The organism is Sulfitobacter sp. M22, assembly GCF_021736025.1.
In the GTDB taxonomy this organism is placed as follows: domain Bacteria; phylum Pseudomonadota; class Alphaproteobacteria; order Rhodobacterales; family Rhodobacteraceae; genus Sulfitobacter; species Sulfitobacter litoralis.
Window position 1 is genome coordinate 448,311 of record NZ_WMEC01000001.1, and the last position, 113,299, is coordinate 561,609.

Sequence of the window (113,299 nt, forward strand, 5' to 3'; positions counted from 1 at the left end):
GTGCGAACGAATACTCTGCACGGGCAGGGGATCAAGGCGGCGGGTCCGCGTGTGGTGATCGATGGATTTGCCGAAGATGGCACACCAGAGGCGATTTATATCAAGGATGCCCCCGGGTTCACTCTTGCTGTGCAGTGGCACCCCGAATGGGATGCGGGCAATGACCCTGTGTCGCGCCCCTTGTTTGAACGCTTCGGTGCGGCAGCGCGGGCATGGGCCGACAGCAAGCAACAGCGGATGTTGAAGTCAGCCTGACAGGTTACCTCGACAGCGTGATGCGCCGTCGCGATGATTTGACGGGATGCGAAAGATAACGTGCCGTCAATATGTCGATCTTTTTCCAAGTGAAATTGCTGGATTGCACAGCAGGTTTCTGAGGCTGCAAACCGGAGCTTTGCCTTATCCGGCAGCTGCGAAAGGCTGCGGCATTTTGGGGCAGTGTATTGGGGGCTGTGATCTTTTGCATGGGGCGACCTTAGCCGCCCCAAGGTTAACAAACTATGACCAGTATCGCAGTTACATGTCGCCGCCGGTGACCTGAATGCACTGGCCATTGATGCTTTGTGACCCCGGCCCGGTCAGCCAGGTGGCGGCGGCTGTGACCTCGGACACGTCTATCAGACGTTTATGCGGGTTTGAATTCACCATGATCGCGCGTGCTTTTTCTGCTGAAATGCCAGCACGTTCCGAGATTGACGCGGTGTTGCGCGATACGATCGGGGTGTCCACGTAGCCAGGGCAGATCGCGTTGAACGTATAGGGTTGCCCCAGATAGTCCGCGGCCAGTGATTTGATCAGCCCGATCATCCCGTGTTTCGACGCAGAGTAGGCCGCCGCGCCGGGCAGGCCGCGCAATCCGGCCATGGAAGAGATCGCAATGACCCGGCCCCAGTCGGTGCCGCGCATCGTCTTTAACGATTCGCGGATCGTAAGAAAGGCACCATCCAAATTGGTGGACATCATGTTGCGCCAGAATTCCATGTCTGTCTTATGCACGGCCTTGCCCTCGGCAATACCGGCGTTGGGAATGCAAATCTGGATCGGACCGTGGGCTTTGACAGCGGCGGCGATCTTGGCGACCACGTCTTCCTCGCTGCGTACGTCCATCGCCATACCGGTCATGTTATCGCCTGCGACCTCGTCCAGCACCTCTTGGCGACGGCCGGTGATCGTTACATGCGCGCCCCGTGCCGCCAAATCCCGTGCGATATCCAGACCGATGCCGGTGCCGCCGCCTGTGATCAGTGCGTGTTTTCCCTGTAGGTCCATTCTGCTCTCCCTTATGAAATGGAACGTGATGACGGGCATGCTGTCGGCAGCGAGGGACAGGTGCAAGGGCGCGCGCGTTTTCACGCAACGTCGCAAACCCATAAATGCGGCTGTTAGCGCTATTGATGGTGCAAATCGCTGTTCTAATTATGTCCGTCTCTTGTACTATAGGAACCCAAGCGCTATCGCTCTGGGTAATATTATTGCGCCACGCGAGGCGTAGAAGCACCAACGGGGGACTCTGGATTGAAGATCGGGACGCCAAAAGAAACATTTGAAGGGGAAAATCGCGTTGCGATGACCCCGGAATCAGCACTTCAGCTGCAAAAGCTTGGTCACACTTGTCTGATTGAAGCTGGCGCAGGCGAGGCGGCTGGTTTTTCCAACGATAAATACGTCGAAGCCGGGGTAGAGGTGATCGACACAGCGACTGAGCTTTGGGAAACGGCGGATGTCGTGGCCAAGGTCCGTGTCCCCAGTACCGCCGAGATGGCGATGATGCGGTCCGACCAGACGCTGATTTCCTTCTTTAGCCCTGTGGCCGACGAAGCCAAGATGAAAGAGGCGGCTGAAAAAGGCACCACTGTTGTCGCGATGGAGATGATTCCTCGGATCAGCCGCGCGCAGAAAATGGATGCACTGTCGTCGATGGCGAACATCGCGGGCTACCGTGCGGTGATCGAGGCGGGCAACAACTTTGGCCGCTTCTTTACCGGTCAGATCACAGCCGCGGGCAAAGTGCCTCCGGCCAAGGTTCTGGTTGTCGGTGCAGGTGTTGCCGGTCTGGCAGCGATCGGGACATCAACGTCGTTGGGCGCGATCACGCTGGCCTTTGACGTACGCCCCGAAGTCGCCGAGCAGGTCGAATCGATGGGTGCCGAATTTGTGTACCTCGATTTCGAAGAAGAGCAGCAGGACGGCTCTGCCTCTGGTGGCTACGCTTCTGTTTCTTCGCCGGAATTCCGCGAAGCGCAGCTGGCCAAGTTCCGCGAACTGGCCCCCGAAGTTGATATCGTCATCACCACGGCGTTGATCCCTAACCGCGAAGCGCCAGAGCTGTGGACCGAAGATATGGTCGCCGCAATGAAGCCCGGGTCAGTCATCATCGATCTGGCGGCGGAAAAGGGCGGCAACTGCAAGCTGACCAAGATGGACGAGAAAATCGTGACCGAGAATGGTGTAACCATCATCGGCTACACCGATTTCCCCAGCCGGATGGCAACGCAGGCCTCGACGCTTTACGCGACCAACATCCGTCACCTGATGACCGATCTGACGCCGGAAAAAGACGGTGTGATTAACCACAACATGGAAGACGACGTGATCCGTGGGGCGACCATCACCCACGACAAGGAAGTCACCTTCCCGCCGCCACCGCCGAAAGTGGCAGCAATTGCGGCGGCTCCGAAAAAGGACAAGCCAAAGGAACTGACGCCGGAAGAGAAACGCGCAAACGAAGTGGCTGCGTTCAAGACGCAAACCCGCAATCAGGTTGGCCTGCTGGCCATCGGTGGCGTGCTATTGCTGGCGGTTGGTCTGGTCGCGCCGGCCAGCTTTATGCAGCACTTTATCGTATTCGTGCTGTCCGTGTTTATCGGCTTCCAGGTGATCTGGGGCGTCGCACATAGCCTGCACACCCCGCTGATGGCCGTGACCAACGCGATTTCGTCAATCATCATTCTGGGGGCGGTCATGCAGATCGGGTCCGGATCGTTCTTGGTGATTATTCTGGCCGCGCTGTCGGTGTTTATGTGCGGGATCAACATCTTTGGTGGGTTCCTCGTGACACGGCGCATGCTTGCCATGTTCCAAAAATCGTAAAGGGTTCAGGTAAATGGATTTTGGTTTTACAACAGCGGCTTACGTAGTCGCCGCCATCCTCTTCATCCTCAGCCTTGGCGGGCTGTCGGGGCAGGAAAGCGCAAAGCGTGCCGTATGGTACGGGATCGTGGGCATGGCCTTGGCCGTGGTTGCGACATTGATCGGGCCGGGGGCCGGGTTCTGGCTGCTGTCGCTGATCCTGATCGCGGGTGGCGGTGCCATCGGCTATCAACTGGCGACAAAAGTACAGATGACGCAGATGCCCGAATTGGTTGCTGCAATGCACAGCCTTGTGGGTCTGGCGGCGGTTTTCGTCGGCTATAATGCGCATATCGAACTGGGCAACGTGCTGGCGATGGATGACACTGCCCGCAAAGCGACCGAAGGGTTTGCAGCCCTGCTTGCCAAGAAAGACAGCGTCGAGATCGCGATCTTGCGGGTTGAACTGTTCCTTGGTGTGTTCATCGGAGCCATCACCTTTACCGGATCAGTCATCGCCTATGGTAAGTTGGCGGGGCGCGTGGATACGTCGGCGACAAAACTCCCCGGCGGTCACATCCTGAACGCATCTGCAGCGGGTTTGTCGCTGCTGTGTCTGGTCTGGTACTTCAACACAGGTGGTTTCCTGCCGCTGTTCATCATGACACTGGCGGCGCTGTTCATCGGCTACCACCTGATCATGGGCATCGGCGGCGCGGATATGCCCGTGGTTGTTTCGATGCTGAACAGCTACTCTGGCTGGGCGGCGGCAGCGATTGGTTTCAGCCTTGGCAACGATCTTTTGATCGTTGTCGGTGCGCTGGTCGGCTCGTCGGGTGCGATCCTGTCCTACATCATGTGTAAGGCGATGAACCGGTCGTTCGTCAGCGTGATCCTCGGCGGCTTCGGCGGTACCTCTGGTCCGCAGATGGAAGTCGAGGGCGAGCAGGTTGCTATCGACACTGACGGTGTGGCAACGATGTTGAACGAAGCCGACAGCGTCATCATCATCCCCGGTTACGGCATGGCGGTGGCTCAGGCGCAGCAAGCCGTGAGCGAGCTGGTCAAAAAGCTGCGGGCAAAAGGCAAGAACGTGCGTTTCGCCATTCACCCCGTTGCGGGGCGTCTGCCGGGTCACATGAACGTGCTGCTGGCCGAGGCCAAAGTGCCTTATGACATCGTGATGGAAATGGACGAGATCAACGATGATTTCCCGTCGACCGACGTGGCGATCGTGATCGGGTCCAATGACATCGTGAACCCTGCCGCACAGGACGACCCCAACAGCCCCATCGCCGGTATGCCGGTTCTGGAATGCTGGAAGGCAAAGAACGTCATCGTGTCCAAGCGCGGGCAGGGGACAGGCTATTCCGGTATCGAGAACCCGCTGTTCTTCAAGGACAACACGCGGATGCTTTATGGCGACGCCAAGGCGAGCCTCGACAAGCTGCTGCCGTTGATCGACTGATCACGCGACAGGCGACAAACCAATGGGCGGTGCAGCGATGCGCCGCCCTTTTTTGTATTCAGGACGGTCTATGGAACCCAAGCGCCTTGCGAGTGTTGAATTGTCATATAGGAGGATTTTAATATGAAGTTTTCGCGCACCAGCCCGTCAACCGGCCCCGGTTCCCCCGAAGTCACCGGCTTTTACGATGACGATAGCGGCAGTATCCAGTATCTGGTCGCTGATCCCGCCACATCCAAAGCAGCGGTGATTGACGTGGTTCTGGGCTTCAGCCCGCAAAGCGCCGCCACTGATACGCAGAATGTTGATACGATCCTGCGTCATGCCGACGCGGCAGGATACCAGATCGAATGGATTCTCGATACACATCCCCATGCCGATCACCTGATGGCATCCCATGAGCTGAAACGCCGGTTGAACAAACCCAATGCCATTGGGTCCAAAATAACCGAGATTGCCGAGCTCTGGCGCGACTACTACCACATGCCAGACGCCTTCGATCCCGCCTCCGATTTTGACCATCTGTTTGACGACGGTGATACCTTTACCATCGGCGATCTGCCGGTCCGCGTGATGTTGTCTCCGGGGCATACGCTGGGGTCGATTTCTTATGTGGTGGGGTCGGATGCCGCCTTTGTACACGATAGCTTTATGCAGCCCGATGTCGGCACCGCCCGCGCCGATTTTCCCGGTGGCACGGCGGCTGAGCTCTATCAGTCGCTACAAGAAATTCTTGCACTGCCCGATGCGACTCGACTGTTCGTTGGCCATGACTACGGGACCGACTATCGCCCGCAGCCCACGTGGGAATCGACCGTGGCTGAACAGCGCAGACATAATGCGCATATCGGTAGCGGTGTGTCACTCGACCGCTTTGTCGATTTGCGAGAGGCACGGGACAAGACACTGTCCTTACCGGACCGGATGTTACACGTCTTGCAGCTGAACCTGAGGGCAGGGCGCTTGCCGGACGCAGAAGAAGACGGCCACGCTTATCTGAAAATCCCGCTCAACCGTTTCTGAAAAAGCGATGCTACTGCGGGCGGTATCCTGCGGTATACGGATAAGCCCATGAAAGCTATGTCAAATATCCCTAGGCGAACGGTGGTAACCGCGCTAGGTTGCCCCGATCATACCCCTGCAGAAAGCCCTCATCGTGCCTGCTCTCGACGATCACCCCCTGCGCTATACCCTGAATAGCGAGCTTCACGCACGCCCGTTTCCCTCGCTTATAACACCCCATATGGCGGCCTATCTTGCGGTGCGCCCGATAGGGGACGCTGTAACGCGCGACCGGTCGGTTGATCTGCAGCAGTTACGTGCTTTGCTGACCCACTACGGTGCGCCCCTCCCGGCGGAGGACGCGACCCATTATTTCGGGCCGATGGGCAAATATACCCTGAAATGGGAACAGCATACCGAATTTGTGACCTATACCGTGTTTCTTGACCAGATCGGTCAACGCCCTTTTGATCCGGCAGAGTTTGATGTCTTTCCCGAGGATTGGCGCGCTGGCCTGAAGGCAGAACGCATTACGTCGATCCTGCTGCGGCTGGTGCCGCGTCCTGCCGAGGACGCGCAGATCGCGGAGGCGCTGCAAGATTGGTTCGTCCCGGAAAGCTTGGCAGTGGCGTCTGTGCTGGAAGATGCCGCAGTCATCGCCAGTGATTTCCGCATCGATCCGGCGGGCCACATGCGCATGGCGGTCTTCGCTTCGGAAGGCACCGGCAGCCGCCGTCTGGGGCGCATCGTGCAACGGTTGTGCGAGATCGAGACCTATAAATCCATGTCGATGCTCGGTTTTGCAAAGGTGCGTGAGTTTGCCGCCCAGCTTGACCGGCTCGACGCAGAGCTGATTGATCTGATGGCGGGCATGGCAGGGACCTCTGCTATGGCCGAAGACACGTTGCATCGCTTGCTGGATATCTCGGTCGGGCTAGAAGCGCTTTCGGCGGATGCTTCTTATCGGCTTGGCGCAACAGAGGCCTATCAGGCAATTGTTGCGCAGCGGATCGGAGCGCTGCGCGAAACCCGCTTTATGGCGCGACAGGGTTTTGATGAATTCATGATGCGCCGCTACGAGCCTGCGATGCGCACGGTGAAATCGTCCGAAACACGCCTGAACAAAATGTCCGCCCGTGCCAGCCGCGCCGCTGAACTGCTGCGCACACGGGTGGATGTGGAAAGGTCGGCGCAGAACCAGGCGATACTGGCCAGCATGGATAAACGCTCGGACCTGCAGTTGCGTCTACAGCACACGGTCGAAGGGCTCTCGGTCGTCGCCATCAGCTACTATGCGGTGTCACTGGTGGGCTATATGCTCTACCCGTTGGCCGAACGCAGCGGGATCAGCAAGGGCACGCTGACGGCCCTTGCCGTGCCTGTCGTGGTGATCCTCGTTTGGGGTCTTCTGCGCCGTTTGCGCCACAAGATCAAATAGCGTCAGCTGCCTGCAGGGGTTGCGCGCAATAGGGCATGCATGGCCAACACGCCGATGCCGATCATCACGATCGCCAATATGGCAGCCAGCGACAGCGTAGGCACGCCGGATAGTCCGGCACCCAGCGTACAGCCCCCTGCAAGCACACCGCCGACACCCATCAGCGCGGCACCGGCCAGATAGCGGCCGGTCTGGGTGGGGGTCTCGAAACTCTGCCAGCCAAAGCCGCCAAACAGCAGACTGGCCGCACAGGCTCCTAGAAATACGCCGCCCAGCAACCCGACGCCAAAGCCTGCGGGGATTGAACTGCTTGCCACCAGCCAGAACAACGTATCGGCAGAGGGCGACGTGAACGACAGGCTCTCCATCGCGATGGGATCGAATTCATCGAACAGAATAAAGCCGGTACCGATCCACGCCAACGGGACCAACAAGCCAATCAGCGCTGCCATCATCAGATGGGCCGGACGGTTCCCCGACCGCAGCGCCACGGCCAATGCGGCTACGACGATCAAGCCACCCCAAAGGGCCACGCCACCGGGCAGAGCGGCGAGGCTGATATACTCACCAAGCCCAAGTGTGACGCTGCCAAGCGCCACGCGCATCGGGGCCAACACACCTTTCAATGTCGCATGGGCCACGACTGCGAACACCACAACGACCATGGCCGCCCGTAAATTGCCAGACCCCGCCAGAATGGTCAGCCGCGAAATACAGCCCCGTGTCAGCACCATGCCCGCACCAAACAGCAGCCCGCCAAACCCAATCGCCAGATAGGGGAGGTCAGGCACCAGAAAACGATGATCGGCAAAGCTGATCCAGCCCAGCGCCACAGCGGCTTGCGTGCCCAAGACAGCAAAGGCCAGTGCCGTCAGCCAGACCCCTTTAGCCTCGCGCCGGTCTTCGCCGATCAGCGACCGGCGAAAACAGAACTTGGTGATCTGCCCCAGAACGCCAAAGATCACGCCCAAGGCCAGTGCGAACCAGACAGCCGCCTGCTGTGGCGTGGTGTTTTCAAAACCGAATTGCTCAAACATCTTTGCGTTCCCCTGACGACAGCACGCCAGTTCACTGACGCGGAAACCGCCCGAGTTCAAGTCTTTTGCGCCTCAACGACCAAGGGAGGCCGCAGCCTCCCTTCACCCTTTTTATAAATACTCAATCCTGGCCGTAGCCCCAAGCGCTATGACCGGCAGAGGATCACCGTCCGCGCAACCGCGGGTCCAGCGCGTCACGCAGACCGTCGCCAAGGTAGTTCACGCTCAGCACGGTCAGCGAGATCGCGACCCCCGGCAGGATCACCCGCTCGGGGAATTCCTGCATCCGTGACACGGCATCGGACAAGAGCTTGCCCCATGTCGGATAGTCCGATGGGAAGCCGACGCCAAGAAAGCTCAGTGCGCTTTCGGTGATGATCGCGGTCGCCAGTCCCAGCGTGGCCGAGACCATGATCGGAGAGATGACGTTGGGCAGCAGGTGCTTGCGGATGATCTTGCCCGACCGCGTCCCGATGGACCGCGCGGCGAGGATGAATTCACGCTCTTTCAGCGCCAAAATGTCGCCGCGCACGATCCGCGCGGTCTGCATCCACGACGTCAGCCCGATGATGCCGACGATCAGGATGAACATCCCGCCTTCGGGGCCGAACCGCGCATTCAGCGGTTGCCGGAACAGGGTCACCGCCAGCAGCGTCAAAGGCAGGATCGGCAGCGACAACACCAGGTCAGTGAACCGCATCAGCCAGAAATCGAGCCGTTTGAAGTAGCCCGAGATGACGCCGATGGCCGACCCGATCACCAGTGCCAGTCCCATCGCGAGCCAACCCACGGCCATTGACACGCGCCCGCCGGCGATCATCTGCGCCATGATATCACGGCCCAACTGATCTGTCCCAAAGGGGTGCGCCCAACCGGCCTTTGCTTCGCTGTCAAACAGCAGTTGATAGATCGGGCGCCAGTTCTTGTTGCGGATATCAAGCGCTTTGGGGTCCACGTCCCAAAGGAAGGGGCCAAATAGCACGGCGAGCGTGATGAACAGCAAGAAGCCTCCGCCAAAGACAGCACCCTTGTGTTTGCGAAACTGCTGCCAGACGTCGATCCACTGGCTGCGCGGCGGCTTTTGCGGCTCTTTATCGACTAGCGCGCCATAGACTTCGATGTCGGCCTCGATCGGGCTTGCGGGGGTGGCTTGCTCAGTCATAGCGGATCCTTGGGTCAAGCAGGCCGTATAGAACATCGGCAATCAGGTTGAACAGAACGATGAGGATGGCGAAGATAAAGGTCAGCGTCATCACCATCGGCAGGTCGTTGGCAAAAAGCGCGGTCAGCAGCAGCTGCCCGATACCATTCACCTTGAACACATTCTCGGTAATGATAGCGCCGCCAAAGATCGCGGGCATGCCAAGGGCAATCACCGTGACCACAGGGATCATCGAGTTGCGCAGCACATGGACCAGAACGACCGATTTTTCGCGCAGCCCCTTGGCGCGGGCGGTGCGCACATAGTCCTGGTTCAGGTTGTCCAGCATCGCGCCGCGCATATAGCGGCTGATCTGCGCGGTGGTTTGCAGCGCCAGCACCATCACGGGCATGACCATCTGCATGAACTGGATTTTGAAACTCTCCCAGTCGGTCACGACATGGGTCGTGTCATAGATCGACGGCAACCACCCCAGCGAGACCGAGAAAATCACGATCAGCAGCGGGCCGGTGAAGAAGGGGGGGATCGAAAAGCCGATCATGGTGACAAAGGTGCCCGCCTGATCGAACAGCGAATAGTGGCGGTAGGCCGAATAGATGCCAATCGGGATCGCGATCAGGATGCCCACGATATAGCTAAGCCCAACCACCCAAAGCGTCTGCGGCATCCGCTGGATCACGATATCCATGATCGGGCTGCGGGTTTGCCAGCTGATCGCACGCTGTACGGGGCGCACAGCGCCGGTGTCGGGGTCAATGAAGGTCGACAGGCTGGTGTCCGGCAGCCAGCCCAGCAGGAAGCTGTCGCGGGTGGCCCAGTCGATGAAGACCTGCGGTTCAACCCAGAAAAACTGGATCAGCCATTTATAGTATTGCACATAGATCGGCTGCCCGAGGCCAAGCGCCTCGCGCATTTTCTGTTTTACCTCTGGTGGGACTGTCAGCGGCACCTGGGCCATCGGATCGCCGGGGGCCAGTTGCAACAGCAGGAAGATTACCAGGCTGATAAACAAAAGCGTTGGTATCGACAAAAGTAGTCGACGAATGGTGAAGGTCAGCATGCACAGCGCCTTTGCAAGTCGGTCTAGGAGGAGGGAAAGCGTGTCAAAATCGGAGGGAGGCGCGATTTCGCACACATTCATAAAGGCATCAAGTCACGAGGAGCACGCAGGGCGCGTGCTCCTCTGACCTGGGGCGTGATTATTCTTTCACGCGGTACCAGTCGGCGGCATTCCAAAGTTCGGAATCCCAAGTGTTCAGGATCACGCCGCCCAATGTGTCGGACGCAGCGGAAACCCGACCACGGTCGACCAGCGGAACGATGGTCATGGTGTCACGCGTGATGATGTTGTTCAGCTGCTTGGCGATCTCGCCACGCTTGTCCAACTCGCCCGTACGCGACAGTTCGTCCAGCAGCGCGTCATATTCTTCGCTGCAGAAACGGTTGATGTTTTCACCCTGCCATTGGCTGGATGGCTTGGGTTCGTTGCCGCAACGGTAGGCAGACAAGTAGGCCTGCGGGTCGGTGCCGTCAAAGTTGTTCGCGTACATTTCAACGTCGGCATAGAACTTCTGGAAGGTGTCAGGCGAACCTGGGTCACCACCGAAGAAGACCGAAGAATCAAGGTTGCGCAGCTCGACTTCGACACCGATCTGGTTCCACCAGTCTTTGATCAGCGCCTGGAAATCCTGACGCACAGCGTTGGTCGAGGTCTGGTACAGCAGGGCCAGTTTCTCACCGTCTTTGTCACGGATGCCATCGCCATCGCTGTCGGTCCAGCCGGCTTCTTCCAGCAAGGCTTTGGCACCTTCAAGATCCTGCGTCAGACATTCAGTGTTGTCGGATGCGTAAAGCTCGGGGGCGGGTACAAGGTTACAGGTTGCACGGCCGGCTTGGCCGTAGCCCACTTCGACCAGCAAAGGACGGTCGATCGCCATGGAAAGCGCCTTGCGGACCTTGAAGTCCGACAGGATCGGGTGCGGATGCGCAAGCGTCGCACGTTCACCTTCTGGCAGCTCTGGCGACGGATCGGTCATGTTCATTTCGATCCGTTCGACCAAGGTACCGAATGCAGAGATCGCCTGACCTTTACCGCCTTCGGCCATCTTCGCTAGCACGTCGGGGGCCAGCTGCATGTTCCAGGCATAGTCGTATTCGCCAGTTTCCATTACGGCACGGCCCGCCGCATTCGCATCACCACCACCCTTGAGGGTCAGTGTCGCAAACGCAGGTTTGTTCGGATCGCGGTAGTTGGGGTTGGCTTCCATCTGGATCACGTCATTGGGACGGAAGTCCGTGACGCGGAATGGGCCGGTGCCAATGGGGTTAAAGTTGGCTTCGGTACATTCCGGAGCTTTAGCCCCCAGACAATCCTTGAACTGCGCGGCCTGAATAATCGGGGATTGCGCACCCATGAAAGGGCCATAGGGGTTTGGCTTGGCGTCAGAAAAATGGACGGTCACCGTCAGATCATCCACGATATCGATGCTTTCGACACCATCGAATTTTGACGCCTGCGCGCAACCGCCTTCGGGGTGCATACAGTATTCAGCGGTGAACTTCAGGTCTGCCGACGTCACCGGCGTACCATCGGACCAAAGCAGGCCTTCTTGCAGCTTCCACGTTACGGATTTCAGATCTTCGGACACACCGCCGTTCTCAACGGTGGGAATTTCGGCAGCCAGATAGGGCACCAGTGCGCCGGTTTCGTCATAGCGGCCCAGTGGTTCGAGCACGAGGCTCGCGGCCTCGAGGTCTTTTGTGCCGCCCGACAGATAGGGGGTCATGATCGAGGGCGCTTGCCAGTAGATCACTTTTACCTCGCCGTCACGTCCACGCTCGCCCTCATGGGCGGCGCCAAACGCGGCGGGGGCTATCGCTACGGAAGCCGCAGCCCCCAGTAACAGGGTTTTCATGTTCATAGCTTACTCCTTGTTGAACACCGGTGATTTTTTTTGGTGCCTTTTTTATGGTCCGTCTTTCTGGCACTGCCAAAACCGTCACGCTGGATCGACACAGGGGAGGTGGGGCATCGGGGCTGGCAAAACTGCCCGCTACAATGCCCGTTTTTCCGGCCACGCCAATTACGTTGAAGCATCGAAACAGGTTTGAAAAAAAAAGCAAGCCTCCAAAGCTGTGGATGTTAGCGGTCGCGCTGACGGATTTGACACCGATGGATGATTGGCCTTAGCGTCGTCTGATTGATTAAACGAGAAGCGCTGGAAAATACCATGCTAGACGAGGCAAAGCCGACACCAATCGCGCAAATTCAAGAACTTAGGGTGGAATTCCAAACCCAGGACGGACCCGTCTTGGGGGTGGAGAACGTCAGCTTTGACATCAATGCGGGTGAAACTGTCTGCGTCGTGGGCGAATCCGGCTCGGGTAAATCGGTGTCCTCGCTGTCGCTGATGCGTCTGGTCGAGTTCGGGGGCGGAAAAATTGCGGGCGGACGCCTATTATTTGAGCGACAGAACGATCCCGCTGTCGATTTGGCGCGCACAGATCAGGATGTGATGCGCGAAATTCGCGGCAACGAGATCGGTATGATCTTTCAGGAACCGATGACCGCGCTGAACCCGGTCTTTACCGTGGGCCGCCAGCTGACCGAAGGGCTGCGCCTGCACAAAAACATGTCCAAGTCGCAAGCCGAGGCGCGTGCGCTCGAGCTGTTGACCCAAGTACGCATTCCCGAACCCGCTCGCCGGATGAAGCAATACCCGCATGAGCTGTCAGGCGGGATGCGCCAGCGGGTTGTGATCGCCATGGCGCTTGCCTGTTCGCCACGATTGCTGATCGCGGATGAACCCACGACCGCACTTGATGTAACCATTCAGGCCGAAATCCTTGCGCTGATAGACCGGCTGAAACGCGAGACCGGCACCGCGGTGATGTTCATCACCCATGATATGGCGGTTGTGGCCCAGATGGCTGACCGCGTCGTCGTCATGTTCCGCGGCAACAAGGTCGAAGAGGGCTCGGTCGAGGAAATCTTCGAGAACCCGCAGCACCCCTATACCAAAGCGCTGCTGGCCGCTGTGCCGAAGCTGGGCGAGATGCGCGGCAAGGCCTACCCCGAACCGATGAAGCTGCTCGGCACGCAAGACAAGGAAATCGTGCCCATTAAAGGGACCGAGGAAACGCTGCTGACCGTCAATAACCTGACCACGCGCTTTCCGGTGCAGGGCGGCTTTCTGCGCCGCACGGTTGCCAATGTCCACGCGGTCGAAGACCTGTCGTTCACCATCAACAAGGGCCAGACGCTTAGCCTTGTGGGCGAATCCGGCTGCGGTAAATCTACGGCAGGGCGGTCTATTCTGCGGCTGGTCGAACCCCAGTCGGGGGAGGTCAACCTTGACGGCAAAGACATCATGGCACTGGATTCGCGTGGCCTGCACAAGGCGCGGCTGGACATGCAGATGATCTTTCAGGACCCGTTTGCCTCGCTCAATCCGCAAATGCAGCTGTCGGATCAAGTGGCCGAACCAATCCATAACTATGGCACGCTCAAGGGGGCCGAGTTGACCAAACGCATCGAGATGCTGTTTGACCGCGTGGAACTACCGCGCAGCTTTATGCGGCGTTTCCCCCATGAATTGTCGGGCGGGCAACGCCAGCGGGTCGCGATCGCACGTGCTTTGGCCCTGAACCCCAAACTGATTGTGGCGGACGAGGCCGTGTCGGCGTTGGATGTGTCGGTGCAGGCGCAGGTGGTCAATTTGATGCTTGAGCTGCAGCAGGAATTGGGACTGTCCTTCCTTTTCATCAGCCACGACATGGCGGTGGTCGAACGGGTCAGCCACTATGTCGGCGTCATGTATCTGGGCCGGATCGTGGAAATGGGCCCCCGGGCGCAGGTGTTCGAAAATCCGCAGCACCCTTATACCCAAGCCTTGATGAAGGCCGTTCCCATCGCTGATCCGCGCCGCCGTAAAAAGGAAAGCGAACTGAACTTTAAACCGATCCCGTCGCCGATCCATCCGACAAGCTATGTCGCGGAACCCTCTGTTTACAAAACCGTATCCGCGGGCCATCAGGTGCTGATCACCGATAGCGGATACTAAAGGACCTCAATTGATGACTGCGCGCATGACCCCGTTTGAGCTGATGCAAAAACTTGTCAGCTTTCCCACCGTCTCACGAGACACAAATATCCCGCTGATCGACTGGGTGGCGGAATATCTCGAAAGCCACGGCATCGCGTCACACCGCTATATTCACCCCGATCAGCCCAAGCACGCGCTTTTTGCGCATGCCGGCCCGTGGGAAGAAGGCGCGGTGGTCCTCTCTGGTCATACAGATGTGGTGCCTGTCGACGGCCAACCCTGGGACAGTGATCCATTTACCGTGGTCGAACGGGACGGGCGGTATTATGGCCGTGGCTGCTGCGATATGAAGGGGTTCGACGCCTTGGCAATCTGGGCCTTGGTAGAGGCACATCATGCTGGCGTGCAACGCCCACTGCAAATCGCGCTGAGCTTTGACGAGGAAATTGGCTGCACCGGTGCGCCTCCAATGATCGAAGCAATGCAGCCGGTGCTGCCCAAGGGCGCGTTAGTGATCGTGGGCGAACCCTCCACGATGCAGGCGGTGACAGGGCACAAGGGCGGCACGGGCTTCAACACCCATGTCGTTGGCTTCGAGGTACATTCGTCGCTGCTGCACACCGGCGTCAACGCGATCATGGCAGGGGCCAAGCTGATCGAATGGGCCAATGAGGTGAACACCGAAAATATGGCGCGCAAACCCAGCGACCTTGCCGCAATGTTCAACCCGCCTTTCACCACCGCACATGTGGGCGTGATCTCTGGCGGGACGGCCCATAATATCACCGCCAAGGATTGTCACTTTGCCATGGATTTCCGCGTCGTGCCGGGCGAGGACAAAGACGCCTGGGGCACCGCCTATCTTGAAAAAGTGCGCGAAGTCGAACAGCAGATGCAAGAGGTCGTCCCCGAAACCTATATCGAGATCACGCCCCGTTTTGACGTGCCAGCACTCCAGCCCGAGAAAGACGGGCTGGCCGAAACGTTCGTGCGCCAGATCACCGGCGACAACGCCAGCCACAAAGTCAGCTACGGCACCGAGGCAGGGCAGTTTCAGGAAGCAGGCTACAGCGCTGTGGTCTGCGGACCCGGCGACATTGCGCAGGCGCACCAGCCCAACGAATACATCGAAGTCACCCAATTCGAGGCTGGCCATCAATTCATGCGCGACCTGCTTGAACGGTTGAAATGACCCAGCGCAGCGGCCCCCTTCTTCCAAATGGTACCAAATCCCGGGGGAGGGGCCGCCCTGCGGCGCCGGGGGCTGGCCCCCGACCCAGGCTTGCTTCGCCCGCGACGCCCACGCAGTATAAAGCCTGACCATGCAGCCTTTCCCGATTAATGCCACCACCCCCATCACCTATCCCGGCCCGCCCCCTGCGGCCTCGGATATCATTGTGATTGGCGGCGGGATCATCGGGGTCTGCACCGCTCTCTTTCTTGCGCGTGACGGGCATTCGGTGACCTTGCTGGAAAAAGGCCGCATCGCTGCCGAACAATCCAGCCGCAACTGGGGCTGGATCCGGCAACAGGGGCGGGATCCCGACGAGATGCCGATCATGGCCGAGGCGCAGGCGATCTGGCGTGATCTGGCAGGGCAAACAGACGTCGATATCGGTCTGCGGCAAGGCGGCATTGCTTATCTGGCGCAGAAACCGGCGAAGCTGGCCGGCTACGAAGACTGGCTGCCCCATGCACGGGCCAATGGCGCGGATAGCAAGATGTTGACGGCGACCGAGGTTTCGCAGCTCTTTCCCACCCTCGCCACACCGCAGATCGGCGGATTAATAACGCCGTCGGACATGCGCGCGGAACCTTGGGTCGCCGTGCCCGCACTGGCCGGTATCGCCGCCCGAGAGGGCGTGCAGATCATCGAAAATTGTGCTGTACGTGCACTCGACATCGCTGCGGGGCGTATTGCAGGGGTGATCAGCGAACAGGGCCGTATCAAATCCTCGCAGGTGGTTCTGGCGGGCGGTGCCTGGTCGGCGCTGTTTCTACGCAACCACGGTATTTCGATGCCGCAGCTGTCGGTGCGCGAAAATGTGGCAGCGACAGAGCCCTTGCCCGACGTCTATGCCGGTGCGGTATCAGACGGGCGGGTCGCATTCCGTCGCCGCGAGGATGGCGGCTATACGCTTGCCCCACCCGGCGCGCCCGAGCTGTTCGTCGGGCCGGATGCGTTCCGCGCGTTGCCTCACTTTATGACGCAATTGCTTGCCGATCCCTTTGGCCAACGGCTCCATCCGTTTGCACCCAAAGGCTTCCCCGATGCATGGGGAACCAAACGGCGCTGGCAGCCGGACGCCCCATCCCCGTTCGAGGCGATGCGCATCCTGGATCCCGCCCCCAATATGGGCAAGATCCGCCGCCTGCTGCGTGATTTTTCGGCAATGTTTCCGGAATTTGGTCCAATAAAGCTGAAATCCGCATGGGCAGGTATGATCGACACCATGCCCGATATTGTCCCTGTCGTAGATACTGTGGCAGCCCTACCGGGGCTGACGATTGGCACCGGCATGTCAGGCCACGGCTTCGGCATTGGGCCGGGTATGGGCCGCGTTTTGGCTCGTCTGGCAACCGGAGAGGGTGTCGGCCATGATCTTAGCCGGTTCCGCCTTGCGCGGTTCACCGATGGCAGCCCGATGATTTTGGGCCCGAACGTCTAGTCACACATAAAGGAACGCGCGCCGATGCCGATCAAGAACCGCTTTGCCGAAACCCACGCCGAGATCACCGCATGGCGGCGTTACCTGCACACCATTCCCGAACTGTTGTTCGATCTGCCGCAGACTGCAGCCTTTGTCGAAGGAAAGCTGCGCAGTTTTGGCATCACCGATATCACGACAGGCGTGGCACAAACCGGTATCGTCGCGGTAATCGAGGGAAGGACCAATACCTCGGGGCGCAGCATCGGGTTGCGGGCGGATATGGACGCGCTGCCGATCACAGAGGCAACTGGGCTTGAATATGCGTCAAAAACGCCGGGCAAGATGCACGCCTGCGGCCACGACGGACATACCGCAATGCTGCTTGGTGCGGCGCAATACCTGGCGGAAACACGCAATTTCGATGGGCGCGCGGTGCTGATCTTTCAACCTGCCGAAGAGGGCGGCGGGGGCGGCAATGTCATGGTCGAGGAAAGCCTGATGGAGCGGTGGTCGATCGACGAAGTCTACGGCATGCACAATATGCCGGATCATCCCATCGGTACATTCGCGATCCGCAGCGGGGCGTTGCTGGCGGCGGCGGACGAATTCGATATTACCATCACCGGGCAGGGTGGTCATGCCGCTGCACCCCATGAAGCGATTGATACCAACCTTGCTGCGGCCCATGTCGTCGTGGCACTGCAATCCATTGCCGCGCGCAATGTCGACCCGATCAAGAACGCGGTGGTGTCGGTCTGCACCATGCGATCCGACACCGACAGCTATAATGTCCTGCCGCAGACGGTGCGGTTGCGCGGTACCGTTCGCACCCTTGATGCAGGCATCCGCGATCTGGTGCAGGACCGCTTGCAGTCAGTCGTGTCCCACACCTGCGCGGCCTATCAGTGTACCGCCGACATCACCTACGCGCGCGGCTACCCCATCACCGTGAACGCAGAGACCAACACCAGCTATGCCGCTGACGTGGCCGAAAACATCGCGCCCGGTGTGGACCGTGACACGCCCCCGATCATGGCGGGGGAGGATTTCTCGTATATGCTGAACCAGCGCCCCGGTGCTTATATCATGCTCGGCAATGGCGACGGGCCGACCGTTCACCACCCTATGTATAATTTCAACGATGACGCGATCCCCGCAGGTTGTAGCTGGTACGCGGAAATGATTGAAACAAGATTGCCAGCCTAGCCGCCGGCTTGCCTTTATCCCCCAGACCCTCAAGGACTTCGAAAATGCCCGTTAAGAACCGATTTGCCGAATTGCACACCGACATCACCGCATGGCGACGTGACCTGCATGAACACCCCGAAATCTTGTTTGAGACGCATCGCACCTCTGCCACCGTCGCTGAAAAGCTGCGGTCCTTTGGCTGTGACGAAGTCGTCGAAGGCATCGGGCGTACCGGCGTTGTCGGCGTGATCAAGGGCAACTCCACCGCGTCGGGCAAGGTCATCGGGCTGCGCGCAGATATGGACGCGCTGCCGATCCACGAGCAAACCGGGTTGGACTATGCCTCCAAGACGCCCAACGCGATGCACGCCTGCGGCCACGACGGCCACACGGCGATGCTTTTGGGCGCGGCGCAGTATCTGGCCGAAACGCGGAACTTTGACGGGACGGTCGTGGTGATCTTTCAGCCCGCCGAAGAAGGGGGCGGCGGCGGGCGCGAGATGTGCGAAGATGGCATGATGGACCGCTGGGGCATCCAAGAGGTCTATGGCATGCACAACTGGCCCGGTATTCCCGCAGGTCAGTTCGGCATTCGCCCTGGCCCGTTCTTTGCGGCCACCGATCTGCTCGAGATCGAGGTCGAAGGTCTGGGCGGCCACGCTGCCAAGCCGCATGAAACCATTGATACAGGTGTTGTGACCGCGCATATCATCACCGCGCTGCAAACCATCGTCAGCCGAAATGCGGACCCTGTGGGCAATATCGTGGTGTCCATCACCTCGATTGAATCCTCCTCCAAGGCGTTCAACGTCATCCCGCAGCGGGTGAACCTGCTGGGCACCGTGCGTACTTTGTCAAACGACCTGCGCGATCTTGCAGAAAAACGCGTGACAGAGATTTGCGAAGGCATCGCCACCACCTTTGGCGCGACGGCACGGGTCAAATACGTGCGCAACTATCCGGTGATGGTGAACCACGACGCGCAAACCGAATTCGCGGCGGATGTTGCACGCGGTATCTCAGGGCAATGTGACGAAGCACCCTTGGTCATGGGCGGCGAGGATTTCGCCTTTATGCTCGAAGAGCGCCCGGGTGCTTATATTCTGGTCGGCAATGGCGACACCGCGATGGTGCACCACCCGATGTATAACTTTAACGACGATATCATCCCTGCTGGCTGCAGCTGGTGGGCAGGTATCGCCGAACAGCGTATGCCAATCGGCTAAAGCTCATGCGCATGGGGCGTGGGGAAACCCGCGCCCTATGCCGCCAGCAGTTTACGGTAAATCTTGACCAATGCCGCGGCTTCGCGCGCAATCGAAAAATCCGACACGACATAGCTGCGCCCGGCCTCTGCCCACGCGGCCAGACGCGTCCGGTCAGACAGGGCATCGCGTGTCGCGGCCTCAAGCGCGGGGATATTGTCTGGGTCCACCAGCAGGCCGGTTGTGCCTTGCACCACAAGCTTTTCAAACGCGCCCACACGGGTGGCGACGACGGGCACACCGCAGGCCATCGCTTCGATCGGGGTCAGTCCGAACCCTTCCCAGCGTTGCGGCGCGACATACAGATCCAGCACACGGTAAAAATCGGCCATATCGCCTACGGGTACTTCTGGCAGAAAGAGCACCCGGTCCGACAGGCCCTCGGCGCGGGCGCGGTCTTTCAGGCCTTTCTCGAAGGCTTCGTATTTCTCGGTCGCGCGTCCCATCACAAGGGCCACGACATCGGGATTGTCCCGCAGGATCGGCAGCATCGCCTCGACAAAGGCATCAGTGCCCTTTTGCGCGCGGATACGGCCATAGCAACCCACCAGCGTCGCATTCACTGGCAGCTTAAGCTCGGCGCGTAAGGCGGCGCGGTCGGGTGAGGGGGCAAAACCTTCGGTGTCGATGCCATGCATGATCACATGGCCGGGGTTTTCCAGATAGGCGTTGGTCCGGTCCGAGGTCGCAACCACGGTATCCATCCGCCGGATCAGCCAGCGCGTCAGGCCGGTCTGCTCGCGTTGGCTGGCCGAGGTGAACATCAGCTTAAGCCGTTTGCCCAGCAGATAGCGCAGCGCCAGCCCGCCCAGCATCTCTACGTTGCGCCGCGCGTGCCAGACCCGCCAGCCCGACGGCGATGGCCCCAGCCGCGACATGGTGATCAGCGACAATAAAGGCACCTGTGGCACGTCCTCGGGGACGACAGGACCGGTCGCCACGATCGATATGTCACGCGATTGCACCGGCACCAGCCGCATCACAGTGGCGGTGACGCCGCTCAGCCGGCGCTTGAAGTTCGGGGCGATCACATCGGTGCGGGCAAGCGGGTGGGTCATGGGGTATCCAACTTGAGAGTGGTGATCAGACCGCTGGCGATCGCATCCAGCTGGTCGTCCTGCGCGGCGATGAAACGGGATGCGGCGGCGGTCATCGTCGCGCGCTCTTGGGGATTGGTCAAGAGCGACAGGACGCGGGCGGTCAGGTCTTCGCCATCCGCCACAATCCGCGCGGCCCCTTCGGTTTCAAGCTGCGCATAGGTCTCTGCAAAAGCCGCGACATGGTTGCCTGACAGCACAGCCGCGCCCGATTGCGCCACCTCGAACGGGTTGTGCCCGCCAATGGGCAAAAGAGAGCCACCCAGAAAGACCACGTCAGACAGGCTGTACCACAGACCCAATTCACCCAGCGTATCCGCCAGATAGACTTGCCCGCCCGGCGCGTCGCCGCGGCTGCGCCGTTGGACGGTCAAGCCAGCATCATGGGCCAGCGCCTCGATCGCGTCGCCGCGTTCAGGATGACGGGGGGCAAGGATCAGACATAGATCGGGCAGGTCGCGCAACAGCTTGCGGTGTGTCGCAAGGACGGTGCGTTCTTCGCCTTCGTGGGTCGAGGAGGCAACCCATACGGGCCGCCCGTCAAGCGCCGCGGTCACCCGCGCAAGCGCCTTGTCGTCGACCGGCAGAGGGCCCGCCATAGATTTTAGATTCACCCCGCGCGAGACGCGATCGGCAGGGGCGTGCATGCGTATCATATTGCGTGCCATCGCGTCATTCTGGGTCAGGATCAGCGTAAAGACATCAAACAGATAGCGGGCTGTGCGGGGCCATTTCTCCCAGAAATCCACGGTCTTATCAGACATCCGCGCATTAACCAAAGCCATCGGCGCACCTGTCGCATGGGTCCGGCGCAGCATCTGGGGCCAAATCTCGCTTTCGACAAAAATCGCGGCATCGGGCCGCCAGTGCGACAAAAAGCGCTTAAGGGGGCCGGGCGCGTCAAGCGGGGCGAACTGGTGCACGCTGCGCGGCGGCAGACGCTGCGCCACCAGCTTGGCCGAGGTCGCGGTGCCCGATGTGATCAGGAATTGCGCGTCGGGCAGCATGATGCCCATGCGGGTGATCAACGCCAGCACCGACAGGCTTTCCCCGACCGAGGCAGCGTGGACCCAGACCAGTTTTCCATCCGTCTGGCGCGGCAGCGTTGCAATACCGCGTTTCTCGCCCGCGCGGGCGGCGGGCACATCTTGCCCGTGCAATTTTCGCGCCTCTGCGCTGGCGGCAAAGGGGATCAGGCAGCGGCTGGCAAGAACCCAGGCGCGGTACAGAAAGGGCGCGGACACGGTCGGGTCAGCCGCCTGTGTGGCTCATGTGGCGGGGCATCTGCCCATCCAGCTTTTGCCGTGAGTAATCAAAGTCATGGCCCTTGGGCTTTAGGTTGATCGCCGCGCGGATGGCGTCTTTTAGGGGGGCGTCATCCTCGGGGTGGTTGCGCAAGGGCGCACGCAGGTCGGCCACGTCTTCCTGACCCAGACACATATAGATCTCGCCCGTGCAGGTGATCCGCACGCGGTTACAGCTTTCGCAGAAATTATGGGACAACGGCGTGATAAACCCGATCTTCTGACCGGTCTCTTCAAGCCGCACATAACGGGCAGGCCCGCCAGTGTTCTCTGCCAAATCGGTAACGGTGTAGTGATCCTCGTAGGCGCGGCGCACGTCTTTGAGGGACCAGTACTGGCCCAAACGGTCCTCGTTCCCGAGATCGCCCATGGGCATCACCTCGATCCACGTCAGATCAATGCCGCGGTCGGCACACCACGCGGTCATGCTGGGCAGCTCGGCCTCGTTAAAGCCCTTCAGCGCCACGGCGTTGATTTTGACCCGCAGCCCCGCATTTTGCGCAGCATCAATACCGCGCAGGACCTGGGGCAGGCGGCCCCAGCGTGTGATATCGGCAAACTTTTGATCGTCCAGCGTGTCCAGCGACACATTCACGCGGCGCACACCGGCGGCATAAAGGTCGGCGGCGTAACGCTCGAGCTGGCTGCCATTGGTCGTCAACGTCAGCTCTTTGAGCGTGCCGGCGTCCAGATGGCGGGTCATGCTGTTAAAGAAGGTCATGATCCCCTTGCGCACCAAAGGCTCGCCCCCTGTGATGCGCAGTTTTTGCACCCCGAGATCGACAAAGTTGGTGCACAGCCGATCCAGCTCTTCCAGAGACAGAAGTTCCTTTTTGGGCAGGAAGGTCATATTCTCGGACATGCAATAAACACAGCGAAAGTCACAGCGATCTGTAACAGAGACGCGCAGATAGGTGATAGCGCGGGCGAACGGGTCAATCAAAGGTGCATTCATATGTCATAGGTAAACATCGGCCCATCGCGGGGCAAGTAGCATTTAGGAGATTGAAGCGGGTTCGTTGGATGGTTAGATTTATCGCATGAAACATTATTTTATTTTAGGTATCGCTGTCGTGGGTCTGGCCGGATGTGCCAGCGTGACGGATCGTATGGGTTTGGGGAACAATGGCGGCGACGAAACTACGCCCGCCGTTGCAGCAGAACCTGATGTGGAAACGGGCCAAACGGCGACCCCGTCGCCGGCTACCACTGCGCCACGCCCGCCTGCAGCTGCGCGGACGGCGGATGCCCTGGATACCACGACGGCTGAACAACGCGCCGAGGCGTCCAAACCCGCAGCTTCGGGGGCCAAGTCGCTTGGCACGACCGTGGCCTCGCTTGGCAGTGCGACGGAACCGGGGCTGTGGCTGAAAACGCCGCTGGTAAAATCAGAGATGCAGGGCCGCGTGACCAACCCTGCGACGGGTAAATCCTCTACCGTAGAACTAATCCCGCTGGACGGGCCTGCATCGGGCGGAAGCCGTATGTCGCTGTCTGCATTGCGGTTGATCGGGGCGTCGCTGACGGATCTGACCAAGGTCGAAGTGTCAACGAACGGGTAACTCGCCGTCCCATAACATCAAATGCAAAACGGGCGTCCGAGGAAAACCTTGGACGCCCGTTCTCGTTCAGGATCAGCCTTGCAATTTCAGTCTTCCGACGTTGCGTCGGTGTCATCGGCTGCTGCTTCAAGCGGGAAGTCAGGCAGATACCGTGCTGCCTCTTTGATCGCATAAGGCTTGAGATGTGTGCGGTTGGCTTCGATAAACTCTGCCGCCCGCGCTGGATCATGACGGCTGAGGTCGCGTACCCACCAGGCGATGGCCTTTTGCAAGATGCCGTTCTTGACCGGCAGATAGCCCGCCGCCCAGCCAAGGATACGCTCGCGCGCGTCCAGCTCTTCGGGTTTTGGGTTATTCTGCTTGGTCCATGGCAATGTGGCGACCAAGGCTGCGCGCTTTGACCAAAGCTCTCCGGATTGGGTCCAGCTTTCGACCACATCCAGACGCTGAGGATCGGCAAGCAAACGCTTTTGCGCGGCCATACAGGCGTGATCGGCGATGGCCCAGCTGTCAAAATCGGGCACCCAGCTTTGGATCAACTGCCACGCCGCTTCGTCATCGGGGCGCAAGCGGGCTTGGGTCAGCAGTTTCGCCGCCGCGAGCCGGGCTTCGAAAATGTCAGTCTGCCACAGCGCGTCCGCCAGCGAAATCCGGTCAGCCAACGACAGCTCGGCCCGCCAGGTTTTGGTCAGATCGTTGATCTGCGGGTTGGTCACGCCCAGATAGGGGCGATCCACCTTGTGCGCGCTGTGCAGTTTGTCCACCGCAGTGGGGTTAGCCAATGCGTTCAGCTGCGCCATATAGGGGGCTAGGTTCATTCTACGGTCACCGATTTGGCTAGGTTGCGTGGTTGGTCGACATCTGTCCCCTTGGCGATGGCAGTATGATAGGCCAGCAGTTGGGCAGGGATGGCATAAAGGATCGGGGCGAGTGCAGCTGCAACCGGCGGCATTTCGATCTGCCCCCATGTGCCTTCGGATTCTGCGTCCAGTCCTGCGCGGTCCGAGATCAGGATGACCTTGCCCTTGCGCGCCATAACTTCTTGCATGTTGCTGACGGTTTTATCGAACAACGCGTCGTTTGGGGCCATGACCACCACAGGAACGTTTTCGTCAATCAGCGCGATGGGGCCGTGCTTTAGCTCTCCGGATGCATAAGCTTCGGCGTGTATATAACTGATTTCTTTCAGTTTCAACGCACCCTCAAGGGCAAGGGGGAACATCGCGCCGCGCCCCAAAAACAGCACGTCGCGTGCCGAAGACAGCTTGTAGGCCTCGTCACGCAGTGCCCCGTTTTGCTCGAGCGCTGTGTTGATCAGCGACGGCATGGACCGCAGGCCTGAGACGTAGTCTGCCAGCTCTTCCTTGGTGATTGCACCGCGGTCAACGGCGGCTTTCAGCACCATAAGGAACAGGACGGTCAACTGGCAGGTGAACGCTTTGGTGGATGCAACGCCGACCTCTACGCCCGCATGGATCGGCAGCGCCAGATTGCTTTCACGTGCAATCGAGGACTCAGTGACATTCACAACCGAGGCGATCAAATCAGCCTTGCCCGCGCAATAGCGCAGGGCTGCGAGTGTATCGGCGGTTTCGCCGGACTGGCTGACAAACAGGGCCATCGTGCGGTCAGAAATCGGCGGTTCGCGGTACCGGAATTCCGAGGCCACATCGACTTCAACGGGCAGGCGTGCAATCTGCTCGAACCAGTATTTCGCCGTAAGACAAGCGTAAAAGGCTGTCCCGCAGGCGACCATGGTGATCCGGTCGAGCTTGGTGAAATCAAGGCCCGGATCGGGCAGCATGATCTCTCCGTCCGTGGTCAGGTAGCGCGATAGCGCCTCGCCGATGACGGCGGGCTGTTCGGCGATCTCTTTCGCCATAAAGTGTTTGTGGCCGGCTTTGTCGATGCGGGTGGTGTCGAGGCTGATTTTCTTAACCACACGATCGACAGGCGCGTCATTGGCGTCGAAAATTTTGACCGACGTACGGGTCAGGACGGCGCGGTCGCCTTCTTCAAGGTAGGTCACGCGGTCTGTCATCGGCGACAGGGCAATCGCGTCGCTGCCCAGATACATCTCGTTGTCGCCATAGCCCACGGCAAGCGGGGCCCCTTTGCGTGCGCCGATCATCAGATCGTTTTCGCCGTCAAACAGGAACGCCAGCGCAAAGGCCCCGTGCAGACGTGCGATGGTCTTGGTTGCGGCGTCCACCGGGCCCAATCCTTCGGCCATATATTTCTGGGTGAGCAGCGCAACGGTTTCCGTGTCCGTTTCGGTCACGAACTTTACGCCGTCCTCGGCGAGCTCAGCCCGCAGTTCGCGGAAGTTTTCGATGATACCGTTGTGAACAACGGCCACGGGTCCCGCCTGATGCGGGTGGGCGTTGGTGACGGAGGGGGCACCGTGGGTGGCCCAACGGGTGTGGCCAATGCCTGACTTGCCAGCCAGCGGCTCATGGACCAACAGGTCTGACAGGTTTACCAGCTTTCCGACTGCCCGGCGGCGGTCCAGCTTGCCTGCGTCAACTGTGGCGATACCGGCGCTGTCATAGCCGCGGTATTCCAGGCGTTTCAGGGCTTCGACGAGGGTAGGCGCAACTTCGTGTTGGCCAAGGATACCGACAATACCACACATAATTAGCTGCCTCTCTGCTGTTTGGCCTTCTTAGCCTTTAACATTTCGAACAATTTCCGGGCCATGCCGGGTTTTTCTACCTGCGGTGCGCGCGCAAGCGCCAGCGCGTCTGCTTCTACATCCGACGTGATCACCGATCCTGATCCTGTCATCGCGCCGTCGCCGATATGCACGGGAGCCACCAACATGGTGTTTGACCCGATAAAGGCATTGGCCCCGATATGGGTATGGTGCTTCATCACGCCGTCGTAGTTGCAGGTGATTGTCCCCGCGCCGATATTGGCTTTGGCACCGATGGTTGCGTCGCCGATATAGCTCAGGTGGTTCACCTTGGCCCCTTCGGCGATCTGCGCGTTCTTCACCTCGACGAAATTGCCGATGCGCACATCCTCGGACAGCTCCGCACCGGGGCGCAGACGGGCGTAGGGGCCGATGATGCCACCACGGGCGACATGGCACCCTTCAAGGTGGCTGAACGCGCGGATGGTGGCACCGGATTCGATGGTCACGCCGGGGCCGAAAACCACGTTGGGTTCGATCACCGTGTCGCGGCCGATATAGGTATCGCGTGCGAAATAGACTGTATCGGGGGCCATCAGCGTGATGCCGTCTTCCAGCATCGCCGCACGGGCCCGCGATTGGAACGCGGCATCGGCAGCGGCCAGATCAGCGCGGGAATTCACGCCCATTGTTTCGGCCTCGTCACAGGTGACAGCAGTGGCTTTCAGCCCGCGATCCCGTGCAATGCCGATGATGTCGGTGAGGTAGTATTCTTCCGACGCATTGTCATTGCCAACGGCGTCAATCAGGTCAAACAATAGATCAGATTTGCAAGCAACAACGCCGCTATTACAAAGCGTTATCGCGCGCTCTTCATCTGTGGCGTCTTTGTATTCGACGATGCGATCCAGGCTGTCGCCTTGCATCACCAGCCGGCCATAGCGCGCGGGATCGGCAGCGTCGAAGCCCAACACAACGACATCGTTCAACTTCAGCGCGTCACACATTTTTTCGAGGGTTTCAGTCTGCACAAAAGGCGTATCGCCGTACAGCACGATGGCCGTCCCGTCGAACCCTGCAAGGGCCTCGCGTGCCTGTCCAACGGCATGGGCCGTGCCAAGCTGCTCTTCTTGGACCACAACCTGCGCTTCGTCGTCAAATGCTTGGGCTGCGGCACGCACCTGATCGGCACCGTGACCCGCAACAACGACCGTACGGGCAGGCGATAATGCCGCGCCAGAGGCCATAGCGTGTTCTAAAAGCGGTGCGTGGGCGACGGCATGCAGAACCTTTGGCAGGTCCGATTGCATACGGGTACCTTTGCCTGCGGCCAAAAGGATCAGTGCGACTTCCATGTAAAATCTCTTTAATCAATTTAATGTCCGCTCTCTTTACCTTGTTGACGATTTTGCGCAAGGCTAGGGGTCATCAAAGAAGATTTCCGCCTGCAACACATTCAGCAAAGGAATGCCGATGAAAACGGTAGTATTCGACCTCGACGGGACCTTGGCAGACACCAGCGGTGACCTGATTGCCGCGGCCAATGCGTGTTTCCGGGATATGGGCGAGGGCGATGTTCTGAATGCCAAGACCGATGCAGGCACGGCGCTAAAAGGCGGGCGCGCGATGCTGCGTTTGGGAATGGAAAGGCTGGGTCGGGCTGAGGACGAAGCAACGATCGACCGCTACTACCCTATGCTGCTAGAGGCCTATGGCCGCGAGATCGACACCCATACGGTGCTTTACCCCGGCGCGATGCAGGCAGTAGCGGCGTTGAAAGCCGCAGGCTACCGCGTGGCAATCTGCACCAACAAACCCGAAGCGCTGGCCCATACACTGCTGACAAGGCTCGGCGTGCGTGATGCCTTTGGCGCGATGGTGGGGGCTGACACGCTGGCGATGCGCAAGCCGGATCCCGAACATCTGTTCGAAACGGCTCGCCGTGCCGGGGGTGATCCGGCGCTATGCTTGCTGGTGGGGGATACCAATACCGACCGCGAGACGGCGCGCGCGGCGGGGGTGCCTTGCATTCTGGTGTCCTTTGGCCCCTCGGGCGACGATATGGCGGCACTGGCCCCCGAAGCCTTGCTGGACCACTATGACGACTTGCCTGATATCGTGACCCGTCTGATCGGTGCAGTCTGACATGGCAACTAACGCGGCAGAGGTGTTCACCGGCAGCTTTACCCAACAAGAAGCGATCCCCGAGGATGCCATCGACGCCGCCGTCGCCGTTATGCGCCACGGACGGCTGCACCGCTATAACACCGTTCAGGGCGAAACCGCCGAGGCCGCGCTGCTGGAGCAGGAATTCGCAGCGATGGTGGGCGCGCAATACTGCCTTGCCGTCGCATCGGGCGGTTATGCCATCGCCACCGCCCTGCGGGCTGTCGGCGTCAAACCGGGAGACCGGGTGCTATCCAACGCTTTTACGCTCGCCCCCGTGCCCGGTGCGATTGCCGCGGTCGGGGCGGAGCCTGTCTTTGTCGATGTGACCAAAGGGCTGGTAATCGATCTGGAGGACCTCGCCGGCAAACTGGATCAGGCGCGGGTTCTACTGTTAAGCCATATGCGCGGGCATATCTGCGATATGGACGCGCTGATGACGCTTTGTGATGCCGCCGGTGTCACAGTGGTAGAGGATTGCGCGCATACCATGGGGGCCAGCTGGAACGGCGTGCCTTCGGGCCGGCATGGGGCTGTGGGATGCTATTCGTGCCAGACGTATAAGCATGTGAACGCAGGCGAGGGCGGGCTGCTGGTCACCGATGATCCCGAAGTGGCAGCGCGGGCGATCATGCTGTCGGGGTCCTATATGCTTTTTGATCGGCATGTTGCCGGCCCCACGCCCGAAACCTTCGAGACGATCAAATACGATACGCCCAATATCTCTGGCCGGATGGATAACCTGCGCGCCGCGATCCTGCGTCCGCAGCTGCGGCGGCTTGATGCTCAGATTGCAAAGTGGCATGCGCGGTATCAGATCGTAGAGGACGGCTTGCGCGATACCCCTGGGCTGACCGTGATCAGCCGCCCCGAGGCAGAACACTTTGTCGGGTCATCCATTCAGTTCCTGCTATCAGGCTGGCAAACACCAGCTATAAAAGCCGTCCTGTCACGCTGCGCCGCCCGCGGCGTGGAGCTTAAGTGGTTCGGCGGCGCAGAACCTGTCGGCTTCACCAGCCGCTATGATTCATGGCGCTACGCCAAATCCCCCGTGCTGCCCGCTAGCGATGCGGTGCTTTCCAGCATCATCGACATGCGCGTACCGCTAACATTCTCGCTGGACGATTGCGCGCTGATCGCACGGATCATTCGCGCAGAGGTCTCGGCGGTATTCCAGCAGGGGTAAGCGGTCGGATCTCACCGCCTCGGGCTTAATCGTCAAGGGGCCGGACATGTGCCGGCCCCTCTCTGTGACATGGTGGTCTGTTCAACACTCGTTGTTCAGAACCGGATCGTCCCATGTTCGCCTGCATCAGGCACCTGCTTGGTCACGTTGGCTTTGGCGATCTCATAGAGGAACGACAGGCTGCCGCCGGTCAACCAGACCTCGGCCTGTTTCAGGTCCATGCGCACGAGCTGCACGTCGTCATCCTTGCGTCCGTCCTTGAACCATGCAGCGGCAAAGGCGTTCCACAGCTCGTCCAGTTTGGCAGGGTCGGTCACAGCCTGAACGGTGCCGTCGATGCGGGCGTAAAGATGTTCGTCCTTGCTGGTCACCAGGTAGTCGGCCGCGGCACCCGTTTGGGCCGATTTCGCCAGATCGGTATCACGTGCAGTGATGAACCAAAGGCAGTTTGCGTCATGGTCGGCATAGTGGCTCATGGGAATGGCGCGGGCTGTATCTGTCGCCAGCATCCCGATGCGGGTGTCATCAATGCGGTCCCAGAATTCTTTCTTCATCGAGGTGCTCATATCGCTGCGTCCTTTCGGCAATGTGTTACAATGCTAACATTAGCGATGCGGCTGTAGTTCCACCGTCGTGCGACATTTGCTTGACCGAATCCGCGAGAAGTGTAGTGTAATGAACAACTGTTCAATAAACTCTGGGGAGGGGTTATGTTCAACACCACCATGAAATTCGATCTGGGCGATGACGTGAACGAGATGCGCGATATGGTGCACCGTTGGGCGCAGGAGCGGGTCAAACCGATGGCCGCCGAGATCGACACCAAGAACGAATTCCCGCCCGCGCTTTGGGAAGAGATGGGCAGCCTTGGTCTGCTGGGCATGACGGTCGAGGAAGAATTCGGCGGCTCGGGCATGGGCTATGTCGCACACACCGTCGCGGTTGAAGAAATCGCACGCGCTTCGGCCTCTGTCTCGCTGTCCTACGGGGCCCATTCGAACCTCTGCGTCAACCAGATCCGTCTTAACGGCAGCCCCGAACAGAAGGCGAAATTCCTGCCGGGCCTATGCTCGGGTCAACACGTGGGCGCGCTCGCGATGTCCGAACCCTCGGCGGGCAGCGACGTGGTGTCGATGAAACTGCGTGCCGAAAAGCGCAACGATCACTACCGCCTGTCGGGCAATAAATACTGGATTACCAACGGCCCCGACGCCGACACGCTGGTGGTCTATGCCAAGACCGACCCCGACGCCGGATCGAAAGGCATCACCGCCTTCCTGATCGAGAAATCCATGAAAGGCTTCACCACCAGCCCGCATTTCGACAAGCTTGGCATGCGCGGGTCCAACACGGCAGAGCTGATCTTTGACGATGTCGAAGTCCCGTTTGAAAACGTTCTGGGCGAAGAGGGGCGCGGCGTGGCGGTGCTGATGTCGGGCCTTGATTACGAACGCGTGGTACTGGCGGGGATTGGTCTGGGGATCATGGCCGCCTGTCTGGACGAGATCATGCCCTATATGGTTGAACGCAAACAGTTCGGGCAGCCCATCGGGAACTTCCAGCTGATGCAGGGCAAGATGGCGGATATGTACACCGCGATGAATTCCGCCCGCGCCTATGTCTACGAGGTCGCCAAGGCCTGTGACCGCGGCGATGTCACCCGTGCCGATGCCGCCGCCTGCTGTTTGTATGCCAGCGAAGAGGCGATGAAACAGGCGCATCAGGCGGTGCAGGCCATGGGTGGGGCGGGCTATCTGTCGGACAACCCCGTGGGCCGTATCTTCCGCGACGCCAAGCTGATGGAGATCGGGGCAGGGACCTCGGAAATCCGTCGTATGCTGGTGGGCCGCGAGATGATGGGAGCGATGGCGTGAAACGCGTCGCGCTCGCCTTGATGCTATGCGCCTCACCGCTTGCCGCGCAGGACCTGCAGTATAGCGATCGCGGGACAGAGCTCTCTCTGGCCGACGCAGAGGGCTATGCGGCAAAGCTGGCCTGCGCGGGCGCGTCGGCGAACCAGTGTATGGAGGATACGCCAGGCGGAAGCAGCACCTACGGCATGGGCGGCTGTCTGGACCGCGAACTGCAATTCTGGGACCAGCGGTTGAATGACAATTACGCCGCTGTGATGGTTCAGGCAAAACGAAGGGATGCGGATGCGGTACCCGCTTCCGAAGACAGAGCCGGTGTGGCCGACGCCCTGCGCGAGATGCAACGCGCCTGGATCGAATTTCGTGACAAAGCCTGCACCTATGAGGCGGCGCTATGGCAAGGCGGCACAGGTCAGGGGCCAGCTGCGATCAGCTGCCTGATGGAGCAGACAGCGCGTCAGGCGCTGTCGCTGGACGTGTGGGAAGACTGATGGCCCGCGCCCTGCCAGGACTGGACCGTTCGGGCGCATGGGATATTCCGGCGCGGCTGAACATGGCGGCGCAATGTCTGGCGCAGGATTCCGCGCAGCTGGCGATCATTGATCTGACGGGTGATGCACGGCACGATGTCAGCTTTGGCGCGCTGTCCGATATGGTTGACGGATTGGCCCGTGCCTTGGCGCAACGGGTGCGGGCGGGCGACCGTGTGGGCGTGCTGCTGGGGCAAAGCCCATGGTGCGCAGCTGCCCATTTGGCGATCTGGAAAATCGGTGCGATTTCAGTGCCTTTGTTCAAGCTCTTCAAACATGATGCGCTTGCGTCGCGGGTGCGCGATGCAGGTGTGACGCTGGTGTTGACCGATGCCGAAGGGCGCGATCTGCTGGGGGATCTGGCAACCTCGTTAATGGCGGATAGCGTCGGCGTGGCGGGCGACCCTGTCGTCTTTGCCGACACCGGCCCTGACGATCCGGCGGTGCTGATTTATACCTCTGGCACAACCGGTCCACCCAAGGGCGCGCTGCATGGGCACCGGCTGCTTACAGGCCACTTGCCTGGCGTCTCGCTGAGCCATGATATTTTGGGGCAAAGCGGCGATTGCCTGTGGACCCCGGCGGATTGGGCATGGATCGGCGGGCTGTTTGATGTGCTGATGCCGGCGCTGGCACTTGGTGTGCCGGTGGTCGCCGCGCGGTTGCTTAAATTCTCACCCGAGGCCTGCGCCCGTATTATCCGGGACGGCGATGTGCGTAACGTGTTCTTTCCACCAACCGCGCTGCGGATGCTCAAAGCCGAAGGAGCCGAGATTGCGGGTCTGCGGTCCGTCGCATCGGGTGGGGAGCCTTTGGGCGCAGAGATGCTGGCGTGGGGCCAACAGGCCTTTGACCTGTCCATCAACGAATTCTACGGCCAGACCGAATGTAACATGGTCGCCACCAGCGCAGGCAGCCAGTTCCCGCCACGCCCCGGTTGCATTGGCAAACGTGTGCCGGGCCATGACGTCGCGGTGTTGGATGATGACGGTGCGCCGACGGCAGACGAAGGCGATGTCGCCATCCGCAAGGGATCAGCCGCGATGATGCTCGGCTATTGGCAGCGCCCCGATGAGACGGCGCAGAAATATCGCGGCGATTGGATGCTGACCGGCGATCGCGGCGTGTTCGACGGGGACTACCTGCGCTTTGTCGGGCGCGAGGATGATGTGATCACCTCTAGCGGCTATCGCATCGGTCCGGCAGAGATCGAGGATTGCCTGCTGACCCATCCAGAAGTCGCAACCTGCGGTGTCGTCGGCAAGCCCGATGCGCTGAGGACCGAGATCGTCAAAGCTTATGTCGTGCGCAAATCCGGTGCGACCGTTGACGCACAGACCCTGCAAGACTGGGTCAAGACCCGCCTTGCCAGCTATTCCTACCCGCGCGAGGTGGCCTTTCTGGATGCCCTGCCAATGACCGTCACAGGCAAGGTCATCCGCCGCGAGCTCAAGGCCCGCGCCGCTGCCGAAGGGGCCGCATGATGCAACACCCGACCGTGACGTCCCCCCATTCCATTCGATCAAGGAGACCGAAATGAAGCTGATTTCGCAAGCTTTGCCCTCGTCCGAAAGTTTCAAGGCGAACGAGGCGGCGCATCTGGCTGCGCTGCAAACAATCCGCGAAGCGGCGGGTGCGGCAGAACTGGGCGGCGGCGAGAAATCCCGTGCCCGCCACGTGAGCCGAGGCAAGATGCTACCCCGTGAACGGGTGGCCAATTTGCTTGATCCCGGATCGCCCTTTCTTGAGGTCGGCGCGTTGGCTGCTCATGGGCTTTACGGTGGTGCGGCCCCCGCGGCAGGGGTGATTGCGGGCGTCGGCAAGGTGCAGGGCATCGAGTGTATGATCGTGTGCAACGACGCCACTGTGAAGGGCGGCACCTATTTCCCGATGAGCGTCAAAAAACACCTGCGCGCCCAAGAGATCGCAGAGGAAAACCATCTGCCCTGCATCTATCTGGTGGATAGTGGCGGCGCGAACCTGCCCAATCAGGACGAGGTCTTTCCCGACCGTGATCACTTTGGCCGGATTTTCTATAATCAGGCGCGGATGAGCGGCAAGGGCATCCCCCAGATCGCGGTGGTCATGGGCTCGTGTACTGCGGGCGGTGCCTATGTGCCCGCGATGTCGGATGTGTCGATCATCGTCAAAGAGCAGGGCACGATTTTTTTGGCGGGACCGCCACTGGTCAAGGCCGCTACGGGCGAGGTGGTTACCGCAGAAGACCTTGGCGGTGGTGATGTGCACACCCGTCTGTCAGGTGTGGCGGATTATCTGGCCGAGGATGACGCCCATGCGCTGGCGCTTGCGCGTCGTGCCGTGGCCGGTCTGAACCGCGCGGCCCCGATGAACGTGCAGTGGCAACCCGCCGAAGACCCCGCCTATGATCCGGCCGAGATGCTCGGCGTGGTCCCCGCCGATCTGCGCACACCCTATGACATCCGCGAAGTGATCATGCGGCTGGTCGATGGTAGTCGCTTTGACGAGTTCAAGGCCCGCTACGGCGAAACGCTGGTCTGCGGTTTTGCCCATGTCAAAGGCTGTCCCGTGGGGATCGTCGCAAATAACGGCGTGCTGTTTTCGGAATCAGCCCAGAAAGGTGCGCATTTTGTAGAGCTCTGTTCGCAGCGCAAAATCCCTCTGGTCTTTTTGCAAAATATCACCGGCTTTATGGTCGGGCGGAAATACGAGAACGAAGGCATCGCGCGGCACGGGGCCAAGATGGTGACAGCCGTGGCCTCGACCAACGTCCCCAAGATCACCATGTTGGTGGGCGGGTCGTTTGGGGCCGGTAACTATGGCATGGCGGGGCGCGCCTATTCCCCGCGCTTCATGTGGACATGGCCCAACTCGCGCATCTCGGTCATGGGGGGCGCGCAGGCGGCGGGCGTTCTGGCCACGGTCAAACGGGACGCCATTGAACGCGCCGGCGACAGTTGGACCGAGGAAGAAGAGACGGCCTTCAAGCAGCCCACGATTGATATGTTCGAAGAACAGTCGCACCCGCTGTATGCGACAGCGCGGCTTTGGGATGACGGCGTGATCGACCCGCGCCACAGCCGCGAGGTGCTGTCGCTGTCGCTGCGGGCAAGTTTGAATGCGCCGATCGAGGATACACGCTTTGGCGTGTTCCGGATGTAAGGGGAAACGCTATGACAAAAACATTGCAACAGATCGTCGATGCCAATCCGGAAGCGGAGACATTCCGGTTTGGTGACAACCCGACCGTTTGCGCCGAGATTATCGCCCTCGTGCGTGCGGGCAAGAAAACAGCCACCTGCGAGGCGGCCTCTGCTTATGGCGCAGGTGGCGATGCCTACCCCGAGGTGGGCCGTCGCGATATCGCGCTGAATTGGGACGGCACACCGGCGGTGATGATTGAAACGGTCGAGGTCGCGACCCGAAGGTTCAACGAGGTAGATGCCGAATTTGTCGCAGCACAGGGCGAGTTCAGGGATCTGGACCACTGGCGCGCGGCGTACGAAGCGTATTTCCACCGGACCGGCGGCTTCAAGCCCGACATGAAGCTGATGTGCGAGCGCTTCACTCTGATCGAGGATTACGCCTGATGTTTGATACAATTTTGATCGCGAACCGGGGCGAGATTGCGTGCCGCGTCATGGAGACAGCGCAGGCCATGGGGGTGCGCTGTGTGGCGGTGTATTCAGACGCGGACCGCGCGGCGAAACATGTGGCAATGGCGGATACTGCCGTGCATATCGGCGGGTCTTCCCCTGCGGATAGCTATCTGCGCGGCGAGGTGATTATTCAGGTCGCGCTGGATACCGGCGCACAGGCGATCCATCCTGGCTATGGGTTTCTGTCCGAAAATCCCGATTTTGTGGATGCGGTCGAAGCGGCGGGGCTGGTCTTTATCGGACCGTCAGCCAAAGCCATTCGTGCGATGGGGCTGAAAGATGCGGCCAAGGCGTTGATGATCAAGGCAGGTGTGCCAGTTGTGCCAGGGTATCACGGGGCGGATCAGGACGATGCTTTGCTGGCGTCAGAGGCAGACAAGATCGGGTATCCTGTTCTGATCAAGGCGGTCGCCGGAGGCGGCGGCAAGGGCATGCGACTGGTCGAAGCGGCAGACGGCTTTCAGGCGGCGCTGGACAGCGCGCGTTCAGAGGCCAAGACGGCCTTTGGCAATGCGGATGTGCTGGTCGAGAAATTCGTCACCAAGCCGCGTCATATCGAGGTGCAGGTTTTTGGCGACGGGTCCAAAGCCGTGCATCTGTTTGAACGCGATTGCTCGCTTCAGCGGCGGCATCAGAAAGTCATCGAAGAAGCTCCGGCCCCCGGCATGACGCCCGAAATGCGCGAGGCGATGGGGCAGGCAGCGGTCACAGCAGCCGAGGCAATCGGCTATGCCGGTGCAGGCACAATCGAATTCATCGTCGACGGCTCTGGCGGGTTGCAGACAGACGGGTTCTTTTTCATGGAGATGAACACCCGTTTGCAGGTGGAACATCCCGTGACCGAGGCCATTACCGGCGTCGATCTGGTCGCGTGGCAGTTGCGGGTTGCTGCGGGCGAAGGGTTGCCGTTGCGGCAGGAAGACCTGTCGATCCGAGGGCACGCGTTCGAGGCGCGGCTCTATGCCGAGGATGTGCCTAAAGGGTTCTTGCCCGCCACGGGCACGTTGACCCATTTGCAGTTTACCCCCGCGTGTCGTGCCGACAGCGGCGTGCGCGCAGGCGATACGATCAGCCCGTTCTATGATCCGATGATCGCCAAGGTAATCGTGCATGGAGACACGCGCGAGATCGCCTTGTCGCGGTTGCGCGCAGCCCTAAACGGGTGCGAGGTCGCGGGGACGGTGACAAACCTTGCGTTTTTGGGCGCGTTGGCGGCGCATGAAGGGTTTGCAGCGGGGGATGTGGATACCGGCCTGATCGGACGCGATATCGAAGCGTTAACCCAAGCTCCCGAGGTTCAGCCGCGCCATGCAGCCCTTGCGGGGATGGCGGCGCTGTCTTTGCTGGACCCGATCGAGGCGGCAGGATTCACCCTGTGGCAGCCCTTGCGCCGTGAAGTCGGCTTGACCTGGGGCGGCGAGGATCATCTGCTGCATGTGCAGGTGGTATCGTCCGATCATCAAGTCTGGTCCGTGGGCGGGACCGAAGTTATCGCGCAGCGGATCGGCGGGCGCTGGTCTGTGGGCGGGCAACACGCGGCCGCGGTTTCTGTCGCAGCAGGGCGCGTGACGGTGTTTGACGGTTACGGCTTGGTATTTGACGTCATCGACCCGCTTGCGCGAGCTGCGGGCGGACATGGCGACGGCAACCTGATCGAGGCCCCGATGCCCGGCCTTGTCCGTGTCGTGGATGCTACGGTTGGCCAGAAGGTCACCAAAGGCGACCGCCTTGCCGTGCTCGAAGCGATGAAGATGGAGCACAGCCTGCTTGCCGCGCGTGATGGCACCGTCGCCGAGGTTCTGGCGCAGGCTGGTGATCAGGTCGAGGCGGGTGTAGCACTGGTGCGGCTAGACCCCGAAGAATAGGAGCCCGCACCATGATTACCCTGCACCATGTCGAACAGACCAGATCAATGCGCACACTGTGGTTGCTGCACGAGCTCGAGGTGCCCTTTGAGGTGTCGATCCACGCGTTCGACAAATCTTTGCGCGACCCGGGGTATCTGGCGATTTCGCCGGCGGGGCGTGTGCCCTCGCTCGAGATCGACGGGGAGCGGATGTTCGAGACCGGTGCCATTGCCGAATACCTCTGCGAACGGTTCAGCCCCGACCGTTTGGGGCGGATGCCGGGGGCGCCGGATCGGATGGCGTGGCTGGTGTGGATCCACTTTGCCGAGACCGTATCGCAGCATTGCGCGGCGCTGACCCAGCAGCATGTGGCGCTGCGCGACGATTCCATGCGCAGCCCCATCGTGATGAAGCTGGAAGCCGCGCGTTTGATGAAGTGCTACGACGCGATCGAGGCGCGATTGGGCGGCGGGATCCTGACACAGGATTATCTGTTGATGAGCGGCTTTACCGCGGCGGATGTGAATGTAGGGCAGGCAATCTATATGGCGCAGCATTTCGCCAAGCTCGACAACCAACCCAATGTCGCGGCCTGGTATGCGCGCATCACCGACCGCGAGGCGTTCCAGTTGTCGCTGCCCAAAGACGTGCCGCTTTTTGACCGATCTTTTTATGACCCGTGGCCGGTCGAGTGATGCTACCGTCGCGCAGGTGAGTTTATTTGGCAAAATGAAGGGGAGGCGGCGTTATGGATAAAGGGTTCTGCGAAATTTTCGAGGTCGGTCCGAGGGACGGTTTGCAAAACGAGGCACGCGAGATACCTGTAGCGGAGAAAATTGCGCTGGTGGATCTGCTCAGCCGTGCGGGGTTTTCGCGGATCGAGGTGGCAAGCTTTGTCAGTCCAAAATGGGTGCCGCAGATGGCGGGATCAGCCGAGGTGCTTGGCGGGATCGCGCGGCCCACGGGCGTGCGCTATGCCGCGCTGACGCCGAATATGCGCGGCTATGAGGATGCGGTCGCGGCCAAAGCGGGGGAGATCGCTGTATTCGCCTCGGCCAGCGAGGGGTTCAGCCAGAAGAACATTAACGCCAGCATCGAAGAGGCGTTCGAGCGTTTCGCGCCGATCCTCGAACAAGCGCGCCATGTGGATATGCCGGTGCGGGGCTATGTTTCTTGCGTGGTGAAATGCCCCTATGACGGGGCGGTTGATCCGTCGAAAGTGGCAGAGGTTGCAGACCGCTTGTTCTCGATGGGCTGCTATGAGGTATCCTTGGGCGATACCATTGGGGCAGGCACGCCGGACACGATCGCACGGATGCTGCTGGCAGTGCGGGACGCTGTCCCTGCGAGCCGTCTGGCCGGACATTATCACGACACCAACGGTCGGGCGATGGATAATATTGATGCCTCGCTGTCGATGGGGGTGCGGGTGTTTGATGCCGCGGTCGGTGGGCTGGGGGGATGCCCCTATGCGCCGGGTGCTGCCGGCAACGTCGCCACCGAAAGGGTCAACGCGCATCTGGTAGGGCTGGGCTATGACACAGGGCTGGATCAGGCATTAATTGAAGAGGCCGCCGCGATGGCGCGCGGCATGAGGGCAGGGTGATGTACGAGACATTGAAGCTGGCGACCGATGATCGCGGTGTCGCCACGTTGACCTTGGCGCGAGAGGAAAAGCACAACGCCATGTCCGCGCAGATGATCGCGGAGCTGACACAGGCCGCCGCCGCCTTGGCCGCTGATGACGCTGTGCGTGTTGTGGTGCTCACGGGCGCAGGCAAAAGCTTTTGCGCGGGCGGCGATCTGGGCTGGATGCAGGCGCAGCGCGATATGGACGGGCCGACACGTTCGGCCGAGGCAGGCAAGCTGGCCGCGATGCTGGGCGCGCTGAACACGCTGCCCAAGCCCTTGATCGGGCGGGTGCAGGGGAATGCCTTTGGCGGCGGTGTTGGCATGGCGTCGGTCTGCGATGTGGCGATCGGGGTGGATACTCTCAAGATGGGGTTCACCGAGACGCGGCTGGGGATCATTCCGGCGACAATTGGCCCCTATGTGTTGGCCCGTATGGGCGAGGGGCGCGCGCGACAAGTGTTCATGTCGGCCCGTCTGTTTGACGCGGCAGAGGCGGTCGATCTGGGGCTGCTGGCCCGTGCCGTGCCGGCGGATGCGCTGGACGGCGCGATCGAGGCCGAGGTTGTCCCCTATCTGTCCTGTGCACCGGGGGCTGTGGCTGCCGCCAAGCAACTTGCGCGGGATTTGGGGCCACGGATCGACGCTCAGGTCGTGGAGCATACCATCGCGGCGCTCGCCGACCGCTGGGAGACCGAAGAAGCCGCCGAGGGAATCGGCGCCTTTTTTGACAAACGCAAGGCGTCGTGGATCACGGGGTGACCTTAGGCTAGGGCGCGGTTGGAGACAGATGACCGACCATCCGCCGGATCGATTGTTGAATGCCAGTGACCAGCACCCAAGCACGACAGTGCAGACCTGTGCAAAGGGCGCGATCGGCTTGGAAAAATGGGCCGTTCGCACAGGACGGGGCAGGGGTAAAACCGCTTCTGGCTGGGATGACGCAAATATGGCGGGCTCGGTTGACCCTGACCGGACAGCGGAGTAAACCGACCAAAGCCAATAGTGCCGTTTGGCTGACAGGGCGCGTGGCGCGTCACATACGCAAAAGGAGCTTCCCCTTGGACGACATGATGCGGGAATACCTGCCGATCCTACTTTTTCTAGCCGTGGCGATTGTCCTTGGCATTGTTTTGATCCTGGCCGCCTTCGTGCTGGCCGTGCGCAACCCGGACCCTGAAAAAGTGTCGGCCTATGAATGCGGGTTTAACGCTTTTGACGACGCCCGAATGAAATTCGACGTGCGGTTCTACCTCGTGTCGATCCTGTTTATTATTTTTGACCTCGAAATTGCTTTCCTCTTTCCCTGGGCCGTGGCCTTTCAGGACGTGAGCATGGCCGGTTTCTGGTCGATGATGGTGTTTCTTGCCGTGCTGACCGCCGGCTTTGCGTATGAGTGGAAAAAGGGAGCACTGGAATGGCAGTAGCAGCCGCCGGGGCCAATGTGGCCGGGATGGACCGCGATGTGGCCACCCAGAACCTTAACAAGGAACTGCAGGACAAAGGCTTCCTGCTGACCTCGACCGAAGATATCATCAACTGGGCCCGCACCGGATCGCTGCACTGGATGACCTTTGGCCTGGCCTGCTGCGCCGTCGAGATGATGCACACATCGATGCCGCGCTATGATCTGGAACGCTTTGGGACCGCACCGCGCGCGTCTCCGCGTCAGTCGGACCTGATGATCGTCGCGGGCACGCTGACCAACAAGATGGCACCGGCCCTGCGCAAGGTTTACGACCAGATGCCGGAACCGCGGTATGTGATCTCTATGGGGTCATGCGCGAACGGCGGCGGCTATTACCACTATAGCTATTCTGTGGTGCGCGGCTGCGACCGGATTGTGCCTGTCGATGTCTATGTGCCCGGCTGCCCGCCAACGGCAGAGGCCTTGCTGTACGGCATCATGCAATTGCAGCGCAAAATCCGCCGCACCGGCACAATTGTTCGCTAAGGGGCTGATATGTCAGAACAACTGAACGAACTTGGCGCGTACATCGAAGCGAAACGCCCCGACTGTATCCTGGGCTGGGACATCGCTTTTGACGAGCTGAATATGGACGTCACGCAGGCCAATCTGCCTGGACTGGTGGAGTTTATCAAAGGCGACGCGACCTGTCGTTTCTCCTCGTTGGTGGACATCACGGCGGTGGATTACCCGGGGCGTGCTAAACGCTTTGATGTCGTCTATCACTTCTTGTCGATGTACCAGAACCAGCGCATCCGTCTACGCGTCGCCGCACGCGAAGAGGACATGGTCCCGTCGATCGTCGATATCCACCCGTCGGCCAACTGGTTCGAGCGCGAAGTCTTTGACATGTTCGGCATCATTTTTGCCGGCCACCCCGACCTGCGTCGCCTGCTGACGGATTATGGGTTCCGTGGCTATCCGCTGCGCAAGGATTTCCCGACCACCGGCTATACCGAAGTCCGCTATGACGAGAGCGAAAAGCGCGTGGTGTATGAACCGGTAAGCCTCGTGCAGGAATATCGCCAATTCGACTTTATGTCGCCTTGGGAAGGGGCTGAATATATTCTGCCTGGCGATGAAAAGCCGGAGGCAAAATGATGGGTGGCATTTGGTGGTTCGTACTGTCTGCCCTCACAATCATCCCGATGGTCAAGCTGTTGCCGTTTTTCGGGATCAATAAATACTGGTCCGTTGCCTGTATCGTGCCCTTGGGTACGCTTGCCCTTTTGTGGTGGATGGGCGTCAAACTGACCGAGCTGGAGCGTAAATGATGGACGGCACCAAAGGTTTCGAAGACGCCCTGACCGGCGAGCAAAAGATCCGCAACTTCAACATCAACTTCGGCCCGCAACACCCTGCGGCACACGGGGTTTTGCGTCTTGTTCTGGAACTTGACGGCGAGATCGTCGAACGTTGCGATCCGCACATTGGCCTGCTGCACCGCGGTACCGAAAAGCTGATGGAAAGCCGCACCTACCTGCAGAACCTGCCGTATTTTGACCGGCTGGATTACGTGGCCCCGATGAACCAGGAACACGCCTGGTGTCTGGCCATCGAAAAACTGACCGGCGTCGAAGTGCCCCGTCGCGCTTCGTTGATCCGTGTGCTTTATTCAGAAATTGGCCGCATCTTGTCACACCTGCTGAACGTCACCACACAGGCGATGGACGTGGGCGCGCTGACGCCGCCGCTTTGGGGGTTCGAAGAACGCGAAGACCTGATGATCTTTTATGAACGCGCCTGCGGTGCTCGTCTGCACGCCGCCTATTTCCGCCCCGGCGGGGTCCATCAGGATCTGCCGCCCGCGCTATTGGACGATATCGAGGCGTGGTCGCATAAATTTCTGTCGGGCTTCATGGTCGATGTGGATCAACTGCTGACCGAAAACCGGATTTTCAAACAGCGTAATGCTGACATCGGCATCGTGTCCGAACAGGACATTCAGGATTGGGGCTTCTCGGGCGTCATGGTCCGCGGCTCTGGCCTGGCGTGGGATTTGCGCCGTGCGCAGCCCTATGAATGCTACGATGAATTCGACTTCCAGATTCCGACCGGTGTGAACGGCGATTGCTATGACCGCTACCTCGTCCGGATGGAGGAAATGCGTCAGTCCACCTACATCATCCAGCAGGCGATCGAAAAGCTGCGCGCGCCCGAAGGGCAGGGCGATATTCTGGCGCGGGGCAAGATCACGCCGCCCAGCCGGACTGCGATGAAAACCGATATGGAAAGCCTGATCCATCACTTCAAGCTCTATACCGAAGGGTTCCACGTCCCCGCCGGCGAAGTCTATTGCGCTGTCGAGGCCCCCAAAGGCGAATTCGGCGTCTACCTCGTGGCGGATGGATCGAACAAACCTTACCGTGCCAAACTGCGCGCGCCCGGCTACCTGCACCTGCAAGCGATGGATTACATCGCCAAGGGGCACCAGCTGGCGGATGTCGCAGCGATCATCGGCACCATGGACATCGTTTTCGGAGAGGTCGACCGTTGAGCCGGCTCCTCTTCATTTTGCTAAATAAACTCCCGCCGGAGGCGCCCGCCGTTTCCGCAAGAACGAAAGCCTGATCTGATGCTGCGCCGTTTGCACCCTGACCAACCGACAAGCTTTGCCTTCACCCCCGCCAACCAGGCATGGGCCGAAGCGCAGATCACCAAATACCCCGAAGGCCGTCAGGCCAGCGCGATCATCCCTTTGCTGTGGCGTGCGCAGGAACAGGAAGGCTGGCTCAGCCGCCCTGCGATCGAACATGTCTCGGAAATGCTGGGCATGGCCTATATTCGCGGGCTCGAGGTCGCGACATTCTACTTTATGTTCCAGCTTCAGCCTGTGGGCGAGGTCGCGCATTTCCAGATTTGCGGTACGACCTCGTGCATGATCTGCGGTGCCGAAGACCTGATCGAGGTCTGCAAGGACCGCATCGCGCCCAAGGCGCATCAGATCAGCGCAGACGGCAAATTCTCGTGGGAAGAAGTCGAATGTCTGGGCGCGTGTTCGAACGCGCCGATGGCGCAGATCGGCAAGGATTACTACGAAGACCTGACGGTCGACGGCTTCCGCGCCATGATTGACGATATGGCTGCAGGGCAGGTGCCTGTGCCGGGGCCGCAGAACGGGCGCTATGCGTCTGAACCCCTGTCGGGGCTGACCAGCCTGACCGATCATGACAGCGGCAAGACACAATATAATGCCAGCGCACAGCTGGCGGTCGACATTGGTGATACGATCAAACGCATTGACGGTACCGAAGTCCCCCTGACCGCGCCGTGGCAGGGCAAGGACGGTGCCGATAGCGCTGGTGCTGACAATGAACAGCCCGTCTCGCGCGATGACAATATGCCGCCCGAAGGACCCGATGGTGCCCAAGGGGGCCGGACGCCGGCCGAGGAAGACGCACCGCGCGATGTGGGCGATGCCTCTGATAAACGCTCCGAAGCACCCGGAGAGGCGGAGGGCGTCGAAGCCGTCGGCAAACCCGAGGCAGGCAGCGTCGCACCGGGCGATCCGGCACCCGCGCCCAAAGCACCGACAGCAGGCACCGACCAAGCATCCATCGCGAAATCGGCGGAAGCCAACGCAGAGGCTTCTGCCACTAAGCCCAAGGCGCTGGAAGCCCCCGAAGGAGGTGCTGCGGATGACCTTAAGCTTATCAAGGGCATCGGGCCGAAGCTCGAAACATTGGTGAACAAGATGGGCTTCTACCACTTCAGCCAGATCGCGGACTGGGGTCCGAACGAGGTATCCTGGGTCGACCAGAACCTCGAAGGGTTCAAGGGCCGCGTGTCCCGCGACAACTGGGTTGAGCAGGCAAAAAAGCTCGCCGCTGGTGATCAAACAGAATTCTCGTCCCGCGCCACAAAAGATGATATCTAGCAAACACAATAGATCATCTTGAATGGCGGACGAGGGGACGGATATGACTGATTTGACGCAAAAAGAGCAATGCAAGCGCGGTTGCACACGGTGGGGGGGCGGTGTCGGCCTTGCCCTTGCTCTGCTATTTTGGCTGGTCTTTGGCTGGGGCTTCATCGCCTCGCTGTTCCTCGGGGTTATTCTGGGACTTGTGACATTTGTGGTGATGTCAAAGCTGCTATGCAGCACGGTGGCGGACGACACGGCAGAGCCGGCCCGCGCCCCAGCCGCTGCGGCAGCACCTGCGACGGCAGCAACAACCCAAGCCGCCAGCGCCGCCCCCACCAGCGATGCGCCTGTAGAGACCGAGCCAAAGCTGGATGCTGAACCCGCAGCAGTCGAAACTGTCGAAACCCGCCCCGAAGATACGACCGGTGGTCAAGCAACAGCCGATGTTGGCGGTGCTGCATCCGAAGCGACAGCAGGCACGTCTCCTGCGGCGGTCGTCGAGCCTGCGGGCTTCTCAGGGATCAAACCTACAGCCAAGCTAAAGGGCCAAGAAGAGCTTGCTGCGCGCAGGGGTACCTATAAATACGAAGCCCCAGCAGCTGCGGCTATCGAGGCCGAACCTGCCCCTGCTGAGGCACCAGAGGCTGCGGCTGAACCCGTCGCTTCTATCCCTGCGCCCACAGCTGCCGAGGTGCCAGAGGCACCGGCGACGATCGAGGGGGCGACCTCAACCCGTCCGGGGATCGCTGATATTCCGGTGGGCACCGTTGAGAGCAGCCCTGAAACGCTGGACCAGCCGCGCGAAGGCGGGGCCGATAACCTCAAGCTTCTCAGCGGGGTCGGGCCGAAGATCGAGCAGACGTTGAACGCTCTGGGGATCTATCACTTTGACCAGATCGCGCAGTGGTCAGCGACCGAAATCGCTTGGATCGACGCCCGCTTGCCATTCAAAGGCCGCATCCAACGCGACGACTGGATAGGGCAAGCAAAAACCCTTGCCGCCGGTACAGAGACCGACGTCTCTGCACGCAACAAAAAGACCTGAGCCTGACATGGATGCCCACGAATGACAGATAAGGAAGAAATTGCCTTGGCCCGCAAGGGCCGGATGGTGGGCCTTGTCATTGCCGGCACAATGGTGCTTTGGATCGCGGCGCAATGGCTTGCACCGCAGTTCGGCTTGCCCGGACGCTATGCGCTGCTGTTCGACTTTGCAGCGCTGGCTGCCCTGATCTGGGCGATGGTCAATATATATCAGATGAGGCGGGCCCGCGCGGCCAGCCGTGACACATAAAGGTTAGCTTCATGCTTCAGGATCAAGACCGCATCTTTACCAATATCTACGGTATGCACGACCGCACGCTGAAAGGCGCGCAGGCGCGTGGCCATTGGGATGGCACAGCTGGCATTCTGAAAAACGGGCGTGACTGGATCATCAGCCAGATGAAAGAGTCGGGGTTGCGTGGTCGTGGCGGTGCGGGCTTTCCGACGGGCCTCAAGTGGTCCTTCATGCCCAAGGAAAGCGACGGTCGCCCCAGCTATCTGGTGGTCAATGCGGATGAATCCGAACCCGGTACCTGTAAAGACCGCGAAATCATGCGTCATGATCCGCACACGCTGATCGAAGGTTGCCTGATTGCCAGCTTCGCTATGAACGCCAACGCTTGCTACATCTACATTCGCGGCGAATACATCCGCGAGCGCGAAGCGCTGCAAGCCGCCATCGACGAGGCGTATGACGCCGGTCTGGTCGGCAAGAACGCCTGTAAATCGGGCTATGACTTTGACATTTATGTTCACCACGGTGCCGGTGCGTATATCTGCGGCGAAGAAACCGCGCTGCTCGAAAGCCTAGAGGGCAAAAAGGGCATGCCTCGGATGAAGCCGCCGTTCCCTGCGGGTGCCGGTCTGTACGGTTGCCCGACCACGGTGAACAACGTGGAATCCATCGCGGTGGTGCCAACGATCCTGCGCCGCGGTCCTGAATGGTTTTCAAGCTTCGGGCGTCCGAACAACGCAGGCACCAAGCTTTTCGCGATCTCGGGACACGTGAACAACCCCTGCGTCGTCGAAGAAGCGATGAGCATCTCTTTCGAAGAACTGATCGAAAAGCATTGCGGCGGTATCCGTGGCGGCTGGGACAACCTCAAGGCTGTGATCCCCGGCGGGTCGTCGGTGCCGATGATCCCCGGTACACAGATGCGCGACGCGATCATGGATTTCGACTACCTGCGCGAACAACGCTCGGGCCTCGGGACGGCGGCGGTCATCGTGATGGATAACTCCACCGATGTGATCAAGGCGATCTGGCGTCTGGCGAAGTTCTACAAGCACGAATCCTGCGGTCAGTGTACGCCATGCCGCGAAGGAACCGGCTGGATGATGCGCGTAATGGACCGTTTGGTGCGCGGCGATGCGGAGCCTGAAGAGATCGACATGCTGCTCGACGTGACCAAACAGGTCGAAGGTCACACGATCTGCGCCCTTGGTGATGCGGCGGCTTGGCCCATTCAGGGCCTGATCCGTCACTTCCGCGACGAGATCGAGGATCGCATCAAGCACAAACGCATCGGCCGCGTCAGCGCCGTCGCGGCGGAGTAATATTTGATGGAAAGCTTTGCCGCCTACAGCCACGCGCTGACTGCTTTGGCTTTTTGGGCCATTCTGATGAGTGTCCTTGGCGCGCTCTCTACCATGGGGCGCACGCCAGAGGGGCGCTGCGATTGCGGCAAGCCCAAGCGGAACTACGACGATGTGGTCTATCGCCGCGAACGCGCGTTCATGAACGCGATTGAGGCGTCAGGCCCGTTTCTGGCATCGATGCTTGCGGCGGTACTGCTTGGCGCACCAGTGTTCTGGGTGAACCTCTTTGCGGCGCTTTTCGTGGTCGTGCGGGTTGCGATGGCCGTGGTGCATATCGGGACAACCAACCAGCCGATGCGGTCGCTGTTCTTTACGCTGGGGCTGGTCTGTATTCTGGCCTTGGCGGTACTGGCTATTTTCGCGGCATTCTGAGGCGCGACTGAAGAACGATAGCTTTCGCCCGTTGATCGGGCAGGGGGCTGCACAAAAAGACGGGTCCGGCCACACTGGCAGAGCGAGGGAAGATGAAGCAGATTGTTCTATTTTGTATGACGGCTGCGGTATTGGCTGGCTGTACCGCCCGCGAAGACCGTCTGGCCTTTGATGGTAAATATTTCCGCACCAAGCTGAGCAAAGTCGACGGGCAGCGCGATGTCTTTACCCTGCGGGTGCGCAATGCCTCGCAGTCGATCACCGGTGCCCGCGAAGCCGCGCGCTATGAGGCGACGGTGTATTGTGTGACCAACTATGGCAGTTCCGATATTAAATGGGTCGTGGGGCCGGACACCCCGCCCGAGAATTTGCGCCTTGTGGACGACGCTTTGACGTTTCAGGGGGCTTGCCCTTCCTGATCGTTTGCGCGACATACCGCTGGCAAATGGCTGATCTGGGGATGTTATTGAATAACATCGGGGTCAGTTCCCATGTGTAGCAAGGGGCAGTCCGCCCCGCTACATGAGGAGAGTAAGATGCGTAACGTATTGATCGCCGTAACCACCGTGGCCCTGATGGCCAGCCCTGTCGCCGCAAAACCGCCGCTGCGTGATGTACCGGCTGTTGATGATGCGCTGCTTGATCTTGGACTGGCCGACCGGATTCGCAAGGAATGTCCTGATATCTCGGCCCGCATGCTGCGCGCGCTTAGCTATCTGAACAATGTGCAAAGCACGGCCAAATCTTTGGGCTATACGTCGGACGAAATTGACGCCTACCGCAAAAGCGATGCTGAAAAGGCGCGCATGAAGGCCCGGGGGGCTGCATATTTAAAGGCGAAGGGGGTCGATACTTCTGACCCACAAAGCTATTGTGCGTTAGGGCGTGCAGAAATCCAAAAATCGAGCCGGATCGGTTCGTTACTGAGAGCGAAATAAGCATATGAGCGATACCCGCAAGATCATCATTGACGGCAAGGAAGTCGAAGTCGAAGGGGCGATGACGCTCATTCAGGCGTGTGAGGAAGCAGGGGTGGAAATTCCGCGTTTCTGTTACCACGAACGTCTGTCGATTGCCGGTAACTGCCGGATGTGTCTTGTGGAGGTCGTAGGCGGCCCGCCCAAGCCTGCGGCGTCTTGCGCCATGCAGGTGCGCGATTTGCGGCCTGGCCCCGAAGGCCAGCCGCCGGTCGTTAAAACCAATTCGCCCATGGTGAAAAAGGCCCGCGAGGGCGTGATGGAATTCCTGCTGATCAACCACCCGCTGGATTGCCCGATCTGCGATCAGGGCGGCGAGTGTGACTTGCAAGATCAGGCGATGGCGTACGGCGTCGACTTTAGCCGCTACCGCGAGCCTAAGCGCGCGACCGAAGATCTGGATTTGGGCCCGCTGGTTGAAACCCATATGACGCGCTGCATCTCGTGCACCCGTTGTGTACGCTTCACCACCGAGGTCGCGGGCATTCACCAGATGGGCCAGACCGGCCGTGGTGAAGACGCCGAGATTACAGCCTATCTGGGGCAGACGCTCGATTCGAACCTGCAGGGTAATATCATTGACCTGTGCCCCGTGGGGGCGTTGGTCTCTAAACCCTACGCCTTCACCGCACGGCCTTGGGAACTGTCCAAGACAGAATCGATTGATGTGATGGATGCGCTTGGGTCGAACATCCGTGTGGATACCAAAGGCCGCGAAGTCATGCGCTTTTTGCCGCGCAACCACGACGGCGTGAACGAGGAATGGATTTCCGATAAAACCCGTTTCGTCTGGGACGGTCTGCGCCGTCAGCGTCTGGACACGCCCTATATTCGCGAAAACGGTAAGTTGCGCAAAGCTGATTGGCCCGAAGCATTGGCCGCTGCCGCTGCTGCGATGAAGGGTAAGAATGTTGCCGGTCTGATCGGTGACCTTGCGTCGGTCGAGGCTACATATGCATTGAAACAACTGATCGAAGGGCAGGGCGGCGTTGTGGAATGCCGTACCGATGGCGCGAAGCTGCCTGCGGGCAACCGGTCGGGCTATGTCGGAACCGCCACGGTCGAAGATCTGGACACGGCACAAGCCGTCATGTTGATCGGCGCAAACCCCGCCGTGGAAGCACCGGTGCTTAACGCGCGTATCCGTAAAGCCTGGACGCGTGGGGCTGACGTCGCCCTGATGGGCTCCGCTGTCGATCTGACCTATGACTACGACCATCTGGGCGACAGCCCGTCGTTGCTGAACGAACTGCTGAAAAAGGATCATGCCGACATCGCCGAGAAATCCTCGGTCATCGTTGTGGGCATGGGCGCTTTGGCCCGTGAAGACGGGGCAGAGGTTCTGGCCGCTGCTATGGCGCTGGCCGAAGCGACGAAGTCTGGCTTTATGGTCTTGCACACCGCCGCATCCCGTGTGGGCGCGATGGATATAGGGGCCGTAGCTGAAAACGGCATCAATGATGTGCTGGCCGCCGACGTGATCTATAACCTTGGTGCGGACGAAGGCGACATTCCTGCTGGCCCCTTCGTGATCTATCAAGGCTCGCATGGGGATCGCGGCGCGCACCGTGCCGATATCATCCTGCCCGGTGCCGCCTATACCGAAGAGGGTGGGTTGTTCGTCAACACCGAAGGCCGCCCGCAGCTCGCGGCACGCGCCAGTTTTGCCCCTGGTCAGGCCAAGGAAAACTGGGCCATCCTGCGTGCGCTCAGCGCCGAGCTGGATGCGAAACTGCCCTTCGATTCGCTGGCGGCATTGCGCAAAGCACTGGTCGCTGATGTGCCGCATTTGGGGGATATCGATCAGGTCGCGGAAAACGACTGGCAGCCGGTGGCGCAGGGCAGCTTGGGCGACAGTCCGTTCCGTCACGCGATTGCTGACTTCTACCTGTCCAACCCGATTGCCCGTGCGAGCCAGTTGATGGCAGAGCTTTCGGCCAACGCCAAAGCCCGCCGTGAAACACCACTGGCGGCGGAGTGAGGATTTTGGGAATGATGTTGCCTTTGGTTCTGGGCGCCTGCGAAACGCAAGCGCCCATGGCCGAAGATTTCATTCCTGAATATCGCGGTGTCGAAACCAAATTGCTGGACGGGGATCTTGTCCAGTTTGACGTGGCGATGACCAAAGCGCGGTCATCCGAGAATGTAGCGGAATATGCGGAATGTGCTGCGGCCCGATATACTTTGATCCGGGGCTTTGGTTTTGCCCGCCACGTGCGTACAAATGTTGAGATCGAGGGTGGTGTCTGGCACGCAGATGCTGTTTACACCATCTCGCCGAGCCTGCCTGCGGGCTTGAAGACAATAGATGCCGAAGTGACCGTGCAGAACTGCATGGAAAAAGGCATACCGACGGTGTGAGGACCTATGGCTGACTTCTTTTTCAACACCACGCTGGGGACGATCCTGCTGATTATTGGCCAGATTTTCCTTGTTGTGATTCCCCTGCTTCTTGCCCTTGCGTTCCTGATGTACGCCGACCGGAAAATCTGGGCTTCGGTCCAGCTGCGCCGCGGGCCCAACGTTGTTGGCATCTACGGTCTGCTGCAATCCTTTGCGGATTTCGCGAAATACATTGTCAAAGAGGTGATCGTGCCCGCCGGTGCTGACCGCGCCGTGTTCTTTATGGCCCCGATGGTGACCTTGGTCATGGCGCTGGTCGCCTGGGCGGTGATCCCGTTCAACGACGGCTGGGTCTTGTCGAACATCAACGTGGCGATCTTGTATGTCTTCGCGGTCTCGTCGCTAGAAGTTTACGGCGTGATCATGGGCGGATGGGCGTCAAACTCCAAATACCCGTTCCTGGGGTCACTGCGATCTGCGGCGCAGATGATTTCCTACGAGGTGTCGATCGGTCTGATCATCATCGGCGTCGTCATCAGCTCCGGTTCGATGAACTTTGGCAACATCGTCTTGTCACAAAGCGGGGACTACGGTCTGCTGAACTGGTACTGGCTGCCGCACTTCCCGATGCTGATCCTGTTCTTCATCTCGGCACTGGCCGAAACCAACCGCCCACCGTTTGACCTTCCCGAAGCGGAATCCGAACTGGTTGCTGGCTATCAGGTCGAATATTCCTCCACGCCTTTCTTGCTGTTCATGATCGGTGAACTGGTCGCCGTGGTGCTGATGTGCGCGCTGATCTCGCTGATGTTCTTTGGCGGCTGGCTGTCGCCGATCCCTGGCCTGCCAGACGGTATCTTCTGGATGATCGCCAAGATGGGGCTGGTGTTCTTCTTCTTCTCGTTGGTCAAGGCGATCACCCCGCGGTACCGCTATGACCAGCTTATGCGTTTGGGATGGAAAGTATTCTTGCCGTTCAGCCTGTTCTGGGTTGTCTTCGTCTCCTTCGCCGCGAAATTCGATTGGTTCTGGGGCATTTATGCCCGTTGGACAGTAGGGGGCTGATATGGCTAACACCGACTATACCCGTCACGTAAAATATTTCCTGCTGCAGGATTTTTACCAAGGCCTGAAGCTTGGCATTAAGTATATGTTCAAGCCCAAGGCGACGATCAACTATCCGCACGAAAAAGGCCCGCTAAGCCCGCGTTTCCGTGGCGAACATGCGCTGCGTCGTTATCCCAACGGCGAAGAGCGTTGCATCGCGTGTAAATTGTGTGAAGCGGTCTGTCCGGCGCAGGCAATTACGATTGATGCTGAGCCACGCGAAGACGGCAGTCGCCGGACCACGCGCTATGACATCGACATGACCAAATGCATCTATTGCGGTTTCTGTCAGGAAGCCTGCCCGGTTGACGCAATTGTCGAAGGCCCGAATTTCGAATTCTCGACCGAGACCCGCGAAGAGCTGTTCTATGACAAGGCCAAGCTGCTGGACAACGGCGAACGCTGGGAAGCAGAGATCGCCCGCAACCTCGAACTGGACGCGCCGTACCGATGACCGATAGCCAAAACCCCTTTGAAGAGATGATGCGTCAAATGCAGGACATGGCCAAAGGCTTTCCTGCAATGGATGCGTTTTCGCCAAAAGGGTTCGAGGCGATGATGGGCAAGATGCCCAAAGACATGATGGAAACGTTTTTTGGCAATACGATGAACCCCAACGGGTTGGATGCCAAGACGCGGATGTTGCTGACGATTTCGGGGCTGACCATGCAGGGTGCCCAGAATGACATTGCGCTGCGCCAAGCCGTAATTCACGCGGTAGAGGCCGGTGCGCATAAGCAGCAGGTGATAGAGACGATCGGGCAGATGGCGGTTTTCGCCGGCATCCCCGCCATGACCCGCGCGATGGGGATTGCGCAGGGTGTTTTGGATGACAAGGAAGGTGACGCATGAGCGTTTTCGCATTTTACCTCTTCGCGATCAGCGTGATCGCCGGCGGGCTGTTCACTGTGATCAGCCGCAATCCCGTGCATTCGGTGCTGTGGTTGATCCTGTCCTTCCTCAGCGCGGCGGGGCTTTTCGTGCTGCTGAACGCCGAATTTGTCGCGATGCTGTTGATCATCGTCTATGTGGGCGCAGTCGCGGTATTGTTCCTGTTCGTTATCATGATGCTGGACGTTGATTTCGCCGAACTCAAGGCCGAGATGGCGCGCTATATGCCGCTGGCATTGCTGATCGGTCTGGTCATCCTGATGCAGTTTGTCATGGCGTTTGGCGCATGGGATGCGAACTCTGCCGCCGAAGGGCTGCGCACGCAGGTGATCACGGACGAGGTGCATAACACTGCCGCCTTGGGTCTGATCCTGTATGACCAATACTTTTTGCTGTTCCAACTGTCGGGGCTGATCCTGCTGGTCGCTATGATCGGTGCAATCGTACTGACGCTGCGCCATCGCGGCGATGTCAAACGGCAGAACGTGGTCGACCAGATGATGCGCGATCCGAAACTGGCAATGAAACTGAATGATGTGAAACCCGGGCAGGGCCTATAATCGGCCTGTCCTATCAAGGATATACTCCATGTCACGTAATACAATTGTAGTGCTTGTCGTCGTTTTGATTGTGGTCGTAGGCGGCTTCAGCATTTTCTAGATGCGACCGGATCGGGATGGAAACATTCCGCGACAAGAACTAAAGAACGCCTGAAAAGGGCAAAAGAACCGAGGGACGACATGATCGGAATTGAACATTACCTGACGGTAGCGGCGACGCTGTTCGTCATTGGCATTTTCGGGCTATTCCTGAACCGCAAGAACATCATCATCATGTTGATGTCGATTGAACTGATGCTCTTGGCGGTGAACATCAACTTTGTCGCTTTCTCTTACTATCTGGGTGATCTGGTGGGGCAGGTGTTCACACTGTTCGTCCTGACCGTCGCCGCTGCCGAAGCTGCAATCGGGCTGGCCATTCTGGTCTGCTTCTTCCGCAATCGGGGTACGATCGCGGTCGAAGATGTCAACGTGATGAAGGGCTAAGATCATGGAAACGATCATTCTTTTCGCACCACTCGTGGGTGCATTGATCTGTGGTTTCGGCTGGAAGCTGATTGGTGAGAAAGCCGGTCAGTATGTGGCAACGGGTCTGCTGTTCCTTGCGGCGCTGCTCAGCTGGATTGTCTTTCTATCGTTTGACGGCGAAACCCAGCACATCCAGATTCTGCGCTGGATCGAAAGCGGGAGCCTGTCGACCGACTGGGCGATCCGTCTGGACCGGCTGACCGCGATCATGTTGATCGTGATCACCACGGTCTCTAGCCTCGTGCATCTTTATTCCTTTGGCTACATGGCCCACGACGAGAATTTTTCGGATGCGGAGCCCTACCGTGCTCGCTTCTTCGCTTACCTGTCGTTCTTTACCTTCGCGATGCTGATGCTCGTGACCTCGGACAATCTGGTTCAGATGTTCTTTGGCTGGGAAGGCGTGGGCGTCGCATCATATCTGCTGATTGGCTTTTATTATAAAAAGCCATCGGCGAATGCCGCGGCGATCAAGGCTTTCGTGGTGAACCGCGTGGGCGACTTTGGCTTTCTATTGGGGATCATGGCGCTTTTCTACCTCACGGACTCGATCAAGTTCGATGATGTCTTTGCCGCGACGCCTGATCTGGCCGAAACCACTTTGGGCTTTCTATGGTCCGAATGGAACGCCGCGAACCTGATTGCGATCCTGCTGTTTATCGGCGCGATGGGTAAATCGGCGCAGCTGTTCCTGCACACCTGGTTGCCCGACGCGATGGAAGGCCCGACACCCGTGTCGGCGCTGATCCACGCGGCGACGATGGTAACAGCAGGGGTCTTCCTGATCTGCCGCATGTCGCCATTGATGGAGGTCGCGCCTGAGGCGATGATGTTCGTCACCTTCCTGGGGGCCACCACAGCATTCGTGGCAGCGACAATCGGTCTGGTTCAGAACGATATTAAACGCGTGATCGCCTATTCGACCATGTCGCAGCTTGGCTATATGTTCGTGGCCGCTGGCGTTGGTATGTATTCTGCGGCGATGTTCCACCTGTTCACCCACGCGTTCTTTAAGGCGATGTTGTTCTTGGGCGCAGGGTCGGTGATCCACGCGATGCACCATGAACAGGACATGCGCAACTATGGCGCATTGCGTAAAAAAATTCCGTATACCTTCTGGGCGATGATGATTGGTACGCTGGCGATTACCGGTGTTGGCATTCCGCTGACACACTTCGGTTTCGCGGGTTTCTTGTCCAAGGATGCGATTATCGAAAGCGCTTGGGGTGGCGGGTCTATGTACGGCTTCTGGATGCTGGTGATCGCTGCTGCGATGACAAGCTTCTACAGCTGGCGCCTGATGTTTATGACCTTCTTTGGCAAGGCACGCGGCGATAAGCATACCCACGATCACGCGCATGAAAGCCCGATGGTCATGCTGGTACCGCTTGGCGTCCTGAGCCTTGGTGCGATCTTTGCCGGTATGGTGTGGTACAACAGCTTCTTCGGCCACGCCGAGGATGTAGGAGAGTTCTACGGTATCCCGATGGCCGAAATGGCTGCCGGTGGTGAAACCCACGTCGAAGGGGCCGAGGACGACCACGCCGATGCTGGCGATCAGGCAGCGGAAGATCACGGTGAAGACGCAGGCCATCACGGTCCAGCCTTTGCCGGCGCACCGGGCGAGGGGGCGTTGTACATCGCGCCAGACAATCACGTACTGGATGACGCCCACGCCGCACCGGCATGGGTCAAGGTCAGCCCGTTCATCGCGATGGTCTTTGGCCTCGTCATGGCGCTGTGGTTCTACATTTGGAACCCGAGCCTGCCGGCCCGTCTGGCAGCCAACCAACGCCCGCTGTACCTGTTCTTCCTGAACAAATGGTATTTCGACGAGCTGTATAATGTCATCTTCGTCAAACCCGCGATGGCCATCGGCCGCTTCTTCTGGAAGCGCGGGGACGGTAATGTGATCGACGGGACGCTGAACGGTGTCGCCATGGGGATCATTCCGTTCCTCACCCGTCTGGCAGGGCGCGCGCAGTCCGGCTATATCTTTACCTACGCCTTCGCCATGGTGATCGGCATCGCGGTCTTTGTGACCTGGATGACGATGAGCGGGGGGGCACACTAATGGATCATCACTTGCTTTCCATCATTACCTTCATGCCCAGCTTTGCGGCGCTTATTCTGGCTGTGTTCCTGAGGGGCGAAGACGCCGCGGCGGGGCGCAATGCAAAATGGCTGGCACTGATCACCACAACGGTCACGTTCCTAATCTCGCTGTTCATTCTGTTCGACTTTGACCCGTCCAACACCGGCTTCCAGTTTGTCGACGAGGCACAATGGTTGATGGGCCTTCAGTACCGTCTGGGCGTTGACGGCATTTCGATCCTGTTTGTGATGCTGACCACATTTATGATGCCGCTGGTGATCGCTGCCAGCTGGAACGTAGAGACGCGGGTCAAGGAATACATGATCGCCTTCCTGCTGCTCGAGACGCTGATGCTGGGCGTGTTCATGGCGCTGGATCTCGTGCTCTTCTACCTGTTCTTTGAAGCAGGTCTGATCCCGATGTTCCTGATTATTGGCATCTGGGGCGGGGCGAACCGTATTTATGCATCGTTCAAGTTCTTCCTCTACACCTTCCTCGGGTCGGTCCTGATGCTGGTGGCGATGGTGATGATGTATGCGGATGCGGGCACGACTTGCATCGGAGGCTGCGAAGTCAGTCTTCTGACGCATACCTTCGCGTCCGACACCTTCTCGATTGCGGGGATCACTGTGGTCGGCGGATTGCAGACCATGATGTTCTTGGCGTTCTTTGCCAGTTTTGCGGTTAAAATGCCGATGTGGCCGGTCCACACGTGGTTGCCAGATGCGCACGTTCAGGCACCGACCGCGGGGTCTGTCGTGCTTGCGGCGATCTTGCTTAAGATGGGCGGCTACGGCTTCTTGCGTTTCTCGGTACCGATGTTCCCTGTGGGCTCTGACGTGTTGGCGCCACTGGTGCTGTGGATGTCGGCGATTGCGATCGTCTACACCTCGCTCGTGGCACTGGTGCAGCAGGATATGAAAAAGCTGATCGCCTATTCCTCCGTGGCCCACATGGGCTTTGTCACGATGGGGATCTTTACCTTCAACCAGCAGGGCTTGGACGGTGCAATCTTTCAGATGATCAGCCACGGCTTTATCTCTGCCGCGCTGTTCCTGTGCGTCGGCGTCATCTATGACCGGATGCACACCCGCGAGATTGACGCCTATGGCGGTCTGGTGAACCGGATGCCTGCCTATGCGCTGGTGTTCATGTTCTTCACCATGGCAAATGTCGGTCTGCCGGGTACATCGGGTTTTGTCGGGGAATTCCTGACGATCATGGGCACATTCCAGGTGAACACTTGGGTTGCAGCGGTTGCTGCTTCGGGTGTGATCTTTTCGGCGGGTTACGCGCTGTGGCTGTATCGCCGCGTGGTGATGGGTGACCTGATCAAGGAAAGCCTGCGCACGATCACCGATATGTCGGGCCGTGAACGCTGGATCTTTGCCCCCTTGGTGGTGATGACCCTGCTGTTGGGCGTCTACCCGGCGCTGGTGCTCGATATAATCGGCCCCTCGGTCGCCGCCCTTGTTGATAGCTATGATACGGCCCTGGAGGCGGCAGGTGCCGCTGTCCAGACGGCCTCAGAATAAAGGACCGCGCGATGATTTCCGCTGATCTGAATGTCATCCTGCCCGAAATCCTGCTGGCGCTTTTTGCGATCCTGGCACTGCTCGGGGCGGTTTACACCAACAAGGACGCCGCTGCAGGCGTCATGGTCTGGGCCACAGCTATCGTGATGGCGTTGCTGGCGATCTGGATCGGTATGACCAGTGGTGGCACAACGCGCATCGCGTTTAACGGTCTGTTCATCGAAGACAGCTTTGCCCGTTTTGCCAAAGTCACCATGCTGCTGAGCGCGGCGGCGGTACTGGCCATGTCCGAAGCCTATATGAAAAAGCGCGGCCTGCTACGGTTTGAGTATCCGGTTCTGATCGCACTGAGCGTTGTCGGCATGATGATGATGGTCAGCGCGGGCGATCTGATGACACTGTACATGGGCCTCGAGCTGCAATCGCTGGCACTGTACGTTGTTGCGTCCCTCCGCCGCGATAGCGTGAAGTCTACCGAAGCAGGGCTGAAGTATTTCGTTCTGGGTGCACTGTCATCCGGTCTGCTGCTCTATGGTGTGTCGCTGGTCTATGGTTATGCCGGCACCACCCAATTTGCGGGCGTGATGAGCCTCGCGAGCGAAGGCCCGACCTCGCTTGGCCTACTGTTCGGTATCGTCTTTGTCGTGTCCGGCCTGGCATTCAAAGTGTCCGCTGTGCCCTTTCACATGTGGACGCCTGACGTCTACGAGGGCGCGCCGACGCCGGTCACGGCCTTTTTTGCCACAGCTCCCAAGGTTGCCGCGATGGCGCTGTTTGCCCGCGTGTTGCATGATGCCTTTGGCAATGCTGTCGCCGACTGGAGCCAGATCATCGCGCTGCTGTCGGTGTTGTCCATGTTCCTTGGCGCTGTCGCCGCGATCGGTCAGACCAACATCAAACGTCTGATGGCCTATTCTTCGATTGCCCACATGGGTTACGCGTTGATCGGCCTAGCTGCGGGCACAGAGCTAGGTGTCAAATCCATGCTGGTCTATCTGGCGATCTACGTGACCATGAACATCGGTACCTTTGCCTTTATCCTCGGGATGGAGAAAGACGGCCAGCCGGTCACCGACATCACTGCGTTGAACATGTATTCCAAGCGCGCACCGGGTAAGGCGCTGGCGATGTTGGTACTGCTGTTCTCGCTTGCTGGTGTGCCGCCGATGCTGGGTTTCTTCGCCAAACTGGGCGTGTGGCAAGCAGGCGTCGACGCGGGGCTGATCTGGCTGGTTGTAGCCAGTGCTGTCGCCTCGGCCATCGGGGCCTATTATTACCTACGCATCGTCTTTCTGATGTATTTCGGTGCCGAAGGGGATGACCGTCTGGACGAGGGTAAAAGCAGCCTGCTATCCGGCGTTGTTGTCGCCGCTGCCGTAATCATGGTGGTTGGCATTGTTAATCTGTTCGGCGTCGAGACTGCTGCGATCTCTGCGGCGGCGACGCTGGTAAACTGATCCGAAGGTGGCACCCCTGGGCAACACCGGTTCCGGCATGAATCCAACAGGGGCCAAGGCGCAAACAGCGGCTTGGCCCGACGGCTATGGGCGGCAGGTTTTCGATAGCGTCGATTCCACCCTTAGCGAAGCGGCGCGGCAATCCTCGCAGCTTGCCGGTGCGACATGGATCCTTGCGCAAGAACAGACCGCCGCACGTGGCCGGCGCGGACGGTCTTGGGCCACGCCTAGGGGAAATTTTGCTGCAACCTTGATGATGCGGCGCACCGAAGCACCTTCGACTGCTGCATTACGCAGTTTCGTCGCGTCCCTTGCACTGCGCCGTGCGTTTGTGGCGACCACACGGGACGAAGGCGCGTTCAGTTTGAAATGGCCTAACGACGTGCTGCTCAACGGCGGTAAAGTCGCTGGAATTCTACTGGAAAGTATCGGTGATTTTCTGGCCATCGGGATCGGGGTCAACCTCGCCCATGCGCCGGGTGCCGATCAGGTTGAAGCGGGGGCATTGCGCCCTGTGTCGGTTGTGGCAGAGACGGGCAAGGTCGTACCGCCCGAGGTCTTTTTGGATGCGCTGGCGGCGGAATACGCGCAGCTGGAAACCCAATTCCAGACCTATGGTTTTGCGCCGATCCGCGCCGCGTGGCTGACCCATGCCGCGCGGTTGGGCGAAGAGATCGTCGCCCGCACCATGAAGGACGAGACCCGCGGTGTATTCGAGGACGTGGATGCCCAAGGCAACCTGATCCTGCGCACCCCGAAAGGCCGCGTGCCCATCACAGCGGCGGATGTATTTTTCTAAACGCGAGCGAAGGGATGTGCCATGCTATTGGCGATTGACTGCGGAAATACCAATACAGTCTTTTCAATCTGGGACGGAACGCGGTTTATTGCGACCTGGCGCACATCGACCGAATGGCAGCGCACATCTGATCAATATTACGTCTGGCTCAGCACCTTGATGAAATTTCAGGGCGTAGAGGCGGATATCACCGATGTGATCATCAGCTCGACGGTGCCGCGGGTGGTGTTCAATCTGCGGGTGCTGGCGGACCGCTATTTTAACACGCGTCCGATTGTGGTGGGTAAACCAGATTGCCGATTGCCCGTTGATGTGCGTGTAGATGTAGGCACAGCCGTGGGGCCTGACCGTCTGGTAAACACAGTCGCCGGGCATGATCTGTTCGGTGGCGACCTGATTGTTGTCGATTTCGGCACCGCGACGACCTTTGACGTGGTCGACACCGACGGGGCCTACATCGGCGGGGTGATCGCCCCCGGCGTGAACCTGAGCCTCGAGGCATTGCATAACGCCGCGGCCGCCTTACCTCATGTAGACATCTCTAAACCACAGGCGGTAATCGGTACAAATACCGTCTCTTGCATACAATCGGGCATTTTTTGGGGTTATGTCGGCCTCGTCCGTGAGATATGTGCCCAGATAAAGGCTGAACGCGGCCGTGAAATGCGCGTGATTGCGACAGGCGGGCTGGCCCCGCTGTTTCAACAGACAGTCGATCTGTTTGATGCATACCAAGATGATTTGACGATGCACGGCTTGACCGTGATTTATAACTATAACAAGGATACCGCTTAGTCATATGAGCAGCGAAAGATTGATCTATCTGCCCCTCGGTGGGGCAGGTGAAATTGGCATGAATGCCTATGTTTATGGATACGGAAAACCCGGCAAGGAGCGGCTGATTGTTGTCGACCTTGGCGTGGCTTTCCCTGACATGGACACAAGCCCCGGCGTGGATTTGATCATCCCCGATATCGCCTGGCTTGAACAACGCCGCGACCAGATCGAGGCGATTTTCATCACCCACGCCCACGAGGACCACATCGGTGCCGTGGCCCATACCTATGACCGCCTGCGCGCCCCTATCTATACGCGCAAGTTCACAGCGAACATTGCCAAGCGCAAGATGGATGAATACGGCCACCCCGAAGACGCGGTGACCACCGTGGCACCGTGGCCGCAGCAGACCACTGTCGGGCCGTTCACGGTCGGCTTCCTGCCCATGTCCCACTCTATCCCTGAATCGTCGTCCTTGGTGATCGACGTGGCGGGCGATCGCCTGATCCACTCGGGTGACTTCAAGATCGACATGACACCGGGCGTCGGTGAGGCCTATGATCCCGAACTTTGGGCCGATGTGTCCAAGGACGGCGTCAAAGCGTTGATCTGTGACAGTACAAATGTGTTCTCGCAGAACGCCGGCCGTTCCGAGGCGACTGTCGGGCCAGAGATCGAAAAGCTTCTGGGCACCGCACAGGGTATGGTCGTCGCGACGACCTTTGCTTCGAACGTCGCGCGGGTGAAAACCTTGGCCGATGCTGGCGAACGGGCAGGGCGTTCCGTCGTTCTGCTGGGTCGTGCGATGAAACGCATGGTCGAAGCCTCGCTTGAAACGGGCGTGATGAAGGACTTTCCTCCGGTCGTGAGCCCGGAAGAAGCCCGCGGCATCCCGCGTGAAAACCTGATGCTGTTGGTGACCGGTTCGCAAGGCGAACGCCGTGCGGCGTCGGCACAGCTGGCGCGCGGGAAATACATGGGGCTGGAAATGAAGGAAGGGGACATGTTCCTGTTCTCCTCCAAAACCATTCCGGGCAACGAGCGTGGCGTGATCAAGGTGATCAACGCGTTCTCCGAAATGGGCGTCGATATCGTCGATGACAGTTCGGGTCTGTACCACGTGTCGGGACACGCCAACCGCCCCGATCTGGAAACGCTGCATGATGTGGTAAAACCTCAGATCCTGATCCCGATGCATGGTGAGCATCGCCACCTGCGCGAACACGCCAAAATTGCCAACGCCAAGGGGATGAAGGGTGTTCTGGCCGTGAACGGCATGATGATTGACCTATCGGGCAACGAGCCAAAGGTTGTTGAATATGTCGACAGCGGGCGCACCTATCTGGACGGGTCGACGCAAATTGGCGCGATGGACGGCGTTGTACGCGACCGTATTCGCATGGCGCTGAACGGCCACGTCACCGTGACGGTGATCATGGACGAAAACGACGAAGCTTTGGGCGACCCTTGGGTCGACGCTATGGGCTTGCCAGAGCAGGGCCGTTCCAAGACGTCGCTCGTCGAAGTGCTTGAGGCCGATCTGGCCCAGTTCCTTGGCCGCGCCAATGCCAAGACACTGCGCGACGACGACAAGCTGCACGACGGACTGAAGCGCACCGTGCGCCAGTCGGCCAATGATGAAATCGGCAAAAAGCCCGAAGTCACCATCGTTGTCAGCCGTCTAAGCTAAGGCATCGACACATTAAATCGAAACGCCGCGCAGGCCACTGCGCGGCGTTTTGCGTTTGTATGGAAGACTGATGGGGGACACGCGGCAGGGTACTGCGCAAAAGAAAAGGCGCAGAGAATCCTCTGCGCCTTTTTATGAGATGGTCAGGGGAAGAGACGGGTTATTCGCAGCGCTCGGCAAAGCTCAGGCCGATGAACTCGGGCGTGTGATCGCCCAGACCGACGACACGGTTGTCATTGCGGTTGTTCTGCTGGCGATTGTTGTCATTGCGGGTGTTATCCCCACGCCCGCCACGGGGACTGCGACGGTTGGTCGACTTGTCGTCCTGCGTGGCGTCCACCTTTTGCGGAGCCGCCTTTTCGGTGCTGCCCTGCGCAGGTTTGTCGGATTTGTTCGCTTGCGGCGTGGCCGCTGGTTTGGTTCTAGCTTTCGGCGCGTCAGCCTTTGGGCTGCTGGCCTGCGCTGCATCCGTCTGCGCTGTATCTGCCTGTGGCGATGCCGCCTGTGGGGTCACGGTCTGATCGGCGTCAGTCTTAGCCGCTTCAGGCTTCTTGCGGCTGCGCGAACGGGTCCGCTTGGGCTTATCCGCAGAGGTTCCAGCGTCGGTTGAAGCAGCAGGGGCATCTGTCGTCTTGGCATCTGTCTGGACGTCAGCTTTGACGTCTTGGCCACCCAACGGGTTTTCCAGTCGCGGAATCTCGCGCTGTACCAGACGTTCGACGTCTTCGAGGTTCTTCTCATCACGTGGGACGCAGATCATGATCGCCTTGCCGTCGCGGCCCGCGCGGCCGGTCCGGCCAATGCGGTGCACGTAGTCTTCGGCATGGGACGGCACATCAAAGTTATAGACGTGGCTGACCGACGGCACATCAAGGCCCCGTGCCGCAACATCAGAAGCAACAAGGAAGCGCAGATCGCCATTGCGGAATCCGTCGAGGGTTTTGGTCCGCTGGCTTTGGTCCAGATCGCCGTGAATTGGTGCCGCGTCATAGCCGTATTTTTTCAACGACTTGGCGACGGTATCCACATCCATCTTGCGGTTGCAAAAGATGATAGCGTTGGTGCATTTGTCGCCCTCGGCGTCGATCAACGCGCGCAGAACCTTGCGCTTTTCCGTCGCTTCGCGGTCCTTGCGCGAGGGTTTGAACATCAGCACGCCTTGCTTGATATTCTCGCTCGTGGTTGCCTGACGCGCGACTTCGATACGCGTGGGGGCGGACAGGAAGGTGTTTGTGATACGTTCGATTTCTGGGGCCATGGTAGCCGAGAAAAACAGCGTCTGACGGGTAAAGGGCGTCATCTGGAAGATACGTTCGATATCGGGGATGAACCCCATGTCGAGCATCCGGTCCGCTTCGTCGACGACCATGATCTTGACGTCGGACAAGATCAGTTTGCCGCGTTCAAAATGGTCAATCAGACGACCTGGCGTCGCAATCAGAACGTCGACGCCTTTATCGATCAGCTTGTCCTGCTCGCCAAACGAAACGCCACCGATCAACAGCGCCTTGGTCAATTTCAGGTGCTTGGTATAGGTGTCGAAGTTTTCGGCGACCTGTGCTGCCAGTTCCCGCGTGGGACACAACACCAGACTGCGTGGCATGCGGGCGCGGGCGCGTCCACGGGCAAGCAGAGTGATCATGGGCAGGGTGAAGCTGGCAGTTTTGCCGGTACCTGTCTGGGCGATTCCCAACACGTCCTTGCCTTCAAGGGCAGGGGGGATCGCACCGGCCTGGATTGGCGTGGGGGTTTCATACCCGGCCTCATCAATGGCTTTTAAGACTTTAGGATTAAGGTTTAGATCAGAAAATTTTGTCATGTGTGTCCGATGATAGCGGACGCTCATTTGGCCCGCGGCAGCATTCATGTCGGCCCGCATGGCCCAAGGGGCGGAGGCTCTCCGCGACATGTTCCGCATCCATTAGCAAGAACTGCCCGTCAGGTCAAACGGATGCGCTAAGGCGCTGTGAAGCGGGGGAAATGTGTTGCCAGATGGTCGGAGAGGCCCAGATCAACCTCGCGTAGCAGGCCATGGCTGCGCAGACGGGCGCGCAATTGGGCCGTATCCGCGCAGACTTCGTCGAAAAACCTGCGCAATCCGACTTCGCCACTTTCGTCCTCGATCATCGAAAAGAGGTCATTGAGCGACAGGCCTCCTTGGTCATAGGGGCGGTTGGGGCGCAGTTCGGGGCGGTAGCTGCCTTTCGTCACACGGTAGCGATAGGCGCCGATCCAGTCATCCCATGATTTTGCATGAGCATGGGCCAGCGAGATGCCCGTCGCGGCATCATGACAGGCCAGCATATCGCCTTTCTGAAAGACATTGTGGATGCGCAGATGCATGTTCGGCAGCCCCGTGCGGACAAAGACCTTGCCCGCCAGATGGCTGAGAAATCCGCCTTTCAGATAGGCCCCATAGGTCGGGTAAAGTTCCGCCACGATGCGTGCGCGGTCGGGGCCGCTGGGAATGAAATCCTTGAACACAGACGGGTCGCCCGACAGCTGCTCCATCGGGCGGATGCGGGTGGCGGGCGGATCGGTGGGGCACTGCGCCAGTATGTCTGCGATGGGGCGGTCGGCGACAAGGTATTCGTCGACATCCATATGGATCAGCCAGTCGACCTCGCGCCGACGATTATAGGCGTGGGTGGCATTGGCCGTCTGACGTTGCTGGTGCGCCTCGGGGCGTTCGCGCTTGCGCTGCTTCCAATAGGCGGCGTCGCAGCTAATGACGCGGATCTTGGGATGGGCGTCCAGATGGGCAAAGGCTTCGTCGTTAGGCGCATCAAGATAGATATACAGCCGGTGCGCGCCCGCCGCCAAATGATAGGCGGCGAACTGCAATATGTCGCGCGTCGGTGCCAGAATGGTAGAGGCGATGCCCCATGTCACATCAGTCATGGGGCCAATGTGCGGCGCGCGTGTCGGGCTGGCAAGCCCAAGTTAGACCATCATTTCCTTGGTCGCGGTCAGGCGCACATCGGGGTAGTCGCGGTCGACGCGATCGATATCCCATTGCAGCCGCGTCAGGTAAACGACGTCGCCATCGTGATCGAGAGCGATATGCTGTTTGTTGGCTTCAGTAAACTTATCAACAGCTTGCCGGTCACCGTTCACCCAGCGTGCCGAGGTGAACTGCGATTGCTCAAAGCGCACAGGCAGGCCGTATTCCAGCTCAATCCGGCTGGCGAGCACTTCGAACTGCAATTGCCCGACGACGCCCACGACAAAGCCGGACCCGATGGCGGGTTTGAAAACCTTGGCGGCACCTTCTTCGGCGAATTGCATCAACGCTTTTTCAAGGTGTTTTGATTTCATCGGGTCACCCGCACGGACGCCTTGCAGCAACTCCGGCGCAAAGGAGGGGATTCCGCTCACGCGGATCGCTTCGCCTTCGGTCAGCGTGTCACCGATGCGCAATTGCCCGTGGTTGGGAATGCCGATGATGTCACCGGCCCAGGCTTCCTCTGCCAGCTCGCGGTCGGCGGCAAGGAACATCACAGGGTTGGTCACAGACATGACTTTTTTGGATCGCACATGGGTCAGTTTCATGCCGCGTGTAAAGTGGCCCGAGGCAAGGCGGACAAAGGCAACGCGGTCGCGGTGCTTGGGGTCCATGTTCGCCTGAACCTTGAAGACAAAGCCGGAAACCTTTGTTTCTTCAGGTAAAATATTCCGTGGCTGCGCCGACTGAATTTGCGGTTCCGGCCCGTAGGTGGCGATGCCATCCATCAGTTCCTTGACGCCAAAGCTGTTGATCGCGGACCCGAACCAGATCGGCGTCAGAGACCCTTCGGCCATCAGCTCGGCATCCAGCGGCGGCATCAGCTCGCGCACCATCTCAAGGTCTTCGCGCAGCTTTTCGAGCAGCGCGGCGGGCACATGTTCGGCCAGCTTTGGGTCGTCCAACCCTTCGATCGCGATGCTTGCGGATACTTTGTTGCGGTCGGCACGGTCCATCAGTTCCAGCCGGTCGCGCAGGATGTCATAGCACCCGATAAAGTCGCGGCCCACGCCGATCGGCCAGCTCGCGGGGGTCACGTCAATCGCGAGGTTTTCTTGAATTTCGTCGATAATCTCGAACACATCGCGGCTTTCGCGGTCCATCTTGTTACAAAAGGTCAGGATCGGCAGGTCGCGCATGCGGCAGACCTCGAACAGCTTTTGCGTCTGGCTTTCCACACCTTTCGCGCCGTCGATTACCATCACGGCTGCGTCCACCGCTGTGAGCGTACGGTAGGTATCTTCGGAAAAGTCCGAGTGGCCCGGCGTGTCGACAAGGTTGAACCGGAAATTCGTGCCCTTGTTCATAAAATCGAACGACATGGCCGAGGCCGAGACAGAGATGCCGCGGTCTTTTTCCATCGCCATAAAGTCGGACCGTGTGCGCCGGGCCTCGCCCTTGGCGCGGACCTGACCGGCCATCTGGATCGCCCCACCGAACAGCAGGAATTTCTCTGTCAGCGTGGTTTTCCCCGCATCGGGGTGGGAAATGATCGCAAAGGTGCGACGCCGAGCGATTTCGGCAGGCAAAGCGGGGCGGTTTGAGGGGGTATCCAACATGGATTGGCATATATCCACGCCCGAACACACGCGCAAGGCTGCTTGGATCAGGCGATGGGTGGCATTTCTTTGGGCCCGCGGGTGGAAATCGGGTACTATGAGGTGCGTGAGGTCATAGAAAGGGAGAAGACGATGGAGTTGAAAGAGATTGCAGAAGCTTTGGTGAAAGGGTGCCGCGAGGGGCACGAGGTGGCGAACCTTGATCGGCTTTATGCGGCGGATGCCGTGTCGGTTGAGGCAATGGATCATGGTAACGGGCGCGAAACCAAGGGCCTCGACGGGATCAAGGGCAAGCATGCCTGGTGGGACGGCGCGATGGAGGTGACGCGTCAGAACGTCAGCGACCCGATGCTCCATGGCGATGATCGCTTTGCCGTTATGTTCGACGTTGCCGCACGCGAAAAGGCCAGCGGCAACGTGATGGAGATGAAAGAGGTCGCCGTTTACTACGTGGAAAATGATAAGATCGTGCGCGAGGAATTCTTTGGCTGATTAGCGCATACTGGCGCGGCGCAGCAGTTCAGCTGCGTCGGGGCGGTCAAGCAGCGGTTCGGATACATCAAGCCCCGCATGAGGCAGGTCGGAATGGCCGGGGATGACATCGCCCATGGCATCCGACAGCTCTTGCGGCAGCACGCCCTTGGTGCGGCTGTCGATCAGCATGGATTCCGCTGCGATCCCTTCGGCATAGATGATCTGGTGGCTGTCAAACAGCAGCTGGAAGTAATCGACGAAGCCGCCATCTTGCACCCGCACCGTATCACCGTTCACCAGATGCCGCGCCTTGACCAGCAGTTCCGAGCGGCCCGCGCCCAGACGGTCTTGGCGTTGGTAGATGAACAGGCGGTGGTCGGGGCTGACGATCAGGTCATTCTCGTTGTTCAGAGTGCCCGCATCAATGCAGATCGGGGCAAATTCACCGACGGCGCGCACTGTGCTCTGGCTGATCCAGCGGATTGCCTGCACGCCATCATCGCGGGTGAGTATCTTGTCGCCCACCACCAGATCTTCAATCGGAAGCTGTTCGCCGGTGCCCATGGTGATGTGCGTGCCGCGGGTAAAGGATACGCAGGCGACCTGAGCGAATTTCTGACGCATGGTCTGGGTGTCGATGCCAACCAGCCGGTATTCCACTTTCGGCGACAGCGCGCTCAGCGGGATCAGATATATCGCCTCGGCGTGGCCATCGTCCGCCACCTCGACCAGTAGGATCGCGTCGTTGATCTGCCCGTCGGGCGACATAAAGGTCAGCGCACAATCCAGATGCAGCGTGGCCCCGCTGGTGCCGGTTTGCGTATCAGGTGCGATCGACAGGCTGCCGTTTGCTGCCGTCTGTATCGACAGGCGCACAGGGGCCGCGCCATAGGAAAGCTCGTAAACATCATCCAGCAGCAGCTCTGATGCAAAGGACATCGGATCGCCCATATTCGCTCCATCCGTCGCCGTGAATTGCGTCGCACGGTAGACAGGGACGCTTTGCGGTGGGGAAGGGCGGGGCGAGGTCATGGGGCGGGCCTTTGCGCACAAATGGTAAGGTAAAGCGATACCGGCGGTCGCATAACCGTCGGTGGTTATAGCATCTTTGCCATAGGATTGTGTCTCATTGTGGTCAAGCCTTTGGCCTTTTGCTGGCATTGTTTGCAGTGACAGTGCTACGACTTGCGCGAACATCAATCGGGAGAGATCGCTATGGATCTGGGAATCAAAGGAAAACGCGCATTGGTTTGCGCATCGTCAAAGGGTCTTGGCCTGGGCTGTGCAGAGGCACTGGCCGAAGCGGGGGTGAATCTGGTGATGAATGCACGCGGTGCCGCTGATCTGGAAACAGCCGCCGAACGCATCCGTCAGGACTATGGCGTCGAAGTCACCACCATTGCCGCCGATATCGCCACGGACGAAGGCCAAAAGCTGGTGCTGGACGCTGCAGGCGACATCGACATTCTGGTCAACAATGCAGGTGGCCCGCCCCCCGGCATGTGGAGCGATTGGGACCGTGACGATTTCATCAAGGCGCTCGACGCGAACATGCTTGCCCCCATTGCGATGATCAAAGCGCTGGTGCCTGCGATGATGGACCGTGGCTGGGGCCGTGTCGTCAATATTACCTCGCAATCCGTACGTGCGCCAATTGGTGTTCTGGGGCTCAGCAACTCTGCCCGTACCGGTCTGACCGGCTATGTCGCGGGGACCTCGCGTCAGGTCGCGGGCAAGGGTGTCACGATCAACAACCTACTGCCCGGCATCCACGCCACCGACCGCGCCGATGCGCTGGATGGGGGTGTCGTCAAACAAAAGGGCATCACGCTGGACGAGGCCCGCACAGAGCGCGCATCGACCATCCCAGCAGGTCGCTATGGCACGCGGCATGAATTCGGCGCGGCCTGCGCTTTTCTGTGCTCGCAACACGCGGGCTTTATCGTCGGGCAGAACCTTTTGCTCGACGGTGGCGCGACAAACATGACGATGTAAGCCGTGGGCCTGACGCTGCGGCACCTATGGGGCGCGCGCAGCGGACGGGCTGACATATTCCATCACGTTTACGACAGACTGCCGCGCGATAGATAGCGCGGCAGTTTTTGCTCGGTTACCCATGGTTGTTACAGTCTTTTGCAAAGGTAACCCCTGATGTCCCCCATTGTTCTGTTTGTCCTCTTCGGTGCGATCATCGCCGCAAGTCTGCTGGCTGCACCTCGGCGTGCCTCTGTAGAAGGGTTCTTTGGCGGGGTGACGGTCCAAGGCAGGGCACCGGGGCTTTGGACGCTGGTGCTGAGCCAGGTCACCACATGGATTTTCGCCCGCAGCCTGATGAATGCGGCGATCCTGGGCTACTACTACGGCATCGCGGGGACGCTGGCCTATGCCGCGTATTACGGGTCCTTCCTGTCCGGCGGTTTTATCGTGGGCCGTTTGCGCCAGAACGGGGCCATGTCCGTGCAGAATTGGCTCGGGGCACGCTTTGGCGGAGCAGGGAACGCTTGCTATAATCTGGTGATCGCCCTGCGGCTCTTGTCCGAGGTATTTGCGAACCTGCTGGTGGTGGGGCTGATCTTTAACGCTGTGCTTGAGGGCAGCGGCACGCCGGCGATCCTGATCGTGGCGCTTGTGGGCTTGGGTTATTCGGCTTGGGGTGGGCTCAGTGCTGCGCTGCGCACCGATGTGGTGCAGATGGTGGTGTTTCTGGTGGTCTTCGGCGTCGCTTTTGTGGCGCTGGTCGTCTCGCCCGGTTTTGATCTGGGCGCGGTTGTCACGGCACCGGGGACGACAGGGGCCTATAACGGATGGGTGCTACTGGCGGTGGCGCTGTTGCAGGTGTTTTCCTACCCCGCACATGATCCGGTGATGATGGATCGCGGGTTCATTGCTGATCCACAAACGACGCGCCGGTCCTTCGTGCATGCGTTCTGGATCTCGACGCTGTGCATCATCGGTTTTGGTTTTTTCGGTATTCAGGCAAGCCTTGCCGGTGCCGCATACGAGGGCGAGCTGATTGGCACCTGGGCCACGATGTTTCCTGCGTGGGTGTTTGTCGCGCTCATGATCTCGCTGCTGATATCGGCGCTGAGCACGCTGGATTCCGCGCTCTCTTCTGCCGCAAGGCTGGTGGTCGAAGAGCTGAAGCTCGCGCCGCGCAGCCTGAATGGCGGGCGGGTTGTGATGCTGGGTTTTATGGCCGCAGGCACGGTGCTGACTCTGTGGGGCAATGCGACGCTTTTTGACGCGGTGGCCGTGTCGGGCACTGCGTCGATGTTTTTGACGCCGGTTCTGATTGTGGGGCTGGTGATGCAGCGCCAGATTGCAGCTTGGGCCTATTTCGCCGCCTTTGGGGCCGCGATGCTGGGGGCGTTTGCCTATTTCGCGCGTGCATGGCCCGCCTTTGCTGCCGTGCTGCCCGAGGGGCATAAATACGAACAGCTTTTGGTGATTTGTGTGAGCGTTCTGGTCGCAGGCTTTGCAGCGGTGCTTGCGGGCACGCGGCGGGGCTGATACCGGTCGATCCCGAGTGAATTGATCGGATTAGACCGCGCCCATGACAGACTTCACCGAGATGCATCCCCGGCTGGAAATCAAGAACCTTCAGCGCGCCTATGGCGGGCGGGCTGTCGTGGATGACGTCAGCCTGAAGATCATGCCGGGGCAGGTGACCTGCCTGTTGGGGCCGTCGGGCTGCGGCAAGTCGACCACCCTGCGGATGATCGCGGGTGTCGAGATGCAGGACAGCGGCACGATCCATGTGGACGGCAAGCTGATTTGCGACACGGTGTTCCGCGTGCCGCCCGAGCGGCGCGAGATCGGGTTGATGTTTCAGGACTTTGCCCTGTTTCCGCACCTGAGCGTAGCCGATAACGTAGGCTTTGGCCTGAAAACGGGCAACAAGGCTGAACGCCGCGCCCGCATCGAAGAACTGTTGGAGCGTGTCGACCTTTTGCGGTTCATCGACGGCTACCCGCATCAGCTGTCTGGCGGTGAACAGCAGCGCGTGGCGCTGGCGCGGGCTTTGGCCCCGCGGCCCAAGATCATGCTGATGGACGAGCCTTTCTCGGGGCTTGATAACCGTCTGCGGGATGACATCCGCGACGAGACGTTGGGTATCTTGAAAGAAGAGGGCACCGCCGTATTGCTCGTGACCCACGAACCCGAAGAAGCCATGCGCATGGCCGACGAAATCGCGTTGATGCGCGACGGTAGAATCGTGCAGCAGGGGGCCCCCTATAACGTCTATACGCGTCCTGTCGATCGTGCCTCGGTCGCGTTTTTCTCAGACGCAAATGTGCTGCGGGCCGAGGTCACGGGGGCGCTGGCGCATACGGTCTTTGGCCGGTTTCTGGCCCCCGGCGTGCCGGATGGAACGCAGGTGGATATTGTGTTCCGGCCCCAGCATTTACGGATCGACTTTGACCGCGGGGGCAAAGGGCCTTTGCCGACGTCTACGGATGGGACAGCGGCCCGCGCTGTGGTCGCCCGTGCGCGGTTCATGGGCAATGAAAGTCTGGTGGAATTCGTGATGGACCATGACGGCAGCACCCTGCGTGCCACCGTGCCAAATGTCTTCCTGCCGCAACCGGGGGCCGTCATGTGGCTGACCGTGCGCCGCGACCGCTGTTTTGTCTTCCCAGTGCATCCTGCGAGGTAAAACGCGGAACTCTGTCTGTGGTGTGCACGCGGGATGCCTTCGGCGAGGATTTTAATCCATTTGGAAGTCTGGCGGCGCGGTAAACAGTTCGGGCAGTGGGTGCGTGTCTTCGATCAGGTCAAGGCGAAGGGTTTCAGTTTTCTCGTTAGCTTCATTCCAGCCTGACAGGAGCCAGCTGCGGGCCGCGTGGGTCAGCGCAAGGGGATGCAAGACCAACGTCCTGAGTGATCCGTTGTCGGCATTATAGACGATCCTGAGCTTCTGGCGCGCGCGAATGGCGGCGCGAAGTACCGGCAGATGCGCCATTCCGCGTGCAGCATTGGCGAATGGGTGTTCGACCCGTTGCCAGTCCAGCGTGTCAGGATGCCCGCTTTCAGGCAGCGCCGCGTCGATCTTTTGTGCGAGGGAGGTCGCGGCTGCCTGCAAGTCGGGATCGGTGGTTTCAAGCACAACCGCGAGGGCAAGCTGCAGGGCCTCTATCTCTTCTTGCGACAGGGACAGGGGCGGCAGCACGGTGGCGGGCGTCAAACGGTAGCCTGCACCACGGGTGCCCGTGATCGCCACACCCGACGCCTGTAATCTCGCGATGTCTCGGTAAAGCGTGCGTAAGGACACGCCCTTCGCCCGCGCCAGATCTTCGGCACGGTGCAATTGGTGGTCACCCAAAGTGGAGAGCAAGGAAAACAATCGATCACTGCGACGCATGGTAAAGGATGTGCCACGTGTCGGACGGCGGCGCAAGGCAACTGCCAAAAAACTGTCAGGAGCGTATGGGGCGCAGTCCGGTCACACAAATTTTGCGACACGATGTAGCGCGGCCGTTGGTTTGGCTCTTCAAGCTGCCGGGGCGCGGGACTAAAAAGGATCAGAGTTTTCTGGCACGGGGGCAGTCCCGCCCGTGCCTACATTCGGAATATGGAGTAGAGACTATGTTGAACAATATCGGCCTTCCGGGTCTTTTGCTGATTGCAGTTGTGGTGTTGGTCCTGTTCGGGCGCGGCAAGATTTCCAGCCTGATGGGCGAAGTGGGCAAAGGCATCACCAGCTTTAAAAAAGGCATCAGCGAAGGCGAAGACGACGTCAAAAATGGCGACAAGGATACCGCAGAGCTGGGCGATGACACAATTGTTGTCACCGAAACGAAGACCGACAAGGACCGGGTGTAAGCTCTCATGTTTGATATGGGGTGGTCAGAGCTGTTGGTCGTCGGCGTTGTTGCGCTGATCGTGGTGGGTCCAAAAGACCTGCCCGTGCTGTTTCGCAAGGTCGGTCAATTTGTCGGCAAGGCCAAGGGTATGGCGCGTGAATTCAGCAGCGCAATGAATGATGCGGCCGACGACACCGGCATGCGCGAGATGTCGGCGGGCTTGAGCAAGTCGTTGAAGACAGCCACAAACCCGCTGGGATCAGCGATGGACGAGGTGAAATCCGCGACCAAATCGCTTACGAAGTTTGACCCCGACAGCAATACCGGCAAGCTGGCAGCCGAGCGCGCCGAGGATGTGAAAAAGATCCAGGCTGCGACCGCCCGCGCCGGAGCAGAGCGCAAGCAGCGTGAAGCCTCGGAAGCGCTGGCGCAGGCCGAAGCCGCCGAGGCAAATCTAGCCACGCCGTCCGCAGCACCCCAGATCGAAAAGACGGCGACAGAGGCTGCGAAGGCCCCTGCGAAAAAAGCGCCGGCCAAGAAGGCTCCGGCAGCCAAAGCCCAACCTGAAAAAACGACGCCTGCAAAGACGACGCCTGCAAAAAAGCCAGCCGCAAAGAAACCTGCTGCAGCGAAACCTGCGGCCAAGAAAGCCGCGGCTAAAGCGCCAGCGGCCAAAAAGAGTGACACATGAGTGCTTCGGACGATATTGACGACAGTGCCGCCCCGCTGATCGAGCATCTGGCAGAGCTGCGCACGCGGCTGATCCATTCGGTGATCGCCTTTATCATCGGCATGGTGATCTGTTTTACCGTGTGGAATCCGATCTTTAACTTTCTGACGCACCCTTTGTGTTCAGCGATGGCCGAGCGCGGTCAGGACGATTGCGGGTTGATCCTAATCAAGCTGCAAGAGGGCTTTTTCGTCGCTATCTCTATCTCTTTGCTGGGCGGGCTGGTCTTGGGCTTTCCTTACATCAGCTATCAGCTGTGGCGGTTTGTGGCCCCGGGTCTTTACAAGAACGAAAAGGGTGCCTTCCTGCCGTTCCTAATCTCGAGCCCGCTGATGTTCTTTTTGGGCGCGTCTTTTGCGTTTTACGTCGTCACGCCGCTGGCGTTCGATTTCTTCCTTGGTTTCCAGCAGGCCGGTACGCTTGTGGGGGAGGGCACGGATAACGCAGGCGGGATCGCGGCGATCGCCTTTCAGGGTTCTGCGCAGGAATATCTGAGCCTGACGATCAAGTTTATTGTGGCCTTTGGCCTGTGTTTCCAGCTGCCGGTTCTGCTGACGCTGATGGGCAAGGCCGGTCTGGTCAGCGCCGAAGGGCTTGGCAACGTGCGCAAATATGCGGTTGTCGGTATTCTGGTGCTGGCTGCACTGGTCACACCGCCTGATGTCATCACCCAAGGTATCCTGTTTGTTGTGGTCTATGGGCTTTACGAAATCTCTATCTTTCTTGTACGGCGTGTCGAACGCAAACGAGAAGAACAACTGCGTGCAGACGGGTACTATGATGACGAATATGATGACCCGATCCTTGCAGAGTTCGAAGAGGATGAGGACGACCTGAAGTGAACCGTGACCCTATGGACCGTATCGCAGCGGCGTTGGAGAGGATGTCTCCTGCGCCGCTGAAAGCCCCCGATTTTGAAGTGGCAGGTGCCTTTGTCTGGCAGACTGGGCCTGACCATCTGGCACCGGTAGAAACGGTCAGTAAAGTCGATCTGTCGCTGCTGGTCGGTGTGGACCGTGCGCGGGATACGTTGCTGGCCAACACCACGCAGTTCGCCGCTGGACTGCCTGCCAACAACGCCCTGCTTTGGGGCGCTCGGGGGATGGGCAAATCGAGCCTCGTGAAAGCCGTGCACGCCCATGTCCGCGAAAGCCATGACCGGCTGCGCATTGTTGAGTTGCAGCGCGAAGACCTGCCGTCGGTGGGCCGGTTGCTGAACCTTCTGCGTGGCGCGCGGCAGCGTTTTATCCTGTATTGCGATGACCTCAGCTTTGGTCATGACGATGCGCATTACAAATCGCTCAAGGCGGTTCTGGATGGTGGGATCGAAGGGCGGCCCGAGAATGTCGTGCTTTATGCCACGTCGAACCGCCGCCACCTGATGCCCCGCGATATGATCGAAAACGAACGCGGTTCGGCCATCAACCCTGCCGAAGCGGTTGAGGAAAAAGTGTCATTGTCGGATCGCTTCGGGCTGTGGTTGGGTTTTCACCCCTGCGATCAAAAGCAATATCTGGATATGATCCGCGGCTACTGTGATGCCTATGGCGTAGAGATTGACGCCAAGACCCTACATAGCGAAGCGATTGAGTGGCAGGCCACGCGCGGTGCGCGGTCGGGTCGTGTGGCGTGGCAGTACTTTGTTGATCTGGCTGGGCGGCGCGGCGTCACTTTGTGACTGCGCCCGTATAGGTCAGCTGCGGCCCCCTTCGTGGGGCCACAGGACCAAATTTAACATTAGAAAATTCAGCTTAGTTCAGGCTGCTTAGTTCAGATAGGGTGTCGGGTCGACGCTATCAAACCCGTTGCGGACCTCGAAATGGACGAATGAATCGTCGCCCGGCCGCAGTTTGGCGATGTTCGCCCCTTTTGCCACACTATCCCCTTTGGCGACCGACACATTGGCGACGTTGGCATATACGGTCAGCAGGTTGTCAGGGTGGCGGATCACGACAATCGGCACGCCCTCGGCGCTTTTGGTGATCGCGGCGACGGTGCCGCTATCGGCGGCTTTGACCGCGGCACCCGGTGTGCCCTTGATGTTGATGCCCTCGTTCTTGCCCTTGGAATAGGCGCGGATGATGCTGCCCTGTACGGGGGGAGACATGCGGCCCGAAGAGGCGGGTTGCGTCGTCTTGCCCACATCGGCGACAGGCTTGGCTGCGGCGGGTTCGGGCTTTGGCGCGGCGGGCTTCTCGTCCACGGGCGGTAGCGGTTTCGCAGCGCTTGGCGGGGTCGGCGTTGGCGATCCGGTGCCGGGCAAGCTGGTCGTTGTCGGCGCAGTGGCTGTCGCGGCGGCTGGCACTGCAGCGCTGCGTTTCGGGGCGGCTTGCTGCGCCACGGGGATCAGCAGGAATTGCCCTTCGCGGACGGAGAAATCAGCGCCAAGCCCGTTCCATTCGGCCAGCGTTTCAACCGGCACGGCATAGAGACGCGCGATGGTATAGGCGGTCTCGCCACGTTCCACCTTGTGCCGCACAGGCTCGATCCCGGTCTGTTTCGCGGGGTTCTCGCGGGTGGTGGTCTGCGCCGATGGTAGGGCAGTGGTTTGCACGCCGGGGGTGGCGGGCGCGCGGTTGATCGCGCCGCCGGCCATGGACTGAATATCGACCGCAGCGGTGGTGATCGGGCCGGTACCGGATGCCCCCGTTGCTGGTGACGGTTCGGATACGCGCGTCGGCAAGGCGATGATCTCTCCCTTGCGGAGGGGGACTGTGGCGTCGATGCCATTATAGCGCGACAGGCTGCCCACATCAGACCCTACGCGGGTTGCGACATCAGCCAGCGTGTCACCCCGCCGCGCCACCGCGACCTGATAATTAGGGTAAGAGATCACCCCGCGGTTGTCCGGTGCGGGGCGTTCGTCCAGCGGTCCGGTGGCTGCATGGGCGGTGGTAAAACCGTCACCAAAGCCGCCGCGCAAATCCATATCCAGGGGGCGGTCACAAGCAGCGAGCAAAAGCGCAGAGCTGCCCGCCAGTACCGTCAGCCTTAGGGTACGGGTCACGTTTGGTTGGGTCATCTGCTCGTCCTCGTATTCGGTGCCGTATGCGCCTTGGGGTCCCCGTTCGGGCGGAGTTCCCCTTGCTATACTGCAATTATCCGTCTTTTCCCAGCCCTTCAAGCAAGGGAACAAAGCGCACTTTGCGCAGCTCGTCATATTCCAGCCCGGTCTCTGTTTTGCGCACCCGTATGAGGTGTTGAACCGTGTCCGATTGGCCGACAGGCACCACCATGATGCCCCCCACCTTGAGCTGTGCCAGAAGGGGCCCGGGCGGGTCTTCGGCGGCGGCGGTCACGATGATCCGGTCAAAGGGGGCCTGTTCGGGCAAACCAAAGCTGCCATCGCCGATGATCGCGGTGATGTTTGACAGGGCGAGGTCTTCGAAAATCTGGCGGGCTTCGACAACCAACCGACGGTGGCGGTCGATGGTATAGACGCGCCGCGCAAGCTTGCTGAGGATCGCAGCCTGATAGCCAGATCCTGTCCCCACCTCGAGCACCTTGTCACGCGACGACACATCGAGCGCCTGCGTCATCAGGGCGACGACGGATGGCTGGCTGATCGTTTGGCCGCAGGCAATCGGCAGGGGCATGTCCTCGTAGGCGCGCGAGGCAAACAGGCCACGGATAAACGGGCCACGGTCGATCTGTTCCATCGCGTTCAAGACACGGGCGTCGGTCACGCCTTTGGAACGGAGTGCGTAAAGAAACTGCATCTTGCGGGTCGCGTCCGTGATTTCTTCTTCGTCGCTCATGTATTGATGGCTTTAAGCGCGTCAAATGTATCATGAGCCGTGAGGTCAGCGCGCATCGGCGTGACCGTGATATAGCCGTCGAGATTCAGCGCCGCATCGGTGCCGGCGTCCGTCGGGATTTGTTGGTCGGCCCCCTTGATCCACAAGAACCGCCGCCCCGAGGGAGACAGCTGCGGGATCGTCGAGAACGTGGTGTCGCGGCGCATCCCTTGGGGGGCAAGGCGGATACCTTGGACATCGGTGGCAGCCACGGGGGGGAAGTTCACGTTGTAAAACAGACGGTAGCCCGACCCGTGGGGCGGCGTGGCGTCCAGAATGCGCCGGATCACATCGGCCCCGTGTGATGCGGCAGCTTCAAAGGGATCGTCCAGATCGCGGTTTTCCGGACCATAGTATTGCGACAGCGCCACTGCGGGGATGCCTTGCAAAGCGGCCTCCATCGCGCCGCCGATTGTGCCGGAATAAAGCGTGTTTTCAGCCGCGTTATTGCCACGGTTCACGCCTGACAGCACCAGATCGGGACGGGCATCCAGCATACAATCGTGCAGCGCTGCCATCACGCAGTCGGCTGGGCTGCCTTCGACGGAAAAGCGACGGTCGCTGACGTTCTCGACCATCATGGGTTTGGTGTAGCTGATGCAATGGCCGACGCCGGATTGTTCATAGGCAGGGGCCACAGTCCAGACTTCGCCGTCGGGTCCAGCCAGTGCGGTGGCAATGGCGTGCAGGGTCTCAAGACCCGGAGCATGGATACCGTCGTCGTTCGTGATCAGAATGCGCATAAATTCCCCTTTGCGCCTTGATAAGCGACGGGGCGCGGCGCGGCAAGGCAGGAGCCTTCACCGCATCAAGTTTTAGGGCTGGGAAGCCGCGAGTTGCGCCAGAATTTCAGCGGCCTGCGACTGCGGCGTGTTCAGCGTTTCGCGGTCCTCGCCGGGGTGGAACCGTGCGCGTGTGGCGGTTGGCATGGGGGCAGGCGTCATGACGTGCACGCGCGGCCCGATTTTCACGCTTTCGGCCTGCCAGCTTTTGGCCAGCGCGATCTGTGCTGCCTTGGTGGCCCCATAGCTGCCAAAGAACTTGGTCGCCACGACGGGATCATCAAAGAATACAGCTTGTCCCGCTTGGCCCAGCAAAGGTGCCACATAGGTAATCAGTGTCGAGGTGGCGGTGACGTTGCACGCGACAGATTTCGCCATGTCCTTGGCGTCGATGTGATCGGTCGGGGCCAATGGGGCGGCGTGGACAGCAGTGTGCAGCCAAAGATCAAGGCTGCCCCAACGGTCGTAAATGCCACGGCACAGGGTCGCCATTGCATCGACATTGGTGATGTCCATCGGGGCCAGCGTCGCACTGCCGCCACGGGCCTGGATCCGGTCATCCAGCTCTTCGAGAGCACCAGTGGTTTTGGCCACTGCAATGATGTGATGCGTGTCGCAAAGCGCTTCGGCCAAAGCGGCACCAAGGCCGCGGGACGCGCCGGTGATAAGAGCTGTTTTTGTCATGAGGTGGCTTTGCCTGAGCCACTGCCCCCCGTCAAGAGGGGCGCGGCGTCGCAGCGGCACGGAGCCAATACGGGGGCAACATAGGCGGCAATCGTGTGCGCGGGTTAGCCCTTGGGCAGTTTCAGCGTCACGGTACGACCGCGCTGCGACAGTACCACACTGTCGTCGCCGATGGCTGCAACAATTCCGTCGCTGATCTTGTCGTTCAACGTGACCCGGTGGATACGCCCGCGGCCATCGCGGATCAATGCGCCTGGGTCGGTCGGACTGCCAAAAGTGCCAATCAGCGCAAGCTTGGGCAAGGATGCCTGCTGCGTCGCCAGGCTAAGAACTTTTTGCGGTGTCGGTGTGCTTTTATCGTCGGTCGCCATGGGTGCCTCTTGGTGCGCTCTGGTGTCGAAAGGTGGTTAGACCGCGGAGCTAACAAAGCCGCCCATCATCCGGAAGAGGGCAGGACGGAGGCTGGCGAAGACTGGCTTGTAGGTCGGCAAAGCCTTGCCAGTGGCGCAGGGGCAAAAACGCAAAAGGGCGGGCGAGGGGTTGATCCCTGCGCCCGCCCTTGCGGCGTTGATTTGGACGAAGCGGCCCTATTCGGCGGCTGGCTTCATCTCGAACCCTTGATTGATCTGGTCACTAGGGGTGACAGGGTAGTCGCCCGAGAAGCACGCATCGCAATACTGCGGGCATTTGTTATTGCGGCCCTCTGCTTCGCCCACGGCGCGATACAACCCGTCAAGCGAGATGAACTTGAGGCTATCCACTTGAAGGTGCTCGCGCATTTCTTCTTCTGACATGGTCGCGGCCAACAGCTTTTCGCGCTGCGGCGTGTCCACACCGTAAAAGCACGGCCATGCTGTGGGCGGCGACGCAATGCGGAAGTGGACTTCCTTCGCGCCGGCATCAAGAATCATCTCTTTGATCTTGCGGCTGGTGGTCCCACGGACGACCGAATCGTCAACCAGAATGACCCGCTTGCCCTTGATCAGCGCCCGGTTCACGTTGAGCTTTAGCCGGACGCCCATATTGCGGATCTGTTCGGTCGGCTCGATGAAGGTCCGGCCCATGTATTGGTTTCGGATGATCCCCATTGCATATGGGATACCCGATTCGAGGCTGAACCCGATGGCCGCCGGCGTACCGCTGTCTGGCACGGGGCAGACAAGATCCGCGTCGACGGGGGATTCTTTGGCCAGTTCACGGCCGATCGCCTCGCGGGTTTCATAGACCGACCGCCCGCCAAGGATGCTGTCAGGACGGCTGAAATAGACGTGTTCAAAGATACAAAAGCGCGATGCGACGCGGCGGAACGGAAAGTGGCTTTCGACGCCTTTGGGGGTGATGACTACCATTTCGCCCGGTTCGATTTCACGAACGAATTCGGCACCGATGATGTCCAGTGCGCAGGTTTCAGAGCTTAGCGCCCAACCGTCACCGAGCTTGCCCAGAACCAGCGGTCGCACACCCAATGGATCGCGCACGCCGATCAGTTTAGTGCGGGTCATCGCCACAACCGAAAACGCGCCTTCGACACGGCGCAGGGCGTCTTCCATCCGCTCGGGGATGTTTTGCTGAAGCGAGCGCGCCATCAGGTGGATGATACATTCGCTGTCCGACGAGGACTGAAAGATCGACCCGCGTTCAATCAGTTCGCGACGCAGGGCGTTGGCGTTGGTGATATTGCCGTTATGGGCAATCGCGGCACCGCCCATGGCGAATTCACCAAAGAACGGTTGCACGTCACGGATCGCTGTCGGCCCTTTGTGACCGGAGGTAGAGTAGCGCACGTGCCCGATCGACAGTTCGCCGGGCAGTGTTTCCATGATTTTTTGCGAGGTAAAGTTATCACGCACATAGCCAAAGCGGCGCGCCGATTGGAAGCCGGCGGTGGGGTCATAGCTGACGATCCCGCCCGCTTCTTGACCACGGTGCTGCAGCGCGTGCAGGCCGAGCGCGACAAAGTTCGAGGCGTCTGCAACGCCAATCACGCCGAACACCCCGCATTCTTCTTTAAGTTTATCCCCATCATCTGCGTCACGCAGATACGAGGAATCAAACGGGTGTGCGGGGGGCATGATCTTGGACAACGGGGAAACTCCGAATCCGATGAAGGGATAGGGGCTATGTAGGACTTCGAACGCGCCTTGTCACCCCGCCGTTACATTTTGCTCTGTCAAATGCTGCGATGCAACATATGCCGAAACGCAAACGCCCCCGAAAACGGGGGCGTAGGTATGTTATGTCGAAGTTTTGGCGGCGATCAGACGTCGCAGGCACCAACCAGGGCTTCATAGCGGGTGGTGATCCAACCCAGTGCAGCCTCTGGGTTCTGGTCTTCGATCTGGCCGGTAAAGCGCCCGAACACTTGAGCAGAGCGGCTTTCGTCCACCATGGTAAAGGACTGGCCGGTGATCACGGTGCTGTAGACAAAGAACGCGATTGCGACCAGCAAGATGCCGCGGGCCACACCAAAGAGGAACCCAAGCCCCTGATCAAGACCCCCCAGAACCGATCGCTGTACCAGCGACGAGAACAGCGGGGTGAACAGCGACACCACGATCAGCGCGATGGCAAAGACAATGGCGAAGGCCCCGATAATCGATAATTCACAACTGTCGGCAAGAAACTCGCCCACAACTGGAATTTCTGACACCAGCGGTTCAACCTGCGGCGCAAAGAGAAACGCGAGGATCGCGGCGGCGATCCAGCCGACAATGGCCATAAATTCGCGTACAAGCCCGCGGCCATAGGCCAGCAAAGCGGACAGAATAATGACAAGCGCCACAACCCCGTCAATGATGGTAAAACCTTCCATGATCGTCTTGCCTTCCTTGAAGGGGCGGTTAACCAGCCCCGAATATTTCGCCTACAAATCCGGTTAGATCGCTCATGGTATTAAGCGTTATGCCGTTCTTGCCCACAGGTTTTCCGCCCGCGGGCGCGATGGCGCTGGTAAAACCAAGTTTTTGCGCTTCTTTCAACCTATTTTCGGTCTGACTGGCGGGGCGTAGCGCACCGGACAGGCTGATTTCCCCAAAAACTACGGTTTCTGCGGGCAGGGCCACATCTTCTCGTGCACTCAACAGCGCCGCAGCAACCGCAAGATCTGCTGCCGGCTCTGAAATTTTCATGCCGCCTGCGACGTTCAGATATACATCCAGCCCCGCAAAGGGGATGCCGCAGCGCGCCTCTAGCACGGCGAGGATCATTGCCAGACGGCCGCCGTCCCAGCCAACAACCGTGCGCCGCGCCTGCGAATGAGGCGAGGGGGCCACAAGCGCCTGCAGCTCGCATAGGACGGGGCGTGTCCCTTCGATACCTGCGAAAACAACCGACCCCGCCGCAGGGGTGCCGCGTTCGGATAAGAACAGGGCAGAGGGGTTGGTCACCTCGGCCAGCCCTTGGCCCGTCATTTCGAACACGCCAATCTCATCCGCTGGGCCAAATCGGTTTTTGACCGCGCGCAGGATTCGGAACTGGTGCCCGCGCTCGCCTTCAAAATAGAGCACGGTGTCGACCATATGCTCAACAACCCGAGGGCCGGCGATCTGCCCGTCTTTTGTGACGTGGCCTACAAGGATGACCGATACGCCGCGTCTTTTGGCAAAGCTCGTCAGCTCGTGCGCAGCGGCGCGGACTTGACTGACAGAGCCAGGGGCGGAATCGACATTATCTGCCCACATGGTCTGGATCGAATCGATGATCACAAGATCGGGTTTCTCTTCTTCCAGCGTGGTCAGAATATCCCGGAGGTTGGTTTCGGCGGCCAGCTGCACCGAGGCATCGGCCAGCCCCAACCGCTGTGCCCGCATACGCACCTGTGCCGATGCTTCCTCGCCGCTGACGTAGATTGTTTTCAATCCGCTGCGGGCAAAATGCGCGGCGGCTTGCAGCAGAAGAGTGGATTTCCCGATACCTGGATCACCGCCCACCAGAATGGCAGACGCGGGTACAAGCCCGCCGCCCAACACGCGATCAAGCTCGGCAATGCCGGACTGGCTGCGGGGCGGGGGGGTGTCCTTGGTCGTGAGGTTTGTCAGCACCATCGCGGCACCGCGCCGTGTGCCCAGCGATTTGCTGGGCGGACCCGAGGCCGCGCCTTTATCCTGCTGGATCGTGTTCCACTCACCACAGGCGTCACAGCGCCCGGACCACTTGTTGTAGGTAGCACCGCAGGCGGCGCAAGAGAATGTAACGGGAGATTTAGCCATGCGTCTTTCTGGCCGAACAAACGAGCAACGTCAAAGTAAAACCGTTTAGGTCACGCAGAGTTACTCTGCGGCTTTGGGGGGCAGTTCGACAACCCGTGAATCGCGCGCCATGTCAGCGGCGGTCACCATGCGGTCGATGCCGAGCTCTGGCATGATCTCGCGCATTTCGGCGCGTAAACGGTCCAGCTGTGCCGCAGCAACGCTTTCTTCAAGCTCGACCTCGTGCAGCCAATGCTTCATCTCGGTGGTGATACCTTTGGCCTGATCCAGACGGCTGTTGAACAGGTTCACTTCTTCCTGACGCTCTTTCAGGAAGTTGCGGGCTCGTTCGATTTTTTCGTCTGCATAGACCGTCGCGAGTTCTCTGGAGATATGGCTCATCTGTGCCGCAACTTCGAGAAGGGCGGGCTCTAGCGTGCTTAGGTCAGGGTGGTCACGCAGATAGGCCAGACGTTCACGCACAGAGTCGAACTCTGACGACATCTGAAACACTTCACCGCGATCCGCCGCATGCACAGCACCATAAGCGCGGGTTACATCATCCATATTCATCGAGAACTGGCGATGCGACGTCTCAAGCTGCATCACACGGCGATTGGTCGGTAAGAAAAAGCAAAGACCGACAGCCAAGAAGGTCAGCCCGATTTGGGCGTACATGCCCGCTTTCTCGACCGGTTCACCGGCATAGCTAATGGGCAGTTCGACCCATGCCCACAATCCCAAGGCCGCCATCACAGTCGAGACGGTAATCGCCACGGCGGCAATAGCGAATAGCGCGACTGCGAGTCTTTGAAAGATATACTGGATAAGTGCTGTCAACGCGTTCATCTGTCTCACCTTGTGCTTGTGTGTCTGTTATAAGCAAGAATATGCCGGCGCCGGCAAAAGGCGAAGAAAATCTTCTTTTTTTAGTAAATGAATCGATTTAACAGGGTTAAAACACCCTAAATTCAACCCAAGCGTGAAGTGGGGTGGGAGGTTTGCCTCCGAGGGTCGACCAAGTTTTGCGTATGATACCCTATGAATACAGACGCTAAAATACATGCAATAAAAAGATAGAGCCCCCAGGCCGTCTCTATCCGACCGATCCCGATCCCTTTGGCCAAGGTCACATAGAGGGCAATTAAAAAAACATCTGCCATCGCCAGTTTGCCAGCTACCTGCAAGATAGGTAGGGTGCGCGGGCGAATAAGATCAAACTGCACCAGCGTCAGCCCGACGGTCTTTGCGTAAGGGGCCGCCAACGCAAATAGTGCTACGACCAACGCTAAGAACATGTCGGTTTGCCAAAGCGACCTCAAGCCGCTCAGAACCGAGATCTCGGTCAGTCCGAACAGCGGCAGCACGCCCGCACGCAACAGCGGCGCACCCCATGCGACGGGATAAAGGATCAGCAACGACAGGTTCAAAAACCGCAGCAGCGTCTTTGTGCGGCCTACGTCTTTTTGCGGTGGATCATTCGACATAGACCCGATCATAGCGGGCTCCTAGCGCGGTCAGCACCTCGTAGCCGATGGTGCCCGCAAACCCTGCGACGGTATCGACCGATTGATGGCCACCGATCAACTGCAAGTGTTCGGGCACCTCGGCAAGGCTGGTCACATCGACCGTAATCAAGTCCATAGAGACACGCCCGATGACCGGCAATCTGCGGCCCTCATGTGTCAGGGTGGCCCCGTTGCCCAAGGCGCGGATCAGCCCATCTGCATAGCCGGCAGCAATTGTGGCGACCTGCGACGGGCGCGGCGCAGTCCATGCGCAGCCATAGCCGACAGGGTGGCCTGTGCTGACCTCGCGTACCTGAATAACAGGCACATCCAGCGTAACCACGGGCTGTGCATCCATAAAAGGCAGCCCGCCATAAAGTCCGATACCGGGGCGGGTCATATCAAAGTGATAATCACGCCCGAGCAGGATGCCACCCGTGGCCGCCAGTGACCGTGGTACGTTCAGCCCGTCGGTCATGTCGTGGAAGGTTTTCAGCTGGCGGGCGTTCATCGGGTGGTTCGGTTCATCTGCGCAGGCCAAATGAGAGATAATGAGCGTCGGGTTCTGGGCCAGTGCGATGTCGCGCAGCGCGCTCCATTCGGCGGGATCCATGCCCAGACGGTTCATACCGCTGTTGAGCTGTATGCCAAAACGATGGCCGGGCAGGGTCTCCACGTGCGCGATCAGCTGGTCGACCGAATTGATCATCGGTGTCAGCGCGGCAGAGCGGATCATATCGGCGTCTCCGGGCATATGCCCTGCAAAGACGTTGATCGCAGGGCCGGGCCCCAATACGCGGCGCAGCGCTACGCCCTCTTCGGCGACGGCAACAAAGAACTTGCGCGCCCCTTGGGCTGCCAGAACAGGGGCGACGCGGTCGATCCCCAGACCATAGGCGTTGGCCTTGATCACGGCACCGGTTTCGCAGCCGGTCATTTCATTCAGCGCCTGCCAATTGGCGGCAACCGCGTTGAGGTCGATGGAGAGGGTCGCTGTTGTCATAGGATTTGTTTCGACCGGATACCCGCGAAGGTCAAGCCACCAGCACCTGTCGCGTTCAAATATCCGTCATCCTGGGGACCACCGGCGGTTTATCGAACTGATTTCCCTAACGTAACGAAACCTTCGCATGACGCTTGCATGGTGCCGCGAACTGGGTAGCCTGTGCCTGACAAAAGACAGGCTACGATCAGCAGCCGGATTATAGGACGGGAAAAACATCATGCGATTTGCAACAAAGACGACGGGGTCCGCTTTGGCGGTGATTACAGCAATGGCCGCACCCATGGCGCAAGCAGAGAACCGGATCGACACACAGATGCCGAACGCACCGGATATGGCGGCCTACGGGGATGCTGCCATCGGGGTGCGCCAGCTTGATCTGGTGCATAAGGACCAGATCGATATTCTGTCTATTGATCCGGCGGCTGATAAGCCAGAAACCCTGCCACGCTATGACCGCCCCCTAACCGTCGAAGTCTGGTACCCCGCTGCAGAGGGGGCCACGGGCGACACCGCGATCAAGGCGTTCATCCGCGATGGCAAGACCGAAGTCACCCTACAAGGCAAAGCCATGCGCGACGTGGATCCTGCCCAGCCCGACGCTGCGTATCCGCTGGTCATCGTCTCTCACGGATATCCCGGTAACCGGTTCCTGATGTCGCATTTGGCCGAAAACATCGCGTCGAAAGGCTATGTTGTGGCGTCGATAGACCACACGGATTCGACCTATCGCACGCAGGCTGCCTTTGGTTCCACGCTGGTGAACCGGTCGCTGGACCAGCTGTTCGTTTTGGATGAAATGGCGCGTCTGTCGCAGGACGAAAGTTCATTCCTGAACGGATTAGTTGATGCCGATAACACCGGTTTGATCGGTTATTCGATGGGCGGCTACGGCGCGGTGATTACTGCAGGCGGCGGCGTGACGGAAGCTTCGGTCGGATATGGCTGGGGCGGACCGCACGGCACCTTGGGTATCCATCAGGCGGGATCAGAGACGCATACCAACCTGCCTGACCCGCGGATCAAGACCGCGATTGCAATCGGCCCCTGGGGTATGAACACAGGCTTTTGGGACGCCGAAGGGCTGAAGGGCGTACAGATTCCGATGCTGTTCATGGCAGGGTCGGAAGACATGGTATCGCTTTACGAAAAGGGGGTGCGCGGAATTTGGGAGAACGCAAGCAGCGTCGACCGTGCCTTGCTGACTTTTGAAAATGGCGGCCACAATGCGGCGGCACCCATGCCTGCACCGGCAGAATCCTTCCGCGATGACGCTGATCTGGGGTTCAATGTCTCGAGCCACTACACCGATCCGGTCTGGGACACGGCGCGTATGAACAATATTGCCCAGCATTTCGCCACGGTCTGGATGGGGCAGCACCTGAAAGGCGACGCCGAAATGGACGGCTATCTTGATCTCGTCGAAAACTCCAACGACGGGGTCTGGTCGATGAACGAGGACGGTACCCCGAAAGAGGACCACAACTATTGGAAGGGGTTCGACAAGGACACCGCCAAGGGGTTGCGCTATGAAACCATGTCTCCTGAATAAGGAGGCACGCGCATGATGCGTCTGCGTATCATGTTCTCGCATGCGGCTGTCGCGGTGATGGCGGTCGCATGCGTGGCAGGGCTTATCGGCTTGGCGCTGTTCGCGTCGTTGTGGGTCTGGGCGCTGGTCCCGTTGGGGGTCGCGGCGCAGATGCTGAATGAGTACAATCTGCATCGTTATGTTTTCCACCTGACACCCCCAAGGGCGCAGTGGGCGTTTGACCTGCTTTATATGGCGCACTACGGCCACCATGATTTTCCGACGAACACCAAGCTGTTTTTCGTTCCGATCTGGGTGGCGTTGCCGATGCTGGTGATGAACGGGGGCGTGCTTTGGGGGGTGCTCGCGCTGATCGGGGTGCCGCAGGCGGGGTGGGTTTCGATGGCAGTGGTGCCTGTGGGCGGCGTGCTGACGTTTTTGATCTATGAGTGGTTCCACATGACAGCACATGTGAACGTGTCCAAAACGCGGGTAGAGCGGTACGTGACCACGCTGCACAACCAGCACCATTTCCGCGATTTTAGTAAATGGTTTCACGTCAGCCCCGGCGGGGAAGTGATCGATCGCGTGATGGGGACGGCGATTGACCGCGATGCGCTGAAGCATCAACAACGGATCGAATTCATTCGCACTTTGGGGATGCGACCCAATGACCCAAGGCTGATCGCGGCACGGGACCGCTTTGCCGCGAAATACAACCTGTCAGAGGCAGAGATCGCCCGCGCAGCAGTGGTCTAAACCGCTGCGCGTAACGTATGTGAGGGGCGATCAGAACTCCTGATCGCCGCCGCTGTTTTCACTTTGCCATGGTTTCACAAGGTTGCCAAAGCGGGTGAAGCGTCCTTCAAAGCTCAGATCGACGGTGCCAATCGGTCCGTGACGCTGCTTGCCGATCACCACCTCGGCGCGACCATGCAGACGCTCCATCTCTTCTTGCCAGATCGCCATTTTGTCCAGCTCGTGATCACCGGGCTTTTCGCGTTCTTTATAGTATTCCTCGCGGAACACGAACATCACGACGTCGGCATCCTGTTCAATCGACCCGGATTCACGCAAATCCGACAGCTGCGGTCGTTTATCTTCGCGGTTTTCCACCTGACGTGACAGCTGCGACAGCGCGATCACGGGGATGTGCAGCTCCTTGGCAATGGCCTTGAGGCCCATGGTGATCTCCGAGATCTCGTTCACCCGGTTTTCGCCTTTGCCCGTACCGCGCACCAGCTGGAGATAGTCGATGATCAACACGTCCAACCCGTGGGTCCGCTTGAGCCGCCGCGCACGGGCAGCCAGCTGGCTGATCGGCAGGGCAGGCGTGTCGTCGATATACAGCGGGCAGGCCTCGAGCGCCTTGGCGGCGTCCACAAAGCGCCGGAATTCGGTTTCGGTCATATCACCGGACCGGATCTGCTGCGATGGGATCTCTGCCGCCTCGGACAGAATACGCGCGGCCAACTGTTCTGCGCTCATCTCGAGGCTATAGAACCCGACAACGCCACCATCGACAGCGCCTTCGGTGCCGTCATGCAAGGTGCCACGGCGGTAGGCTTTGGCAACGTTAAAGGCGATGTTCGTCGCAAGCGAGGTTTTCCCCATCGACGGACGACCCGCAAGGATCAAAAGGTCGGACGGGTGCAAGCCACCCAGCTTTTTATCCATATCAATCAAACCGGTAGAGACACCGGATAGGCCACCGTCGCGCTGGTAGGCCGCATTGGCCACGTTGACCGCATCGGTCACGGCTTTCAGAAAGCTTTGAAAACCGCTTTCGGTCTGACCCTGCTCGGCGAGCTTATAAAGCTTCTGTTCGGCCTCGACGATCTGTTCGCGCGGCTCTGACGCGACATCGACCTGTGCTGCTTTGGCCGAAATATCGCGGCCAAGCTGGATAAGGTCACGGCGCACCGCCAAATCATAGATCATCTGCGCATAGTCACGTACGGCAAAGGCACTGATTGCGGCACCGGCAAGACGCACGAGATAGGCAGGCCCGCCCAGTTCTTTCAGCCCTTCGTCATCCTCCATGAACGCCTTGAGCGTCACGGGGGAGGCAAGGTTGTTCTTGGCAATTCGTGCGGCGGCGATCTCGAAAATGCGCGCGTGAACGGGATCGTAGAAATGCTTGGGGCCGATGACAGACGCCACCCGATCATAGATGTCGTTGTTGGTCAGGATTGCGCCCAACAACTGCTGTTCCGCTTCGATGGAATGCGGCATCGTCTCTGCCGCTTGAACCGTTAGCTGGTTACCGTCGATGCTTGAAATTTCGTTCATGCTACGTGTTGCCCCACTGATTAATGACCCGAGGCTTGTCTACCCGAGCCGCCCGTCATCCCGCAATCTTTATAAGCTGTGGATAACCTGATCTATGCGCTAGCGTAGCATATGTCGCGTGATTTTACACCACGCGACACAATATCATGTGGATTGCTTAGGATTTTTTCCGCGCATCCTGCCACGCTTCGGGCGCGTTCAGGAAGGCTTCGACTTCGGTCAGGGTTTCTATGTCAAACGCGTTCTGTGCTTTGGCTTCGGCCAGCACATCCCACCAGGTGCACAGGCTATGCAGCGTAACCCCGTGATCGCCCAAGGTCTTTTCGGTTTGCGGGAAAATACCGTAGTAAAAGATCACCGCCGTATGCCCACAGGTCGCACCCGTATCACGAATCGCGTCGACAAAGCTGATCTTTGACCCGCCATCGGTGGTCAGATCCTCGACCAGCAAAACCCGTTGGCCTTCGGTCATTTCACCCTCGATCCGAGCGTTGCGGCCATAGCCTTTGGGCTTCTTGCGCACATAGGTCATCGGCAGAGCCATGCGTTCAGCCACCATCGCGGCAAAGGGAATACCCGCGGTTTCACCGCCCGCGATATTGTCGAACGCTTCGAAACCGGCTTCGCGCATCACCGTCACCGTCAGGAAGTCCATCAAGGTGGCGCGGATGCGCGGATAGCTGATCAACTTGCGACAATCGATATAGGTTGGGCTTGGCAGACCCGAAGCAAGGGTGAAAGGCTCTGCCGCGTTGAAATGGACCGCTTTGATCTCCAGCAACATCCGCGCGGTCAGGCGCGCCATTTCGGTCGAGTCGGGGTAGCTGGTAGGGATCATGTCGTGCGTTCCTTTTGGGGCCTTGGCAAAGGCAGTCGTTGGTTGCCGGCCCGCATCTTAGCTGGGCCGGCAAAGGTCTATATCGCGGGGTGGTCAATCAGAGTTAACGGACCAGTTCAACGGCATCAGAGGATCAAAAACGGTGACCGGCCCTTCAGGCGTGTCAATATGATCGGGATAAGTCGCCGGTGTGCGGGTCAGCGTCATCGTCGCATCATTCGGTGCCAGCCCGTAAAAATCCGGCCCGTTGAGCGAGGTAAAGCGTTCAAGCTGCTCTAGTGCGTCTTCCTGTTCGAACACCTCTGCCAAGATCGACATGGTATTGGGCGCGGTAAAGCAACCGGCACAGCCGCAGGGCAGCAGCTTGTTCGCGTCCGTGTGGGGCGCGGAGTCCGTACCCAGAAAGAACCGCGCATCGCCGGATGTCGCTGCAGCACGCAAGGCAAGCCGGTGGATCTCGCGCTTGGCAACGGGCAGGCAGTAGTAATGCGGCTTGATCCCCCCCGCGAGGATATGGTTGCGGTTGATCACCAGATGGTGCGTGGTGATGGTTGCTGCCAGATTGCCTGTACTTTCAGTCACATACTGCGCGGCGTCGGCGGTGGTGATGTGCTCCATCACGACTTTCAGCCCAGCGTGGCGGCTGCGGATCGGGTCCAGCACGCGGTCGATGAATACGGCCTCGCGGTCGAAAATATCGATTTCGGGGTCGGTCACCTCGCCGTGGGTGCACAGGGGCAGGCCGATCTCGGCCATCCGTTCAAGCACAGGCGCGACGTTGTCGAAATTTGCGACCCCACTGGCAGAGTTGGTCGTAGCGCCGGCAGGGTAAAGCTTGACCGCAGTGATCAGACCGCTGGCATGGGCCGCGGCCACATCATCAGGGTCGGTGTCTTCGGTCAGATAAAGCGTCATCAGCGGCGTGAAATCCGCGCCTTCCGGCAGGGCACGCAGGATGCGATCACGGTAGGCAGCGGCATCTGCACCGCGCACCACCGGAGGCACGAGATTTGGCATGATGATCGCACGGGCAAAATGCGCGGCGGTATAGGGCAATACGGCATCCAGCATCGCGCCGTCGCGCAGGTGCAGGTGCCAATCATCGGGACGTCGAAGCGTGAGGGTCTGTGTCATGGGCTCCCCGCTAGCACAGGGCGTGCAGGCGCGCTAGTCTTGGGATGGCACCTGCGGCGGTTCTATTGCAGTTACCCCGACTTTTGGGCGGCCTCGTCTTGATCCGTGTCAGCGTCGCCCGCCGGCGCGTTTCTAAGCGCGATGTCGGCCTCGATCTGCTTTTGACGTCGTGCGAAACGCGGGGCAGAGATGCGCTCGTTTACCCAGCGACATAGCATCAGGATAAAGGTTTCGCGCTGATCCTGCTCCAGTGCGTTCAGTAGGCTACGCAAATAGGGGCGGTGATCGCGACGCGCACGTGCGCAGCGCGCAAAGCTTTCGACGGTCAAGTCGTCCTCGGCGGCCAAGGTCAGTACGGCTTCGAACTGATCCAGATCTAGCAGCTTGGATTGCAATGCTGATCCCATACGGCGCATGCGCAATTTGGTGACATTGGGTCGGGTAAAGAGGCTGGCGTGCATCGCATCCAAGGGCACTGCTGGATCATAAATAACATATGCGGCTTCGGCGGCGTCCAGCATTTCGGGCGCATAGCCGAAACGGGATGTGAAATCCGTACGGCGCATCTCGATGAAACGATCGTCCCATCCGGCCACGCTAGGATCCAGCGTCGCTTGCGGTTGAATGGCAACAACCCGTGCGCCGGGGGCCGCAACAGAATAGGCCGCCGCCGCATAGCCACCCGGACCTGCACCATAGAAAACAACGCGGTCGAATTCGTCAAAAAACCCGTCGTCAATCAACCGGTCGAAGAACGCATAGACATTTTCGTCGCGAAACCACGTATCCCCTTCGGAGGCGATGCACAGATGCGACCAGTCTTCGTTGCGGACCATTTCCCACCCCAAAGGGTGTGCCAATGATGACAGGGCGCGCATCCCGCTGATGGTTTCAAAGCTGACCAGCAGAGTTTTCGTCTTTTTCAAAAAGATCGCATGATGTTTGCGCCCGAGCGTTTCGTAGAACCCATCGTCCTGCGCGACTTGGACAACAGCATCTAGCCACGCATCTTTCGAAAAATCGGCAAATGAAGTCTCGAGCGTGAAGGGGGTATCGATCATGGTAAACGTCCTCAATCGTAAACGGGCACAAGGCACCCTAGGCTTTGGTATGAGGTATCAGCGCATTAAGGCAAAAATGCGGAGATTTAAGGCATATTTATAGCACATTATGTGGTGCATCCAAGGCAAAGTCTCGGGCCTCAGACGCGCTTGGCCCTTGACCGCGCCGGATCAGAATGCACCACTTGTGTCAGGCAAAACGGGAGAACGCCATGCAACTGCCCCCTTCGATTGATGCCGTGCAAGAGCTGCTTGCGGGGCAGGGCTATGTCTGCGGCCGCCCGCTGGCGACAGTCGTCTTCCTGAGCCTAACGTTGGGCCGCCCGCTGTTTCTGGAAGGCGAAGCGGGCGTCGGTAAGACAGAGATCGCCAAGGCGCTTGCCCTTGCGCTGAACCGCAAGTTGATCCGGCTGCAATGCTACGAAGGCCTGGATGCTTCGACGGCTGTCTACGAATGGAACTTTCCGGCACAGATGATCGCCATCCGCACGGCAGAGGCGACGGGCGATACCTCGCGACGTCAGCTTACCACCGAATTGTTCAGCGATGATTTCCTGATTGAACGGCCCTTGCTCGAGGCGATGCGCCCTGACGAGCGGGGTGCGCCGATCTTGTTGATCGACGAGCTTGACCGCACGGACGCCCCCTTTGAGGCCTTCTTGCTTGAAGCGCTCAGCGATTTTCAGGTCACGATCCCCGAGCTTGGCACGATCAAGGCCCCCGAACCACCAATCGTGATCCTGACGTCTAATCGCACGCGAGAGGTGCATGATGCGCTTAAACGCAGGTGCCTTTACCACTGGGTCGATTATCCAGACTTCACCCGCGAAATGGAGATTTTGGCCGCCCGCGCCCCCGAAGCCTCCAGCGCGCTCAGCCGCGAGGTGGTGGCCTTTGTTCAGCAGTTGCGCACTGAAGATCTGTTCAAGAAGCCTGGCGTGGCCGAAACAATCGACTGGGCAAAATGCTTGCTTGCACTGGATGTGATCAACCTGAGCCCCGAAACCATCGCCGACACGCTCGGGGCTATTCTGAAATACCAAGATGACATCGCCAAGCTGCAAGGTTCCGAAGCGAAACGGATTCTGGATCAAGCCAAAGCCAGTCTGGACCCCTCCAGTTGAGCCGCGCCACTGCTTCCAAATGGACAAAAATCCTCGGGGGTCTGGGGGCTGACAGCCCCCGGTGGGCAACTGCCTGATGGAACATCTGCCATTAGAGCTGCCGGATAATCCTAAACTTGCCGGCAATATCACCCATTTCGCCCGTGCCTTGCGTCGCGCGGGCCTGCCAATAGGCCCGGGCCGCGTGATTGACGCGATCCGCGCGGTAGAGGTGGCGGGGTTCACCGACAAGACAGATTTCTACTGGACGCTGCACGCCTGTTTCGTGAACCGTCCCGAACACCGGATCATCTTTGCGCAGCTCTTTCGTTTGTACTGGCGCGATCCGCGGTATCTGGAACATATGATGGCGGCGATGTTGCCGGCGATCCGTGGCGTACAGGAAGACCGCCCCGCTCAAGCCGCCGAGAAACGCGCCGCCGAAGCCCTGCTGGATGGTGCCGAGGCGCCCGACCGCGAAGAAGAAGGGCCCGATGATGATCGCGAGACAGAGATCAAGGTCGACGCGAGCCTCACGATGTCCTCGCGCGAACGTCTGCGCAGCCTTGATTTCGAACTGATGAGCCTCGCCGAGGTGGCCGAGGCCAAGAAGATGCTGGCGCGGTTGAGCCTGCCGGTTAAACCCATGCCCTCGCGCCGCGCCATGACTTCCCCGAGGGGGCGGATTGACGCGGCGCGCACCCTGCGGTCGGCTCTGCGGCGCGGCGGCGAGATGCACAAGCTGGCATTTAAGACCCCACGCCCCCGCTATCCTAATCTGGTGGTGCTTTGCGATATATCCGGCTCGATGAGCCAGTATTCCCGCATGGTGCTGCATTTCCTGCATGCGGTGAGCAATGCCAAGGGCGCGGGATGGGCGCAGGTACATGCCTTTACCTTCGGGACGCGGTTGACCAATATCACGCGCCATCTGGCCACCCGCGATGTGGATGCCGCGCTCAAGGCGGCGGGGGCACAGGCGCAGGATTGGGAAGGCGGTACCCGTATAGGCGCAAGCATAGAGGCGTTTAACCGCGATTGGTCGCGGCGGGTCATGGGGCAGGGTGCCGTTGTGCTGCTGATCACTGACGGGCTGGATCGCGACGCGCCCGACGATCTGGCGCGGCAGATGCAGCGGCTGCACCTGTCAGCGCGGCGGCTGATCTGGTTGAACCCGTTGTTGCGGTGGGACGGTTTTGCGCCCAAGGCGGCCGGCATTCGTGCGATGCTGCCCTATGTTGACAGTTTTCGCGCCGGCCATTCGATTGCCTCGCTCGAGGAGCTGGCAGAGGTGATTTCCCGCCCCGATGACAGGGGCGAGAAAACGCGTTTGATGGGTCTGATCGACCGTTAGGTCTTAGGCAAAGGTGGCTGCAAAGGCCCCGCGGTAGGTCGCCGACAAATCTGCCAGCGGCGCTTTGACACCACCAAAGTTCACTTGGTCGCCGCCGAATTTCCCGACGCTTTCGAGATGCAGACCGGCGCTTTGGGCCGCGACCATCAAGGCTTCGGCTTGGTCGAAGTTGCACGCAATCAGGTAGCGCGCCTGATCCTCGCCAAACAGAACCTGTGTATCGGCGGAATCCAGGGTGACCCCGACGCCAGCTTCCTCGGCCAGCTCGAACGCGGCAAGCGCGAGGCCACCGTCAGACAGGTCGGTACAGGCTTTGATCAGCTCGCGGTTGGCACGGATGAATTCACCGTGGGCTTTTTCCAAGGCCAGATCGACATGGGGCGCGTCGCCGTCGCGGCGGTTAAAGACTTCGAGCAGCAGGGCGGATTGCCCGATGTGCCCTTCGCTGGCACCCAGAACCAAAGCGACATGGCCGTCACGGACCTCTTTGCCGATGATCTCGTCTGTGTGTTTCAGCAGGCCGACCGCGCCGATGGTGGGCGTTGGCAGGATGCCTTTGCCGTCGGTTTCGTTGTACAGCGATACGTTGCCCGACACGATGGGCATATCCAGCGCGGAAACTGCCTCGCCGATGCCTTTCAGCGCCCCGACGAACTGGCCCATGATCTCGGGCTTTTCGGGGTTGCCGAAATTCAGGTTATCGGTGGTCGCCAGCGGCAGGGCCCCGACGGCACAAAGGTTACGGTAGGCTTCGGCCACGGCCTGTTTGCCGCCCTCGACAGGGTTCGCCTTGACGTAGCGCGGCGTCACATCCGAGGTGAACGCAATGGCTTTGTCTGTGCCATGGATGCGCACGATACCCGACCCCAGACCCGGGGTGCGGGCGCTGTCGCCCATAACCATCGTATCGTATTGTTCATAGACCCACGCTTTGGATGCGTAGTTCGGGCTGGAGATCAGCGCGTGCAGCCCGTCGATGGGATCAATGCCCGGCACATCCGACAGTGGTTCGGCTGCGGGTGTCTCTACGTAGGGGCGGTCATATTCGGGGGCGTTGCCCGACAGCGCCTTGAGCGGCAGGTCGGCTTTGACCTCGCCATTGTGCACGATCAGGAAACGGTCTTCGGCGATTGTTTCGCCCACGATAGCAAAGTCGAGGTCCCATTTGTCAAAGACGGCTTTCGCCTCGGCTTCGAGTTCGGGGCGCAGGACCATCAGCATTCGTTCTTGGGATTCCGACAGCATCATTTCATAGGCGGTCATGGCATGTTCGCGGGTCGGGACCTTTTCGAGGTCCAGACGTACACCAAGGTTGCCCTTGTCGCCCATTTCCACGGCAGAGCAGGTCAGACCCGCCGCCCCCATATCCTGAATAGAGATTACAGCACCGGTCGCCATCAGCTCTAGCGTGGCTTCCATCAGGCGCTTTTCGGTAAAGGGGTCGCCAACCTGAACGGTCGGGCGTTTGTCTTCAATGGTGTCGTCGAACTCGGCTGACGCCATGGTCGCGCCGCCCACACCGTCGCGGCCGGTTTTCGCGCCAAGGTAAACGACCGGCATGCCAACGCCGGAAGCGGCGGAATAAAAGATCTTGTCAGTGTCGGCCAGACCGGCGGCAAAGGCGTTCACAAGGCAGTTGCCGTCATAGGCGGTATCAAAGCGAACCTCGCCCCCGACAGTTGGAACGCCAAAGCAGTTGCCATAGCCGCCAACGCCTGCAACGACGCCATGCACCAGTTGGCGCGTCTTGCGATGCTCAGGCGAGCCAAAGCTAAGCGAATTCATCGCCGCAATAGGACGCGCGCCCATGGTGAAGACATCCCGCAAGATGCCGCCCACGCCAGTCGCAGCCCCTTGGTAGGGTTCGATATAGGACGGGTGGTTATGGCTTTCCATTTTGAAGACCAGCGCCTGACCGTCGCCAATATCGACGATGCCCGCGTTTTCGCCCGGTCCGCAGATCACCTGAGGGCCCTCGGTCGGCAGCGTGCGCAGCCATTTCTTTGACGACTTGTAGGAACAGTGTTCGTTCCACATGGCCGAAAAGATCCCCAGCTCGGTAAATGTGGGTTCGCGCCCGATGATGTCCAGAATACGCTGATATTCATCGGCGTTGATGCCGTGGCTTGTAATCAGTTCTTGCGTGATGGCTGGTTCGGTCATGATGCGCGTTTTCCCCTAGCAATATGCCACACCTCTTAGATCAAGCGCAGCGCGGGGAAAAGACCTAAGGCGGGAGAAGAGCGTCAGCCAAAAAAAAGGCCGAGCACGAAGCTCGGCCGAGTCCAACAGGGAGGTATGAAGAAGCGGCACGGAGCCGCCCGTCTTCATACCGCTCAATTAAGTGGCGCGAGTGCGTGGATCAAGGCGGGAATCGTTAATCTATGACATGCCCGTTATGCGGTTTTCGCATAGCTAGCGGGATTCCTTCTCGCGCAGCAGTTTGCGGTGGGTGATGATCTCGTCTTGGACAAAATCCTTGAATGCCGCGACGCGTTTGGAAGAACGCAGCTCTTCAGGGTAGGCAAGGAATACGGGCACATCCGCCGACTCGGTCTCGGGGAGCACCTGCACGAGGTCGGGGAAGTCTTGGATCAGGTAATCAGGCAGAACCCCGATCCCGAGATTGTTAATGACCGCTTGAAGCACACCAAAGTAGTTATTCACCGTCAGCATCGACCGCACGTCATGCATCATAAGCTGCTGGATCAGGTTCAGGCCCGCGTGCACCTGATTGCTGTCTGTGTTCTGGCATATCAGGCGGTGATCCGACATATCCTCAAGCCGCTGGGGCGTGCCGTTCGCCGCGAGATAGGCGGGTGAGGCATACATGCACATCTTGATCATCATCAGCTTCTTGCGCACCAAATCGGCCTGCGATGGCTCCTTCATGCGGATGGCCACATCGGCTTCGCGCATAGGAAGGTCCAGCACGCGTTCTTCCAGCATCAGGTCGACCTTAAGGTCAGGGTATTTCTCGTAAAGCTTGGGCAGGCGCGGTGCCAGCCACAATGTACCAAAGCCTGTTGTCGTTGTGACGCGCAATTCGCCAAAGACCTCTTCTTCGCTGTCGCGGATGCGTGCCGCTGCGGTATCGAGCCTTTTCGACATTGCGACTGTGGCATCAAACAGCAGCTCGCCTTGCTCCGTTAGGATCAGCCCGCGCGCATGGCGGTGGAACAGGTTGGTATTCAACTGCTCTTCCAGCCCACGTATCTGGCGGCTGACCGCAGATTGCGACAGGTTCAGTTTGTCCCCCGCATGGGTCAAGCTGCCGGCGTCCGCGACGGCGTGAAAAATTCTGAGCTTGTCCCAATCCATGAGGGCGACCTTTTGTGATGTGCGCGCTGTTCGCAAGAGCAGCCATCTTTGCGCGGAATACGGTTTAAAAACAACCCTGCGACAGGGTGCATCGGGGCATATAGGCTTATCTTATCACGGCTAGATCGGGTGAGTGTGCAAAAGATCAAGGGCGCGCGCCCGCTGCATTGCGATCTAGGGGTGGTCACAACGCTAGACAGGTCAGCTTTTGTGACCTAGTATGAGGGAATAGCTATTGATTGCACGTAGGGGAGGACGCGCTATGGGTACGCAGAAAATTTCACTAACTGACCGGTATGACCTTGAGAAATCGCCAGTGTTGCTGAACGGCACACAGGCGTTGGTGCGCATGATGATGATGCAGGCCTCAAGGGACAAAACCGCAGGTCTAAACACCGCGGGCTATGTGACCGGATATCGCGGGTCGCCCTTGGGGGCCGTGGACTTGCAAATGGAACGCGCCGCCAAGTCGCTGGCCGCGCATAACGTCGTGTTCGAGCCGGGCCTGAACGAAGATCTTGCCGCTACCGCCCTGTGGGGCAGTCAGCAGGCAGAGCTGCGCGGCGAAGGCAAGTACGACGGTGTGTTTGGCCTGTGGTACGGTAAAGGCCCGGGGGTGGACCGCTCTGGTGATGTGATGCGCCATGCCAATATGGCAGGCTCGTCCACACATGGTGGTGTACTGATGGCTATGGGGGATGATCATACGGGTGAATCCTCTACCGTGCTGCACCAGTCCGAATGGGCGATGGTGGATGCCTATATGCCTGTTGTCAGTCCTGCCGGTGTGCAGGAGATCCTTGATTACGGTATTTATGGATGGGCGCTAAGCCGGTTTAGCGGGCTATGGGTCGGTCTCAAGACGATGAAAGACACCGTAGAGGCGACATCGGTGGTGAATGGCGACCCGAACCGGATGAAGCTGGTCACGCCGCAGTTTGATATGCCCGAAGGGGGGCTTAACATCCGTCTGCAAGACACGCCGCATCTGCAAGAGGCGCGGATGATTGACTATAAACGATATGCCGCCGAAGCGTTCAGCCATGCCAACAAGATGGACAAACGCATGTGGGGCAAACGCGGAGCTAAGATCGGCATCGCGGCTGCGGGTAAGAATTGGCTGGATGTGATCCACGCCATGAGCCTGCTCAACATCGACGAAAACGAAGCCGAACGTCTGGGCCTCACGCTCTACAAGATCGGTCAGACCTTCCCGCTGGATATGAAGGGCTTCCATTCCTGGGCCGAAGGGCTTGATCTGGTCATTGTCGTCGAAGAAAAGCGCAAGCTGATCGAGGTGCAGATCAAGGAGGCGCTGTTCTCGGATACGCATCGCCGCGTCTATGGCTGGCACAAAGGCGGTGGTGCCGGGATGGAGCATGGCGAAGAGCTGTTCCCCACCCGTGGCGCGCTGGACCCGATCTGGATCGCCGAAAAGCTGGGCGGTATCTTTATCGAGGAAGGTCGGACGACCGACGGCATCAAGGCCGGTATGGAAGCGCTGGATACCGCGCGACGTGCCGATAACGCCGAAGACATTGCCGCGCGTGTGCCGTACTTCTGTTCAGGCTGTCCACATAACTCATCAACCAAGCTACCAGAGGGGAGCCGCGCCTACGCCGGGATCGGTTGTCACTATATGGTGCAATGGATGGACCGCGAGACAACGGGCTTTACCCATATGGGGGGGGAAGGGGCGAACTGGATCGGTGAATCCAAATTCTCGACCCGCGAGCATGTGTTCCAGAACCTCGGTGACGGAACATACAACCATTCGGGCAATCTGGCGATCCGTGCGGCCATCGCGGCCAAGACGAACATCACCTACAAGATCCTTTATAACGATGCCGTTGCGATGACAGGTGGCCAGCATAACGAAGGCGATCTGGACGCGCCGCGTATCGTGGCAGAGATCAAGGCGATGGGCGTCAAGAATATCGCTGTAGTCTATGACGAGAAAGAGGATGTGGATCAAAAGGCCTTTGGCGACGTGCCCATGTACGAGCGTGCCGATCTACAAACCGTGCAAGAGAATTTCGCAAAGCTTAAGGGCGTCAGCGCAATCGTCTATATCCAGACCTGTGCCGCCGAAAAACGTCGTCGTCGCAAGCGGGGGCTGTTCCCTGATCCCGACAAGCGGGTGTTCATCAATACCGATGTCTGCGAGGGCTGTGGGGATTGTGGTGTGCAGTCCAACTGCGTCTCGATCGTGCCCGAAGAGACAGAGCTGGGACGCAAGCGGGCGATTGACCAATCATCGTGCAACAAGGATTTCTCGTGCGTCAAAGGATTCTGCCCGTCCTTCGTGACGCTGGAAGGGGCCAAGATCCGCAAAGACCCCACGACAGAGGTCAAGATCCCCGACCTGCCCATGCCGACCTTACCTGCGATCAATGGCACGCATAACGTGGTGATCACCGGTGTTGGTGGGACCGGCGTTGTGACCATCGGTGCTGTGCTGGCGCAAGCGGCACAGATTGACGGCAAGGGCGCTGGGATGATGGAAATGGCGGGGCTGGCCCAAAAGGGCGGTGCCGTACATATCCATTGCCGTATTGGGAACCGTCCCGAAGACATCAGCGCCATTCGCGTGGCAACAGGCGAAGCAGATGCGTTGATCGGGGGGGACCTTGTTGTCTCTGCCGGCACAAAGACACTTGGCCTGACGCGCGCTGGGCGGACGGGGGCGGTTGTGAACTCGCATCAGATCATCACGGGGGAATTTACCCGCGATACTGAATTCCAGATGCCGTATGACCGGCTGACCCTCGCGCTTGAAGCGCGGCTAAAGGATGACGTCGCGCTGTTTGATGCCTCTGATCTGGCCAAGGCGACGCTGGGGGATTCGATCTATTCGAACATGATGATCTTTGGCGCGGCTTGGCAGCAGGGGCTAATCCCGCTGTCGCTGGACAGCCTGCAACAGGCGATCACCTTAAACGGTGCTGCGGTCGAACGGAACCTGCGCGCGTTTGAACTGGGCCGTTGGGCCGTGCTGCACCCCGAAGACGCCAAGCGTGTAATGACGCCAAATGTCGTCGCGCTGCCAAAAACCTTGAACGAAAAAATCGCCTTCCGGAAAGACCACCTGACGGCCTATCAGGGAAAGGGTTTGGCTAAACGCTATGGCGCGATGTTGGATAAGATCACGGATGACCGCCTGAAAGAGGCCGTGGCCTTGGGCTATCACAAGCTTTTGTCTTACAAGGATGAATACGAGGTCGCGCGCCTGTTGAAATCCACCCGCGCCAAAGTGGCAGAGGCCTTTGAGGGGGATCCCAAGCTGACCTTCAATCTTGCGCCACCGATCCTGTCGAAAACCGGCGCGGATGGCCGTCCGATGAAACGGACCTTTGGCGCGTGGATGGAGGGGCCGTTCAACATGCTGGCGCGGATGAAATTCCTGCGCGGCACGCCGTTCGATCCCTTTGGCCGCACCGAAGAACGCCGGATGGAGCGGTCCTTGATCTCGCAATACGAGGCCGACATGAAGGATGTTCTGCCCAAGCTGACCGACGCAACCCATGACGCGATTGTCGCCTTGGCGGAGCTTCCCTTGCAGATCCGCGGCTTTGGTCCGGTGAAACAGGCGAATGAAGCCAAGGCCGCAAAGCGGCGCGAAGAGCTGCTGGCCGTGATCCGGTCGGGGGGCACGCAAACCTCTCGCGCGGCAGAATAGTCTGAATAGGCTGAATAGGCTGTCTGTCACGCGACTGTCATGATCCACTGCTAGAGGGCAAGGCAAAGCCCGTGAAAAGGAACCGACCTTGACCCTCTTGCAGCCCGATCTTCGGCCTCTGACAGCGCGTGACATCAGCTATGCCTATTCCGCCAAGTCGCGGCCCGCGCGTGCCTTCATCCGGCTGATGGAGAATAGCACAGGGCGGTTGGGGCTGATGAAACGGGCCACCGGCTATGAAGACGACATGGCGCGCGGGATCGGCTTCTTTGACGTGATGGTGCAGCGCTATGGGCTGACGCTTGACGTCGTGGGCGGCAGTCTGGCGAATATCCCCGAAACGGGGCCTGTCATCGCGCTGGCGAACCATCCTTATGGTATTCTGGACGGGTTGATGCTGGGGCATATGTTGGCGCGCCGCCGGGACGGGTTCAAGATCATGGCCCATTCGGTCTTTAACCGCGCACCCGACCTGAACCGCCATCTGCTGCCGATCAGTTTTGACGAGGACAAGGCCGCGCTGGCGCTGAACCTGCGCACGCGCAAGATTGCGCTGGAGTATTTGGGGCAGGGTGGCGCGGTTGGCATCTTTCCGGGGGGCACCGTCAGCACCAGCGCACGGCCGTTTTCGCGCCCCATGGACCCGGGCTGGCGCAGCTTTACCGCCCGCATGATCGCGAAATCGGATGCCACTGTCGTGCCGATCTACTTTGACGGCCACACCAGCCGCTTGTTCCAGATTGCCAGCCATTTGCATCACACCCTACGCATGGGACTGCTGATCAAGGAATTCCGCAAACGCGTCGACACGCGCGTGCGCGTGGTCATCGGCGAACCCATCGGCAGAAACGCGCTGGACCCCATGGCAAAAGACGCAAAAGCTATGATGGATTTCCTGCGCAAAGCGACGTATGAGTTGTCACCAGACCTGGCAAAATCCTTTGATCTGGGGTTTGAATTTGAAGATCGGCATCGTGCCGACAGGTGACGGTAAGGTGTTATGGCAGTTGGTATTTTCGATTCTGGGCTTGGCGGGCTGACCGTGTGGGATGCCGTTCAGGCGCAGTTGCCCGATGTGGATTTTGTGTATTTGGCTGACAGCGCCCATGCCCCATACGGGGTGCGCAATGCTGATGACATTTACAACCTGACGACGGCGGCTACTCAGCGGTTGTTTGATGCGGGGTGCGATCTGGTGATCCTCGCTTGTAACACTGCCTCTGCGGCCGCGTTGCGCCGTATGCAAGAAGGGTGGGTGCCGTCGGGCAAGCGCGTCTTGGGTGTTTTCGTGCCTCTGATTGAGTCGATGACCGAGCGCCAGTGGGGTGATAATTCCCCCCCGCGCGAGGTCGATCTGAAACATGTGGCGCTGTTTGCGACGCCCGCGACGGTTGCCAGCCGTGCGTTCCAACGTGAACTGGCGTTTCGGGCGATTGGTGTCGATGTCGAAGCGCAGGCCTGTGGCGGTGTCGTCGATGCGATCGAAGACGGTGATTTCATCCTCGCCGAGGCCTTGGTACGCAGCCATGTTGACGCATTGAAACGCAAAATGCCTGCGCCAGAGGCCGCGATTTTGGGCTGCACGCATTATCCGCTGATGCAGGAAACCTTTCAGGATGCGCTTGGCCCCGATGTCAAAGTGTTTAGCCAAGCCAATCTGGTCGCGCATAGCCTGGGCGATTACCTGCAACGTCACCCCAATATGCTAGGCACGGGCGAGGCCGCTTTCCTGACCACGGGCGACCCCAAAAAGGTCAGCAGCCGTGCAACGCAATTCTTGCGACGACCGTTGACCTTCCAAGCGGCCTAACACGAATTTGCTAACACCTTCCAAACGGAACCCGACATGACCCATAATATCGCCATTCTTGGTGCCTCCGGCTATACCGGCGCAGAACTTATCCGGCTAATTTCCGGCCATTCCTCTATGCAGATCAAAGCCTTGGGGGCGAACTCTAAGGCGGGGCAAACAATTGCTGAGGTGTTTCCACACCTGCGCCACATGGATCTACCTGCCTTGGTGACCATTGATGAAATCGATTTTTCACAGATCGATCTGTGCTTTTGTGCGCTGCCGCATAAAACCAGCCAAGAGGTCATCGCGAACCTGCCCCAAGACCTCAAGATCGTTGACCTTTCGGCTGATTTCCGGCTGCGCGATCCTGAAGCCTATGCCAAGTGGTACGGCAATCCTCATGCCGCGCTAGACCAGCAGGAGGAGGCCGTCTATGGCCTCACCGAATTCTACCGCGAAGAAATCAAATCCGCGCGTTTGGTTGCTGGCACCGGCTGCAATGCCGCCACCGGTCAGTTCGCCCTGCGCCCCTTGATAGAAAAGGGCGTTATCGATCTGGACGATATCATACTGGACCTGAAATGCGCCGTGTCCGGTGCGGGGCGGTCGCTTAAGGAAAACCTGCTGCATGCAGAGCTGTCCGAGGGGTACCACGCCTATGCGTTGGGGGGCACGCATCGGCATTTGGGAGAATTCGATCAGGAGTTTTCAGCCATCGCAGGCCGCCCAGTCAAAGTGCAGTTCACCCCGCATCTGTTGCCGGCCAACCGCGGTATTCTTGCGACCGTCTACGTTAAAGGTGAAGCACAGAATATCCACCAGACCTTGGCCGATGCTTATGATGCCGAGCCCTTTATCGAGGTGCTTCCGTTTGGCGAGGCCCCGAGCACGCGTCATGTTCGTGGGTCGAATTTTTGCCATATCGGTGTGGTGGCTGACCGGATTGAAGGGCGCGCAATCGTGGTCGCAGCGCTTGATAATTTGACCAAGGGCTCCAGCGGGCAGGCGTTGCAAAACGCCAATCTGATGCTAGGTATTGACGAGGTCGAGGGGCTGATGATGGCTCCGCTATTTCCCTGAGGTCTCATGAAAAGTCTTAAAAAGCAGCGGCGTATACAGGTTATCGGTGTCGCGCTGGTGGCGCTTGTGCTGTCTACCGCGCTGATTGGATATGCCTTGCGTGATGGGATCAACTTTTTCCGCGCCCCCAGTCAGGTGATCGCAGAGCCGCCCGCCCCGACCGAGGTGTTTCGCATCGGCGGGCTGGTCGAAGAGGGCAGCCTTGTGCGCGGCGATGGCCTGACCATCCGCTTCTCCGTGACCGATGGCGGCGCGACGGTTCCTGTGACCTATAGCGGTGTGCTGCCCGATCTTTTTGAGGAAAATCAGGGGATGGTAGGAACGGGAAGATACATCAACGGAACGTTCGAAGCGACTGAAATCCTTGCAAAACATGATGAAAACTACATGCCAAAAGAAGTCGTGGACGCATTGAAAGAGCAAGGCGTCTACGTGGCCCCCGAGGGCTGATGCGTACGGCGATGCCGGAATTAATTAACATCTGAACAGCCATTCTTGCAGGGACAAAACTGTAAGAAGGGCCGATTTGATGCAAACTGTTGAAGAAATTGCCAAGTCCATCGTTGCGCGTGAAGGGGGCTTTGTAAATGATCCAGATGATCCGGGTGGGGCGACCAAACATGGTGTCACTATCCATACAATGCGCCGTCTGGGGCTGGATTTAAATCGCGATGGCGCGGTGAATGTTGCAGATGTTCAAGCGCTTAGCCAGGCTCAGGCGACCGAGATTTTCATCACACATTATTTCCACAAACCTAAAATCGCCCAACTGCCAGAACCGTTGCAGCCGTCTGTTTTCGATATGTACGTCAATGCGGGCGGCAATGCGGTGAAAATTCTTCAGCGATTGTTAAGAGATATGGGGTTTGATGTGGCTGTAGATGGTGCGCTTGGGCCGCAGACCTTGAGTGCGACGGGACACGCCTATGCGCAAGCGCCGGCACAGTTTGTGGACGCCTATGCTGTGGCGCGGCGCAACTATTATTTCGGGCTGGCCGATCAGCGACCGGCAAGTCGCAAATACGCCCGCACGCGGGCTGGCACGAAAGGGGGATGGATCAAACGCGCTGAGGAATTTATGTCCCCGCAGTATCATTTGAGCCCGCGTGACTTTAACGAAAGGGTCGAAGCATGGCGGTGATTGATAAGGCTTTAGGCCTCGTTTTTGGTGATGGCCGGAATGTATTGCGCGATACTGTCGAAGTATTCCGCCAGAATGCCGAAAATACCGCTGCGCGTGATGCGGCCGCGCTAGAGCAGGCGATGGTGCAGTTTGCGGCTGAGTTCAACGTCGCGCCGGTGGGACGTTTTGATCGCATTATGAACGGTGTGAATCGCCTTCCGCGACCGGCCTTAGCGCTTGGAACATTGGGATTGTTCGTCGCAGCAATGGTTGATCCGGTTTGGTTTGCCAGTCGCATGCAAGGCGTGGCGTTGGTGCCCGAACCTTTATGGTGGTTACTAGGCGCTGTGGTATCGTTTTACTTTGGCGCGCGGCATCAGGTGAAAACGCAAGAATTTCAACGCTCTATCGCGCGTACCATCGCGCAGACGCCGGCGGCAATGCGACACATCGAACACTTGAATGTGCCGCAAACTGATGAGGGCCAATTAGAGGCCGAAAACACGATCCCAGTTGTTTCAACGGTGGCCCCGGGGGAAACGGACAACGCTGCACTGGACGATTGGCGCAAGGCTGCGGCCTAAGGCGGGCCCTGCGACGCTTTGCTGCGCACACTGACGTGATTTAGGTGTGAATTCCCATGGCACGGCACCGCGCTCCGCCCTATGGTCGCAGGATGATTACAGAGCTCGGACATTTCGCCCTTATCCTCGCCTTTGGCGTCGCCATTGTTCAAATGGTGGTACCCCTTGTCGGTGCCCATAAACGCTGGCCAGGGTGGATGGCCGTAGCAGAGCCCGCCGCTGGCGCGCAGTTCGCGCTGACATTACTGGCCTTCGGCGCGCTGATGTGGGCCTTTGTAAGCTCCGATTTCTCGCTTCGGCTGGTGGTGTTAAACAGCCATTCAATGAAGCCCCTATTGTATAAAATCAGCGGCACCTGGGGCAATCACGAAGGGTCCATGTTGCTTTGGGTTCTGATTGTCGCGCTTTTCGGGGCCATGGCCGCGTGGTTCGGAGGCAATCTACCTCCAACCTTGCGCGCGCGGGTGTTGTCGGTACAGGCTGCAATTGGCGTCGCGTTTTTTGCTTTTATCCTGTTTACCTCTAACCCGTTCCTGCGTCTTGCTACACCGCCGTTTGATGGGCAGGATCTGAATCCCCTGCTACAAGATCCCGGGCTCGCGTTTCACCCGCCGTTTTTGTATCTGGGGTATGTCGGGCTTTCGATGACGTTCAGCTTTGCCGTTGCCGCGCTGATCGAGGGGCGTATCGACGCCGCGTGGGGGCGATGGGTGCGCCCGTGGACGCTTGCGGCATGGATTTTCCTGACCATCGGTATCGCGCTTGGGTCCTGGTGGGCCTATTACGAGCTTGGCTGGGGCGGGTTTTGGTTTTGGGATCCTGTTGAGAACGCAAGCTTTATGCCGTGGCTACTGGCGGCAGCACTGCTGCATTCGGCAGTCGTGGTTGAAAAGCGCGAGAGTTTGAAAAGCTGGACAATTCTTTTGGCGATTCTTGCGTTCGGCTTTTCGTTGATCGGGACGTTTATCGTGCGATCTGGCCTGCTGACCTCGGTCCACGCGTTTGCGAATGACCCTGAACGCGGCGTCTTTATCTTGATGATCATGGCATTTTTCATGGGCGGCGCGCTTGTACTCTTTGCCGCGCGCGCCCGTGCGCTAGAAGCGAAAGGCGTCTTCAGCATGGTGAGCCGCGAGTCGGCGCTGTTGGTAAATAACGTCTTATTGGCGGTCGCTTGTTTTGTGGTTTTCATCGGTACCATGTGGCCATTGCTGGCAGAAATGTTTTTCGACAGAAAATTAAGCGTTGGCCCCCCGTTCTTTAACGCGGCCTTCACACCTTTCATGGTTATGTTGGGCCTGATCCTACCGATCGGGTCTGCGATGCCGTGGAAACGTGCGGTTATTACACGCGCACTGAAACCGCTGCGGTATGTGTTTGTCTTGGCAATTGCGATCGGGGCGCTTGCCTATGCGATACAATCGGGGCGCAGCTTATTGGGGCCGCTGGGGTTGTTTTTAGGAGCCTGGATTGTGATGGGCACCATTGTCGACCTCTGGGGCCGCACCGGACGCGGTGAGAACCGTCTGCGCCGGCTTGGCCGGATGCCGCGGGCAGACTGGGGCAAGATGGTGGCCCATGCGGGGCTTGGCGTCACGATGGCAGGCGTCGCGGGCCTTACCGCGTGGTCTATGGACGATATCCGTGCGGTGCCGCTTGGTGGTTCCTATGACGTGGGGCGCTATACGGTACAGCTGGATGATGTCAAACGCAGTCAGGGGCCAAACTATGTATCGACCACCGGAAGCGTGACACTGCTCCATGACGGGGCAGAGATCGCGCAGCTACGGCCTGAGAAACGGTTCTATCCCGTGGCACAGATGCCCACGACCGAGGCTGCGATTGACTATAACCTGCTGCGCGACGTCTATGTCGTGATTGGGGATGAACAGGCCGGCGGCGGTTGGGTGGTGCGTACCTATATCAAGCCGCTGACCAACTGGATCTGGATTGGCTGCGCTTTGATGGCGCTTGGTGGGCTCCTAAGCCTTTCGGACCGTCGCTACCGTGTTGCGGCGGGGGCCGCAAAAACAAAGCAGGTACCCGCGCAATGAGGGCGCTCGTCCTCGCGCTGATGTTATTGGGTACGCCCGCCTGGGCGGTTCAACCAGACGAGGTGCTGTCTGATCCGGTGTTGGAACAACGCGCTCGGACCTTGTCCAAAGGGTTGCGCTGCCTCGTGTGCCGCAACGAAAGCATCGACGAAAGCAACGCCAGCCTCGCGCGTGATCTGCGTATCTTGCTGCGCGAGCGTTTGGTCGCAGGCGACACCGATGCAGAGGCGGTGGCCTATATCGTTGACAGATATGGCGAGTATGTGTTGCTCAACCCACCGGCGCGCGGATCAACCTGGGTGCTTTGGGCGGCGGGGCCGCTGATGCTATTGCTGGCAGGCGGGGTCGGGCTTGTCTATCTGCGCGGCCGTGCTCGGACACCGGGTGAAGAACAGGCCCCGCTGAGCGCCAATGAACAGGCACGTCTGGACGATATTCTAAAAGATTAACGCGGGGTTTCGCTGGCAGCGCGTCGTCTTATGGGTAAGGTGCAGAGGAATTGTAAATTAAGGACCCGCGCCATGGACTATCAAACCCTGACCTATGACCTCAACGACGGGCTAGCCGTGGTCACAATGAACCGCCCTGACAAGATGAATGCGCTCACGACGCAGATGCGGGCCGAGATCGAACACGCGTTTACCCAAGCCGGCAAAGACGCGCGTTGCGTCGTCATCACCGGCGCAGGCCGTGCATTTTGCACCGGTCAGGATCTGAGCGATAGCACCAGCAAGGGATCGTTGGATCTAGAGCGGACCTTGCGCGAAGAATATGGCCCGATGTTGCAGGCGATCACCAACTGCCCCGTGCCCACAATTGCGGCCGTGAATGGTCCGGCGGCTGGGGCAGGGGCGAACCTCGCACTAGCGACCGACGTGGTCTTTGCGACGGAATCATCCTATTTTCTTCAGGCTTTTACGCGCATTGGATTGATGCCAGACGCTGGCGGAACGTACACGCTGCCCCGTCAAATGGGTACCGCCAAGGCTATGGGCGCAGCCCTGTTCGCCGACAAGATTTCGGCCCGCCAGGCTGATGATTGGGGCATGATCTGGGAAGCCGTTGCCGATGCGGATTTTGACGCGCATTGGCGTGCCAAAGCAGCGCATCTGGCACAAGGTCCGACCAGCGCATATGCGGCTGCAAAAAATGCCATCCGTGCCAGCTGGGACAACACGCTTGAGGATCAGCTGTCGCTGGAGGCACAGGAGCAGGGAAAATGCGGTCAGTCGCGTGATTTTAAAGAGGGCGTGACAGCTTTCATGCAGAAGCGCCCTGCGCGCTTTGAAGGGCGGTAATTCGTCTAAACTGAGCGTTCGACCAGCAACACATCATCGGGGTTGAGGGTCGGACGCGAGGCGCTTGCTACGACGGCGACCGCTATTCCGTCTGCCAGCACGGTATGTACGCTGCCCGACACCTGTTTAACGGTGATCCTTGGCGGCATCTGACCCTTGTCATAAACCACTGCAATCTGGTCGCATTTCTGCTGAGTGTCGTGCACAAAAGACCCCTGCGGTGCCGGGTGGTGCCGTGCGGTTTTGCAGCTGAGACTGGTCGCGTTATCCCATTGTAGTCGGGGCCGAGGGTCCTTCATACGGTGGTCCTTTCCGCATAGGCGGCGCGCGCCATTTGCGCGACGGTGCGTCTGATCGGACGCCTTTGTGATGTATTAACGCTGAACTTGGGGTGATCGCGCCACTTGGTCAATGACGATCGCCGATTATGCGCGGTTTCGAAACAACGATACAAAACCGTCATATTTCAAGCGGGATGGTTTCGAAATACTGAAAAGTCTGTCGAAACAGTAGGCTTGAAAAAGGTGCTTTGATCACATCTGCCCAGATGGTGCCGCTGCGAAACGAATCTCTTTGCGTCGATCCTGTACCCTGTACCCTTGATCAAGACGCAAAACGCCCCGCCATTGAGGCGGGGCGTTTCAGATCTAACACACTGGAATTCAGCGCTTTTCAATATCGACGTAATCGCGGGGTGTCTCGCCAAGATACAGCTGACGGGGGCGACCGATTTTCAACTGAGGGTCGCTGATCTGCTCTTTCCACTGGGAAATCCAGCCAACGGTCCGTGCCAGCGCAAAGATGGGCGTGAACATCGACGTTGGGAAACCCATCGCTTCGAGGATGATACCCGAATAGAAATCGACGTTCGGGAACAGCTTTTTATCTGCAAAGTACGGATCTTCCAGCGCCTGTTTTTCCAGTTCTTTGGCAACCTGCAGGATCGGGTTGTTTTCCACGCCCAGCAGTTCCAGAACCTCGTCCGCGCTTTCTTTCATCACGGTGGCACGTGGATCGTGATTTTTGTAAACGCGGTGACCAAAGCCCATCAGGCGGAAGGGGTCGTTCTTGTCCTTGGCGCGGGCGATGAATTCAGGGATCCGGTCCGGCGTGCCGATCTCTTTCAGCATTTCCAGACAGGCTTGGTTTGCGCCGCCATGTGCGGGACCCCAAAGGCATGCGATGCCCGCTGCGATACACGCAAAGGGGTTCGCGCCCGAGGAAGACGCCAGACGCACGGTCGATGTCGATGCGTTCTGTTCATGGTCCGCGTGCAGCGTAAAGATACGGTCCATCGCGCGCGACAGGATCGGATCAACCACATAGTCTTCGGCAGGGACGGCGAAACACATGCGCAGGAAGTTACCGGCGTAATCCACATCATTGCGCGGATAGATGAACGGCTGACCGATGGTGTATTTGTAAGCCATCGCAGCAATCGTCGGCATCTTGGCAATCAAACGGATCGTCGCGACTTCGCGCTGGTGCGCATCATTGATGTCGGTGCTGTCATGATAGAAGGCAGACATCGCGCCGACGACGCCGACCATGATAGCCATTGGGTGCGCATCACGGCGGAAGCCACGGAAGAAGTTGATCATTTGCTCGTGGATCATGGTATGGTTGGTGACCAGATCTTCGAACTCTTCAAGCTGGGCTGCCGAGGGAAGCTCGCCGTACAGCAGCAGGTAGCACACCTCAAGGTAATGGGATTCGCTGGCAAGCTGGTCGATCGGATAGCCACGGTGGAGCAACACACCTTCGTCACCGTCGATAAAGGTGATCGTGCTGTCGCATGCCGCTGTCGAGGTGAAACCAGGGTCATATGTAAAAACATTCGCCTGCGAGAACAGCTTGCGGATATCCAAAACATCCGGTCCCGCCGATGGGGAATAGATCGGCAGTTCAAAGCTGTTCCCGTCGATGGTCAACGTTGCGGATTTTGTACTTTCGGCCATGAAGTCCCTTCCTATTGTGGTATCGACGCGCGTTATGCCGTCGACTGGGGTGGTACCGAGACGGTCCGCCCCTCAGTTATTTCTGTGCATATCAAGAATATGCATGCGCATATTTTAGATAGCTGCATCGTTTAAGCGGGCAAGGCTTTCGTCGCGCCCAAGTACCAGCATCATATCGAAAACTGATGGGGTTGCCGCCCGCCCGGCGAGTGCTGCGCGCAGCGGCCCCGCCAATTTGCCAAATTTGGTATCGTGAGCGGCAGCAAAGCCGTTCAGCGCCTCCTCCAGCGTTTCTCTGTCCCAAGTAACATTCTGCAACTGCGGCGTCAATTCAGTCAGCATACCACGGGATACATTGTCCAAATGCTTTATCGCCTTCTCGTCCGGTTGAATGGGGCGTTCGGCGAGGATAAATTCAGCCTTTTCAAGAAGATCTGGGAATTTCTTCGCGCGTTCTTTTAAGCAATACATGGCCCGCTCCAACCCGTTTGCTTGCGCAGTTGTAAGCGCTGGCAGCCCGGCAGCGGTCAAATAAGCCTCGATCTCGTGCCGCAATGCAGCATCATCCGCCGCGGCAATATGCTGACCACAGATGTTTTCCAGCTTTTTCAAATCGAACTGCGCGGGGCTTTTGCGGATACCGTCCAGATCGAACCAGTCCTGCGCCTGTGCGTCGGTAAAGAATTCGTCGTCGCCATGACTCCACCCCAGACGGGCGAGGTAATTGCGCATACCGGCGGCAGGAAAGCCCATGGCCTGATATTCCTGCGCACCCAAGGCACCGTGACGTTTTGACAGTTTTTTGCCATCCGCGCCGTGAATCAGCGGGATGTGGGCCCAAACCGGTACGTCCCACCCCATGGCGGTATAAATCATCATCTGACGCGCGGCATTGTTCAGGTGATCATCCCCGCGAATAACATGGGTCACGCCCATGTCGTGGTCATCAACAACAACGGCCAGCATATAGACGGGCGTACCATCGGAACGTAACAGCACCATGTCATCGAGCTGGTCGTTCCCGATCACCACGTCGCCCTGCACCGCGTCGTGGATGACCGTTTCGCCCGTCAGCGGGGCCTTGATCCGTACGACATAGGGGGCGTCGGGGTGCGTTTCGGGCGCGGCGTCACGCCAAGGTGATTGGTACAGGGTGCTGCGCCCCTCGGCCTTGGCCTGATCCCGGAACGCGGCAATTTCTTCTTGCGAGGCAAAGCACTTATAGGCCTTTCCTTCGGCAAGAAGCTGCAGCGCCACCTCGGCGTGGCGGGGGGCGTTTTCGAACTGGCTGACCACATCGCCGTCATGGTCCAGACCCAGCCACGCCATGCCCTGCAGAATCGCTTCGGTCGCTGCGGGTGTGTGGCGCTGGCGGTCGGTGTCTTCGATGCGCAGCAGGAACTTGCCGCCCCGTCCGCGCGCATAAAGCCAGCTGAACAGCGCCGTCCGCGCGCCGCCGATGTGCAAATAACCGGTAGGAGACGGGGCGAAACGGGTAACGACGGGCGTTGTCATGGGCGGAGGATCCTTTGCAGCAGAAGTTCACGGAAAACGCCCGTTCGGGGTGCCGTTTATCATTTGCTAACTCCTTTGGAGCTAGCGTTACCGACTATCTACCCAGTGCAGAGAACGGGGGCAAGTATGGGGCTGTTGTCCTATGGGACG

The 113,299-nt window shown here is 59.3% G+C and carries 108 protein-coding genes (2 of these 108 only partly in view); 71 read left to right on the forward strand and 37 right to left on the reverse strand.

Going from position 1 to position 113,299, the window contains the following annotated elements:
- A protein-coding gene (locus GLP52_RS02215; RefSeq protein WP_093732655.1) for a gamma-glutamyl-gamma-aminobutyrate hydrolase family protein crosses the window boundary here: on the forward strand, window positions 1-255 show its 3' end. Its footprint begins 522 nt before the window's first position; only the last 255 of its 777 coding nucleotides appear in the window; its start codon lies off the left edge, out of view; it ends in the stop codon at window positions 253-255.
- Between the two features lie 261 nt (window positions 256-516).
- On the opposite strand, the gene GLP52_RS02220 is transcribed toward GLP52_RS02215, so the two are convergent.
- Window positions 517-1,269 carry an SDR family NAD(P)-dependent oxidoreductase gene (locus tag GLP52_RS02220; protein ID WP_237271457.1) on the reverse strand — a complete coding sequence of 251 codons (753 nt, stop codon included), beginning with the start codon at window positions 1,267-1,269 and terminating at the stop codon, window positions 517-519.
- A gap of 246 nt (window positions 1,270-1,515) precedes the next feature.
- On the opposite strand from GLP52_RS02220, the gene GLP52_RS02225 reads away from it, so the two are divergent.
- From GLP52_RS02225 to GLP52_RS02240, 4 genes are all read left to right on the forward strand, one after another.
- Entirely contained in the window at window positions 1,516-3,090 is a 1,575-nt protein-coding gene (locus GLP52_RS02225) for a Re/Si-specific NAD(P)(+) transhydrogenase subunit alpha (protein WP_237271458.1), read from the forward strand.
- A 13-nt stretch (window positions 3,091-3,103) separates the two neighbouring features.
- Window positions 3,104-4,537, forward strand: coding sequence for an NAD(P)(+) transhydrogenase (Re/Si-specific) subunit beta (locus GLP52_RS02230; RefSeq protein ID WP_237271459.1), 1,434 nt, complete (start codon window positions 3,104-3,106; stop codon window positions 4,535-4,537).
- A 123-nt stretch (window positions 4,538-4,660) separates the two neighbouring features.
- Window positions 4,661-5,560: an MBL fold metallo-hydrolase gene (locus GLP52_RS02235; RefSeq protein ID WP_093732650.1), complete on the forward strand. Its 900-nt coding sequence runs from the start codon at window positions 4,661-4,663 to the stop codon at window positions 5,558-5,560.
- 133 nt (window positions 5,561-5,693) lie between these two features.
- On the forward strand, window positions 5,694-6,977 hold the full coding sequence (locus GLP52_RS02240) for a DUF3422 family protein (RefSeq protein ID WP_237271460.1): 1,284 nt from the start codon (window positions 5,694-5,696) through the stop codon (window positions 6,975-6,977).
- A 2-nt stretch (window positions 6,978-6,979) separates the two neighbouring features.
- Here GLP52_RS02240 and GLP52_RS02245 read toward each other — a convergent pair whose 3' ends face one another.
- The 4 genes from GLP52_RS02245 to GLP52_RS02260 all read right to left on the reverse strand — a co-directional run bounded on the left by GLP52_RS02245 (window position 6,980) and on the right by GLP52_RS02260 (window position 12,097).
- Entirely contained in the window at window positions 6,980-8,014 is a 1,035-nt protein-coding gene (locus GLP52_RS02245; protein WP_093732648.1) for a YeeE/YedE thiosulfate transporter family protein, read from the reverse strand.
- 163 nt (window positions 8,015-8,177) lie between these two features.
- Window positions 8,178-9,176, reverse strand: coding sequence for an ABC transporter permease (locus tag GLP52_RS02250; RefSeq protein ID WP_093732647.1), 999 nt, complete (start codon window positions 9,174-9,176; stop codon window positions 8,178-8,180).
- Window positions 9,169-10,236 carry an ABC transporter permease gene (locus GLP52_RS02255; RefSeq protein WP_093732646.1) on the reverse strand — a complete coding sequence of 356 codons (1,068 nt, stop codon included), beginning with the start codon at window positions 10,234-10,236 and terminating at the stop codon, window positions 9,169-9,171. The genes GLP52_RS02250 and GLP52_RS02255 overlap by 8 nt, the downstream gene beginning before the upstream one ends.
- Before the next feature lie 139 nt (window positions 10,237-10,375).
- On the reverse strand, window positions 10,376-12,097 hold the full coding sequence (locus tag GLP52_RS02260) for a peptide ABC transporter substrate-binding protein (protein ID WP_093732645.1): 1,722 nt from the start codon (window positions 12,095-12,097) through the stop codon (window positions 10,376-10,378).
- A 309-nt stretch (window positions 12,098-12,406) separates the two neighbouring features.
- On the opposite strand from GLP52_RS02260, the gene GLP52_RS02265 reads away from it, so the two are divergent.
- The 5 genes from GLP52_RS02265 to GLP52_RS02285 all read left to right on the forward strand — a co-directional run bounded on the left by GLP52_RS02265 (window position 12,407) and on the right by GLP52_RS02285 (window position 19,286).
- Window positions 12,407-14,239, forward strand: coding sequence for an ABC transporter ATP-binding protein (locus GLP52_RS02265; RefSeq protein ID WP_093732644.1), 1,833 nt, complete (start codon window positions 12,407-12,409; stop codon window positions 14,237-14,239).
- 13 nt (window positions 14,240-14,252) lie between these two features.
- The gene (argE, locus tag GLP52_RS02270; protein ID WP_237271461.1) at window positions 14,253-15,413 is read left to right on the forward strand and encodes an acetylornithine deacetylase; all 1,161 of its coding nucleotides are present in this window, start codon (window positions 14,253-14,255) and stop codon (window positions 15,411-15,413) included.
- A 130-nt stretch (window positions 15,414-15,543) separates the two neighbouring features.
- Window positions 15,544-16,890: an NAD(P)/FAD-dependent oxidoreductase gene (locus tag GLP52_RS02275; RefSeq protein ID WP_237271462.1), complete on the forward strand. Its 1,347-nt coding sequence runs from the start codon at window positions 15,544-15,546 to the stop codon at window positions 16,888-16,890.
- Window positions 16,891-16,914: 24 nt separating this feature from the next.
- Window positions 16,915-18,078, forward strand: coding sequence for a M20 aminoacylase family protein (locus tag GLP52_RS02280; protein WP_237271463.1), 1,164 nt, complete (start codon window positions 16,915-16,917; stop codon window positions 18,076-18,078).
- 44 nt (window positions 18,079-18,122) lie between these two features.
- Window positions 18,123-19,286 carry a M20 aminoacylase family protein gene (locus tag GLP52_RS02285; RefSeq protein WP_093732640.1) on the forward strand — a complete coding sequence of 388 codons (1,164 nt, stop codon included), beginning with the start codon at window positions 18,123-18,125 and terminating at the stop codon, window positions 19,284-19,286.
- 35 nt (window positions 19,287-19,321) lie between these two features.
- Here GLP52_RS02285 and GLP52_RS02290 read toward each other — a convergent pair whose 3' ends face one another.
- From GLP52_RS02290 to moaA, 3 genes are read right to left on the reverse strand one after another with little or no spacing between them, the layout of a single operon-like run.
- The gene (locus GLP52_RS02290; RefSeq protein ID WP_237271464.1) at window positions 19,322-20,383 is read right to left on the reverse strand and encodes a glycosyltransferase family 4 protein; all 1,062 of its coding nucleotides are present in this window, start codon (window positions 20,381-20,383) and stop codon (window positions 19,322-19,324) included.
- Window positions 20,380-21,666: a 3-deoxy-D-manno-octulosonic acid transferase gene (locus GLP52_RS02295; RefSeq protein ID WP_237273347.1), complete on the reverse strand. Its 1,287-nt coding sequence runs from the start codon at window positions 21,664-21,666 to the stop codon at window positions 20,380-20,382. The genes GLP52_RS02290 and GLP52_RS02295 overlap by 4 nt, the downstream gene beginning before the upstream one ends.
- A gap of 7 nt (window positions 21,667-21,673) precedes the next feature.
- The gene (gene moaA, locus GLP52_RS02300; protein ID WP_138923012.1) at window positions 21,674-22,681 is read right to left on the reverse strand and encodes a GTP 3',8-cyclase MoaA; all 1,008 of its coding nucleotides are present in this window, start codon (window positions 22,679-22,681) and stop codon (window positions 21,674-21,676) included.
- An 85-nt stretch (window positions 22,682-22,766) separates the two neighbouring features.
- On the opposite strand from moaA, the gene GLP52_RS02305 reads away from it, so the two are divergent.
- Window positions 22,767-23,288, forward strand: coding sequence for a hypothetical protein (locus GLP52_RS02305; protein WP_237271466.1), 522 nt, complete (start codon window positions 22,767-22,769; stop codon window positions 23,286-23,288).
- An 86-nt stretch (window positions 23,289-23,374) separates the two neighbouring features.
- Here the strand turns inward: GLP52_RS02305 and GLP52_RS02310 are convergent, their stop codons facing one another.
- Genes GLP52_RS02310 through glmU form a run of 3 tightly spaced genes read right to left on the reverse strand, consistent with a single transcriptional unit; the run spans window position 23,375 to window position 27,278 of the window.
- Window positions 23,375-24,106 carry a DNA alkylation repair protein gene (locus GLP52_RS02310; protein ID WP_093732636.1) on the reverse strand — a complete coding sequence of 244 codons (732 nt, stop codon included), beginning with the start codon at window positions 24,104-24,106 and terminating at the stop codon, window positions 23,375-23,377.
- Complete coding sequence (gene glmS, locus GLP52_RS02315) at window positions 24,103-25,923, reverse strand: glutamine--fructose-6-phosphate transaminase (isomerizing) (RefSeq protein WP_237271467.1); 1,821 nt, start codon at window positions 25,921-25,923, stop codon at window positions 24,103-24,105. Before glmS ends, GLP52_RS02310 begins: the two co-directional genes overlap by 4 nt.
- A 2-nt stretch (window positions 25,924-25,925) precedes the next feature.
- Window positions 25,926-27,278 carry a bifunctional UDP-N-acetylglucosamine diphosphorylase/glucosamine-1-phosphate N-acetyltransferase GlmU gene (gene glmU, locus GLP52_RS02320; RefSeq protein ID WP_237271468.1) on the reverse strand — a complete coding sequence of 451 codons (1,353 nt, stop codon included), beginning with the start codon at window positions 27,276-27,278 and terminating at the stop codon, window positions 25,926-25,928.
- A 118-nt stretch (window positions 27,279-27,396) separates the two neighbouring features.
- On the opposite strand from glmU, the gene GLP52_RS02325 reads away from it, so the two are divergent.
- The gene (locus tag GLP52_RS02325) at window positions 27,397-28,068 is read left to right on the forward strand and encodes an HAD-IA family hydrolase (protein WP_237271469.1); all 672 of its coding nucleotides are present in this window, start codon (window positions 27,397-27,399) and stop codon (window positions 28,066-28,068) included.
- 1 nt (window position 28,069) lies between these two features.
- Window positions 28,070-29,275, forward strand: coding sequence for a DegT/DnrJ/EryC1/StrS family aminotransferase (locus GLP52_RS02330; protein WP_237271470.1), 1,206 nt, complete (start codon window positions 28,070-28,072; stop codon window positions 29,273-29,275).
- Window positions 29,276-29,370: 95 nt separating this feature from the next.
- Here the strand turns inward: GLP52_RS02330 and GLP52_RS02335 are convergent, their stop codons facing one another.
- Window positions 29,371-29,841, reverse strand: coding sequence for a pyridoxamine 5'-phosphate oxidase family protein (locus tag GLP52_RS02335; RefSeq protein ID WP_237271471.1), 471 nt, complete (start codon window positions 29,839-29,841; stop codon window positions 29,371-29,373).
- A gap of 144 nt (window positions 29,842-29,985) precedes the next feature.
- Here GLP52_RS02335 and GLP52_RS02340 point away from each other — a divergent pair, with 144 nt between their 5' ends.
- From GLP52_RS02340 to GLP52_RS02510, 35 genes are all read left to right on the forward strand, one after another.
- Window positions 29,986-31,149 (forward strand): isovaleryl-CoA dehydrogenase, encoded by a 1,164-nt coding sequence (locus GLP52_RS02340; RefSeq protein WP_005854015.1) that lies wholly within the window; start codon window positions 29,986-29,988, stop codon window positions 31,147-31,149.
- Complete coding sequence (locus GLP52_RS02345; RefSeq protein WP_237273348.1) at window positions 31,146-31,637, forward strand: lysozyme inhibitor LprI family protein; 492 nt, start codon at window positions 31,146-31,148, stop codon at window positions 31,635-31,637. Before GLP52_RS02340 ends, GLP52_RS02345 begins: the two co-directional genes overlap by 4 nt.
- Window positions 31,637-33,160, forward strand: a complete 1,524-nt coding sequence (locus GLP52_RS02350; protein WP_237271472.1) for an AMP-binding protein — start codon at window positions 31,637-31,639, stop codon at window positions 33,158-33,160. The genes GLP52_RS02345 and GLP52_RS02350 overlap by 1 nt, the downstream gene beginning before the upstream one ends.
- 52 nt (window positions 33,161-33,212) lie before the next feature.
- On the forward strand, window positions 33,213-34,817 hold the full coding sequence (locus GLP52_RS02355) for a carboxyl transferase domain-containing protein (RefSeq protein WP_237271473.1): 1,605 nt from the start codon (window positions 33,213-33,215) through the stop codon (window positions 34,815-34,817).
- 11 nt (window positions 34,818-34,828) lie between these two features.
- A complete protein-coding gene (locus GLP52_RS02360; RefSeq protein WP_237271474.1) occupies window positions 34,829-35,245 on the forward strand; it encodes an ASCH domain-containing protein in 417 nt (138 codons plus the stop codon).
- Window positions 35,245-37,179: an acetyl/propionyl/methylcrotonyl-CoA carboxylase subunit alpha gene (locus GLP52_RS02365; RefSeq protein ID WP_093732625.1), complete on the forward strand. Its 1,935-nt coding sequence runs from the start codon at window positions 35,245-35,247 to the stop codon at window positions 37,177-37,179. The genes GLP52_RS02360 and GLP52_RS02365 overlap by 1 nt, the downstream gene beginning before the upstream one ends.
- A gap of 11 nt (window positions 37,180-37,190) precedes the next feature.
- On the forward strand, window positions 37,191-37,856 hold the full coding sequence (locus GLP52_RS02370; protein ID WP_237271475.1) for a glutathione S-transferase family protein: 666 nt from the start codon (window positions 37,191-37,193) through the stop codon (window positions 37,854-37,856).
- Between the two features lie 53 nt (window positions 37,857-37,909).
- Complete coding sequence (locus GLP52_RS02375; protein WP_237271476.1) at window positions 37,910-38,767, forward strand: hydroxymethylglutaryl-CoA lyase; 858 nt, start codon at window positions 37,910-37,912, stop codon at window positions 38,765-38,767.
- Window positions 38,767-39,552, forward strand: coding sequence for a crotonase/enoyl-CoA hydratase family protein (locus GLP52_RS02380; RefSeq protein WP_237271477.1), 786 nt, complete (start codon window positions 38,767-38,769; stop codon window positions 39,550-39,552). Before GLP52_RS02375 ends, GLP52_RS02380 begins: the two co-directional genes overlap by 1 nt.
- Window positions 39,553-39,580: 28 nt before the next feature.
- Window positions 39,581-39,778, forward strand: a complete 198-nt coding sequence (locus tag GLP52_RS02385; RefSeq protein WP_237273349.1) for a hypothetical protein — start codon at window positions 39,581-39,583, stop codon at window positions 39,776-39,778.
- A 73-nt stretch (window positions 39,779-39,851) separates the two neighbouring features.
- The gene (locus GLP52_RS02390) at window positions 39,852-40,217 is read left to right on the forward strand and encodes an NADH-quinone oxidoreductase subunit A (RefSeq protein ID WP_093732621.1); all 366 of its coding nucleotides are present in this window, start codon (window positions 39,852-39,854) and stop codon (window positions 40,215-40,217) included.
- Complete coding sequence (locus GLP52_RS02395) at window positions 40,208-40,744, forward strand: NuoB/complex I 20 kDa subunit family protein (protein ID WP_093732620.1); 537 nt, start codon at window positions 40,208-40,210, stop codon at window positions 40,742-40,744. Before GLP52_RS02390 ends, GLP52_RS02395 begins: the two co-directional genes overlap by 10 nt.
- A 9-nt stretch (window positions 40,745-40,753) precedes the next feature.
- Window positions 40,754-41,359 (forward strand): NADH-quinone oxidoreductase subunit C, encoded by a 606-nt coding sequence (locus GLP52_RS02400; protein ID WP_093732619.1) that lies wholly within the window; start codon window positions 40,754-40,756, stop codon window positions 41,357-41,359.
- The gene (locus tag GLP52_RS02405) at window positions 41,356-41,532 is read left to right on the forward strand and encodes a hypothetical protein (protein ID WP_167354516.1); all 177 of its coding nucleotides are present in this window, start codon (window positions 41,356-41,358) and stop codon (window positions 41,530-41,532) included. The genes GLP52_RS02400 and GLP52_RS02405 overlap by 4 nt, the downstream gene beginning before the upstream one ends.
- Complete coding sequence (locus GLP52_RS02410) at window positions 41,532-42,755, forward strand: NADH-quinone oxidoreductase subunit D (protein ID WP_093732618.1); 1,224 nt, start codon at window positions 41,532-41,534, stop codon at window positions 42,753-42,755. The genes GLP52_RS02405 and GLP52_RS02410 overlap by 1 nt, the downstream gene beginning before the upstream one ends.
- 78 nt (window positions 42,756-42,833) lie before the next feature.
- Window positions 42,834-44,135: an NADH-quinone oxidoreductase subunit E gene (locus GLP52_RS02415; RefSeq protein WP_093732617.1), complete on the forward strand. Its 1,302-nt coding sequence runs from the start codon at window positions 42,834-42,836 to the stop codon at window positions 44,133-44,135.
- A 43-nt stretch (window positions 44,136-44,178) separates the two neighbouring features.
- The gene (locus GLP52_RS02420) at window positions 44,179-45,168 is read left to right on the forward strand and encodes an endonuclease (protein WP_237271478.1); all 990 of its coding nucleotides are present in this window, start codon (window positions 44,179-44,181) and stop codon (window positions 45,166-45,168) included.
- A 21-nt stretch (window positions 45,169-45,189) separates the two neighbouring features.
- Window positions 45,190-45,417 (forward strand): DUF5337 domain-containing protein, encoded by a 228-nt coding sequence (locus tag GLP52_RS02425; RefSeq protein WP_093732615.1) that lies wholly within the window; start codon window positions 45,190-45,192, stop codon window positions 45,415-45,417.
- An 11-nt stretch (window positions 45,418-45,428) separates the two neighbouring features.
- Window positions 45,429-46,724 carry an NADH-quinone oxidoreductase subunit NuoF gene (nuoF, locus tag GLP52_RS02430; protein WP_237271479.1) on the forward strand — a complete coding sequence of 432 codons (1,296 nt, stop codon included), beginning with the start codon at window positions 45,429-45,431 and terminating at the stop codon, window positions 46,722-46,724.
- 6 nt (window positions 46,725-46,730) lie between these two features.
- The gene (locus GLP52_RS02435; protein WP_237271480.1) at window positions 46,731-47,138 is read left to right on the forward strand and encodes an MAPEG family protein; all 408 of its coding nucleotides are present in this window, start codon (window positions 46,731-46,733) and stop codon (window positions 47,136-47,138) included.
- Between the two features lie 92 nt (window positions 47,139-47,230).
- Complete coding sequence (locus GLP52_RS02440; protein ID WP_138923034.1) at window positions 47,231-47,557, forward strand: hypothetical protein; 327 nt, start codon at window positions 47,231-47,233, stop codon at window positions 47,555-47,557.
- A gap of 117 nt (window positions 47,558-47,674) precedes the next feature.
- The gene (locus GLP52_RS02445) at window positions 47,675-48,076 is read left to right on the forward strand and encodes a DUF5333 domain-containing protein (RefSeq protein WP_093732611.1); all 402 of its coding nucleotides are present in this window, start codon (window positions 47,675-47,677) and stop codon (window positions 48,074-48,076) included.
- A gap of 4 nt (window positions 48,077-48,080) precedes the next feature.
- Entirely contained in the window at window positions 48,081-50,096 is a 2,016-nt protein-coding gene (gene nuoG, locus GLP52_RS02450) for an NADH-quinone oxidoreductase subunit NuoG (protein ID WP_093732610.1), read from the forward strand.
- Window positions 50,097-50,107: 11 nt separating this feature from the next.
- Window positions 50,108-50,476 (forward strand): hypothetical protein, encoded by a 369-nt coding sequence (locus GLP52_RS02455; protein ID WP_093732609.1) that lies wholly within the window; start codon window positions 50,108-50,110, stop codon window positions 50,474-50,476.
- Window positions 50,477-50,482: 6 nt separating this feature from the next.
- A complete protein-coding gene (gene nuoH / locus GLP52_RS02460) occupies window positions 50,483-51,523 on the forward strand; it encodes an NADH-quinone oxidoreductase subunit NuoH (protein WP_093732608.1) in 1,041 nt (346 codons plus the stop codon).
- Window position 51,524: 1 nt separating this feature from the next.
- Window positions 51,525-52,019, forward strand: coding sequence for an NADH-quinone oxidoreductase subunit NuoI (nuoI, locus tag GLP52_RS02465; protein WP_093732607.1), 495 nt, complete (start codon window positions 51,525-51,527; stop codon window positions 52,017-52,019).
- Entirely contained in the window at window positions 52,016-52,417 is a 402-nt protein-coding gene (locus GLP52_RS02470) for a carboxymuconolactone decarboxylase family protein (RefSeq protein ID WP_237271482.1), read from the forward strand. The genes nuoI and GLP52_RS02470 overlap by 4 nt, the downstream gene beginning before the upstream one ends.
- Window positions 52,414-53,016, forward strand: a complete 603-nt coding sequence (locus GLP52_RS02475) for an NADH-quinone oxidoreductase subunit J (RefSeq protein ID WP_237273350.1) — start codon at window positions 52,414-52,416, stop codon at window positions 53,014-53,016. Before GLP52_RS02470 ends, GLP52_RS02475 begins: the two co-directional genes overlap by 4 nt.
- A gap of 180 nt (window positions 53,017-53,196) precedes the next feature.
- Entirely contained in the window at window positions 53,197-53,502 is a 306-nt protein-coding gene (nuoK, locus tag GLP52_RS02480) for an NADH-quinone oxidoreductase subunit NuoK (protein WP_005853964.1), read from the forward strand.
- A gap of 4 nt (window positions 53,503-53,506) precedes the next feature.
- The gene (nuoL, locus tag GLP52_RS02485; protein ID WP_237271483.1) at window positions 53,507-55,618 is read left to right on the forward strand and encodes an NADH-quinone oxidoreductase subunit L; all 2,112 of its coding nucleotides are present in this window, start codon (window positions 53,507-53,509) and stop codon (window positions 55,616-55,618) included.
- A complete protein-coding gene (locus GLP52_RS02490; RefSeq protein ID WP_093732603.1) occupies window positions 55,618-57,174 on the forward strand; it encodes an NADH-quinone oxidoreductase subunit M in 1,557 nt (518 codons plus the stop codon). Before nuoL ends, GLP52_RS02490 begins: the two co-directional genes overlap by 1 nt.
- An 11-nt stretch (window positions 57,175-57,185) precedes the next feature.
- A complete protein-coding gene (gene nuoN / locus GLP52_RS02495; RefSeq protein ID WP_093732602.1) occupies window positions 57,186-58,631 on the forward strand; it encodes an NADH-quinone oxidoreductase subunit NuoN in 1,446 nt (481 codons plus the stop codon).
- A 37-nt stretch (window positions 58,632-58,668) separates the two neighbouring features.
- On the forward strand, window positions 58,669-59,430 hold the full coding sequence (locus GLP52_RS02500) for a biotin--[acetyl-CoA-carboxylase] ligase (protein ID WP_237272633.1): 762 nt from the start codon (window positions 58,669-58,671) through the stop codon (window positions 59,428-59,430).
- Window positions 59,431-59,451: 21 nt separating this feature from the next.
- Complete coding sequence (locus tag GLP52_RS02505) at window positions 59,452-60,225, forward strand: type III pantothenate kinase (RefSeq protein WP_093732601.1); 774 nt, start codon at window positions 59,452-59,454, stop codon at window positions 60,223-60,225.
- Window positions 60,226-60,229: 4 nt separating this feature from the next.
- A complete protein-coding gene (locus GLP52_RS02510) occupies window positions 60,230-61,897 on the forward strand; it encodes a ribonuclease J (protein WP_093732600.1) in 1,668 nt (555 codons plus the stop codon).
- A gap of 160 nt (window positions 61,898-62,057) precedes the next feature.
- On the opposite strand, the gene GLP52_RS02515 is transcribed toward GLP52_RS02510, so the two are convergent.
- The 3 genes from GLP52_RS02515 to GLP52_RS02525 form a co-directional block, all read right to left on the reverse strand.
- Window positions 62,058-63,716 (reverse strand): DEAD/DEAH box helicase, encoded by a 1,659-nt coding sequence (locus tag GLP52_RS02515; protein ID WP_237271484.1) that lies wholly within the window; start codon window positions 63,714-63,716, stop codon window positions 62,058-62,060.
- A gap of 137 nt (window positions 63,717-63,853) precedes the next feature.
- Window positions 63,854-64,798: a glycosyltransferase family 2 protein gene (locus GLP52_RS02520; RefSeq protein WP_237271485.1), complete on the reverse strand. Its 945-nt coding sequence runs from the start codon at window positions 64,796-64,798 to the stop codon at window positions 63,854-63,856.
- Between the two features lie 42 nt (window positions 64,799-64,840).
- Window positions 64,841-66,460 (reverse strand): peptide chain release factor 3, encoded by a 1,620-nt coding sequence (locus GLP52_RS02525; RefSeq protein ID WP_237271486.1) that lies wholly within the window; start codon window positions 66,458-66,460, stop codon window positions 64,841-64,843.
- A gap of 132 nt (window positions 66,461-66,592) precedes the next feature.
- Between GLP52_RS02525 and GLP52_RS02530 the strand changes: the two genes are divergently transcribed.
- Window positions 66,593-66,952 carry a nuclear transport factor 2 family protein gene (locus GLP52_RS02530; RefSeq protein WP_093732596.1) on the forward strand — a complete coding sequence of 120 codons (360 nt, stop codon included), beginning with the start codon at window positions 66,593-66,595 and terminating at the stop codon, window positions 66,950-66,952.
- On the opposite strand, the gene GLP52_RS02535 is transcribed toward GLP52_RS02530, so the two are convergent.
- Complete coding sequence (locus GLP52_RS02535; protein WP_237271487.1) at window positions 66,953-67,966, reverse strand: Hint domain-containing protein; 1,014 nt, start codon at window positions 67,964-67,966, stop codon at window positions 66,953-66,955. It abuts the gene before it with no gap.
- Between the two features lie 183 nt (window positions 67,967-68,149).
- On the opposite strand from GLP52_RS02535, the gene GLP52_RS02540 reads away from it, so the two are divergent.
- The 3 genes from GLP52_RS02540 to GLP52_RS02550 all read left to right on the forward strand — a co-directional run bounded on the left by GLP52_RS02540 (window position 68,150) and on the right by GLP52_RS02550 (window position 71,591).
- Entirely contained in the window at window positions 68,150-68,929 is a 780-nt protein-coding gene (locus tag GLP52_RS02540; protein ID WP_093732594.1) for an SDR family oxidoreductase, read from the forward strand.
- Between the two features lie 156 nt (window positions 68,930-69,085).
- Window positions 69,086-70,444 (forward strand): sodium:proline symporter, encoded by a 1,359-nt coding sequence (locus GLP52_RS02545; protein ID WP_093732593.1) that lies wholly within the window; start codon window positions 69,086-69,088, stop codon window positions 70,442-70,444.
- 43 nt (window positions 70,445-70,487) lie between these two features.
- Window positions 70,488-71,591 (forward strand): ABC transporter ATP-binding protein, encoded by a 1,104-nt coding sequence (locus tag GLP52_RS02550; RefSeq protein WP_093732592.1) that lies wholly within the window; start codon window positions 70,488-70,490, stop codon window positions 71,589-71,591.
- A 51-nt stretch (window positions 71,592-71,642) separates the two neighbouring features.
- On the opposite strand, the gene GLP52_RS02555 is transcribed toward GLP52_RS02550, so the two are convergent.
- Window positions 71,643-72,344 (reverse strand): helix-turn-helix transcriptional regulator, encoded by a 702-nt coding sequence (locus GLP52_RS02555; RefSeq protein WP_237271488.1) that lies wholly within the window; start codon window positions 72,342-72,344, stop codon window positions 71,643-71,645.
- A gap of 176 nt (window positions 72,345-72,520) precedes the next feature.
- Here GLP52_RS02555 and GLP52_RS02560 point away from each other — a divergent pair, with 176 nt between their 5' ends.
- The 4 genes from GLP52_RS02560 to GLP52_RS02575 are packed head-to-tail and all read left to right on the forward strand — an operon-like array spanning window position 72,521 to window position 75,146.
- Window positions 72,521-72,757: a twin-arginine translocase TatA/TatE family subunit gene (locus tag GLP52_RS02560; RefSeq protein WP_138923053.1), complete on the forward strand. Its 237-nt coding sequence runs from the start codon at window positions 72,521-72,523 to the stop codon at window positions 72,755-72,757.
- A 6-nt stretch (window positions 72,758-72,763) separates the two neighbouring features.
- A complete protein-coding gene (gene tatB / locus GLP52_RS02565; RefSeq protein ID WP_237271489.1) occupies window positions 72,764-73,429 on the forward strand; it encodes a Sec-independent protein translocase protein TatB in 666 nt (221 codons plus the stop codon).
- Window positions 73,426-74,310, forward strand: coding sequence for a twin-arginine translocase subunit TatC (gene tatC, locus GLP52_RS02570; protein ID WP_093732589.1), 885 nt, complete (start codon window positions 73,426-73,428; stop codon window positions 74,308-74,310). The genes tatB and tatC overlap by 4 nt, the downstream gene beginning before the upstream one ends.
- On the forward strand, window positions 74,307-75,146 hold the full coding sequence (locus GLP52_RS02575) for an ATP-binding protein (RefSeq protein ID WP_093732588.1): 840 nt from the start codon (window positions 74,307-74,309) through the stop codon (window positions 75,144-75,146). Before tatC ends, GLP52_RS02575 begins: the two co-directional genes overlap by 4 nt.
- 87 nt (window positions 75,147-75,233) lie before the next feature.
- Here GLP52_RS02575 and GLP52_RS02580 read toward each other — a convergent pair whose 3' ends face one another.
- The 11 genes from GLP52_RS02580 to alr form a co-directional block, all read right to left on the reverse strand.
- Window positions 75,234-76,490 carry a peptidoglycan DD-metalloendopeptidase family protein gene (locus tag GLP52_RS02580; protein ID WP_237271490.1) on the reverse strand — a complete coding sequence of 419 codons (1,257 nt, stop codon included), beginning with the start codon at window positions 76,488-76,490 and terminating at the stop codon, window positions 75,234-75,236.
- 76 nt (window positions 76,491-76,566) lie between these two features.
- Window positions 76,567-77,226 carry a protein-L-isoaspartate(D-aspartate) O-methyltransferase gene (locus tag GLP52_RS02585; RefSeq protein WP_093732586.1) on the reverse strand — a complete coding sequence of 220 codons (660 nt, stop codon included), beginning with the start codon at window positions 77,224-77,226 and terminating at the stop codon, window positions 76,567-76,569.
- The gene (surE, locus tag GLP52_RS02590; RefSeq protein WP_237271491.1) at window positions 77,223-78,008 is read right to left on the reverse strand and encodes a 5'/3'-nucleotidase SurE; all 786 of its coding nucleotides are present in this window, start codon (window positions 78,006-78,008) and stop codon (window positions 77,223-77,225) included. The genes GLP52_RS02585 and surE overlap by 4 nt, the downstream gene beginning before the upstream one ends.
- A 72-nt stretch (window positions 78,009-78,080) precedes the next feature.
- A complete protein-coding gene (locus GLP52_RS02595; protein WP_237271492.1) occupies window positions 78,081-78,731 on the reverse strand; it encodes an SDR family NAD(P)-dependent oxidoreductase in 651 nt (216 codons plus the stop codon).
- Window positions 78,732-78,835: 104 nt separating this feature from the next.
- Entirely contained in the window at window positions 78,836-79,102 is a 267-nt protein-coding gene (locus GLP52_RS02600; RefSeq protein ID WP_093732583.1) for a type II secretion system protein N, read from the reverse strand.
- A gap of 216 nt (window positions 79,103-79,318) precedes the next feature.
- Window positions 79,319-80,803, reverse strand: a complete 1,485-nt coding sequence (gene purF, locus GLP52_RS02605) for an amidophosphoribosyltransferase (protein ID WP_093732582.1) — start codon at window positions 80,801-80,803, stop codon at window positions 79,319-79,321.
- A 185-nt stretch (window positions 80,804-80,988) separates the two neighbouring features.
- Window positions 80,989-81,543, reverse strand: coding sequence for a CvpA family protein (locus GLP52_RS02610; RefSeq protein WP_093732581.1), 555 nt, complete (start codon window positions 81,541-81,543; stop codon window positions 80,989-80,991).
- A 28-nt stretch (window positions 81,544-81,571) separates the two neighbouring features.
- Complete coding sequence (radA, locus tag GLP52_RS02615; protein ID WP_093732580.1) at window positions 81,572-82,939, reverse strand: DNA repair protein RadA; 1,368 nt, start codon at window positions 82,937-82,939, stop codon at window positions 81,572-81,574.
- A gap of 60 nt (window positions 82,940-82,999) precedes the next feature.
- Window positions 83,000-83,767 carry a DNA repair protein gene (locus GLP52_RS02620; protein WP_237271493.1) on the reverse strand — a complete coding sequence of 256 codons (768 nt, stop codon included), beginning with the start codon at window positions 83,765-83,767 and terminating at the stop codon, window positions 83,000-83,002.
- A 122-nt stretch (window positions 83,768-83,889) separates the two neighbouring features.
- Entirely contained in the window at window positions 83,890-84,417 is a 528-nt protein-coding gene (locus GLP52_RS02625) for a paraquat-inducible protein A (protein WP_237271494.1), read from the reverse strand.
- On the reverse strand, window positions 84,395-85,429 hold the full coding sequence (gene alr, locus GLP52_RS02630) for an alanine racemase (RefSeq protein ID WP_093732578.1): 1,035 nt from the start codon (window positions 85,427-85,429) through the stop codon (window positions 84,395-84,397). Before alr ends, GLP52_RS02625 begins: the two co-directional genes overlap by 23 nt.
- A gap of 220 nt (window positions 85,430-85,649) precedes the next feature.
- On the opposite strand from alr, the gene GLP52_RS02635 reads away from it, so the two are divergent.
- Window positions 85,650-86,981, forward strand: coding sequence for an alpha/beta hydrolase family protein (locus tag GLP52_RS02635; protein ID WP_093732577.1), 1,332 nt, complete (start codon window positions 85,650-85,652; stop codon window positions 86,979-86,981).
- Window positions 86,982-86,993: 12 nt separating this feature from the next.
- Window positions 86,994-87,719, forward strand: a complete 726-nt coding sequence (locus GLP52_RS02640) for a sterol desaturase family protein (protein WP_237271495.1) — start codon at window positions 86,994-86,996, stop codon at window positions 87,717-87,719.
- A gap of 30 nt (window positions 87,720-87,749) precedes the next feature.
- Here the strand turns inward: GLP52_RS02640 and GLP52_RS02645 are convergent, their stop codons facing one another.
- The 4 genes from GLP52_RS02645 to GLP52_RS02660 all read right to left on the reverse strand — a co-directional run bounded on the left by GLP52_RS02645 (window position 87,750) and on the right by GLP52_RS02660 (window position 92,285).
- Window positions 87,750-89,252, reverse strand: coding sequence for a replicative DNA helicase (locus tag GLP52_RS02645; RefSeq protein ID WP_093732575.1), 1,503 nt, complete (start codon window positions 89,250-89,252; stop codon window positions 87,750-87,752).
- A 157-nt stretch (window positions 89,253-89,409) separates the two neighbouring features.
- The gene (locus GLP52_RS02650; RefSeq protein WP_237271496.1) at window positions 89,410-90,090 is read right to left on the reverse strand and encodes an orotate phosphoribosyltransferase; all 681 of its coding nucleotides are present in this window, start codon (window positions 90,088-90,090) and stop codon (window positions 89,410-89,412) included.
- A 93-nt stretch (window positions 90,091-90,183) separates the two neighbouring features.
- Window positions 90,184-91,224, reverse strand: a complete 1,041-nt coding sequence (gene pyrC / locus GLP52_RS02655; RefSeq protein ID WP_237271497.1) for a dihydroorotase — start codon at window positions 91,222-91,224, stop codon at window positions 90,184-90,186.
- Window positions 91,225-91,295: 71 nt separating this feature from the next.
- Window positions 91,296-92,285 carry a phosphoadenosine phosphosulfate reductase gene (locus GLP52_RS02660; RefSeq protein WP_237273351.1) on the reverse strand — a complete coding sequence of 330 codons (990 nt, stop codon included), beginning with the start codon at window positions 92,283-92,285 and terminating at the stop codon, window positions 91,296-91,298.
- A 212-nt stretch (window positions 92,286-92,497) separates the two neighbouring features.
- On the opposite strand from GLP52_RS02660, the gene GLP52_RS02665 reads away from it, so the two are divergent.
- Together GLP52_RS02665 and GLP52_RS02670 are read left to right on the forward strand one after the other, a co-directional pair.
- Entirely contained in the window at window positions 92,498-93,409 is a 912-nt protein-coding gene (locus tag GLP52_RS02665) for an AAA family ATPase (RefSeq protein ID WP_237273352.1), read from the forward strand.
- A gap of 76 nt (window positions 93,410-93,485) precedes the next feature.
- A complete protein-coding gene (locus GLP52_RS02670) occupies window positions 93,486-94,742 on the forward strand; it encodes a vWA domain-containing protein (RefSeq protein WP_237271499.1) in 1,257 nt (418 codons plus the stop codon).
- 3 nt (window positions 94,743-94,745) lie between these two features.
- On the opposite strand, the gene purL is transcribed toward GLP52_RS02670, so the two are convergent.
- Both purL and GLP52_RS02680 read right to left on the reverse strand, forming a co-directional pair.
- Window positions 94,746-96,905: a phosphoribosylformylglycinamidine synthase subunit PurL gene (purL, locus tag GLP52_RS02675; RefSeq protein ID WP_093732569.1), complete on the reverse strand. Its 2,160-nt coding sequence runs from the start codon at window positions 96,903-96,905 to the stop codon at window positions 94,746-94,748.
- 252 nt (window positions 96,906-97,157) lie between these two features.
- On the reverse strand, window positions 97,158-98,063 hold the full coding sequence (locus GLP52_RS02680; RefSeq protein WP_093732568.1) for a LysR family transcriptional regulator: 906 nt from the start codon (window positions 98,061-98,063) through the stop codon (window positions 97,158-97,160).
- Between the two features lie 262 nt (window positions 98,064-98,325).
- Here GLP52_RS02680 and GLP52_RS02685 point away from each other — a divergent pair, with 262 nt between their 5' ends.
- The 10 genes from GLP52_RS02685 (at window position 98,326) to GLP52_RS02730 (ending at window position 109,676) form a co-directional block, all read left to right on the forward strand.
- Window positions 98,326-101,742, forward strand: a complete 3,417-nt coding sequence (locus GLP52_RS02685; RefSeq protein WP_237271500.1) for an indolepyruvate ferredoxin oxidoreductase family protein — start codon at window positions 98,326-98,328, stop codon at window positions 101,740-101,742.
- Window positions 101,743-101,830: 88 nt separating this feature from the next.
- A complete protein-coding gene (locus tag GLP52_RS02690) occupies window positions 101,831-102,730 on the forward strand; it encodes a lysophospholipid acyltransferase family protein (protein WP_237271501.1) in 900 nt (299 codons plus the stop codon).
- 12 nt (window positions 102,731-102,742) lie between these two features.
- Entirely contained in the window at window positions 102,743-103,552 is an 810-nt protein-coding gene (locus GLP52_RS02695) for a glutamate racemase (protein WP_138923077.1), read from the forward strand.
- Window positions 103,553-103,588: 36 nt separating this feature from the next.
- Entirely contained in the window at window positions 103,589-104,617 is a 1,029-nt protein-coding gene (argC, locus tag GLP52_RS02700; protein WP_237271502.1) for an N-acetyl-gamma-glutamyl-phosphate reductase, read from the forward strand.
- A 6-nt stretch (window positions 104,618-104,623) separates the two neighbouring features.
- On the forward strand, window positions 104,624-105,067 hold the full coding sequence (gene ccmE / locus GLP52_RS02705) for a cytochrome c maturation protein CcmE (protein WP_237271503.1): 444 nt from the start codon (window positions 104,624-104,626) through the stop codon (window positions 105,065-105,067).
- Window positions 105,068-105,146: 79 nt separating this feature from the next.
- The gene (locus GLP52_RS02710; protein ID WP_237271504.1) at window positions 105,147-105,758 is read left to right on the forward strand and encodes a holin-associated N-acetylmuramidase; all 612 of its coding nucleotides are present in this window, start codon (window positions 105,147-105,149) and stop codon (window positions 105,756-105,758) included.
- A complete protein-coding gene (locus GLP52_RS02715) occupies window positions 105,749-106,324 on the forward strand; it encodes a holin family protein (RefSeq protein WP_237271505.1) in 576 nt (191 codons plus the stop codon). The genes GLP52_RS02710 and GLP52_RS02715 overlap by 10 nt, the downstream gene beginning before the upstream one ends.
- A gap of 92 nt (window positions 106,325-106,416) precedes the next feature.
- Window positions 106,417-108,378, forward strand: coding sequence for a heme lyase CcmF/NrfE family subunit (locus GLP52_RS02720; protein ID WP_237272634.1), 1,962 nt, complete (start codon window positions 106,417-106,419; stop codon window positions 108,376-108,378).
- Complete coding sequence (locus GLP52_RS02725) at window positions 108,375-108,827, forward strand: cytochrome c-type biogenesis protein (protein WP_093732560.1); 453 nt, start codon at window positions 108,375-108,377, stop codon at window positions 108,825-108,827. Before GLP52_RS02720 ends, GLP52_RS02725 begins: the two co-directional genes overlap by 4 nt.
- Window positions 108,828-108,899: 72 nt before the next feature.
- Window positions 108,900-109,676 (forward strand): enoyl-CoA hydratase-related protein, encoded by a 777-nt coding sequence (locus tag GLP52_RS02730; RefSeq protein ID WP_093732559.1) that lies wholly within the window; start codon window positions 108,900-108,902, stop codon window positions 109,674-109,676.
- Window positions 109,677-109,681: 5 nt separating this feature from the next.
- Here GLP52_RS02730 and GLP52_RS02735 read toward each other — a convergent pair whose 3' ends face one another.
- The 3 genes from GLP52_RS02735 to gltX all read right to left on the reverse strand — a co-directional run bounded on the left by GLP52_RS02735 (window position 109,682) and on the right by gltX (window position 113,149).
- Window positions 109,682-109,975 carry a hypothetical protein gene (locus tag GLP52_RS02735; RefSeq protein WP_093732558.1) on the reverse strand — a complete coding sequence of 98 codons (294 nt, stop codon included), beginning with the start codon at window positions 109,973-109,975 and terminating at the stop codon, window positions 109,682-109,684.
- A gap of 363 nt (window positions 109,976-110,338) precedes the next feature.
- Window positions 110,339-111,634: a citrate synthase gene (gltA, locus tag GLP52_RS02740; protein WP_093732557.1), complete on the reverse strand. Its 1,296-nt coding sequence runs from the start codon at window positions 111,632-111,634 to the stop codon at window positions 110,339-110,341.
- 114 nt (window positions 111,635-111,748) lie between these two features.
- Window positions 111,749-113,149, reverse strand: coding sequence for a glutamate--tRNA ligase (gltX, locus tag GLP52_RS02745; RefSeq protein ID WP_237271506.1), 1,401 nt, complete (start codon window positions 113,147-113,149; stop codon window positions 111,749-111,751).
- A 126-nt stretch (window positions 113,150-113,275) separates the two neighbouring features.
- On the opposite strand from gltX, the gene GLP52_RS02750 reads away from it, so the two are divergent.
- On the forward strand, window positions 113,276-113,299 hold the 5' portion of the coding sequence (locus GLP52_RS02750) for a ComEC/Rec2 family competence protein (protein WP_093732555.1). 2,022 nt of this gene lie beyond the right edge of the window; only the first 24 of its 2,046 coding nucleotides appear in the window; its start codon is at window positions 113,276-113,278; the stop codon falls past the right edge of the window.

Excerpts from the sequence above, each read along its gene's own strand:
- gltX (WP_237271506.1), bottom strand. The coding sequence starts at position 113,149 with ATGACAACGCCCGTCGTTACCCGTTTCGCCCCGTCTCCTACCGGTTAT.
- GLP52_RS02445 (WP_093732611.1), top strand. The coding sequence starts at position 47,675 with ATGCGTAACGTATTGATCGCCGTAACCACCGTGGCCCTGATGGCCAGC.
- GLP52_RS02530 (WP_093732596.1), top strand. The coding sequence starts at position 66,593 with ATGGAGTTGAAAGAGATTGCAGAAGCTTTGGTGAAAGGGTGCCGCGAG.
- GLP52_RS02520 (WP_237271485.1), bottom strand. The coding sequence starts at position 64,798 with ATGACTGATGTGACATGGGGCATCGCCTCTACCATTCTGGCACCGACG.
- GLP52_RS02610 (WP_093732581.1), bottom strand. The coding sequence starts at position 81,543 with ATGGAAGGTTTTACCATCATTGACGGGGTTGTGGCGCTTGTCATTATT.
- GLP52_RS02370 (WP_237271475.1), top strand. The coding sequence starts at position 37,191 with ATGATTACCCTGCACCATGTCGAACAGACCAGATCAATGCGCACACTG.
- GLP52_RS02545 (WP_093732593.1), top strand. The coding sequence starts at position 69,086 with ATGTCCCCCATTGTTCTGTTTGTCCTCTTCGGTGCGATCATCGCCGCA.
- GLP52_RS02245 (WP_093732648.1), bottom strand. The coding sequence starts at position 8,014 with ATGTTTGAGCAATTCGGTTTTGAAAACACCACGCCACAGCAGGCGGCT.
- GLP52_RS02645 (WP_093732575.1), bottom strand. The coding sequence starts at position 89,252 with ATGAACGAAATTTCAAGCATCGACGGTAACCAGCTAACGGTTCAAGCG.
- GLP52_RS02715 (WP_237271505.1), top strand. The coding sequence starts at position 105,749 with ATGGCGGTGATTGATAAGGCTTTAGGCCTCGTTTTTGGTGATGGCCGG.
- GLP52_RS02415 (WP_093732617.1), top strand. The coding sequence starts at position 42,834 with ATGCTGCGCCGTTTGCACCCTGACCAACCGACAAGCTTTGCCTTCACC.
- nuoN (WP_093732602.1), top strand. The coding sequence starts at position 57,186 with ATGATTTCCGCTGATCTGAATGTCATCCTGCCCGAAATCCTGCTGGCG.
- GLP52_RS02220 (WP_237271457.1), bottom strand. The coding sequence starts at position 1,269 with ATGGACCTACAGGGAAAACACGCACTGATCACAGGCGGCGGCACCGGC.
- GLP52_RS02425 (WP_093732615.1), top strand. The coding sequence starts at position 45,190 with ATGACAGATAAGGAAGAAATTGCCTTGGCCCGCAAGGGCCGGATGGTG.
- nuoH (WP_093732608.1), top strand. The coding sequence starts at position 50,483 with ATGGCTGACTTCTTTTTCAACACCACGCTGGGGACGATCCTGCTGATT.
- nuoG (WP_093732610.1), top strand. The coding sequence starts at position 48,081 with ATGAGCGATACCCGCAAGATCATCATTGACGGCAAGGAAGTCGAAGTC.
- radA (WP_093732580.1), bottom strand. The coding sequence starts at position 82,939 with ATGGCTAAATCTCCCGTTACATTCTCTTGCGCCGCCTGCGGTGCTACC.
- tatC (WP_093732589.1), top strand. The coding sequence starts at position 73,426 with ATGAGTGCTTCGGACGATATTGACGACAGTGCCGCCCCGCTGATCGAG.
- GLP52_RS02550 (WP_093732592.1), top strand. The coding sequence starts at position 70,488 with ATGACAGACTTCACCGAGATGCATCCCCGGCTGGAAATCAAGAACCTT.
- GLP52_RS02560 (WP_138923053.1), top strand. The coding sequence starts at position 72,521 with ATGTTGAACAATATCGGCCTTCCGGGTCTTTTGCTGATTGCAGTTGTG.
- GLP52_RS02340 (WP_005854015.1), top strand. The coding sequence starts at position 29,986 with ATGTTCAACACCACCATGAAATTCGATCTGGGCGATGACGTGAACGAG.
- gltA (WP_093732557.1), bottom strand. The coding sequence starts at position 111,634 with ATGGCCGAAAGTACAAAATCCGCAACGTTGACCATCGACGGGAACAGC.
- GLP52_RS02350 (WP_237271472.1), top strand. The coding sequence starts at position 31,637 with ATGGCCCGCGCCCTGCCAGGACTGGACCGTTCGGGCGCATGGGATATT.
- GLP52_RS02640 (WP_237271495.1), top strand. The coding sequence starts at position 86,994 with ATGATGCGTCTGCGTATCATGTTCTCGCATGCGGCTGTCGCGGTGATG.
- GLP52_RS02455 (WP_093732609.1), top strand. The coding sequence starts at position 50,108 with ATGATGTTGCCTTTGGTTCTGGGCGCCTGCGAAACGCAAGCGCCCATG.
- GLP52_RS02695 (WP_138923077.1), top strand. The coding sequence starts at position 102,743 with ATGGCAGTTGGTATTTTCGATTCTGGGCTTGGCGGGCTGACCGTGTGG.
- purF (WP_093732582.1), bottom strand. The coding sequence starts at position 80,803 with ATGCCCCCCGCACACCCGTTTGATTCCTCGTATCTGCGTGACGCAGAT.
- GLP52_RS02260 (WP_093732645.1), bottom strand. The coding sequence starts at position 12,097 with ATGAACATGAAAACCCTGTTACTGGGGGCTGCGGCTTCCGTAGCGATA.
- tatB (WP_237271489.1), top strand. The coding sequence starts at position 72,764 with ATGTTTGATATGGGGTGGTCAGAGCTGTTGGTCGTCGGCGTTGTTGCG.
- GLP52_RS02285 (WP_093732640.1), top strand. The coding sequence starts at position 18,123 with ATGCCCGTTAAGAACCGATTTGCCGAATTGCACACCGACATCACCGCA.
- glmU (WP_237271468.1), bottom strand. The coding sequence starts at position 27,278 with ATGGAAGTCGCACTGATCCTTTTGGCCGCAGGCAAAGGTACCCGTATG.
- GLP52_RS02725 (WP_093732560.1), top strand. The coding sequence starts at position 108,375 with ATGAGGGCGCTCGTCCTCGCGCTGATGTTATTGGGTACGCCCGCCTGG.
- GLP52_RS02735 (WP_093732558.1), bottom strand. The coding sequence starts at position 109,975 with ATGAAGGACCCTCGGCCCCGACTACAATGGGATAACGCGACCAGTCTC.
- GLP52_RS02290 (WP_237271464.1), bottom strand. The coding sequence starts at position 20,383 with ATGACCCACCCGCTTGCCCGCACCGATGTGATCGCCCCGAACTTCAAG.
- GLP52_RS02585 (WP_093732586.1), bottom strand. The coding sequence starts at position 77,226 with ATGAGCGACGAAGAAGAAATCACGGACGCGACCCGCAAGATGCAGTTT.
- moaA (WP_138923012.1), bottom strand. The coding sequence starts at position 22,681 with ATGAATGCACCTTTGATTGACCCGTTCGCCCGCGCTATCACCTATCTG.
- GLP52_RS02490 (WP_093732603.1), top strand. The coding sequence starts at position 55,618 with ATGGATCATCACTTGCTTTCCATCATTACCTTCATGCCCAGCTTTGCG.
- GLP52_RS02325 (WP_237271469.1), top strand. The coding sequence starts at position 27,397 with ATGAAAACGGTAGTATTCGACCTCGACGGGACCTTGGCAGACACCAGC.
- GLP52_RS02400 (WP_093732619.1), top strand. The coding sequence starts at position 40,754 with ATGTCAGAACAACTGAACGAACTTGGCGCGTACATCGAAGCGAAACGC.
- GLP52_RS02670 (WP_237271499.1), top strand. The coding sequence starts at position 93,486 with ATGGAACATCTGCCATTAGAGCTGCCGGATAATCCTAAACTTGCCGGC.
- nuoK (WP_005853964.1), top strand. The coding sequence starts at position 53,197 with ATGATCGGAATTGAACATTACCTGACGGTAGCGGCGACGCTGTTCGTC.
- GLP52_RS02365 (WP_093732625.1), top strand. The coding sequence starts at position 35,245 with ATGTTTGATACAATTTTGATCGCGAACCGGGGCGAGATTGCGTGCCGC.
- nuoI (WP_093732607.1), top strand. The coding sequence starts at position 51,525 with ATGGCTAACACCGACTATACCCGTCACGTAAAATATTTCCTGCTGCAG.
- purL (WP_093732569.1), bottom strand. The coding sequence starts at position 96,905 with ATGACCGAACCAGCCATCACGCAAGAACTGATTACAAGCCACGGCATC.
- GLP52_RS02580 (WP_237271490.1), bottom strand. The coding sequence starts at position 76,490 with ATGACCCAACCAAACGTGACCCGTACCCTAAGGCTGACGGTACTGGCG.
- GLP52_RS02505 (WP_093732601.1), top strand. The coding sequence starts at position 59,452 with ATGCTATTGGCGATTGACTGCGGAAATACCAATACAGTCTTTTCAATC.
- surE (WP_237271491.1), bottom strand. The coding sequence starts at position 78,008 with ATGCGCATTCTGATCACGAACGACGACGGTATCCATGCTCCGGGTCTT.
- GLP52_RS02665 (WP_237273352.1), top strand. The coding sequence starts at position 92,498 with ATGCAACTGCCCCCTTCGATTGATGCCGTGCAAGAGCTGCTTGCGGGG.
- GLP52_RS02660 (WP_237273351.1), bottom strand. The coding sequence starts at position 92,285 with ATGATCGATACCCCCTTCACGCTCGAGACTTCATTTGCCGATTTTTCG.
- GLP52_RS02635 (WP_093732577.1), top strand. The coding sequence starts at position 85,650 with ATGCGATTTGCAACAAAGACGACGGGGTCCGCTTTGGCGGTGATTACA.
- GLP52_RS02380 (WP_237271477.1), top strand. The coding sequence starts at position 38,767 with ATGTACGAGACATTGAAGCTGGCGACCGATGATCGCGGTGTCGCCACG.
- GLP52_RS02230 (WP_237271459.1), top strand. The coding sequence starts at position 3,104 with ATGGATTTTGGTTTTACAACAGCGGCTTACGTAGTCGCCGCCATCCTC.
- GLP52_RS02600 (WP_093732583.1), bottom strand. The coding sequence starts at position 79,102 with ATGGCGACCGACGATAAAAGCACACCGACACCGCAAAAAGTTCTTAGC.
- GLP52_RS02525 (WP_237271486.1), bottom strand. The coding sequence starts at position 66,460 with ATGTTGGATACCCCCTCAAACCGCCCCGCTTTGCCTGCCGAAATCGCT.
- GLP52_RS02410 (WP_093732618.1), top strand. The coding sequence starts at position 41,532 with ATGGACGGCACCAAAGGTTTCGAAGACGCCCTGACCGGCGAGCAAAAG.
- GLP52_RS02595 (WP_237271492.1), bottom strand. The coding sequence starts at position 78,731 with ATGACAAAAACAGCTCTTATCACCGGCGCGTCCCGCGGCCTTGGTGCC.
- GLP52_RS02375 (WP_237271476.1), top strand. The coding sequence starts at position 37,910 with ATGGATAAAGGGTTCTGCGAAATTTTCGAGGTCGGTCCGAGGGACGGT.
- nuoL (WP_237271483.1), top strand. The coding sequence starts at position 53,507 with ATGGAAACGATCATTCTTTTCGCACCACTCGTGGGTGCATTGATCTGT.
- GLP52_RS02475 (WP_237273350.1), top strand. The coding sequence starts at position 52,414 with ATGAGCGTTTTCGCATTTTACCTCTTCGCGATCAGCGTGATCGCCGGC.
- GLP52_RS02265 (WP_093732644.1), top strand. The coding sequence starts at position 12,407 with ATGCTAGACGAGGCAAAGCCGACACCAATCGCGCAAATTCAAGAACTT.
- GLP52_RS02500 (WP_237272633.1), top strand. The coding sequence starts at position 58,669 with ATGAATCCAACAGGGGCCAAGGCGCAAACAGCGGCTTGGCCCGACGGC.
- GLP52_RS02360 (WP_237271474.1), top strand. The coding sequence starts at position 34,829 with ATGACAAAAACATTGCAACAGATCGTCGATGCCAATCCGGAAGCGGAG.
- GLP52_RS02435 (WP_237271480.1), top strand. The coding sequence starts at position 46,731 with ATGGAAAGCTTTGCCGCCTACAGCCACGCGCTGACTGCTTTGGCTTTT.
- GLP52_RS02275 (WP_237271462.1), top strand. The coding sequence starts at position 15,544 with ATGCAGCCTTTCCCGATTAATGCCACCACCCCCATCACCTATCCCGGC.
- GLP52_RS02710 (WP_237271504.1), top strand. The coding sequence starts at position 105,147 with ATGCAAACTGTTGAAGAAATTGCCAAGTCCATCGTTGCGCGTGAAGGG.
- GLP52_RS02625 (WP_237271494.1), bottom strand. The coding sequence starts at position 84,417 with ATGATCGGGTCTATGTCGAATGATCCACCGCAAAAAGACGTAGGCCGC.
- GLP52_RS02440 (WP_138923034.1), top strand. The coding sequence starts at position 47,231 with ATGAAGCAGATTGTTCTATTTTGTATGACGGCTGCGGTATTGGCTGGC.
- GLP52_RS02355 (WP_237271473.1), top strand. The coding sequence starts at position 33,213 with ATGAAGCTGATTTCGCAAGCTTTGCCCTCGTCCGAAAGTTTCAAGGCG.
- GLP52_RS02250 (WP_093732647.1), bottom strand. The coding sequence starts at position 9,176 with ATGACTGAGCAAGCCACCCCCGCAAGCCCGATCGAGGCCGACATCGAA.
- GLP52_RS02540 (WP_093732594.1), top strand. The coding sequence starts at position 68,150 with ATGGATCTGGGAATCAAAGGAAAACGCGCATTGGTTTGCGCATCGTCA.
- glmS (WP_237271467.1), bottom strand. The coding sequence starts at position 25,923 with ATGTGTGGTATTGTCGGTATCCTTGGCCAACACGAAGTTGCGCCTACC.
- GLP52_RS02330 (WP_237271470.1), top strand. The coding sequence starts at position 28,070 with ATGGCAACTAACGCGGCAGAGGTGTTCACCGGCAGCTTTACCCAACAA.
- GLP52_RS02305 (WP_237271466.1), top strand. The coding sequence starts at position 22,767 with ATGAAACATTATTTTATTTTAGGTATCGCTGTCGTGGGTCTGGCCGGA.
- GLP52_RS02685 (WP_237271500.1), top strand. The coding sequence starts at position 98,326 with ATGGGTACGCAGAAAATTTCACTAACTGACCGGTATGACCTTGAGAAA.
- GLP52_RS02650 (WP_237271496.1), bottom strand. The coding sequence starts at position 90,090 with ATGATCCCTACCAGCTACCCCGACTCGACCGAAATGGCGCGCCTGACC.
- GLP52_RS02235 (WP_093732650.1), top strand. The coding sequence starts at position 4,661 with ATGAAGTTTTCGCGCACCAGCCCGTCAACCGGCCCCGGTTCCCCCGAA.
- GLP52_RS02385 (WP_237273349.1), top strand. The coding sequence starts at position 39,581 with ATGACCGACCATCCGCCGGATCGATTGTTGAATGCCAGTGACCAGCAC.
- GLP52_RS02470 (WP_237271482.1), top strand. The coding sequence starts at position 52,016 with ATGACCGATAGCCAAAACCCCTTTGAAGAGATGATGCGTCAAATGCAG.
- GLP52_RS02310 (WP_093732636.1), bottom strand. The coding sequence starts at position 24,106 with ATGAACCTAGCCCCCTATATGGCGCAGCTGAACGCATTGGCTAACCCC.
- GLP52_RS02280 (WP_237271463.1), top strand. The coding sequence starts at position 16,915 with ATGCCGATCAAGAACCGCTTTGCCGAAACCCACGCCGAGATCACCGCA.
- GLP52_RS02510 (WP_093732600.1), top strand. The coding sequence starts at position 60,230 with ATGAGCAGCGAAAGATTGATCTATCTGCCCCTCGGTGGGGCAGGTGAA.
- GLP52_RS02515 (WP_237271484.1), bottom strand. The coding sequence starts at position 63,716 with ATGACAAAATTTTCTGATCTAAACCTTAATCCTAAAGTCTTAAAAGCC.
- GLP52_RS02535 (WP_237271487.1), bottom strand. The coding sequence starts at position 67,966 with ATGACCTCGCCCCGCCCTTCCCCACCGCAAAGCGTCCCTGTCTACCGT.
- argE (WP_237271461.1), top strand. The coding sequence starts at position 14,253 with ATGACTGCGCGCATGACCCCGTTTGAGCTGATGCAAAAACTTGTCAGC.
- GLP52_RS02420 (WP_237271478.1), top strand. The coding sequence starts at position 44,179 with ATGACTGATTTGACGCAAAAAGAGCAATGCAAGCGCGGTTGCACACGG.
- GLP52_RS02335 (WP_237271471.1), bottom strand. The coding sequence starts at position 29,841 with ATGAGCACCTCGATGAAGAAAGAATTCTGGGACCGCATTGATGACACC.
- GLP52_RS02730 (WP_093732559.1), top strand. The coding sequence starts at position 108,900 with ATGGACTATCAAACCCTGACCTATGACCTCAACGACGGGCTAGCCGTG.
- ccmE (WP_237271503.1), top strand. The coding sequence starts at position 104,624 with ATGAAAAGTCTTAAAAAGCAGCGGCGTATACAGGTTATCGGTGTCGCG.
- alr (WP_093732578.1), bottom strand. The coding sequence starts at position 85,429 with ATGACAACAGCGACCCTCTCCATCGACCTCAACGCGGTTGCCGCCAAT.
- nuoF (WP_237271479.1), top strand. The coding sequence starts at position 45,429 with ATGCTTCAGGATCAAGACCGCATCTTTACCAATATCTACGGTATGCAC.
- GLP52_RS02255 (WP_093732646.1), bottom strand. The coding sequence starts at position 10,236 with ATGCTGACCTTCACCATTCGTCGACTACTTTTGTCGATACCAACGCTT.
- argC (WP_237271502.1), top strand. The coding sequence starts at position 103,589 with ATGACCCATAATATCGCCATTCTTGGTGCCTCCGGCTATACCGGCGCA.
- GLP52_RS02680 (WP_093732568.1), bottom strand. The coding sequence starts at position 98,063 with ATGGATTGGGACAAGCTCAGAATTTTTCACGCCGTCGCGGACGCCGGC.
- pyrC (WP_237271497.1), bottom strand. The coding sequence starts at position 91,224 with ATGACACAGACCCTCACGCTTCGACGTCCCGATGATTGGCACCTGCAC.
- GLP52_RS02405 (WP_167354516.1), top strand. The coding sequence starts at position 41,356 with ATGATGGGTGGCATTTGGTGGTTCGTACTGTCTGCCCTCACAATCATC.
- GLP52_RS02720 (WP_237272634.1), top strand. The coding sequence starts at position 106,417 with ATGATTACAGAGCTCGGACATTTCGCCCTTATCCTCGCCTTTGGCGTC.
- GLP52_RS02620 (WP_237271493.1), bottom strand. The coding sequence starts at position 83,767 with ATGAACGCGTTGACAGCACTTATCCAGTATATCTTTCAAAGACTCGCA.
- GLP52_RS02395 (WP_093732620.1), top strand. The coding sequence starts at position 40,208 with ATGGCAGTAGCAGCCGCCGGGGCCAATGTGGCCGGGATGGACCGCGAT.